General features: G+C 37.9%; 70 protein-coding genes and 2 tRNA genes (1 of these 72 cut by a window edge). 40 read left to right on the plus strand and 32 right to left on the minus strand.

Annotated features, from left to right (window positions below; translation table 11 throughout):
- The 9 genes from H3Z82_RS05890 to tsaB form a co-directional block, all read left to right on the plus strand.
- Window positions 1–17 carry the end of a DUF420 domain-containing protein gene (locus H3Z82_RS05890; protein WP_182203601.1) on the plus strand. The gene continues 529 nt to the left of window position 1, outside the view, so the window shows 17 of its 546 coding nt (coding positions 530–546); the start codon falls outside the window, past its left edge; its stop codon occupies window positions 15–17.
- On the plus strand, window positions 10–240 hold the full coding sequence (locus tag H3Z82_RS05895; RefSeq protein WP_394368096.1) for a hypothetical protein: 231 nt from the start codon (window positions 10–12) through the stop codon (window positions 238–240). Before H3Z82_RS05890 ends, H3Z82_RS05895 begins: the two co-directional genes overlap by 8 nt.
- Before the next feature lie 130 nt (window positions 241–370).
- Window positions 371–1,072 (plus strand): ABC transporter ATP-binding protein, encoded by a 702-nt coding sequence (locus tag H3Z82_RS05900; protein WP_182203603.1) that lies wholly within the window; start codon window positions 371–373, stop codon window positions 1,070–1,072.
- Window positions 1,065–2,309: an ABC transporter permease gene (locus H3Z82_RS05905; protein ID WP_182203605.1), complete on the plus strand. Its 1,245-nt coding sequence runs from the start codon at window positions 1,065–1,067 to the stop codon at window positions 2,307–2,309. The genes H3Z82_RS05900 and H3Z82_RS05905 overlap by 8 nt, the downstream gene beginning before the upstream one ends.
- Window position 2,310: 1 nt before the next feature.
- Window positions 2,311–3,570, plus strand: coding sequence for an ABC transporter permease (locus H3Z82_RS05910; protein WP_182203607.1), 1,260 nt, complete (start codon window positions 2,311–2,313; stop codon window positions 3,568–3,570).
- Between the two features lie 108 nt (window positions 3,571–3,678).
- Window positions 3,679–4,842 carry an efflux RND transporter periplasmic adaptor subunit gene (locus H3Z82_RS05915; protein WP_182203609.1) on the plus strand — a complete coding sequence of 388 codons (1,164 nt, stop codon included), beginning with the start codon at window positions 3,679–3,681 and terminating at the stop codon, window positions 4,840–4,842.
- Window positions 4,843–4,892: 50 nt separating this feature from the next.
- Complete coding sequence (locus H3Z82_RS05920; RefSeq protein ID WP_182203612.1) at window positions 4,893–6,335, plus strand: TolC family protein; 1,443 nt, start codon at window positions 4,893–4,895, stop codon at window positions 6,333–6,335.
- A gap of 49 nt (window positions 6,336–6,384) precedes the next feature.
- Window positions 6,385–7,680: an efflux RND transporter periplasmic adaptor subunit gene (locus tag H3Z82_RS05925; RefSeq protein WP_182203614.1), complete on the plus strand. Its 1,296-nt coding sequence runs from the start codon at window positions 6,385–6,387 to the stop codon at window positions 7,678–7,680.
- Window positions 7,681–7,697: 17 nt separating this feature from the next.
- The gene (gene tsaB / locus H3Z82_RS05930) at window positions 7,698–8,363 is read left to right on the plus strand and encodes a tRNA (adenosine(37)-N6)-threonylcarbamoyltransferase complex dimerization subunit type 1 TsaB (RefSeq protein WP_182203616.1); all 666 of its coding nucleotides are present in this window, start codon (window positions 7,698–7,700) and stop codon (window positions 8,361–8,363) included.
- On the opposite strand, the gene H3Z82_RS05935 is transcribed toward tsaB, so the two are convergent.
- From H3Z82_RS05935 to H3Z82_RS05945, 3 genes are all read right to left on the minus strand, one after another.
- Window positions 8,360–9,181: a mechanosensitive ion channel family protein gene (locus H3Z82_RS05935; protein WP_182203618.1), complete on the minus strand. Its 822-nt coding sequence runs from the start codon at window positions 9,179–9,181 to the stop codon at window positions 8,360–8,362. The genes tsaB and H3Z82_RS05935 overlap by 4 nt on opposite strands.
- 443 nt (window positions 9,182–9,624) lie before the next feature.
- Entirely contained in the window at window positions 9,625–9,825 is a 201-nt protein-coding gene (locus H3Z82_RS05940; RefSeq protein WP_182203620.1) for a dodecin family protein, read from the minus strand.
- Between the two features lie 62 nt (window positions 9,826–9,887).
- Window positions 9,888–10,790, minus strand: a complete 903-nt coding sequence (locus H3Z82_RS05945; protein WP_182203622.1) for a NifU family protein — start codon at window positions 10,788–10,790, stop codon at window positions 9,888–9,890.
- Window positions 10,791–11,159: 369 nt separating this feature from the next.
- Between H3Z82_RS05945 and H3Z82_RS05950 the strand changes: the two genes are divergently transcribed.
- The 4 genes from H3Z82_RS05950 to H3Z82_RS05965 all read left to right on the plus strand — a co-directional run bounded on the left by H3Z82_RS05950 (window position 11,160) and on the right by H3Z82_RS05965 (window position 16,171).
- Window positions 11,160–12,170, plus strand: coding sequence for a PorP/SprF family type IX secretion system membrane protein (locus tag H3Z82_RS05950; RefSeq protein ID WP_182203624.1), 1,011 nt, complete (start codon window positions 11,160–11,162; stop codon window positions 12,168–12,170).
- A gap of 288 nt (window positions 12,171–12,458) precedes the next feature.
- A complete protein-coding gene (locus H3Z82_RS05955; RefSeq protein WP_182203626.1) occupies window positions 12,459–14,618 on the plus strand; it encodes a histidine kinase in 2,160 nt (719 codons plus the stop codon).
- Between the two features lie 146 nt (window positions 14,619–14,764).
- Window positions 14,765–15,499 carry a LytR/AlgR family response regulator transcription factor gene (locus H3Z82_RS05960; RefSeq protein WP_182203629.1) on the plus strand — a complete coding sequence of 245 codons (735 nt, stop codon included), beginning with the start codon at window positions 14,765–14,767 and terminating at the stop codon, window positions 15,497–15,499.
- A 153-nt stretch (window positions 15,500–15,652) separates the two neighbouring features.
- Complete coding sequence (locus H3Z82_RS05965) at window positions 15,653–16,171, plus strand: gamma carbonic anhydrase family protein (RefSeq protein WP_182203631.1); 519 nt, start codon at window positions 15,653–15,655, stop codon at window positions 16,169–16,171.
- A gap of 153 nt (window positions 16,172–16,324) precedes the next feature.
- Here the strand turns inward: H3Z82_RS05965 and murI are convergent, their stop codons facing one another.
- The 8 genes from murI to H3Z82_RS06005 all read right to left on the minus strand — a co-directional run bounded on the left by murI (window position 16,325) and on the right by H3Z82_RS06005 (window position 24,528).
- Window positions 16,325–17,104: a glutamate racemase gene (gene murI, locus H3Z82_RS05970; RefSeq protein ID WP_182203633.1), complete on the minus strand. Its 780-nt coding sequence runs from the start codon at window positions 17,102–17,104 to the stop codon at window positions 16,325–16,327.
- 72 nt (window positions 17,105–17,176) lie between these two features.
- Window positions 17,177–17,686, minus strand: coding sequence for an OmpH family outer membrane protein (locus tag H3Z82_RS05975; RefSeq protein WP_182203635.1), 510 nt, complete (start codon window positions 17,684–17,686; stop codon window positions 17,177–17,179).
- Between the two features lie 45 nt (window positions 17,687–17,731).
- Window positions 17,732–18,724 carry an OmpH family outer membrane protein gene (locus tag H3Z82_RS05980; RefSeq protein WP_182203637.1) on the minus strand — a complete coding sequence of 331 codons (993 nt, stop codon included), beginning with the start codon at window positions 18,722–18,724 and terminating at the stop codon, window positions 17,732–17,734.
- Between the two features lie 171 nt (window positions 18,725–18,895).
- Complete coding sequence (locus H3Z82_RS05985; RefSeq protein WP_235982382.1) at window positions 18,896–21,439, minus strand: BamA/OMP85 family outer membrane protein; 2,544 nt, start codon at window positions 21,437–21,439, stop codon at window positions 18,896–18,898.
- A 10-nt stretch (window positions 21,440–21,449) separates the two neighbouring features.
- On the minus strand, window positions 21,450–22,133 hold the full coding sequence (locus H3Z82_RS05990; protein WP_235982386.1) for an isoprenyl transferase: 684 nt from the start codon (window positions 22,131–22,133) through the stop codon (window positions 21,450–21,452).
- A 57-nt stretch (window positions 22,134–22,190) separates the two neighbouring features.
- The gene (gene porG / locus H3Z82_RS05995) at window positions 22,191–22,886 is read right to left on the minus strand and encodes a type IX secretion system protein PorG (protein ID WP_182203643.1); all 696 of its coding nucleotides are present in this window, start codon (window positions 22,884–22,886) and stop codon (window positions 22,191–22,193) included.
- Between the two features lie 99 nt (window positions 22,887–22,985).
- Window positions 22,986–23,867, minus strand: coding sequence for an NAD kinase (locus tag H3Z82_RS06000; RefSeq protein ID WP_182203645.1), 882 nt, complete (start codon window positions 23,865–23,867; stop codon window positions 22,986–22,988).
- Between the two features lie 4 nt (window positions 23,868–23,871).
- Entirely contained in the window at window positions 23,872–24,528 is a 657-nt protein-coding gene (locus tag H3Z82_RS06005) for a CBS domain-containing protein (protein WP_182203648.1), read from the minus strand.
- An 87-nt stretch (window positions 24,529–24,615) separates the two neighbouring features.
- Here H3Z82_RS06005 and H3Z82_RS06010 point away from each other — a divergent pair, with 87 nt between their 5' ends.
- From H3Z82_RS06010 to clpX, 7 genes are all read left to right on the plus strand, one after another.
- A complete protein-coding gene (locus tag H3Z82_RS06010) occupies window positions 24,616–25,329 on the plus strand; it encodes a pyridoxine 5'-phosphate synthase (RefSeq protein WP_182203650.1) in 714 nt (237 codons plus the stop codon).
- A 123-nt stretch (window positions 25,330–25,452) separates the two neighbouring features.
- On the plus strand, window positions 25,453–26,217 hold the full coding sequence (locus tag H3Z82_RS06015) for an alpha/beta fold hydrolase (RefSeq protein ID WP_182203652.1): 765 nt from the start codon (window positions 25,453–25,455) through the stop codon (window positions 26,215–26,217).
- A 24-nt stretch (window positions 26,218–26,241) separates the two neighbouring features.
- Window positions 26,242–27,345: an energy transducer TonB gene (locus H3Z82_RS06020; protein WP_182203654.1), complete on the plus strand. Its 1,104-nt coding sequence runs from the start codon at window positions 26,242–26,244 to the stop codon at window positions 27,343–27,345.
- A 25-nt stretch (window positions 27,346–27,370) separates the two neighbouring features.
- Window positions 27,371–27,718: a phage holin family protein gene (locus H3Z82_RS06025; RefSeq protein ID WP_182203656.1), complete on the plus strand. Its 348-nt coding sequence runs from the start codon at window positions 27,371–27,373 to the stop codon at window positions 27,716–27,718.
- Between the two features lie 212 nt (window positions 27,719–27,930).
- Window positions 27,931–29,253 carry a trigger factor gene (tig, locus tag H3Z82_RS06030; protein ID WP_182203658.1) on the plus strand — a complete coding sequence of 441 codons (1,323 nt, stop codon included), beginning with the start codon at window positions 27,931–27,933 and terminating at the stop codon, window positions 29,251–29,253.
- A gap of 131 nt (window positions 29,254–29,384) precedes the next feature.
- Window positions 29,385–30,068, plus strand: a complete 684-nt coding sequence (clpP, locus tag H3Z82_RS06035) for an ATP-dependent Clp endopeptidase proteolytic subunit ClpP (protein WP_182203660.1) — start codon at window positions 29,385–29,387, stop codon at window positions 30,066–30,068.
- A gap of 60 nt (window positions 30,069–30,128) precedes the next feature.
- Entirely contained in the window at window positions 30,129–31,361 is a 1,233-nt protein-coding gene (clpX, locus tag H3Z82_RS06040; protein WP_182203662.1) for an ATP-dependent Clp protease ATP-binding subunit ClpX, read from the plus strand.
- Window positions 31,362–31,681: 320 nt separating this feature from the next.
- Here clpX and H3Z82_RS06045 read toward each other — a convergent pair whose 3' ends face one another.
- Entirely contained in the window at window positions 31,682–33,196 is a 1,515-nt protein-coding gene (locus tag H3Z82_RS06045; protein ID WP_182203665.1) for a GH3 auxin-responsive promoter family protein, read from the minus strand.
- 73 nt (window positions 33,197–33,269) lie between these two features.
- Between H3Z82_RS06045 and H3Z82_RS06050 the strand changes: the two genes are divergently transcribed.
- Both H3Z82_RS06050 and H3Z82_RS06055 read left to right on the plus strand, forming a co-directional pair.
- The gene (locus tag H3Z82_RS06050) at window positions 33,270–34,064 is read left to right on the plus strand and encodes a DUF2797 domain-containing protein (protein ID WP_182203667.1); all 795 of its coding nucleotides are present in this window, start codon (window positions 33,270–33,272) and stop codon (window positions 34,062–34,064) included.
- A gap of 210 nt (window positions 34,065–34,274) precedes the next feature.
- A complete protein-coding gene (locus H3Z82_RS06055) occupies window positions 34,275–34,508 on the plus strand; it encodes a DUF2101 family protein (RefSeq protein WP_182203670.1) in 234 nt (77 codons plus the stop codon).
- Window positions 34,509–34,558: 50 nt separating this feature from the next.
- Here the strand turns inward: H3Z82_RS06055 and rpsU are convergent, their stop codons facing one another.
- From rpsU to H3Z82_RS06070, 3 genes are all read right to left on the minus strand, one after another.
- Complete coding sequence (gene rpsU / locus H3Z82_RS06060; RefSeq protein WP_129015972.1) at window positions 34,559–34,753, minus strand: 30S ribosomal protein S21; 195 nt, start codon at window positions 34,751–34,753, stop codon at window positions 34,559–34,561.
- Between the two features lie 33 nt (window positions 34,754–34,786).
- A complete protein-coding gene (locus H3Z82_RS06065) occupies window positions 34,787–35,650 on the minus strand; it encodes a sigma-70 family RNA polymerase sigma factor (protein WP_182203672.1) in 864 nt (287 codons plus the stop codon).
- Between the two features lie 179 nt (window positions 35,651–35,829).
- On the minus strand, window positions 35,830–38,508 hold the full coding sequence (locus H3Z82_RS06070; RefSeq protein WP_182203675.1) for an AsmA-like C-terminal region-containing protein: 2,679 nt from the start codon (window positions 38,506–38,508) through the stop codon (window positions 35,830–35,832).
- 290 nt (window positions 38,509–38,798) lie between these two features.
- Between H3Z82_RS06070 and folK the strand changes: the two genes are divergently transcribed.
- Window positions 38,799–39,950 carry a 2-amino-4-hydroxy-6-hydroxymethyldihydropteridine diphosphokinase gene (gene folK / locus H3Z82_RS06075; RefSeq protein ID WP_182203677.1) on the plus strand — a complete coding sequence of 384 codons (1,152 nt, stop codon included), beginning with the start codon at window positions 38,799–38,801 and terminating at the stop codon, window positions 39,948–39,950.
- Between the two features lie 207 nt (window positions 39,951–40,157).
- Here folK and H3Z82_RS06080 read toward each other — a convergent pair whose 3' ends face one another.
- Window positions 40,158–40,697, minus strand: coding sequence for an RNA methyltransferase (locus H3Z82_RS06080; protein ID WP_182203679.1), 540 nt, complete (start codon window positions 40,695–40,697; stop codon window positions 40,158–40,160).
- Between the two features lie 279 nt (window positions 40,698–40,976).
- On the opposite strand from H3Z82_RS06080, the gene mutS reads away from it, so the two are divergent.
- From mutS to H3Z82_RS06095, 3 genes are all read left to right on the plus strand, one after another.
- Complete coding sequence (gene mutS, locus H3Z82_RS06085; RefSeq protein ID WP_182203681.1) at window positions 40,977–43,589, plus strand: DNA mismatch repair protein MutS; 2,613 nt, start codon at window positions 40,977–40,979, stop codon at window positions 43,587–43,589.
- A gap of 111 nt (window positions 43,590–43,700) precedes the next feature.
- Window positions 43,701–43,773 (plus strand) — tRNA-Gly (locus H3Z82_RS06090).
- Window positions 43,774–43,848: 75 nt separating this feature from the next.
- Window positions 43,849–43,933 (plus strand) — tRNA-Leu (locus H3Z82_RS06095).
- 112 nt (window positions 43,934–44,045) lie between these two features.
- On the opposite strand, the gene H3Z82_RS06100 is transcribed toward H3Z82_RS06095, so the two are convergent.
- Complete coding sequence (locus H3Z82_RS06100; protein WP_182203683.1) at window positions 44,046–44,285, minus strand: hypothetical protein; 240 nt, start codon at window positions 44,283–44,285, stop codon at window positions 44,046–44,048.
- Window positions 44,286–44,386: 101 nt separating this feature from the next.
- A complete protein-coding gene (locus H3Z82_RS06105) occupies window positions 44,387–45,622 on the minus strand; it encodes a 3-deoxy-D-manno-octulosonic acid transferase (RefSeq protein WP_182203686.1) in 1,236 nt (411 codons plus the stop codon).
- 213 nt (window positions 45,623–45,835) lie between these two features.
- Between H3Z82_RS06105 and H3Z82_RS06110 the strand changes: the two genes are divergently transcribed.
- The 4 genes from H3Z82_RS06110 to H3Z82_RS06125 all read left to right on the plus strand — a co-directional run bounded on the left by H3Z82_RS06110 (window position 45,836) and on the right by H3Z82_RS06125 (window position 49,742).
- A complete protein-coding gene (locus tag H3Z82_RS06110) occupies window positions 45,836–46,975 on the plus strand; it encodes a DegT/DnrJ/EryC1/StrS family aminotransferase (RefSeq protein ID WP_182203688.1) in 1,140 nt (379 codons plus the stop codon).
- A complete protein-coding gene (gene galE / locus H3Z82_RS06115) occupies window positions 46,976–47,998 on the plus strand; it encodes a UDP-glucose 4-epimerase GalE (RefSeq protein ID WP_182203690.1) in 1,023 nt (340 codons plus the stop codon). It abuts the gene before it with no gap.
- Between the two features lie 10 nt (window positions 47,999–48,008).
- Window positions 48,009–49,286, plus strand: a complete 1,278-nt coding sequence (locus tag H3Z82_RS06120; protein ID WP_182203693.1) for a metal-dependent hydrolase family protein — start codon at window positions 48,009–48,011, stop codon at window positions 49,284–49,286.
- A gap of 264 nt (window positions 49,287–49,550) precedes the next feature.
- Window positions 49,551–49,742 (plus strand): hypothetical protein, encoded by a 192-nt coding sequence (locus H3Z82_RS06125; protein WP_182203695.1) that lies wholly within the window; start codon window positions 49,551–49,553, stop codon window positions 49,740–49,742.
- Between the two features lie 47 nt (window positions 49,743–49,789).
- On the opposite strand, the gene lspA is transcribed toward H3Z82_RS06125, so the two are convergent.
- The 5 genes from lspA to H3Z82_RS06150 form a co-directional block, all read right to left on the minus strand.
- Window positions 49,790–50,290, minus strand: a complete 501-nt coding sequence (gene lspA / locus H3Z82_RS06130) for a signal peptidase II (protein WP_182203697.1) — start codon at window positions 50,288–50,290, stop codon at window positions 49,790–49,792.
- A gap of 6 nt (window positions 50,291–50,296) precedes the next feature.
- Window positions 50,297–51,187 carry an ACP S-malonyltransferase gene (fabD, locus tag H3Z82_RS06135; RefSeq protein ID WP_182203700.1) on the minus strand — a complete coding sequence of 297 codons (891 nt, stop codon included), beginning with the start codon at window positions 51,185–51,187 and terminating at the stop codon, window positions 50,297–50,299.
- 227 nt (window positions 51,188–51,414) lie between these two features.
- Complete coding sequence (locus H3Z82_RS06140) at window positions 51,415–52,971, minus strand: NAD(P)/FAD-dependent oxidoreductase (protein WP_182203702.1); 1,557 nt, start codon at window positions 52,969–52,971, stop codon at window positions 51,415–51,417.
- Window positions 52,972–53,036: 65 nt separating this feature from the next.
- The gene (locus H3Z82_RS06145; protein WP_182203703.1) at window positions 53,037–54,311 is read right to left on the minus strand and encodes a chloride channel protein; all 1,275 of its coding nucleotides are present in this window, start codon (window positions 54,309–54,311) and stop codon (window positions 53,037–53,039) included.
- A 10-nt stretch (window positions 54,312–54,321) separates the two neighbouring features.
- On the minus strand, window positions 54,322–55,224 hold the full coding sequence (locus H3Z82_RS06150) for a dihydrofolate reductase (protein ID WP_182203704.1): 903 nt from the start codon (window positions 55,222–55,224) through the stop codon (window positions 54,322–54,324).
- A 295-nt stretch (window positions 55,225–55,519) separates the two neighbouring features.
- Between H3Z82_RS06150 and H3Z82_RS06155 the strand changes: the two genes are divergently transcribed.
- Window positions 55,520–55,816 carry an isoamylase early set domain-containing protein gene (locus H3Z82_RS06155; RefSeq protein ID WP_182203705.1) on the plus strand — a complete coding sequence of 99 codons (297 nt, stop codon included), beginning with the start codon at window positions 55,520–55,522 and terminating at the stop codon, window positions 55,814–55,816.
- A 135-nt stretch (window positions 55,817–55,951) separates the two neighbouring features.
- On the opposite strand, the gene H3Z82_RS06160 is transcribed toward H3Z82_RS06155, so the two are convergent.
- The 5 genes from H3Z82_RS06160 to H3Z82_RS06180 form a co-directional block, all read right to left on the minus strand.
- A complete protein-coding gene (locus tag H3Z82_RS06160) occupies window positions 55,952–56,776 on the minus strand; it encodes a thymidylate synthase (RefSeq protein WP_182203706.1) in 825 nt (274 codons plus the stop codon).
- Between the two features lie 430 nt (window positions 56,777–57,206).
- Window positions 57,207–58,913 carry a nucleoside transporter C-terminal domain-containing protein gene (locus H3Z82_RS06165; protein WP_182203707.1) on the minus strand — a complete coding sequence of 569 codons (1,707 nt, stop codon included), beginning with the start codon at window positions 58,911–58,913 and terminating at the stop codon, window positions 57,207–57,209.
- 12 nt (window positions 58,914–58,925) lie between these two features.
- Entirely contained in the window at window positions 58,926–59,534 is a 609-nt protein-coding gene (locus H3Z82_RS06170) for a bifunctional nuclease family protein (protein ID WP_182203709.1), read from the minus strand.
- A 196-nt stretch (window positions 59,535–59,730) separates the two neighbouring features.
- Entirely contained in the window at window positions 59,731–60,693 is a 963-nt protein-coding gene (locus H3Z82_RS06175; protein WP_182203711.1) for an electron transfer flavoprotein subunit alpha/FixB family protein, read from the minus strand.
- Between the two features lie 119 nt (window positions 60,694–60,812).
- Window positions 60,813–61,559, minus strand: coding sequence for an electron transfer flavoprotein subunit beta/FixA family protein (locus H3Z82_RS06180; RefSeq protein WP_182203713.1), 747 nt, complete (start codon window positions 61,557–61,559; stop codon window positions 60,813–60,815).
- A 584-nt stretch (window positions 61,560–62,143) separates the two neighbouring features.
- Here H3Z82_RS06180 and H3Z82_RS06185 point away from each other — a divergent pair.
- From H3Z82_RS06185 to H3Z82_RS06210, 6 genes are all read left to right on the plus strand, one after another.
- On the plus strand, window positions 62,144–63,121 hold the full coding sequence (locus tag H3Z82_RS06185; RefSeq protein ID WP_182203714.1) for a pyruvate dehydrogenase complex E1 component subunit beta: 978 nt from the start codon (window positions 62,144–62,146) through the stop codon (window positions 63,119–63,121).
- 80 nt (window positions 63,122–63,201) lie between these two features.
- Complete coding sequence (locus tag H3Z82_RS06190; RefSeq protein WP_182203715.1) at window positions 63,202–65,700, plus strand: DUF5686 and carboxypeptidase-like regulatory domain-containing protein; 2,499 nt, start codon at window positions 63,202–63,204, stop codon at window positions 65,698–65,700.
- A 419-nt stretch (window positions 65,701–66,119) separates the two neighbouring features.
- Window positions 66,120–66,647, plus strand: a complete 528-nt coding sequence (locus tag H3Z82_RS06195; RefSeq protein WP_182203716.1) for an inorganic diphosphatase — start codon at window positions 66,120–66,122, stop codon at window positions 66,645–66,647.
- Between the two features lie 118 nt (window positions 66,648–66,765).
- A complete protein-coding gene (locus tag H3Z82_RS06200) occupies window positions 66,766–69,150 on the plus strand; it encodes a sodium-translocating pyrophosphatase (RefSeq protein WP_182203717.1) in 2,385 nt (794 codons plus the stop codon).
- 86 nt (window positions 69,151–69,236) lie between these two features.
- The gene (locus H3Z82_RS06205; protein ID WP_182203720.1) at window positions 69,237–70,502 is read left to right on the plus strand and encodes an MgtC/SapB family protein; all 1,266 of its coding nucleotides are present in this window, start codon (window positions 69,237–69,239) and stop codon (window positions 70,500–70,502) included.
- Window position 70,503: 1 nt separating this feature from the next.
- Window positions 70,504–71,541 (plus strand): App1 family protein, encoded by a 1,038-nt coding sequence (locus H3Z82_RS06210; protein ID WP_182203722.1) that lies wholly within the window; start codon window positions 70,504–70,506, stop codon window positions 71,539–71,541.
- Between the two features lie 271 nt (window positions 71,542–71,812).
- Here H3Z82_RS06210 and ppk1 read toward each other — a convergent pair whose 3' ends face one another.
- The 3 genes from ppk1 to H3Z82_RS06225 form a co-directional block, all read right to left on the minus strand.
- Window positions 71,813–73,879: a polyphosphate kinase 1 gene (gene ppk1 / locus H3Z82_RS06215; RefSeq protein WP_182203724.1), complete on the minus strand. Its 2,067-nt coding sequence runs from the start codon at window positions 73,877–73,879 to the stop codon at window positions 71,813–71,815.
- Between the two features lie 208 nt (window positions 73,880–74,087).
- Window positions 74,088–74,702: a deoxynucleoside kinase gene (locus tag H3Z82_RS06220; RefSeq protein WP_182203727.1), complete on the minus strand. Its 615-nt coding sequence runs from the start codon at window positions 74,700–74,702 to the stop codon at window positions 74,088–74,090.
- 3 nt (window positions 74,703–74,705) lie between these two features.
- Window positions 74,706–75,485 carry a hypothetical protein gene (locus H3Z82_RS06225; protein ID WP_182203729.1) on the minus strand — a complete coding sequence of 260 codons (780 nt, stop codon included), beginning with the start codon at window positions 75,483–75,485 and terminating at the stop codon, window positions 74,706–74,708.
- Window positions 75,486–75,707: 222 nt separating this feature from the next.
- Between H3Z82_RS06225 and H3Z82_RS06230 the strand changes: the two genes are divergently transcribed.
- The 3 genes from H3Z82_RS06230 to H3Z82_RS06240 all read left to right on the plus strand — a co-directional run bounded on the left by H3Z82_RS06230 (window position 75,708) and on the right by H3Z82_RS06240 (window position 81,000).
- The gene (locus H3Z82_RS06230; RefSeq protein WP_182203731.1) at window positions 75,708–76,583 is read left to right on the plus strand and encodes a GLPGLI family protein; all 876 of its coding nucleotides are present in this window, start codon (window positions 75,708–75,710) and stop codon (window positions 76,581–76,583) included.
- A 43-nt stretch (window positions 76,584–76,626) separates the two neighbouring features.
- Complete coding sequence (locus H3Z82_RS06235; RefSeq protein WP_182203733.1) at window positions 76,627–79,383, plus strand: TonB-dependent receptor; 2,757 nt, start codon at window positions 76,627–76,629, stop codon at window positions 79,381–79,383.
- A 69-nt stretch (window positions 79,384–79,452) separates the two neighbouring features.
- A complete protein-coding gene (locus tag H3Z82_RS06240; protein ID WP_182203735.1) occupies window positions 79,453–81,000 on the plus strand; it encodes a M20/M25/M40 family metallo-hydrolase in 1,548 nt (515 codons plus the stop codon).
- Window positions 81,001–81,144: 144 nt separating this feature from the next.
- Here the strand turns inward: H3Z82_RS06240 and H3Z82_RS06245 are convergent, their stop codons facing one another.
- Window positions 81,145–82,689 (minus strand): IS1182 family transposase, encoded by a 1,545-nt coding sequence (locus H3Z82_RS06245; RefSeq protein ID WP_182203050.1) that lies wholly within the window; start codon window positions 82,687–82,689, stop codon window positions 81,145–81,147.
- Window positions 82,690–82,768 lie beyond the last annotated feature (79 nt).

The raw sequence follows: 82,768 nt of genomic DNA on the forward strand, positions 1-82,768 counted from the left end.
CACCTTATTATGTCTAAAATGAAAGTTCGCGTCTTCTTTATTCTGTTCTCATTGTTCACTTTTTTTTCCACCAATGCGCAATGCGCTATGTGTCGCGCGGTTTTGGAAAGCGAAGATGGGCAATCTACTGCAAAAGGTGTCAATGATGGGATTGTTTACTTAATGGTCATTCCTTATGTGTTGGTTGCTGGAATGGGATTAGTGATGTACACAAAGTTCTATAGAAAGAAAAAAGTGTAAAACTTGCTTTTTCGTGTAACAATTCTTCTCCTCTTTAGTCTTATTATTACATATTCAGGATAGACTTAACAATTTGTTAATATATTTCGAGTCTTGATTTATGTAACATTGCAGAAGCAACAGGCTTAATATGATACAAATAAAAGATTTACACAAATCCTACCACATGGGTTCAAACTCACTTCATGTGTTAAAAGGAATTAATTTTAACGTCAAAGAAGGTGAACTTGTCTCCATTATGGGCTCTTCAGGTTCTGGTAAATCGACGCTTTTGAATGTTTTAGGGATGTTGGATGAAGCCGATAAAGGTTCATACACGCTTGATAATGTTCCGATTAAAAATCTCAATGAGAAAATTGCTGCAAACTACAGGAATAAATTTTTAGGATTTATTTTCCAATCTTTTAATCTTATCAATTATAAATCGGCTTTAGATAATGTGGCGCTACCCTTATATTATCAAGGTGTCAACCGAAAAGAGCGTGTTGAAAAAGCAATGTATTATCTTGACAAAGTAGGGTTGGCTCCCTGGTCTCATCATTTACCCAATGAGTTATCCGGTGGACAAAAACAGCGTGTGGCTATTGCCAGAGCCTTGGCAAGTGATCCAAAAGTATTGCTCGCTGATGAGCCGACTGGCGCTTTGGACACCAAAACCTCACATGAAGTTATGGATCTTATTCAAGGCATAAATGATGACGGGAAGACAATATTGATTGTCACCCATGAGCTCGATATTGCAAATATGACCAAGCGTATTGTCAATTTAAAAGACGGGGTCATCATTGATGATAATTTCGTAGAACAAGTAAGAGCTTCTCAGTATGTTTAATATTGAACGTTGGCAAGAAATTTTTGAAAGTTTAAATAAAAATAAGCTTCGTACGTTCTTAACTGGTTTATCTGTTGCCTCGGGTATTTTTATTTTGGTTATCCTTTTAGGTTTCAGTTCCGGTATTCAAAATGGCGTTACTTCGCAATTTGAGAGAGATGCCGCCAATAGTATTTCGGTATGGACTGGCGTTACCACCAAAGAATATAAAGGATTAAATCCTGGACGACGTATTCAGCTTAAAAATCAAGACTTCAATGACATTGTGGACAAATACGATGATCAATTAGAATATAAATCGCCCTTCTATACCATTTGGGGCGGATTGGTTAATTATAAAAATGAATCAGGCAATTATAGGATTCAAGGTGTTTTACCAGATAACCAATTCATTGAAAATGCAGATGTCAGCCAAGGTCGATTTTTAAATTACTCCGATGTTGAGGGCGCTAAAAAAGTAGCGGTGATTGGGAATAAGGTAAGTCAAGATTTATTTAAGGGCGAAGATCCAATCAACAAGGACATTTCAATTTATGGTGTTAGTTTTAAAGTCATTGGCGTGTTCTATGATCCGGGTGGAGAACGGGATGAAAGTAAAGTGATGATGCCCATAACTACGGCGCAAAGGGCATTTAATGGAGGAAACAATATCAGGAACATGACCTATACCGTAAAGATGTCTGATAATTTTGACGCAGCTGTAAAGCGATCGGAGGAAGTGTCCATGGGAATAGAACAAGACATTAAACAAACTCATATTATTGCTCCAGATGATATCAGTGCTGTTAGCGTGAACAACACTTTAGAGGAAGCAAGAAAGATATATTCGTTAGTAGATACCATTAAAGCGGTATTTTGGTTTGTAGGTATTGGTACCATCATTGCAGGTGTCGTCGGGGTCGGAAATATCATGCTCATTATTGTGAAGGAACGTACCAAGGAAATTGGTATTCGGAAGGCTTTGGGTGCTGTGCCAATGTCAATTGTAGTCATGATTCTTCAGGAATCCATTTTTGTAACCATGTTCTCAGGACTTTTCGGGCTAATTGCCGGTCTTGGACTTCTTGAACTGGTGGGGCCACTCATAGAAAGCGACTTTATAAAATATCCACAAGTAGATTTCAATACCGCATTGACCACTGTTTTTGTATTGGTGTTTGCGGGTGCTATTGCCGGATTTATACCTGCCTATCACGCCGCTAAAATTAAACCTATTGTAGCACTAAGAGACGAATAATATGTTTAGCAGAGACCGTTGGGACGAAATATTGGAAGCTTTAAATGCAAATAAGTTCAGAACTTTGTTGACTGCATTTGGTGTGTTTTGGGGCATCACAATTTTAGTGCTTTTATTGGCACTGACCAATGGCCTAAAAAACGGGGTGACTTCAGGATTTGGTAATTTTGCTACCAACTCCATGTTCATTTGGACACAGCAAACTTCAAAACCCTACAAAGGGCTACCAAAAGGACGCCGATTCAACTTTAAATTGGATGATGTAGCGAGCTTAAAAAACGATTTTCCACAACTTAAATATGTATCACCTCGTAACCAACTGGGGGGCTACAGTGGTGCAAATAATGTCATTAGAGGGACAAAAACAGGAGCTTTTCAAGTCAATGGTGATTATCCCGAGTTTATCAAGCAGCAGCCTATGGATATTCTCCAAGGTCGTTTTGTGAGTTATTCTGATATAAATGCCAAACGTAAGGTTTGTGTTATTGGAACAGGGGTAGTTAAGGGCATGTACGATAAGGATGAAGAAATTTTAGGAACTTATATAAAGATAAATGGTGTTAACTTTATGGTGATAGGTACCTTTAAAGTGAGCAATAGCCAAGGGGATAAGGAAGAAGATGCCAACACTATCTTTGTGCCTTTTACCACGTTTGGACAAGCCTTCAACTTTGCTGACAATGTGGGATGGTTGGCCGTAACTGCACATGATGAAACCAATATTACAAGCCTAAAGCCTCAAATAATAGAAAGCTTAAAGAACCGACGGAAAGTACATCCTGAAGATGACCGTGCCATTGGCAATTTTGATCTTGCTGAAGCTTTTGGGCGGGTTAATGGTCTATTCTCTATTTTAAGTTTTGTAGGTTATTTTGTGGGGGCTCTTGTCTTGATGTCAGGCATTATTGGAATTAGTAATATCATGCTCATCGTAGTAAAGGAACGAACCAAAGAAATTGGGGTCAGAAGAGCTTTGGGTGCTGCGCCCTGGACCATCAAATCACAAATTCTACAAGAAAGTTTAATCCTGACTATCTTATCAGGAATGGTAGGAATTTCTTTTGCAGCTGCGGTTATTTATGGACTTAATTATGCCTTGGATATGAATGGCCCGGTTGAGAATTTTGCAAATCCGAGCGTGAGTATGTCGGTGGTGTTTATCGCACTTTTTATCTTAGTTGTCTCAGGATTGTTGGCAGGATTGATACCAGCCAATAGTGCAACAAAAATGAAACCAGTAGACGCCTTAAGAATAGAATAAATAGAAGAAAAATCATCAAATGCATCACCTTCTCAAGATTAAAGTATAGGCTCCAAATCTTTTTTGAGGTGCACCATTTGACCTATAAAAAACAGTAAAAACGATCAAATGAAAAGAACAAAAACCGTCATTATTTTAGGACTTATCGTTGCAGTATTTGCAATTGCATTAATTTATTTGTGGAAGAAAAACCAGGAAGATCCTGTTACCTATACCACTGACGTACCTGTGGAACAGACTATAGTTGTAAAAACGGTAGCCACTGGTAATATTGTGCCTAAAGATGAAGTGCTTATTAAATCAAATATTTCGGGGGTTATTGAAGAAGTGTTTATTGAAGCAGGTGAATATGTTAACGCTGGTGATTTGATTGCGCAGATTAGAGTGATTCCAAATGTGTCATCCTTAACAAGTGCTAAAAACAATATCTCTTCAAGTCAAACGGCATTGCAGACAGCAAAAATCAACCTACAGACCCAACAAACTAATTATGACCGTCAAAAAGCATTGTTTGACAAGGGGGTAATTTCGGCAAACGATTTTGAAGGGATCAAAAACACTTATTTACAAACCAAACAAAGTGTTGAACAGGCTGAAATCAACTTGAATTCGGCACGTCAAAATTATGACATAGTCAAGACCGGAACCACGAGTGGATTGGGCAATATTGCACAGACTCAGGTGCGAGCAACGGTTTCTGGGATGGTTCTGGATGTGCCAGTCAAGGAAGGAAACCAAGTTATTGAGGCGAATAATTTCAATGAAGGAACTTCAATTGCATCATTGGCCGACGTCAAAAAAATGATTTTTGAAGGTAAAGTTGACGAAAGTGAAGTTGGAAAAATCAAGGAAGGGCTACCACTTGAAATCACAGTTGGCGCCATTGAAGATAAAAAGTTTGATGCGGTTTTAGATTATATCGCTCCAAAAGGTGTTGTTGAAAATGGTGCGATTCAATTTGAGATTAAAGGTACTTTAAAATCGATTGATTCTACCTTTATCAGAGCTGGCCTAAGTGCTAATGCCTCCATTATCCTGGATAGAGCAGACGCCGTTTTGGCTATTAATGAGGCCTTAGTCCAATTTGATCCGCAAACACAAAAGCCCTTTGTTGAAGTCATGGTGGCCGATCAGAAATTTGAACGCAGAGATCTGGAATTAGGTATTAGTGATGGCATTTTTGTTCAAGTGAAAAGCGGCATTAATAAATCGGTTAAAATAAAAGTATGGAATCAAGTTCAAGGCATTCCTGATTATGCCCAAAAGAAATAATCTCTTTTAGGTGTAACACTTTAAATAATCGATAGACTTATATTTTAATTATGAAAAAATCAATTCTTATAGTTCTTGTCCTCATTGCGGTAAGTTCTCAGGCACAAGTAAAAAAATGGACGCTCAAGGAATGTGTGGCCCACGCTTTGGAAAATAATATCTCGGTAAAGCAAAGTCTTTTGGACTTAGAGCTGACGGATATCGAAAATATGCAAGCTATTGGTAGCTTTCTGCCACAGGTGAGTATGGGGGCAAATGTTTCAGAAAATACAGGTTTAGGTTTTAACCCATTAACCAACCAAGCACAGACCACGACATTCTTATCCGCCTCAGGACGAGTGAACGTTGGCTATACTTTGTTTGACGGACTTAGGAATTTCAAAGAGTTACAGCGCGCTAAAATATCCAAAATGGCCGCCCAGTTTCGATTGGACAAAATGGAGGACGATATCTCGTTGTTTGTTGCCAACAACTATTTACAGGTCATTCTCAATAAGGCCAATTTAAAGGTTTTAACCTCACAAAATACAATTACCAAAGACCAGTTAAAAAGAACACAGGAGTTGGTTGAAGCAGGCGTTTTGCCAGAAGGCGACATTCTTGAGATTAGGGCTAATGATGCTAGCGAAAGACAAGCCATAGTCAATGCCGAAAATGCAGTCCAGGTGTCCTTGATCAGTTTGGCACAACTATTATTAATTAAAGATTATCAAAACTTTGATATTGAAGATGAAGGTTATGATATTGTAGATGAAGGTATCTCAGAGAAAAGCGTTTATGAAGTTGTTGAAAACGCAAAAGAGAATAGAGCGGAAATAAAAATAGCTGAACAAAATGTAGCCTTAGCAGAAAAGGATGTTCAAATTGCAAAGAGCGCATACTATCCTACGTTGTCAGCGTTTTTTGGTTATGATACGAGATACTCAAGCACCTCCTCTTTTATTCAAAGTCCTGATCCAAACAACCCTGTCATTACAAGAGAAATAGGTGTTGTTGAAGGTACGGGACAATCTGTTATTGGAGAATTCCCAAATACAATCACTCAAGAAGTTGGTGCTGATCCATTTTTCGATCAACTATCACAAAATGATGGTATCTCTTATGGGCTTTCTTTAAACATTCCGATTCTTAATGGGTTTTCCGTAAAGAGCAATGTCAAACGAAATCAGATTAATTTAGAACGCAGTAAAAACCAATTGGAGCAAGCCCAATTAGATTTGGAATCAACCGTTTATCAGGCTTATGTTGACGCTAAAGGCGCCTTCAAATCTTATGAAGCAGCACAGTCGGCATTAGAGTCTCAAGAACTGGCTTATAATTACGCTAAAGAGCGTTACGATGTCGGAATTACCAACGCATTTGAGTTTAGTCAGTCGAAAGTTAAATTTGATAATGCTCAAATAGAGCTGAATCGCGCAAAATATGACTATATTTTCAAATTGAAAGTTCTTGAGCTATATTTTGGAATTCCTGCGATGGAATTGAAATTTTAATCATTGATGACCTATTAGTATATAGAGCATTACCAATACAATAACCGTTATGAGCAAAAAAACAACAATAATCGTAATATCCGCAGTGGTACTCCTAATCTTGGTATTGATTGTAGGAAAAAAAGCGGGTTGGTTTGGTAAAACGGGTAACTTTAAAGAGGTTGAAACTCAAGAGGTAGTCCTTATGAATATTGTGGAAAAAGTTTCTGCAACAGGTAAAATACAACCAGAGATTGAAGTGAAAATCTCCAGTGAAGTCTCAGGAGAAATCATTGATCTCCCGTTTAAGGAAGGTCAACAGGTCAAGAAGGGCGACTTGTTGGTAAGGGTGAATCCTGACCTTATTCAATCTGCCGTTAACAGAAGTCAGGCCACCTATCAAAATATAAAAGCAGGATTAGAACAAGCTGAAGCCTCCCTGAGAGAAGCTAAATTAAGCTATGAAAGGAACAAACAGCTTTTTGAAAAAGGGATCATCTCCAAATCCGAATGGGATAAAGCCGTTTCAGCTTATGAGATTGCCCAAGCCAACCGCCAATCAGCCTATTATAATGTTCAGAGTGCCAGCGCTTCTGTAAGTGAGGCTCGGGATAATTTGAACCGAACCACTATATATGCCCCTATGAGCGGTACCATTTCTAAATTGGATGTGGAATTGGGAGAGCGGGTTGTAGGAACACAGCAAATGGCAGGTACTGAAATTTTAAGGGTTGCCAATTTAAACAATATGGAAGTTGAAATTGATGTCAACGAGAATGATATTGTTAAAGTGCAAATAGGCGATTCTACCATTGTTGAGGTCGATGCCTATTTAAGAAAAGAATTCAAAGGCGTTGTAACGGCCATTGCCAATTCAGCAGCTGGAGCACTTACGGCAGATCAAGTAACCAATTTTAAAGTGAAAGTTAGAATACTTGAAGAGTCGTATCAGGATTTAAGTGAAGGAAAAGGTGAGAATTTTTCGCCGTTCCGTCCAGGAATGACCGCAACTGTTGATATTATTACCAAACGACAAAATGATGTGGTTGCTGTGCCAATCAGTGCCATTGTAATTAAAACAGATACGTCTTCTGTTAAAACCCCTTACGACAAGGCGATAGGTGATGGCGAAGTTACGGCACCAAGGATTGGAAGCGAGGAAAAGTTTGAGTGCGTTTTTGTAAAAAATAATGACGAAGCAAAACTAAGAGTTGTAACCACTGGTATCCAAGATGATGCCAATATTGAGATTCTTTCTGGTTTAGATGCTGGCGATGTCATTATTACTGGTCCTTATAATGTTGTCTCCAAGACATTGAAGTCAGGCGATAAAATTGAAGTAAAGGGCGAAGAAAGAAATAAATAGCCTTAAAGAGATTTAGAGTGTCATATATATTAAATATAGAAACTGCTACAACCAATTGCTCTGTCTCTCTTTCTAAAGAAGGTGAGATTATAGCCTTAAAAGAGGATTATAATTCGAAATACTCTCATGCAGAGTCCTTACATCTATTTATAGATTCGGTCTTTAACGAGGCTCAAATAAAACCACAGGATGTTGCTGCTATTGCAGTAAGTAAAGGGCCAGGGTCATATACGGGCTTACGTATTGGCGTGTCAACGGCAAAGGGACTGTGCTTTTCTTTGGATAAACCTCTGATTTCTGTAGACACTTTAGAGGCTTTATCACATCAGGTTCAAATAGCGTCAGAGTTCATTGTGCCCATGCTTGATGCCCGTAGAATGGAAGTTTATGCAGCAGTATATGATGCCACGTACAAACCAATGAGAGCTATACAAGCCCAGGTTTTAAATGAGGATAGTTTTCATGAGTTTTTAGAACAGTCCAAAGTTTATTTTGTAGGAAATGGTGTTGAAAAGACGAAAGACATTATAACCCATCCGAATGCTGTCTTTATAGAAAACAAACTCCCTTCAGCAAATGAGATGGGAAGATTAGCTTTTGATAAATACAAAATAGGCGACATGGAAGATGTCGCCTATTTTGAGCCTTTTTATTTAAAGGATTTTATTGGAACTAAATCTTAAGAATCCTTGATTATATGGACATCGCGCTGTGGGAAAGGGAGCTCAACTCCAGCTGCTTCCAAGCGTATTTTACCCTCTTCAATAAATTTCCAGTGTAACCCCCAAAAATCAGAGTTTTTAGCCCAAAAACGCAAGGACAGATTGACAGAGCTATCGGCCAATTCCGTAACCACCATCATTGGCTGTTTGCCTTCATCCTGTATGACTTCTGGCTGCTCATTGACCAATTCTAAAATCGTGTCTCTGGTCAATTTAATATCACTATCGTAACTGATACCGAACGTAATGGCATCTCTTCTAATGCCTTCCGATGAATAGTTCGTAATATTGTCGTTTGATAATTTTCCATTAGGTAATATCACCAACTGATTTCCAACGGTCAATAGTTTTGTGTTGATTATTGAAATTTCCTTTACCGTACCATCCACTCCTTGTGCACTAATAAAATCACCGATTTTAAATGGTTTTGTAATCAAGATCAATACGCCTCCAGCAAAATTGGCGAGAGAGCCTTGTAGAGCCAATCCTAATGCTAAGCCCGCAGCTGCTATAATTGCGGCAAAAGAGGTTGTTTCAATGCCAATCGTTCCTAATGCAACTACAATTAATACTACTTTTAAAGACCAGTATAAAAGGTTGAGTAAGAACTTTTGAAGGCTAATTTCATAATTGCCTTTTTGCATTCCCTTTTCAACGCCTTTCAAAAGTAGTTTTATGACCCACGACCCAATAATCCATATTAAAATGGCTGCTAGAACTTTTGGTCCAAAGTTAATTATCAACTCATAACCTTTATCAATCCAATGTTGTACTTTCATATGTAATTTTATGCTTTTAATGTTAAGCTACGAAGTTATAAATTATCAAAGTGAAAACACAAAGGAATACGTCTTTTATGAAAACATTAAAGAATTTAGTGTCAGAGATACAGGTGCATAAAACCTATAAAATCGTTATAATTTTTTAGTAGAATAACTGCCATGGATTCCAGTAAGCACACTACAAATTAAATAGAAAATACTAATAGAGGAAGCGTTCAAATAGATATTGTACAAACTTTGGCGGGCAGCAATCATTGTTCGGTTTTCAGGAAATACTCTGAATTTTAATCTAAACCTTTTGATGCCTTGGGGTGTTGTCCATAAAGAAATTTATAGAATGAAGAAATAAGAGTGTTCCAGAGCAACTACACAAATGAGAACACTTGTTGGAACACTCATAGCAAAAAAAATAGCGCTTAAAAAAAGCGCTATTGAAGGATTTAATCAACTTCGAACGTTATTTTCAAGTTGACCCGATATTGCGCCAACTCATTGTTTTTGACGGTTACGCTCTGATCCTTAACATATACGGATTTAATGTTTTTTAGTGTTTTAGAAGCATGGGTTACGCCATTTTTTGTTGCGTCCTCCCAGCTTTTATCTGAGCTTGATAATATTTCAATAACTTTTAATACTGCCATTTTTATGGGTTTTAAATTAATATTCGTTTTATCTTCTTAAAGATAAGAATAATATATTAAAATCAACCATTAATAGCTTCTACTGTCAGATGATTATCTTTGAGCATTTCCTTGAGCATCGTCTCAATACCATTTTTTAAAGTATATGTGGAAGAAGGGCAACCGCTACAGGCACCTTGTAAGATGACGCTCACTCTTTTGGTTGCTGGATCATAAGATTTGAACTCAATATTCCCTCCATCACTGGCAACAGCAGGTTTCACGTATTCATTAAGGATCGTAATTATTTCTTTTGAAATATCATCATATTCTTCAAATTTGGCCTCAGTCTGACTTTCAGTTTTTTTAAGGGCTTTAGGCGCATCTGCCAATATAATTTCTTTGCCACTTTCAATATATTGCTTGATAAACTCTCGCAATTCTGTCGTAATTTCTCCCCAATCCGCCACATCGTGTTTAGTGATAGAAATAAAATTCTCATCAAAATAAACGCGTTTTACAAATGGCAAATGGAATAACTCTGTAGCTAAAGGAGAGTATCTGGCATCTTCAATAGAAACAAATTCATAAGAAGTTGCCACTAATGGTCTATTGACAACAAACTTTAAAGCTGCAGGATTTGGAGTGCTTTCAGCATAAACTGAAACAGGCCCTTTCTTTTTTATAGTCTCTTCGGTTACTACTGCGTTTCCGTTATTGATATACTGTTCAATTTGTTGCGCAACTTCGTCTTGTACATCTTCCCACTCCACAATATCATAGCGTTCTAAAGCAATGAAGTTACCTGAGATATACACTTTTTTTATAAATGGCAGATAAAATAGTTGTTGCGCTAATGGAGAGTTTCCGGCTTCATCAATATTACTGAATTCAAAACTTTCATAATTGGTCAAAAACGTATCAGCCTCAAATTTTACAATTGTAGGATTGCTGGTTTTTTGTATGGAAATAGTTGTCGTTTGCATGGATTCATTTCTTTATGCAAAAATAAGGAATCTAAAGGGTAAACCCAGCTATTTTGAAAATGATATTAATCTTACGTATACAACGAATTAAACGTCTGTTTTTGCTTTAAATGGTTAAAAATTAAGTGATATCATCCTAACTATTCCCCATCAGACGGATTTAGTCTGATGCGGCGTGCATTCCTATTAATTTAGTATAGATGGGAAATCAAGTATAGAAATTTATATATTTGCCCTTACAAAATGCTGCTCAAGTATATCGACATTTTTAGTAGGTGTTACTATCCGCAGTAGCGTAGCGTTTATCGACGAACTTACGATGGTGTCCACAGATTTTAAGTCGATTTTATCTTGAAAAGTATGATAAATATGAAGTTTAAAAAATTTTATTTGCTAATTTTCGCGGTTTTGGTGGCGCAATTTAGTAAAGCACAAGAAGGATTACCGATATATTCAGATTATTTAACCGATAATTATTATTTGATACACCCGTCTATGGCAGGTGTCGCAAATTGTGCCAAGATAAGGTTGACGGCAAGGAAACAATGGTTTGGTCAGGATAATGCTCCAGCACTGCAAACCATGAGTGTGCATAGCCGCATTGGAGAGTCGCCTTCTGCCGTGGGTGCCATTGTTTATAATGATAAAAACGGCTACCACTCTCAAACAGGAGCCTACCTGACCTACGCCCACCACTTGATGTTTTCTCGTAATGAAATTGACTTGAATATGCTTTCCTTCGGGTTGAGTGCCGGTGCCATTCAATATAAATTGGATGAAACGACATTTTTAGATGAAGGTTTTGATCCATTGATCTCGGGTATCGAACAAAGTGCTACCAATTTTAATATTGATTTTGGATTTTCATATCACTTTATCAACTTTTATGCACATGCTACGGTTAAAAACCTATTAAATAACGATGGCGTCAATTCTAATGCCAATGGCATCTTCAAGTATGATAATTTAAGAACTTTATTGTTTAGCGTTGGAAACGTATTTTCCAAATTTGGTAGTGATTGGAGCTATGAGCCTTCTCTGATGTTTTTATATAGAGATGGAACAAAAGAAGCTTCTATTGATGTGAATGCAAAAGTCTACAAAGAAATGGAATTCGGTAAATTATGGGGCGGTATTTCATATAGAAGAAGCTTGGATGGAGCTGAATTTGCGAATGGACCGGGTGTGAGTAGTCAGAAGTTGCAATATTTTACACCTTTTTTGGGTGTAGATTATAAGAACTTTGTCTTTGCCTATACCTACTCTTATCAAGCAAATTCTGTGGTTTTTAATAATGGCGGTTTTCATCAATTGACCCTTGGCTACAATTTTAATTGTCGAAAGAAGAAGTATGATTGTGCATGTCCCGCAATCAACTAAGTCATCATACCTTTAAGGAAATCAGATTATATTATTCAGTTTTAAAATCTTCATTGTAATACTCTCTGTGAAATAGCTGTTTTCGTTTGGTTTTAAGCCTACATTCTTTTTTACTACTTTATAAAGTTTTTATTTAAAAAGCCGAAATGCGCCAAGAGATGCTATTATTTAGTGAAGTGTTCTTTCCACTTAGTTATCTCCTCAATATTGTTTAAACGGTGATAAGAGTTATGCATACGTGTTTTAATTAGTGAGATAAAACAAGTACTTTTAATCCGTTAAAAAGACATGCAAAAGATTCTTAAATATTTCTTGATTATAATTCTGAGTGTTACAACGCAGCACATCCAAGCACAGGAAAACGAAAATAATCAGTATAGATTCACGGTAAGAGGTTCAGTTAGAGAAAGTGATACGTACAAGCCTATTGCAAAAGTCAATATTGAGGTCAATGGTGGCGCCTACACAGTTACGGACAGTGATGGGGAGTTTCGAATCCAAGTTAAAAAAGGTGATGAACTGGTTATCAGGCATAAAGATTTTGAAACCGTTTATTACACCATTACCAGTAATGAGCGGATTGCAGTTAAGGTAAAACCGGCACTGCAGGAATCATTTTCAATCCCACAATTTAAACAAAGCGAACAGAGTTTTAATGCACTTATTGATTCGGCTGTTGCTTATCAAAAGAAAGATGCCGAAAAGAGTATTCAATTCATTACAGAGGCATTGTTGCAGAGTACATCTTCTAAAGAAAATGCAGATGCCTACGAAGTTTTGGCTGACGTTTATGTGCATTGGAAACAGTATGATTTAGCCGTGTCCAATTATCGTATTAGCCTCCAAAATTCTGATGCCAATGAGGTCCATTTAAAATTGGCGGCGGCCTATCGAGACAATAAAAGCTATCAGGAAAGTCTGGCTCAATACCAAGACTTAAACACCAACAGTCTGTCCAATTGGCAGCAAATTACCTTATATGAGGGGCTTGGTGATACTTATGTGGCGATTAAAATATATGATAAGGCCATTGAGAACTATAAAAAGGGACTTGCTGTTGCGCAAAAACATCGCATCAACCCTAAAATCACTGATCTTAATTCTAAAATTGCACAGACCTATAATATTTCAGGTAAAGCAAACCAAGCACAAGGCTATTTTCAAAATGCCCTCAGTTTAGCTTCTAAAGAAAATAAAACACGTTCGGTTAAAGAAAAGGTGACCGTTGCCGATTTTCAAAATACCAATAGATTATACAATGATGAAATTGAATTGCGCAAGGAAGCCTTGAAAGATATTGAAACCATTGAAAAAGAATCTTTGTTGGACAATGAAAGTCCGCTGACCTCACAAAAACAAAATTATAAAATCGGAAGTGCCTATTTTGCTAAAAAAGACTATGATAGTGCCATTCCATATTTGGAAAAAAGTATCAAGGAGGCCAATAAAAAAGAGGATTTAATCGTTGAAAAAGATGCCCGGCGAAAGCTATCGGATGTTTATTATGACGCTGGAGATTATAAGATGGCGCTGGATGCCTATAAAGCCTATACCGAGGTTGTTGATGAACTTTACATCAAAAAAGAACAGGAGCTCTCTCAAGCCGCACGTTTTAATAGAAGTATTACGGAAAAACAAAATCGGATCACCACTTTAGAAAGTGATAAAAAACTATCTGAAAGCCTCTTTCAACTGACAATCGAGCGAAATAAACGACAGGAACTCATAATATATTCACTCGTTGGTGGCGTTTTGCTCCTATTGGTCACTGCATATTTTATGTACAAATACATTAAACAACAACGATTGGCCAATAATCTGCTCGCCTTGAAATCATTAAGAAGTCAGATGAATCCCCATTTTATTTTTAACGCCTTAAATTCCGTCAATAGTTTTATTGCTTCCAATGATGAGCGAACCGCCAATAAATACCTCTCTGATTTTTCACAATTGATGCGTGCCGTTTTGGAGAATAGTGATGAAGATTTTATTCCGCTAGAAAAGGAAATAGAGCTTTTGGAGCTTTATACAAAATTGGAGCATTTTAGGTTTAGTGATAAATTTGATTATTCTATTAGCGTAGATGAATCGATTGCGGTTGACGAATACCAGATTCCACCAATGCTCTTGCAACCTTATGTGGAGAATGCGGTATGGCATGGATTGCGCTACAAGTTGGAGAAAGGACATTTGGATATTAGTATTCGGAAAAAGAGTATTTCTGAAATTTCGATTACCATTGCCGATGATGGGATTGGTAGAGCGCGCTCAAAAACATTAAAAACCGAGAATCAGAAGAAACAAAATTCAAAAGGGATGGGAAACATCAAAAAACGTGTTGCCATTTTAAATGAAATGTATAAAGATAAAATTGATGTTTATGTGGATAACTTCCAAAATGCTGAAGATGTCGGGACCAAAGTGGTGGTGACGCTGAGGAAAGACTAAAAGCTCATAGGTTCAAGCATAAAGGATGAAACCTGAGAATGAATATTGTTAAAGAAACAAATTACTAATATAAAGCTAAAGCAGTGTTGTAAAGAGCCCTAATTCTCACTCCTGACTTCGTGCTACCAACTCCCAACGTTTTACGTATGAAATTAAAATCAATTATTGTAGAAGATGAAAAGACCAGCCGGGAAATTCTAAAGAATTACCTCCAGAAATATTGTCCAAATGTGATTGTTTTAGGTGAAGCAGCCACTGTAGAAGAGGCTTTGGTACTGATTAGAAATCAAGATTTGGACTTGGTGTTCTTAGATGTTGAAATGCCTTATGGCAATGCCTTTGATTTGTTGGACAGGGTAGGTGACGTCAATTTTGAAACTGTGTTTGTAACCGCTTACAACCATTATGCAATAGAGGCCTTAAATGCCCATGCATCATATTATTTGATGAAGCCCATTTCCATTGATGAATTGATAAAAGCAGTAGATTATGTGACCGAAATTAGAACTAAAGAAGCGGCCTTACAAGATGAGGTACTGGTGACAAAAACGAAAAACATTGACGGGAAAATCAGTATTCCAACACAAGAAGGTTTTGAGGTATTGAATACCACGGATATTCTCTATTGTAAAGCCGATGATAATTATACCGAAATTTATTTGATTAGTAATAAGAAAAAACTGGTCAGCAAAACCTTAAAGTATTTTGAAGATGCTTTAAAGGACTCTGGTTTTGCAAGAGTTCATAAATCTTATTTGGTGAATGTAAACGAAATTGTAAAATATATAAAAGGGAAGGGTGGAAGCGTAGAGTTGAGCAACGGTAAACAAATTATGGTGTCTGCTTCCAAAAAATCAAAATTATTGTCTTATTTTAAGTAACAAATTCCTGCGCAGGCACGAATCTCATTTTGGAAGTTCTATTTTATAAATATTTTAAATTTTTTACAGAAAAACACCATCATCAAGCAATAACATTAACCTAAAGGAAATCTCAGTTATATTTCTGAGATTCCTTTTTTCAAAGGAATTCATATGCCAATCATAACATCAGTAAACGGAAAACATCCACAAATAGCAGACGATTGCTATATCGCCGAGAATGCCACAATTGTTGGTGAGGTGACCATCGGGACACAATGCAGTGTCTGGTTTAATGCCGTTATTCGTGGTGATGTCCACTATATTAAAATCGGGAACAAGGTCAATATCCAAGACGGTGCCATCATTCATGCTACCTATCAGAAATCGCCCACCACTATTGGAAACAATGTCTCCATAGGCCATAATGCCATTGTGCACGGCTGCACCATTCATGATAATGTATTGATTGGAATGGGTAGTATTGTTATGGATGACTGTATTGTGGAAAGCAATAGTATTATTGCGGCTGGAGCGGTAGTCACCAAAAATACCCGAGTGGAATCTGGTAGTATTTATGCTGGTGTCCCAGCCAAGAAAGTAAAAGATATTAGCGCTGAGTTGATCTCTGGTGAAATCCATCGGATTGCGGAAAACTATGTTAAATACTCAGGGTGGTTTAAGGAGGCATAAGGAATAGAAAACAGGGAACAGAGAATAAGGAACAAAGAATATAGAACAGAGAATCAAGAATTATGTACGTCCCTGACATAGGTTGACTGACGATTTTTCTTATATAAAATGTTCAGTATAATCAGAAATTCGTAATTAAAATAAGGCCGTATTTTAGAATTTTAGGTTTTGAACCTTATATTTTCCATCTAAAATATCATTTAAAACGTCAATGTTCCCATTGGTGAAAAATTGATTATTACCGCTTGTAGACCCTGTATTTAGAATTTGATGTTGTTCTAATACGGTTTTGGTTTGACGTGCTACGGCTTGCCCTGAATCGATGATTTTTACATGCTTGGGCAATAGGTCTAACAGAATTGGGATGAGATAAGGATAATGCGTACAACCTAAGACCAAATAATCGATATCAGCTTCGAGCATGGGTTTGAGATAGGTTTGCAGTAAGATTCTCATTTCATCGCTATTTGTTTTGCCGTCTTCGATAAGTGTGACAATACCTTCACCAATTTGTTCAATCACTTTAATACCGTGTCTGTACGGATCGGTAGTTTTATGGAATAACTCACTGCTCAGCGTTCCTTTAGTTGCCAAAATACCGATGGCCTTTGTTTGAGTACTTAAGGCAGCAGGTTTGATAGCCGGTTCAATGCCTATAAAGGGAATATCATAGGAAGCTCTTAAAATGGTGATGGCATTGGTGGTTGCTGTATTGCAAGCCACAACAATAAGCTTGCAGTTTTTTTGGATCAATAATTCTGTATTCTTAATACTCAAGCCAATAATTTCCTGTTTCATTTTATTGCCGTAAGGGGCATTGAAACTATCGGCCAAATAAATGGTATGCTCATGAGGCAGCAGGGCCTTTATTTCCTTAAAAATAGAAGTCCCACCAATACCCGAATCAAAGATGCCAATTGGTTGTGTGCTCATGGTACAAAAATAGGAAAGCCACTTATTAAAAGTGGCTTTTCAAAATATTTTTTGTTAAGAACTGAATTAGGTTTAGAATCCTAAATCTTTTTTAACGTCTGCCGTAAGGTCTTTCCCTTCAGCTAAGATTACACCAGAACCAGGTGAAGAATCCAATACATATTGAAAACCTTGCGCTTTTGCAACTTTCTGGATGGATGCTTCAGCTTTATCCGTAATCGGCTTTAACAAGTCAAATTCTTTCTTTTGAAGATCTTGCTGTGCAGTATTCTGGAATTCACGAATGCTCTGTTGCATGCCTTGTACTTCTTGAGAACGTTTGGCATTTTCCTCATCAGTCTTACTTTCAACCTCAGCCTGATATTGCTTCATTTTGTTTTGAAGTTCAGTGGCCATGGCTTGAATTTCGGTCTCATAAGTTTTTTGCAGTTTTTCTAATTCTGCTTGAGCACTTTTCATTGCTGGCATTGATTTAATTAGCTCTTGCGTGTTGATATGAGCAATTTTACTTTGTGCATTAGTGAAGCTGGTTGCTCCAATAAAAAGTAGTCCTGCAAATAAAAGGGTCTTAAAATGTTTCATTTTTAAAATAGTATTACGTGTTATAATTATTAATTGTTTGAATTATTATTTTTCTGGAACGGAATCTTTTGATTTTTTTCGAGCTTCGCGTTCTTCTTTCGCTTTACGGCGTTCTTCTAATATTTTTTGTCTGCGTTCGTCCAGTTCTTTTTGTCTTGCTTCACGATCAGCTGCTTGTTGTTTCCTCTTGTCCTCAGCAACTTCGGCTGCCGTTTTGCGCTTATCTTCAGATTTTACTGAAGTGCTGTCTTGAGGGTTGTTTTGCTGTTCTCTTTCAGCCTTAGCTTTTGCTCGGTCTTCCAATATTTTTTGGCGTCTGGCATCGACATCAGCTTTTATGGAATCTCTTGTGGCTTGCTGTGCTGCTCGTCGAGCTTCGGCAGCTTTTATACGTTCGTTTCTTTTGTCTTCAGCAGCTTGTTCACGAGCATCCAATTCTTTATTGACCACCGGAACCACATCCTCTGCCGCGGCCGCTCTTCGCTCAGATTTTGTTTGTGCTTGCGTTCGTTTTGAAGATCTTGTAATACTTCTCAGTACTATTTCACTCAAATCAAAACGCTCTGCGGAATACAACATTACCACATCAGCTGATTTGTCAAATATAAAATCATATTCCCTGCTGCCTGCAATCTCTTGCACTGCTGCAAAAATTTGATCTTGGATAGGCTGTATCAATTGATTTTTTTGAATCATCAAATCACCATTAGGTCCAAAACGCTTTTGTTGGTAGTCTAAAATCTCCTTTTCTTCAAAGCTGATATCCTCAAAACGTTCTTCGTACAATTCCTTGGTTAAAAGCACACGCTCATTATTAAGCTGTGTTTTTTTTTGTTCCAAGGCTGCCAAACGTTGCTCTACATCAGATTTCCATTGGAGCACTTTTGCATCTAACTGCGCCGTTGCTTCTTGGTACTCAGGAACATTCTGTAAAATATATTCAGTGTCTATATATCCAATTCTCACCCCGCGTTGTGCATTTGAAGTAAAGCTCAGGAGACTTAAAACGGTCACTAAAAAAAGAACTTGGTGTTTCATCTGTTTATATTTTGTCATTTATGGGTCACGCTATAAACTATAAAACGACAGATTAATTAAACGATTCTGTCTGATCAGCGTAATATTTTTCAAATTAACGAAATATATTCTAAAAAATTTTAACACTTCAATTAAATCGTCAAAGTATCCATAGAAAATACCGTGCCAAACTTAAAATTGCTGCCCAATAATAAAGTGGGTCTCCCACCCGTTTTTCTCCAATTGACCTGGTAAAGCATCAAAACCATGACCAAAGTCAATGCCCAATAATCCGAAGGCTGGCATGAAAATTCTTAAACCAACACCCGCTGATCGCTTAAGGTTGAATGGATTATAGTCTTTGAAACTATCATAAGAACTTCCGCCTTCCATAAAGCCTAATGCAAAAATCTTTGCTTGTGCGCCTAAGGTAATTGGATAACGCAGCTCTAACGAGAATTTGTTATAGATCGTTCCACCATCCTGTGAAGACAACGATTGGTTTGGATACCCTCTCATGGCAATAGATTCTCTACCATCTAATGAGTAGTTTCCTAATCCATCGCCTCCAACAAAGAAACGCTCAAAAGGAATCACGCCTCTGTCGTTATTATAGGCTCCGAGAAAACCAAATTCCAATCCAGACTTGATAACTAACTTGTCATAGACTCTGGTATACCAATCGCCTTTAAATTTAATCTTATAGAACTCTAACCATTTGTAACGTTCTTGATCTATTTCGCCCATACGCGCATATTCATCAGGATCAGCTGGGTTTAATCCGGCTCTTTCTTCTTTCAGTGCTGTATAGTCCACATTGTTCAACAGTGAAAACGGAGGAGATACTTTTGCAGTTATCGAAAAACTTGAACCACCTGTTGGGTAAATTGGATCTGTATGGGTGTTGTTTCTGCTTAAGCCAACGGTATAGGCTAAGTTATTGGAGTATCCATTACCAAAGGTAAAGAGCCCTGTATTGTAATTCTGTAAATCGTAATGTTGGAAACTTACCGCTTGCGATAAGGTGAAATAATCATCCGGCTGGGTCAAACGTTTGGCCAGGCCAACAGTAATTCCAGTAATATTAAAGCTTTTGCTTTTGTCAGCATCCCGTGTTCGTGGGTTATATAAAAATTGCATGGTATGTGATAAAGAGGTCGAAAATTGGATAGGACGTTTGCCACCCATCCACGGCTCAGTAAATGAGAAACTGTAAGTTTGGTAAAAACGACTGGCTTGTAATCGTAATGCTAAACTCTGACCATCTCCAGTGGGTACTGGTTTATAGGCTTCACCTTTGAATATGTCTTTTATGGCAAAATTATTGAAAGACAAACCAAGCGTTCCAATAAAGCCACCGCCACCATAACCTCCTTGCAATTCAATTTGACTAGAACCTTTTTCCACTACAGAATATTCCATGTCCAAAGTGCCTTCATTAGGATTGGCATTTTTAAAATTAGGGCTCAACTGCTGAGCATCAAAGAAGCCTAATTGACCAAGCTCTCTTACAGTTCTGACCACCGCACTTTTACTGTAAAGTTGCCCAGGACGTGTTCTTAGTTCTCTATAAATGACCCGGTCATTGGTTTTATCGTTCCCCACCACAGTAACATTGTTGAAATAGGCAGGTTTCCCTTCAGAAATACGAATTTCCATATCAATAACATTACCATCAGCACTGACTTCTACTGGATTAATGGTTGAGAAAAGATAACCGGAATCTTGATAAAGATTGGTGATATCCTGTGCGTCCGGTCTTGAATCGTCGGCAATTCTCTTTTTTAGTTCTACACCATTATAGGTGTCCCCTTGCTCAATGCCCAACATATTACTCAATTGCTGGTCAGTAAATATTGTATTTCCTACAAAGGCAATCTTTCCGAAGGTGTATTTTTCTCCTTCTTCCAAATTGATAGCAATTGACAAGGTGCCGTCTTCATTACTATAAACAGAATCGGAAATCACACGGGCGTCTCTATAGCCGTTTTCTTTATACTTATCAATCACACTGACCAAATCTTCCTTATAATCAGCTTTAACGTATTTTGAACGTTTTAAAAACCGAAGAAAGTTTTTTTGCTTGGTGTTTTTCATGGCTTTTCTAAGCTTTTTATCGCTCAGTTTTTCATTGCCAATAAAATCTATACTTTTAATTTTAACCTTATCGTTCTTGTCGATGTCCACCAACATGTTAACTCGACTTTTCTCTATGGAATCAATCACAGGTGTTGTGATTACTCTTACTTTGGTGTTGTAGAAGCCTTCTTTTCTATACTTGTTGGTCAAGTAATTTTTTGTAGTTGTAATTAGGTTTTCGGTAACTTTTACGCCTTTAGTCAGTTTGTTATCTTTTATAATGGCTTCTTTTTTACCCTTTTTGACACCTCTAATTTCCACATCATTCAGCTCTGGTAAATCTTGTAGACTGATTTCCAAATAGGCCTGATCGCCTTCTGTTTTTGTAAGATAGACATCAATATTGCTAAAAAGATTTGAGCCCCATAGTTTTTTTAGAGCTTCGCTAATGCGTTCACCAGGGATTGCTATAACTTCACCTTTTCTTAAGCCAGAATATGTAACAATCGTGGCCTCACTAAAATTGGTGTCGCCAGTAACGATAATATCTGCTATGGTATATTTTTGTCCTAAATTTTGTGGGCTTTCCTGAGCGGTTAAAGCAAAGGAAGATAAAAGAAAAAAGGCACTGAGAAGGGTGTTAAAAATTGTTTTCAAAAGCGTATTATTAGCTGAGTTGTTCACTTGTTTTTCCAAATCGTCGTTCTCTATTTTGATAGTCTATCAAAGCAGTATATAAATCATGCTTTTTAAAATCGGGCCATAAAATACTGGTGAAATATAATTCAGCATAAGCAATTTGCCATAACAAGAAATTACTAATTCTTTGTTCGCCACTGGTCCTGATGAGCAAGTCTACATCTGGCAAATTTTGCGTGTAAAGATGCTTATTAATAATGGATTCGTCAATAGAATCACTTGAAATTATATTATTTTTAACTTTATCGGATATTTTTTTAACCATATTTATCAGTTCCTCTCTTGAGCCATAACTCAAGGCCAGGGTCAAGATCATTCTGTTGTTGTCCTTGGTTTTTTCAATGACTTCTTCGAGCTCTCCTTTCGCTTTTTTCGGCAAATCGTTTATGCAGCCTATGGCATTGAGTCTGATATCATTATCCTGTAACGTTTTGATTTCTTTTTTCAAGGACTTGACCAGAAGTTTCATTAGTGTTTGCACTTCAATCTTCGGCCGGTTCCAATTTTCAGTAGAAAATGCGTAAAGTGTGAGGTGTTTGATGCCTATTTCTGCACTGGCCTCCACGACTTCTCTCACAGATTTTGTGCCATTTTCATGACCAATAACCCGAAGCAAGCCTTGTTGTTTTGCCCAACGTCCATTACCATCCATGATTATGGCGAGATGGTTAGGAAGTTTGTCGGTATGTATCTGTTTCTTTAAATCCACTTAATAATCAGAATAACAAGGTTTTTGACCAAAGGTATAAGTTAGGGTAATCCCCGAAAATACGTACCAGTCATTACTATTTAAATTACCGAAACTATATGGTGCCCTTGATGGCGCATCAGGTACGCTGCCATCAATTTCATCAGAAAAGGTATATCGGACCCCAATTTCGGCGCCTAATATCAGGCCGTCAAACATTGTGGTTGTTTTAAAACCTATTACCATAGGGATGCCGTAAGCCCAACTTTGTAAATTTTCTGAAGTTGGCACGGTAGATCCTGGGTTGAAAAAGAAGTTTTTATGTCTTGCGGCTGAAATTCCAGTATATAGATATGGTGTCATTTGATGATCAGTGCTGTGAAGGTCAAAATCTAAAAATGTAAATTCCATACCTGCAGAAAACTCTAAAATAGAATTTTTAAAACTCCTGTTTCGAGCAAATCGTCTGGGGTCATTGGATCGGCCATCATGACCTTCCAAATCTGTAAACATAATTGAAGCTCTGTAAGAATGTCTTTTGCTTCTATTCCATTTTAGAAGTAGTCCAGCGGCTGGCTTATTAGGAGCAATATAGGTTGTGGAACCCACATCACCAATAAAATTACTTCCGCCTAAAAACACACCGCCTTCATAAAGTTGCGCGTGTACATTTGGGAGGAAACAGACACTAAAAATTATTAAAATGATATATTTCATAAAATTTTAAAAGTTTGCAAATATAATAAATAAGATTAGCCTATGGCAATATGAGCCAAATTGTATTACAGATAAACAGTATTTAAAAGATTTTATTGTTTAATTGCGCTTATCCTCTCCCCAAAGCAGTTTTTTACGTAAGGTGTCAATAAAGCTCTCACTATGAAGTTCAATCATCTTTATTTTGAAGTCTGCTTTTTTAATTGTTACGATGGTGCTGTTGTGTAAAGTTGCAATTCTGGAGTCTAAAGATATCAGATAAAACTCTTCACGTCCATCAACTTTTAACTGGATTTCTGTGTCGTCAGGAATGATCAATGGTCGCGCACTCAAATTGTGCGGCGCAATAGGAGTGATGACAAAACTCTTTGCCGCAGGCGAAATGACCGGGCCGCCACAGCTCAAAGAGTAGCCTGTAGAGCCAGTTGGACTGGATACAATTAAACCATCAGACCAATAAGAAGTTAAGTATTCTCCATCTAAATGTGTGTGTACCGTAATCATGGAGGTTGTGTTTTTTCTACTTACGGCTATTTCGTTGAGAGCAAAATTAAGTTGAATAAGGTCTTTGTTTTCAGGTTTGGTTTCTATGCACAATAGGCTCCGCTCCGATATTTTATAATCGCCTTCAAAAATGCTGTCCAGAGCGCTTTCAATTTGATTGGTTTGAATGGTAGCCAAAAAGCCTAACCGGCCTGTGTTAATTCCGATAATAGGGATGGATAGGTTACTGACATAGGTAATAGCTCTTAATATAGTGCCGTCACCGCCCATACTAATGAGTAGGTCAAAAGAATTATCAAGGCTTTGAAAGGTCTCAAATGTCTTGTATTGGTTTTTAAGATCGAAATGTTTGTCAATCTGCCGATAAAATTGATTCTCAATAAAAACATCTGCTGCCTTATCCAACAAATAATCAAAAAGTGTTTTTATAGTGGATTCCTTTTTCTTGAAATTCTGACTGTATATGGCAATTTTCATAGGTCTACATATTAAGGTATTTGTTCAGGTAATCTGAACGTTCCTTTAAATTCTCAATATAAGTATCCTCTTCGTGGCCTGAAATGATATTGTAGCTATATCTTCTAAATGTTTGTATCACATCATTAAGTCCGGAGCTGCCGATTTTAAGTGTAATCTGAACCAAATCACCTTCCATTTTAGAAATGAATGCCCCCAAGATTTTTGCATCGTTAGATTCTACAATCTGACTGATCTCGCTAAAAGAATAATCTTGAATGCCTTTTTCAATTATTAGGATGCCGCCATGTTCTGAGAAGAAGGGAGTTTCATTGAAGATACCTATAATGTCATTGAGCTCATAGTAACCTAAATAGTTGTTTTCGGTATCTAACACGGGCATTATATTGCAAGAATTATGGGCAAAGGCCTCCAGGACATCCAACCAAGAAGTTTCTAATCTGACAAAAAAACCTTCCAAGGCGTGAGCGCATTCTTTTATCGATTCTTTGCTATCAAAGCAATGGGCGTCTGTCTCAGAAATACATCCTAAATAGACTTGGTTGTTTTCAATAGGAATATGAGAATAAGTCAGCCCATTAAACATCAATTTGAGGTCGCTTACCTTATCGTTTATGTTTAGTGGCTTAATATCATTGATTATATATTCTCTTAATGGCATGTTCTATATTTTGTTCCTGCAAAATAATTAAAAATAACAACAAAAAGCATGATCTACTTTGTATTTTTGTTCATTAAAACAAAAGCTATGACAAAGTTGAGCGTTAATATCAATAAGATTGCCACCCTTAGAAATTCGAGAGGTGGGGATGTTCCGAATGTGGTACAATTTGCGAAAGATGTTCAAAAGTTTGGTGCCCAAGGCGTCACCATTCATCCAAGGCCTGATGAGAGACATATTCGATATCAAGATGTTTATGATTTGAAACCTGAAGTCTATACCGAGTATAATATTGAAGGCAACCCCATTCGTCAATTTATAGATATGGTTTTGGAAGTAAAGCCTACACAGGTTACCTTAGTGCCAGACGCCGAAGATGCCATAACATCAAATGCGGGATGGGATACCATCAAGCACAAAGATTTTTTAATTGACGTGATTAAGGAATTTAGACAGAACGGGATCCGTACGTCTATTTTTGTAGATCCGGTTTTGAAACAGATTGAAGGCGCAAAAGCAACAGGAACGGATAGAATAGAACTCTATACCGAAGCCTATGCGGTGGCTTATGGCTCAGGGAATAAAATGGGAATCAAACCTTATACAGAATGTGCCGTTTTGGCTAATGCACTAGGCTTGGGTCTTAATGCGGGGCACGACTTGTCTTTAGATAATATCAAATATTTTAAACAGAACATTCCCGATTTATTAGAAGTCTCTATTGGTCATGCTTTAATTTCAGAGAGTTTGTACTTGGGCATTGAAAATGTAATTAATATGTATTTGAGACAGTTAAAGTAGACGATAGGGATGACGTATTTTGAATGAGTCTTTTGAGACTGTCCTCCGTCATCTGTCATTCGTCATAAATCAACAATCATAAAATAACAATCGTTAATCGTTAAATAACAATCGTTAATCATCATGACTCTTCATTCAACTATTTTAGGCGAAGGCCAAACTTTTATTTTTCTCCATGGATTTTTAGGCATGAGTGACAATTGGAAAACACTCGGCACAAAATTCAGTGAAAACGGCTATGAAGTGCATCTGGTTGACCAGCGTAATCACGGACGAAGTTTCCATAGTGATGAATTCAATTATGAAGTGATGGTTGAGGACTTGAAAGACTATTGTGACGAACATCAATTAAATAATATCGTACTTTTAGGCCATTCAATGGGCGGAAAAACGGCCATGTTGTTTGCCGTAGAGTATCCTGAATTGGTTTCTAAATTAATTATCGCGGATATTGCTCCACGCTATTATCCAACTCATCATGATGCGATTTTAAAAGGATTATCGGCTTTAGATTTTGAGACACTGAAGAGCAGAGGCGAGGCGGATAAAGTCTTAAAATCGTATGTTTCTGAACTAGGCACACGTCAATTCTTACTCAAAAATTTGTATTGGATAGAGAAAGGGAAGCTCGGGTTACGAATAAATTTAGAGGTTTTGAAAGAGCAAGTCAATGAGGTTGGAGAGCCCTTGCCTATGCACACCAAGTTTGAGAAAGCGACTTTGTTTTTGCGCGGAGACCGCTCAGAATATATTTCATCACAAGACGAAGCTTTGATTCATTCGCATTTTCCGAAAGCTGCCATTGTCACGATTTCAGATGCAGGACATTGGTTGCATGCTGAAAACCCGACCGACTTTTATGATGCGGTATCAAAGTTTTTAGATTAAATATTTGCATAACACCTGCACCCTATGATAAAACGTTTTATTATTCTCATAGTTTTAACCAGTTTTCAATTTTCTTATGCGCAAGAGGACGGCAGTTTTAAGGAATTTTTTGAAGATGGACAATTTAAAACCGAAGGCCAATACAAAAACAAAAAGAAGGATGGCGTATGGAAATCTTATCATCCTAATGGTCAGCTGTCAAAGGTCTATACATACGTTGACGGTAAACGGAGCAGAGAATATACAGCCTTTTTTAAGGACGGTAAAATGAGTGGCGAAACCAAAAAAATCAACAATGAATACCTCACCAAGGAGTATTATGAGGATGGAACAATATTTTATGAAAGAATCTTACCTGATGGATTCTATAAAGAGTATTTAGAAAATGGTGACTTAAAAATAGAATCTAACTATGTGGATGGTGAGCTTTCGGGGATTTGGAAGCAATATTATAATGCAGGTGAGTTAGAATGGATAGTTCATTATAAAAACGGCTATAGGGAAGGCGATTATCAGAACTTCTACACCAATGGTCAAATAAAATTAGAAGGTAGATTTCGGAAGGATAAAAAAGATGGCGTCGAAAAACGATACTTGAAAAACGGACAACTCGTATGGACTGGCAATTATAAGGCAGATAAACTCCATAAAAAATGGGTGCAATATGATGCAGCCGGAAAGGTTTTGGAAACACTAAAGTTCGACCATGGAAGAGCTTTAACCTCTGGTGCTACTGCGCTATTAACCCCGACAATGGTGCCAGAAGGAGCATTGGAGAAGGTTCCGGTTTATCCAGGGTGCGAAAATAAACTTTCAAATAGAGATTTAAGTAGATGCATGAGCGATAAGCTATCTCAGTTTGTTCGTACTAAATTTAATCCAAATGTAGCGCTTGGATTGGGTTTGAATCAGACCCAGCGTATCCTGGTAAAATTTGAAATTAATAAAAACGGGAAAGCGGTCAATGGAAAAGCGAGAGGTTCACATCCGGTTTTAGAGAGAGAAGCTGTTTGGGTGATTGATCTTTTGCCTAAAATGCAACCAGGAATTCAACGGGGCAAACCTATAGTGGTTCCATATTCTTTCCCTATCGTGTTCAATCCAGGAGAAAAAAAATCCAATAGATAAAAACAGATAACTAAAATCAAATAGCATGAATTTAATAATAAGAGTTTTACTCACAGCCGTTGCCGTGGTGGTTTTGGCAAAAGTTCTTCCGGGCGTGGCGGTAGCAGGATTTACATCAGCAATAATTTTAGCCATTTCACTTGGGTTTCTTAATGCTATTTTAAAACCCATCTTAGTTATTTTAACTTTGCCAATTACCATTCTAACCTTAGGGTTATTTTTGTTGGTTATTAATGCTTGCATTGTCTTATTGGCAGATGAATTTATGGGCGGATTTGAAGTCAACGGATTTTGGACTGCACTCTTATTTAGCGTGCTTTTATCGTTTTTACAATCTGTACTTTATTCACTGTTAGACAAAGACAAAAACTAGTCTAAAAATCAAGTCTTTAAAAACTTTGTTCAGATTTAAATAATTCGTACTTTTGCATCCCGATTTTCTGATAGTCCATCAAGCATTATTCGGTCTGTTTTAAAGCAAAAAGTTAGACCTAAATTGAACAAATTTCTACTTATAAAGTGGAAATTTTGGCAGATTTGAAAATCACTAAAAAATAATATGCCATTGGCTTTATTAATTATACTATGAATATTACAAGAGAAAACATTGACGCATTAAATGCTGTTTTAAAAGTAGATATCGCTAAAGAAGACTATAGTGATAAGGTGGAAAAAATCCTTTCAGATTACCGTAAGTCGGCCAATATTCCTGGATTTAGAAAGGGGCATGTGCCAATGACCATGGTGAAAAAACAATATGGCAAAGCAGTGTTGGTTGATGAGGTCAACAAACTTTTGCAGGATGCGCTTAACAAGTATTTGACTGAAGAGAAATTAGACGTTCTAGGTAATCCGTTGCCAAAGGCCCAAGATGATTTAGATTGGGATGCTGATTCTTTCACATTTGAGTTTGAATTGGGGCTCGCGCCAGAATTTGAAGTAGAGCTAAAGAGCAAAGATCCAATCACTCATTACAGCATTGTTGCTGACGATAAAATGATTGACGACCAAGTAGAGCATATTCGCAAGCAATATGGCAAATTGATATCTCAAGATGCTGTGACCAAAGACTCTGAGATTGTTGGCGTATTTGTAAATGAAGAAAAGGAAATCAACAACAAAGCAACGTTTACCTTAGATAAGGTAAAAAGTAAAACCGCTGAAAAAGCGTTAATTGGTGCTAAGGTTGGTGATGTGGTCACTTTAAAAACTAAAGGTTTGTTCAAAGATGATCACGATTTGATGAGTTTTTTAAAAGTAGCACATGATGATGCCCATGAATTGGATGTTGACGTTACTTTTACCATTGAAGAAATAAACACCAGAGAATTGGCTGACTTGGACCAAGAGCTGTTTGATAAATTATTTGGTCCAGGGGTTGTGTCGTCTGTAACTGAATTGAAAGCTAAGATTAAGGAAGACTCCGAAAAGCAATTCGGACAACAAGGCGATCAGAAATTTATTAATGACGTCACTGAGTATTTAGTAGAGAATACAAAATTTGACCTTCCGGCAGCATTCTTGCAAAAATGGATGCAAACCGCTGGTGAAGATCCGTTAGATGCAGATCAGGCTAAAGAAGAGTATGAAAATTCTGAAAAAAGCATGCGTTACCAATTGATTGAAGGTAAAATAATTGAAAAGCATAACTTGCAAGTTACTTTTGATGATTTGAAGGACTTTGCTAAAGAAATGATCAAGGTGCAAATGGCACAATTTGGTCAGACAGATCCTCAAGATAAAGAGTTAGAGGATATTGCAGCTCGTATCTTGTCCAATAAAGACGAGGTCAAACGTTTGTCTGAGCAATTGATGAGCCAGAAACTTCTTGAACTATACAAAAAAGAAGCTAACCGCGAGGAAAAGGAAATTACTTATGATGATTTTGTAAAAGAGTTTTACAGCTAGTAATTATAATTAAATCGTTATCTTTAGAGCGTAAAACTATCTGGTTTTACGCTTTTTTTTGACACTATAATAGTCATACAATTTTCCTAGTGATGCTGGGATTTTACGAATTTAAGAACTAAATAATATTTATGGATTACGGAAAAGAATTTGAAAAATTCGCAATAAAAGATCAAGGTATTAGCAGTACCTACTATAATCAAATCATGAACAGTATGTATCCTGTTGGTTTGACGCCTAACATTATTGAAGAACGTCAGATGAATGCAGTTGCAATGGACGTGTTTTCGAGATTGATGATGGATCGTATCATTTTTATGGGGACGGCCATTAATGATCAAGTGGCAAATATCATTCAAGCGCAATTGTTGTTTTTGGAAAGTACAGATGCTGCCAAAGACATTCAAATATATATCAACTCTCCTGGTGGAAGTGTTTATGCCGGACTTGGTATCTATGACACCATGCAGCTTATTAAACCAGATGTGGCAACAATATGCACCGGAATGGCAGCGTCAATGGGTGCTGTTTTATTATGTGCTGGTGAAAAGGGTAAACGTAGTGGTTTAACCCATTCTCGTGTCATGATTCACCAACCATTAGGTGGTGCCCAAGGGCAGGCTAGTGATATTGAAATCACCGCCAGAGAAATTGTTACCTTAAAAGAAGAGCTCTATAAAATTATCAGTAAACACACAGGTCAGGACTATGACAAAGTGTACGAGGATAGTGATAGAGATTACTGGATGAAAGCCGAAAAAGCCAAGGAATATGGCATGATTGATGAGGTTTTATCGAGTGCGAAGAAGGAGTAGTTACCGATTCATCAATATCGATTAAAGTATAATTTGAAATTAATGAAGAATTAAAGAGTTATGGCAAAGGAAGATTTGGAATGTTCGTTTTGTGGTAGGAAAAAGCCAGAAACCAATTTATTGATCGCAGGGTTGGATGCACATATATGTGATAAGTGTATTGAGCAAGCCCATGGGATTGTTTTGGAAGAATCAAAACAAAGTAGTAATACGGAATTGTCGTCAGAATTGATGCTTAAAAAACCTAAGCAAATCAAAGAATTTCTTGACGAATACATTATCGGTCAAGAATATTCCAAGAAAGTGATGTCTGTGGCCGTTTATAACCATTACAAACGGTTGTTACAACCGGCAAGTAAAGATGATATTGACATTCAGAAGAGTAATGTCATCATGGTAGGACAAACCGGAACCGGAAAAACCTTAATGGCAAAAACCATTGCAAAAATGCTCAATGTACCATTGGCCATTGTCGATGCAACTGTTTTGACAGAAGCAGGGTACGTTGGTGAAGATGTGGAAGGTATTTTAACACGCTTATTGCAAGTTGCCGATTACAATCTTGAAAAGGCAGAAAAGGGGATTGTGTTTATTGATGAAATCGATAAGATTGCCCGTAAAAGTGACAACCCATCCATTACGAGGGATGTATCTGGAGAAGGCGTGCAGCAAGCTTTACTGAAATTATTGGAAGGTACTACCGTAAACGTTCCGCCGAAAGGAGGGCGTAAGCATCCTGATCAAAAATTCATAGAAGTCAATACAGAACATATTCTATTTATTGCTGGTGGTGCTTTTGACGGCATTGAACGTATGATATCAAAACGCCTCAATATGGCCGCTATAGGTTATAAGGCCGCATCGCAGGATGACATATTGGATACTGACAATTTGTTGCAATATATCATACCAAAGGACTTGAAGGATTTTGGTCTAATTCCGGAAATCATCGGTCGTTTACCGGTTTTAAGCTATATGGATCCATTGGATGCTAAAACTTTGAAGGCCATTTTAACCCAGCCAAAAAATGCCATTATCAAACAGTATGAGAAATTGTTTGAGATGGATGACATTAAGTTCACCATTACGGACGGTGCCTTGGATTATATTGTCACCAAGGCTATTGAATACAAATTGGGGGCAAGAGGACTGAGGTCTCTGTGTGAAGAGATTTTAACGGATGCCATGTTTGAACTGCCAAGCAGTAAAGAGAAAAAACTGCATGTCACTAAAGAATATGCCGAAGAAAAATTGGATAAATCCACTTTAAACCGATTAAAAGCGGTCTCTTAAAAATAATTATATATTAAAAAAACCACTCTTTACAGGGTGGTTTTTTTTTTTTGGATTTAAAATTAATATTGCAGGAACAATGCTTTGAATAGATGATCAATAAAAATCTATTTTTTAATGGTTTTAAAATCCAGCATCCAAACCAATTGTTTTTGAAGGATTAATTGGTTAAACTACATTTTAATGTGTTTTATGGTTTGCTGTACCGTAAATATAGAAGCATAATTGTAAGATAAAAATTACAGGAACGGTTTTTAGACCAACCTTATGTTATTCTCGATATAAAAATTAGAAATGTTATTTTTTGCGTTAAACTACAACTACGCGTTCAACGTGAGTAGGGCATCCATATAATGACGGGTGTTTGAAAGCCTTGGTACTTTATGTTGGCCACCTAATTTATCTTGTTGTTTCAGCCAATCATAGAATAACTGCTGTCTTGCGATGTTTATTTTAGGACTATTGAGTGTAATGTTATTGTATCGCTTTGCTTCATAATCGGAATTCAATGATTTCAGAGTATTGTCTAATAGCTCATTAAAGTAATTGATGTCCTGTGGGGGTGTTTTGAATTCAATGAGCCACTCATGCGCGCCTTTGTCCTTGCCGCTCATAAAAATAGGAGCGGCCGTATAATCAACAATCTGCGATTTCGTTTTCTGACACACTTGCTTTAAGGCATCTTCAGCATTCTCAATAATCAGTTCTTCGCCAAATACGTTGATATGATGTTTTGTCCGTCCGCTTACTTTTATGCGATAGGGCTTCAATGATGTAAACCGGATGGTATCACCAATCATATAGCGCCAAAGTCCGGCATTGGTAGTAATCACCACAGCGTAATTTTTATTGGTCTCAACTTCTGCTAATGGAATGATGCGCTGCTGAGGTGTGCCGTAGGCGTCCATGGGGATGAATTCGTAAAAGATGCCGTAATCCAACATAAGTAGCAGTTCACTTGAACTGTTTTGATCTTGGATAGCGAAAAAGCCTTCCGACGCGTTATAAATTTCGTAATACCGGAAATCCTTTCGTGGTAAAATAGCTTTGTACTGATCTATATAAGGTAGAAAGCTTACTCCACCATGAAAATAAACTTCCAAATTTGGCCAAATTTCAAAGATACTCTCCTTGTTGGTAGTTTCCAGAACATTGTTCAATAGTACCAACATCCAAGAAGGAACTCCCGCGAGGCTGGTCACATTTTCGTTGATGGTTTCATTTACTATGGCTTGCATTTTATGTTCCCAATCGTCCATCAACGATACTTTACTGCTGGGTGTACTACTATATTCGGCCCAAAATGGCATATTATCAATTAAAATTGCAGATAAATCACCAAAGACAGTCCCATTTTCTTTATACAACTCTTTACTGCCACCAAGCCTTAAACTCTTTCCAGTAAATAATTGGGCGTTTTCATTGTTATTGAGGTACATGCACAATAAATCCTTGCTGGCGGCATAATGGCATTCTTCTAAAGATTCCGTACTTACCGGAATAAACTTGCTCTTTGCATTGGTAGTACCACTTGATTTGGCAAACCATTTTATGGGTGACGGCCAGAAAATATTGTTTTCTCCCCTTCGAGCCCTTTCAATATCCGCTTGGTTTTCTTCGTAAGTGGTGATGGGGACCCTTTCCGAGAACGTCTTGTAATTTGTAATGCTCGCAAAATCATAGCGTCTACCAATTTCAGTGTCTTTTGCCGTAAAGAGCAGATCTTGTAGTAGTTCATTCTGTACTTCATTAGGGTACTTTAAGAACAATTCAATTTGATGGAATCGTTTTTTTAAGAACCATGAAGCAATTGAATTAACTAAAGGGATTGGCATATTTATAGTATCTTTAAAGACTAAAAATAACACTTTTTTTAAATTAATTCTTCTAAATAAAAATTTTAAATAAATGACGTACCAAGGGGTTTTGACCAAAATGGAAACTGAGTTTTCCAATCCTATTCAATACTATCTTGTTTTTGAAAATGACTTCATCAATATGAACCAGTTATTGGATAAAGCAATCATGATTCAATTTGTTGGATACCAATGTCTCAACTGTACACTTGATAGACCAATATACCGACAAGGGTTTTGTAAAAGTTGTTTTTTTGATATTCCGCAAGCCGCAGATTGGATTATGAAACCAGAGTTGAGTACGGCACATTTAGATATAGAGGACCGCGATTTGGCTTATGAAAAGCAGGTGCAATTAAAACCTCATATAGTATATTTGGCAAATTCTAGTAATGTCAAGGTAGGTGTGACTAGAAAGTCTCAGGTACCCACACGCTGGATTGATCAAGGTGCACATGAAGCTATTGAAATTGTTGAAGTGCCCAATCGGTACCTTGCGGGAATTACAGAAGTGGCCTTAAAAGATCATGTGGCTGATAAGACAAATTGGCGTACCATGTTAAAGAACGAGATTGTTGATGAGGATCTGGTTGAGTGGCGAGATAGATTAAAACAATATATTCCTACAGAAGCGTTAGCGTATTATATTGCCAATAATAAAGAAACCAATATAGAATTTCCAGTTAGCCAATATCCTGAGAAGCCAAAAAGCCTAAATTTAGATAAAACCCCAAACTATCAAGGTGTTCTAAAAGGGATTAAGGGCCAATACCTCATTTATGAAGATCAAACGGTATTTAATATTCGAAGTAATGAAGGTTACGTTGTAGCGCTCTCCATAGCTTGATGTTAAGTATTAACATTAATTTAGAACTGAAAACTTTTGAAAGGGAGCTGGAATTTGTAAATTAAGGATGTGAAAGTCAATGCATAGGGTTGCATACAGGCTCGGTAGTTTTTTGTATGGTCATTGAGATTTATGGTGTTTATTTTGGTGCCTAAAATCTTGCGATAGTATGTTACGACTTTCTCTATACGAACCTTAAATATAGAAATCATGAAAATTCCGGTAATGTTCTACGTCGTGGTAACCACCTTGTTATTGGTGACCTTAACCATCATGGTAGCTATGGATATGCCTTTTAATTGGGTGTTCTATCTTACGTGTTTGGGGCAGGTACTTGTGGTTGTAATGGTTTATAAAGTGCTACGAGATAATTACGCTACCGATAAAACTTTCGAAGATTTTTACGAAGACCATCCTATCGGAAAACAAAAAATCACGTCATAATCATATAACGTGATTTTTAATGTCATTCTAATTTAATGTCATTTTAAAAACTACATGTTTTCTTGATCTCTTAAATTTTGAATATAAGCTGCCTTTTGCATTTGCCTTCTTTTTCTAACAGATGGTTTGGTGAAATACTGATTTTCTCTCAGAGTTTGCATGACTTTCACATTTCTGTGTTTACGCTTATAACGCTTAATGGCGCGTTCGATGTTTTCACCTTCTTTAATTTCGATTCTTAACATATATAGTTTTTATAGTGTATGGTGTATTTAAGACTATCCTAAATACGTTTTTAATATTTTACTTTTTGACGTGTGCTTTAATCGTTTAATACCTTTTTCACGTATTTGACGGACACGTTCTCTGGTTAAATCAAAAGTCTTGCCAATTTCGTCCAATGTCATCGGCGGCTGATTGCTCAATCCGAAATTCAGTCGGATCACATCACTTTCTCTTTGTGATAACGTGTTGAGCGCTCTGTCAATTTCCAAACTTAACGACTCAGTCATTAAAAGTCGGTCCGGTCTTGGAGAATCATTGGAGGAAACCACATCATATAAACTTGAGGTTTCTCCTTCTCTTAAAGGCGCATCCATTGAGACATGACGTCCAGAAATTTTCATGGACTGCTTCACATCCTTAATGGTCAAATCCAACTCCTTGGCAATTTCTGCAGCACTTGGCGGACGTTCGTGCGCTTGCTCCAAAAACGAATAGGCCTTATTGATCTTATTGATCGAACCAATTTTGTTCAAAGGTAATCTAACTATTCGAGATTGTTCTGCTAAAGCTTGAAGAATTGCTTGTCTAATCCACCAAACAGCATAAGAAATAAATTTAAAACCTCTAGTTTCGTCAAAACGTTTTGCAGCTTTAACCAATCCGGCGTTACCTTCGTTAATCAAATCGGGTAAGGTTAAACCTTGATTTTGATATTGTTTGGCCACAGATACAACAAATCGGAGGTTAGCGGTTGTCAGCTTATCCAAAGCTTCTTGATCTCCCTCTCTAATACGTTGCGCCAATTCCACTTCTTCATCTGCTGTAATCAAGGGCAGTTTACTAATATCCTGAAGATATTTATCAAGGGATTTGGATTCTCTGTTTGTAACCTGCTTTGTAATTTTTAATTGCCTCATGTAGTCTCTTTTGTTTTAATGAACGTTAACCCTACAGTATAACTATTTAAACGACAAAAGCAAACATACTCACAATACTTTAACATAATTGGATAATTTTTTTTAAATTAGAGGCTGTTTTTGCCCAAAATCCAATAAATTCTCCAATTTCTGATATCACAAGCGTGATTCCAATTTCTTTAATTGACCGAGTCTTTTTTCTTGTTTCGGGATTTGAAAAGATCCTTTAGTGTGTTTTTTATGGTCTCCTTATTATTCTCAGCGCTATCTTTTTTTGTAGTTGGGCTAGGTGTACTGATTGGTGGCGTTGAAGATTCAGTAGAATCTATGGCCGTAGTGTTTTCATCGGAGGTCTGATTTGCATTACCTCCTATAACCCCACCTAAAAGATCTTTTATTTTATCCTTACCCTTGCCAATTAATTTTTGCTTTTCAATCTCAACCAGTTGTTTGGTTAAATTGGTCACGCCACTGGTTAAGTCTGTGGACACCTTTGGGTTGGTAAACGACCCAGAAATGTTGGCAGTAACCGGAATGGTAATGTTGTTGACCTCATTGTCGTTTATTTTTCCAATAAGACGATTGATCTCACTTCCTAAGTATTTTGCAGGGACATTAAAAACAGCGTCATAAGCCATTGTTTTGTCAAAGCCATGAGCTCCAGAAACGGTGATGCCAATATCATGATAGGCTAAATCAAAGGGTTTGATGTTTACCTTGCCGTTATCAAATTCCAAATTGACTTTTAAATCATTCATATCCAATTTGCTGAAATCAATAAAACTTAAGGCACCTTCAAGTTTTGATAACAACGGACTTGAATTTTCATTAATATCTGTGGTCAACAGTTCTGAAATGGCGCTTCCTGAAATGGTACTTAAATTTGGAGAAAACTCGTTGTCCAAAGTTCCAGATATTTTAATACTACTGTTTAACTTGCCTTGAAGCACTTTGGCTATTGGTGCTAAATTTTGTAGCAACTCTAAATCATTGAAAGACTTTGAAATGTCAAAACTATTGGCGTCCAAATTTAAATTAAACGATGGTGTGTCTGCTTTGGTACTGACATTTCCCGAGAGTGATAAGATGCCGTCAAAAATAGTTGAACTCAGATTATCAATGGTGGCCTGTTGATCTTTTATGGTTAAAACACCCTTCACGTTCTTTAAGTTGAGGTTGTCATAGATAACGGTGTTGGCATTTGCTGTGACAGTGCATTCTAAAAATTTTGGAATTTTCAAGGCTTCCGTTGTAACAGCTTCTTTTTTAGAAGTCGCAGCAGCGGTGGTTTCAGTTTCCTCACTCATAAAATCGTTCAAGGCCAGCGTATTGGAGTTCAGTTTGAAATTGCCCTTTAAATTGACTTTCTTGCTCAGCATAAACCCGATTAAATTATTGATTGTTCCGGTGGCCGAAAAATCACTTCGTCCCGTTTTTGCATTAAAGCTGTTTAAGCTAACTGTAGACGGATTGAAAGTCATTTCTGCCTTCGAAATATGTAGCGGTTGGTTCATAGCATCTGAAGTAAATACCAAGTCGCTGATTGATGCGTTTCCAGAAGCCTTAATTTTATCATAGGCACTTGTTTCAACAGCATTCATATCAAAAGCAGTATTCAATTTGGCTTTGAGGATTCCGCTAAGTTCGTTTTCAAGTTCAATAGGATAGGCCTTGGTGAGGTTTGCCAAGTTCAAGGTGCCATCCACATCGGCGGTAACCTGCATATTGCCGGTAAGATTTTTAATCAAGGCTGACGATTTGAAGACATCACTATCAATTTTAAAATTTAGGGTATTGATGGCAACATAGGTATCGTCGGCGTTTCCAGAATCATTTTTGATTTCCGTATCAATTATAATATTTTCAACGCGTTTAGGCAAGTCAGGATATTTGAATGACGCATTGTCAGACTTGATGCTGATATCCAAGGTAGGGATGGTGGTTTCTGTAACCTTCCCTTTAATGACGCCATTGATCTTGAAATTTCCAGTCGTTTCAACATTGTCTAAGTTCTTAGAATAAGTTTCAGGAATCACGGCTAAAAAATCCTTAAATGATGAACCCGTATTCGTGAACGAAAGGTCAATGTTCTGGCCGTCTTCTATAAGTTGAACAAATCCGTTAAATTGGATTGGTAATTGATTGATGAGCGCTTTATTTTCTTTAAAGGTATATTTTTGAGCATTCAAATCCATGTCGATAAGGGCATCCAACTTAACGTGGTTATTGTTCAAATAATTGATGCTGTCCATTGTTAAGCTCACCTTTGCTTCAGATTTTGTATCCAATTCAGAGACGTCGCCAGAGAATGTGCCTTTTCCAGTATGATTCAATTGAGTGACATAAAATTGCATGTCGGCTGGTACATCAATATAGGTTAATGCACTATTGTTAATGCTATATTTCTCAATATCAAAAGAAAAATTAGATGAGGTCGTGTCTTGTGGCGTATCACTTTCTTTTACAATATCATAATTTACATTGCCAAAAGCATCTGTTTTAAGGGTCAGGAGGGCTTCGTTGACATTGATGGAATTTACAACAATGGCCTCATCGGCTGATTTGAATAATTCCTTTATTGACATGGTGAAATTTATGTTTTTAGCGGTCACAAAGGTTTCATCCTTAAAAGGTTCAAAATTAGTGATGACCAAATCATTGACCTCGACGTGAGCTTGCGGAAAACTTCTGAACAAACTTAAGTTTACATCGTTAAACTCCACATTGGCATTGAGGTTTTGATTAATCGATTTTTTGACCATATCCTTTATTTGTGATTGGAACACAAAAGGCAAGGCAATCAACAGAATAATGATGACTAATAGGGTAATGCCGGTGATTTTTAGAAATTTCTTCATTAAAAAATTTAGTTTTTACTCTCACAAAATGAAAGACAATAGTTTAGTATGTATATATACGCAAAGTTTACTGCAAAAGTCGAGCAAATGTTAAAGTTTAATAAAACTTTAGCAGTTTTTCAAGGCCGTTTATTTCTTAGGTCACTTATGATGAAAATGTTATTTAAAAATAAGGAAATACCTACAGGTAAAAATACTTAATCATGAATGACATTGTGATGTTTTAAATTATTTTTTTCAACAAAAATAGCACACAAAATGATTTTGTTTTCTTTATTTTGGCATCAATTATGAATCAACCGCATAAAGTTTATATCGCACTTGGCAGCAATAAAGGCGACAGATTAAAACATCTGCAAGATGCTGTTGATCTAATATTTGAACGCATTGGCAAAATTAATATAATCTCAAGAGTTTATAACACGCCCGCGTTGGGCTTTAAGGAAGCAGCTCCTGCTGATTACTTTTACAATGCCTGTGTTTTTGTGGACACCCATTTTTCTGCCGAAGACGTGATGCTTAAGCTTTTAGCCATTGAAACGTTACTTGGGCGGACGCGCCAACTGAGTGGTGTTTATGAGTCCAGAGCAATTGATTTGGACGTCCTGTTTTATGATGACCAAATCATAACATCGGAAATAATTACCACCCCGCATCCTCAAATGCACAAACGCCGATTTGTTTTACAGCCTTTATATGACATTGCTCCAAAATTGATGCATCCTAAAACTGAACTATCAGTTGCTGAGCTATTGGAAGTGTGTGAAGACGATAGTGTTATTGAGCCCATTAATATATGGTTGAAAAACCCGATGAAGCAATACGGCTTTGGAGACTTTAATTATATTGCCATAGAAGGGAATATTGGCGCGGGTAAAACGAGCTTAGCACATGAGATTGCGAATGATTTTAATGGGAAGTTGATATTGGAGCGCTTTGCCGACAATCCGTTTTTACCGAAATTCTATAAAGCGCCACAGCGCTACGCATTTACTTTGGAAATGTCCTTTTTGGCCGATAGGTATCAACAAATCAGCGATGATTTATCGCAATTGGATCTTTTCAAGGATTTTATGGTGAGCGATTATGATATTTATAAATCGCTTATTTTTTCAAAGATTACCTTGCCTGAAGACGAGTTTAGGCTTTACAGAAAGCTATTTTATTTGATGTATAAGGACATTGCCAAACCTGATTTATATGTCTATTTGTATCAAAATACGACACGTTTGCAAGAAAACATCAAAAAGCGTGGTCGCGATTACGAACAAAACATTCAAAACGACTATCTCGAAAAGATCAATACGGGTTACTTGGAGTTTTTGAAAAATCAGACTGAACTCAACGTTAAGATCATTGATATTTCAGATCGAGATTTTGTAGAAAACAGAGCAGATTATTTGTGGATTTTGGATGAAATTTGCAGAAAGGCGGAAGTTTAAAGTGGGAAGCTTGACTTTAGTAAGACCCAAAGTGGCCATTTCAGTTCCTCTTAGAAGTTGATAAACTTATACTTGCCACCTCCGTACCTGTGTTAGAAATGGAATGTAGATAACGCTGATTTTGGAGTTATTCACTGGTTATAAATTTTCTTTTTGGCGTTTGGTGCTTTTTTTTATTGAACTTTATCTTTTGCGCTTCTTCAACCATTATACATTTATAGTCCTCATCTTACTAAACACGTCCCATACCACCAGGCCGCAGCTCACTGAAATATTTAACGAATGTTTAGTTCCAAATTGCGGAATCTCCAAAATCAAATCGCTGGCACTCACCACGCTCTGAGATACGCCTTTTACTTCATTGCCAAATACCAAAGCGTATGTAGTTTGAGGTTGCGGTGTAAAATTATTTAACATGACCGTCTTTTCGGCTTGTTCGATGGAAACAACAACAACACCATCCAATTTGAGTTTCTGGATTAAATCGAGTGTGTTTTCGGCATATTCCCAAGCTACAGTTTCAGTACTTCCCAAGGCTGTTTTATGGATGTCCTTGTGGGGCGGGGTTGCCGTAATCCCGCACAAGTAGATTTTTTCAACCAAAAAAGCATCCGAGGTTCTAAATACTGATCCGATATTATTTAAACTTCTGATATTGTCCAGAACAATGATAATCGGTGATTTTTCTGTCTTTTTAAATTCGTCAACACTCAATCGGTCAAGCTCGCTATTTTTTAGTTTTCTCATTTAAAATACTTTTATCATTTCTCCAATCCCAATAATTATCGGGAGGAAATCTCTCAAATATCACCACAAATATTATATAAATTCAATAAAACCCTCAGTACAACACCGCGAAAACTTGGCGAATCTCTGTGGCATAACTACTCAAGAACTCATGGCTTATTAGCCCGTTTATTAATTGTAAATAACTTCTGCGCCCTCTATTTTCCAAACCCTCAAATAATAAGTATCTTGGCAGTCCTGATATTCAGGTCAAAAATACCACTAAAAAACACAAATCCCTTGGCAAAAAAAGTAAAAAAAGAAACGCCTTTAATGAAACAATACAATGCTATCAAAGCAAAGTATCCTGATGCCTTATTGCTTTTTAGGGTGGGCGATTTTTACGAAACCTTTGGAGAGGATGCGGTAAAAGCCTCCAAAATATTGGATATTATTTTGACCAAACGTGGTGCTGGAAGTACCAGTGAAACGGAGCTGGCTGGGTTTCCACATCATTCCATAAATACCTATTTGCCAAAATTGGTCAAGGCCGGGTGTCGTGTTGCGATATGCGATCAACTGGAAGATCCTAAGCAAACAAAAAAAATTGTCAAGCGTGGAGTAACGGAATTGGTAACTCCGGGCGTGGCCTTGAACGATGATATTTTAAATTCAAAATCCAATAACTTCTTGGCTGCGGTCTGCTTTGGTAAGAACTTAATTGGGGTGTCTTTTCTCGATGTATCCACGGGTGAGTTCCTAATATCGCAAGGGAATGCTGAGTATGTAGATAAATTGCTTCAAAACTTCAACCCGAGTGAAATTTTAGTGTCCAAACCAAAGCGTAATGCATTTAAAGAAGCTTTTGGTCCGGAATATCATACGTTCTATATGGAAGATTGGGTGTTTCAGGATGATTATGCCACGGAAACTTTGCTCAAACATTTTCAAACAAAATCTTTAAAAGGATTTGGGATTGAAGAACTATATGAAGGCATCGTGGCTTCTGGCGCTGTATTACATTATTTGAGTGAAACCCAACATCACAGATTGCAGCACATCACTTCTATTCATCGCATTACTAAGAACGACCATGTTTGGATGGATCGATTTACAATTAGAAACCTAGAGCTTTATCAATCATACAATCAAAACGCAGTAACCTTAATTGATGTAATTGACCGCAGCATTTCACCCATGGGAGGACGTTTATTGAAGCGTTGGCTGGCATTACCGCTCATTGACATGGAAAAAATCAATCAGCGTCATGAAGTGGTTCAGTATCTTTTGGACGATGCTGTGCTTCTGAAAAAAATACAGAATCAAATAAAATCCATCAATGATATTGAACGACTGATTTCAAAAGTGGCAACGGTTAAAATCTCGCCAAGAGAAGTCGTCCAATTGAAAAATGCATTGGAGGCTATTGTGCCAATAAAAGCACTTACGCAGAAAACAGATAATAAAGCCTTGCAGCATATTGGTGATGGTTTGGAACTGTGCGAAGAGCTGCGCCAACGTATCAAAGCGACATTAAATGAAGAGGCTCCGGTAAATATTTTAAAGGGCAATACTATTGCATCAGATTTCTCTCCAGAATTAAAGGAGCTGAGGTCTTTGTCCACTTCTGGCAAAGATTATTTAGATGCCATGTTGCAACGCGAAAGTGAAGTCACCGGGATTACCTCCCTCAAAATAGCGTCCAACAATGTCTATGGGTATTATATAGAAGTGCGCCACAGCCATCGCGATAAAGTGCCTGAGCATTGGATCAGGAAGCAGACCCTGGTGAATGCAGAACGGTATATCACCGAAGAACTAAAGGAATACGAGACAAAAATCCTTGGAGCGGAGGAGCGGATTCTGGCCATTGAGCAGCAATTGTTTTCAGAATTGGTCTTATGGATTGAGCAGTTTATAAAACCTGTTCAGAAAAATTCGGCCTTGATTGCGCAATTAGATTGTTTATGCGGGTTTGCCCAATTGGCTTTTGAAAATAAATACACCCGTCCAGAAATCAACGACTCTTTTGCTTTGGATATCAAAAATGGAAGACACCCCGTGATTGAAAAACAATTGCCACACGGTGAACCTTATATTGTCAACGATGTTTATTTAGACAGAGATAAACAGCAAATCATCATGATTACTGGGCCTAATATGTCTGGTAAATCGGCTATTTTGCGTCAAACAGCGTTAATTGTTTTATTGGCGCAAATGGGAAGTTTTGTACCAGCAGAACATGCCAAGATTGGATTGACCGATAAAATATTTACAAGGGTCGGCGCAAGTGATAATATTTCGATGGGCGAGTCCACTTTTATGGTAGAGATGAATGAAACCGCATCCATTCTAAACAATATCTCTGAACGAAGTCTGGTTTTGTTGGATGAGATCGGTCGTGGTACAAGTACGTATGATGGTATTTCCATTGCCTGGGCCATTAGTGAGTATTTGCACGAACATCCGAGTAGGGCCAAAACTCTATTTGCCACGCATTACCACGAATTGAATGAAATGACCGAAACCTTTGCACGCATCAAAAACTTCAACGTATCTGTTAAAGAATTAAAAAACAATGTGCTTTTCTTGAGAAAGCTGGTGGAAGGTGGCAGTCAACATAGTTTTGGTATCCATGTGGCTAAAATGGCAGGAATGCCGCAGCAAGTCATTCATCGCGCAAATAAGATTCTAAAGCAATTGGAAAAGTCGCACAGTAGTGAAGAGTTGACCGATAAAGTAAGAACCCTTGAAAACGATATGCAATTGAGCTTTTTTAATTTGGATGATCCTTTATTGGAGCAAATTAAGGAGGAGATTGTGACGATAGACATTGATGTTTTGACGCCAGTGGAGGCGCTTATGAAGTTGAATGAAATTAAGCGTATGTTGTTGAAAAAGAAACATGCATAAAAAAAACGTCTTTTTTTGCTCAAAAGGCTTTGCAATTCTAAGAAATGTATTAAATTTGCCCTCGCAATCCGATAGACGTCGGATAAGGTTCTTTAATTTAATTGCAATAACGCGAAAATAGCTCAGTTGGTAGAGCGCCACCTTGCCAAGGTGGAGGTCGCGGGTTCGAATCCCGTTTTTCGCTCAGTACCGAAAAGCAAAAGTATGGATTCCGCTGCTGCGGAACATTGGTTTTAAACAATGAGTACTTTGTGCACCTGCTCAAGTGGTGGAATCGGTAGACACGCCGGACTTAAAATCCTGTGTCCATTATGGACGTGCGGGTTCAAGTCCCGCCTTGAGTACTAAGCCCTGATAATCAAAAGATTGTCAGGGTTTTTTGTTTTCGTGTAGGAATTAAAAAAGACCCACCAAAGTGATGAGTCTTAATGGATCTATCCCAACAATACTGTGTTCTTAGTTATCGTCACCAACAACTTCTTTGGCAGCGCTGTCCACAGCTTTTCCTGCTTCTTTAACTTCCTTGGCAGCATTGTCAATAGCTTTTCCGGCTTTTTCTAAGGCACCTTCGGTTTTGTCAGTTTCCTTTTCTATAATAATCACTGAATCATCTGATTTTTTATCTGTATCTCTACATGATGTCAATGAGAAACCCATGGCAAATACCAAGGCGGAACTTAATAGTAATTTTTTCATCATAAATAGTTTAGTGTTTTTAGCAACTCGAATTTAAGTAACTTATGGCTGATCTCAACAAAATTGGGAGCACTTTTTAGATATTAACCGATGTTGATAGCTTATTTACGGATATAGTTCATTATTTGGACCACGGCACCTTTGTTTTTATTAATAAAGCTACTGTTCAAATTGCCAATTGTCTTTCTTTCTTTAGGATTGTCAAGTAATCGATCAAGTGAATCTTGAAGTTCTTGCTTGTCCGATATAGACTTGACACCGCCATGTGCTATCATTTGAAAGGCTTCGGGGAATTTCTTATAATTTTTTCCTATGATTATTGGCAGGCCAAATACCGCAGGTTCTAATATATTATGAAGCCCGGTATTTCCCATGGCCCCACCTACATAGGCAATGTCGGCATAACTGTAAACCTTGCTTAAAAGACCTATGGTATCGACAATAAATATTTGAAATTCCGAAAGGTCTTTATTATCTTTTTCTGAGAACAGGACGGTTTTTTTATTGAGCTTATTGGTGAGATGAACAATCTGATTACTTTTGATATTATGGGGTGCGATGATAAATTTGACACTATCTGATGTCATTGAATTAATATAGGGTATAAGCAACGCTTCATCTTCAGGCCAAGAGCTTCCTGCTACAATACATAACTTACCATCTACAAAATCTTCTATAAAAGAGAGTTTGTTGTCTTGCAAAAGTTGATCGGAAACACGATCGTAACGAGTATCACCTGCCACGGTGACATTATCAAAATGAGAAGTGTTTAATAGCAACTTAGAGTTTTCATCTTGCACAAAAATATGCTCAAACGTTCTTAATGCATCTTGCATCATACCACCATAAAACTGGAAGTAGGTTTGATCCTTTCGGAAGACGGCAGAAATCAGAATGGCTCTTAAACCGCGCCTCTTTAATTCGTTGAGATAATTTGGCCAAATCTCATATTTCACAAAGATGGTCAGTTCAGGATTGACAAGTTTTATAAAGCGTTTTGCATTGCTTTTTGTATCCATCGGAAGATAAACCACAACATCTGCTATTTCAGTGTTCTTCCTTATTTCATAACCTGAAGGGGAGAAAAATGTCAACACAATTTTGTGCTGGGGATGTTCCGCCCTTAGTTGTTTGAAAATTGGAAGTCCTTGTTCATATTCGCCAAGTGAAGCACAATGGAACCAAAAGGTAAGATGATTATTGGCTATTTGTTCTTCTAAGATTTTGAAAGTTTGTGAACGCCCCTCCACGCCCAATTTGATTTTTTTATTGAAAAGAGCAAGAGTGTTAAGAATAAACCCAGCGGCATAGATTGCTATGTTGTAAAGTTGTTTCAAGAGGAATGATTTGCGCTAAAATACATTTCTTTCTATTAGATTGCTTTAAAAACACTACGGAATTTTGTTCGTGTGAGATGTAAATCCGACCAATTAACGATTCAAAATTGAAATTAAACCTTTAGGAATGATTGGTATAAGCAGCGCAATTTCGTAATTTCGCTATCTAACAAAGCCTTCGAGTTTTAAACTATTCACACTACATATAACGCGATGAAAAAAATACAAATGGTTGATCTTAAAGGTCAATATCTAAAAATTAAAGAGTCTGTTGATGCGTCTATAGCTGAAGTTCTTGACGCCACGGCATATATCAATGGCCCGCAGGTACACGAGTTTCAGAAAAATTTGGAAAACTATCTTGATGTTAAACACGTCATCCCTTGTGCCAATGGAACAGATGCCTTACAGATTGCCATGATGGCATTGGATTTAAAGCCAGGAGATGAAGTAATCACGGCCGACTTTACATTTGCTGCAACTGTTGAGGTTATTGCTTTATTGCAACTGACTCCAGTTTTGGTGGATGTTGACCCAAAGACCTTTAATATTGATATTGACGCAATCAAAAAGGCAATCACACCAAATACAAAAGCTATTATTCCGGTGCATTTATTTGGACAGTGTGCCAATATGGAAGCCATTATGAAAATTGCTGAGGAACATAATCTGTTTGTTATTGAAGATAATGCGCAGGCCATAGGAGCTACATATACCTATAGTGATGGTAAAAAAGCCAAGATTGGTACTATTGGACACGTGGCATCTACCTCGTTTTTTCCTTCTAAAAACTTAGGCTGTTATGGTGATGGTGGTGCTATTTTCACCAACGATGATGATTTGGCACATAAGCTAAGAGGGATTGTGAATCACGGTATGTATGAGCGCTACCATCATGATGTGGTAGGTGTAAATTCACGACTGGATTCGATCCAAGCTGCTGTTTTAAACACAAAATTGGAATATTTGGATACTTATAACGCTGCCCGATTGAAAGCTGCCAATGCTTATGATAAAGCTTTTGAAGGCCATAAGAATATTGTTACACCTTTTAGAGAGGGTTCTGAAGACAACCATGTATTCCATCAATATACCTTAAAAGTTAAAGATACGAATCGGGATGCTTTGGTAAAACACTTAAACGACAACGGCATTCCTTGTGGGGTTTATTATCCAATCCCATTACATCTTCAAAAGGCGTATAAGGATTCAAGATATAAAGAAGAAGATTTTGTCGTCACCAATCAGTTGGTAAAAGAGGTCATTTCATTGCCTATGCATACCGAATTGGAGTCTGATCAAATTGATTTTATCACGTCAACAGTTATTAATTTTGTAAATTCAAATTCATAAATGAAAAAGGTTTTAGTTACAGGGGGTTTAGGTTTTATCGGTTCACATACCGTGGTGGAATTACAACAAAAAGGCTTTGAAGTGGTTATTATTGATGATCTTTCCAATTCTTCAATTGATGTTTTGGCAGGAATTACAGCAATTACCGGGAAAGCCCCAGCGTTCGAAAAGTTAGATTTAAAAGAAAAATCAAAAGTGGAATCCTTCTTTGAGAACCATCAGGATATTGTTGGTGTCATCCATTTTGCGGCCAGTAAAGCCGTAGGGGAGAGCGTTGAGAAACCGTTACTTTATTATGAAAACAACATCAACACCTTGGTGTATGTTCTTAAATCATTATTGCATTTGCCGACACAGAACTTTATTTTTAGTTCGTCATGTACGGTTTATGGGCAAGCGGATGAAATGCCGATTACCGAATCTGCGCCAATAAAAGCAGCAGAGTCACCTTATGGCAATACCAAACAAATTGGTGAAGAAGTTATCAAGGATACCTGCAAGGTCAATAGTACTTTAAATGCCATTGCATTACGCTATTTTAATCCAATCGGTGCTCATAGTAGTACAAAAATTGGCGAATTGCCTATTGGCGTTCCGCAAAACTTGGTGCCTTTTATCACCCAAACTGCCGCAGGTTTACGTAAGGAACTTTCGGTTTTTGGAGATGATTATCCAACACCAGATGGTACATGTATCAGAGATTATATCCATGTCGTTGATCTGGCAAAAGCGCATGTAGTAGCGCTAGAAAGGTTGGTTGGAAAGAATAACACCTCAAATTATGAGATCTTTAATTTGGGAACAGGTAAGGGGAGCTCTGTTTTGGAAGTCATACAGTCTTTTGAAAAGGCCTCAGGTCAGAAACTTAATTACAAGATTGCTCCAAGACGTGAAGGTGATGTCATTCAGGCCTATGCCGATACGACCAAAGCTAATACCGAATTGGGCTGGAAAGCAGAAAGCAATTTAGACGATGCCCTGTTATCTGCTTGGAAATGGGAAAAACATCTCAGAAACATATAAAACCACAACCATGAAAAAAGCACTTCTTTTTTGCAGCCTTTTAGTCAGTACGCTATTTTTTGGCCAAAACACGTATTTGCATTGCGGTAAACTGATTGATACCAAGGATGGCAAAGTTTTAACCAATAAAACGATTGTTGTTTCAGGAAAGAAGATCATAGCAATTGAGGATGGTTTCTCTACACCTACATCGGCTGACGATGTGGTGATTGATTTGAAGTCAAAAACTGTGATGCCCGGACTGATTGATATGCACGTTCATATTGAAGGTGAAAGCAATCCAGCATCCTATTTGCAGAAATACACGCTCAATGAGGCAGATATTGCCTTTAATGCCCAAAAGCTGGCCAATGTGACTTTGATGTCCGGATTTACAACCGTGAGAGACTTGGGTGGCTCAGGGGTTAATGTGGCTTTAAGAAATGCGATCAATGCAGGCAAGGTTGTCGGTCCAAGAGTTTTTACTGCCGAAAAATCCTTGGCGACAACAGGTGGTCATGCGGATCCTACTAACGGTTCCAAAAGAGAATTGATGGGCGATCCGGGCCCAAAGGAAGGAGTGGTCAATAGTGTTGATGATGCGAAAAAAGCAGTACGTCAGCGCTATAAAAATGGTGCCGATTGGATAAAAATTACAGCCACAGGCGGTGTTTTAAGTGTTGCCAAAAGTGGACAGAATCCACAATTTACGGTTGAAGAAATAAAAGCCATCTGTGATGCGGCAAAAGACTACGATATGAATGTCGCAGCCCATGCGCATGGCGATGACGGTATGCAACGTGCTATCCTTGGCGGTGTGAAAACTATTGAACACGGTACGTTTATGAGCGATGAAACCATGGAACTCATGAAAAAACATGATGTGTATTTGGTGCCGACAATTATTGCTGGGAAATCAGTTACTGAAAAGGCCAAGATCCCTAATTATTATCCTGAGGTGATCGTTGGAAAGGCTTTGGATATTGGCCCAAGAATGCAAGCCATGTTTGCAAGAGCCTATAAAAAAGGCGTGGGCATTGGGTTTGGGACCGACGCTGGCGTTTTTGCCCATGGTGAAAATGCTAAAGAATTTGGGTATATGGTAGAAGCAGGAATGCCTCCAATGAAAGCAATCCAAAGTGCCACTGTTACCAATGCCATGTTGTTGAAAATGGAAAATGAAATTGGACAATTAAAAGAAGGTTTTATAGCAGATATTGTTGCCACCAATGATGATCCAACCAAACATATAGATACCATGACCACTATTGTATTTGTGATGAAAGAGGGCCAAATATACAAACAATAGCCGTTTTGGGAATAAACATCTCCTAACAAGGTGCGGATTCAATTGTTGATATGGCAATAATGTTGCCAGATAATTATCAGTGTCGTAATTAACATATTGATAGACATGCTTTTAAAGATGTTTACTTGGATTTTTGGCTACTATTTCGTTTCTTTGTAGTTAATGTTCACTGAATAAATGATGAAATGAGCCTTGAAAATTCTAATCAATTAGAGATTGAAATGGCGAATGGATTTGATCGTTAAAAACAAAAGAAAAGAACAAATGAAACTGTTTAGTATTAAAAGAGAAACAAAAGCTGAAGGACGATTTACACCAAAAATGGGTGCTTTAGTAACACAAGTTACCTATATTAAAAAACAATTTTTAAGTATTCCGTACCGAACACTTCATAAATATAGAGAAACCTATTATGGAGAAGTTAAAGATTGTGAAGATTGTAATTTAGCAAGATAGAAAACCAATATTATTATAAAAAAAGCCTCAGTTTATTGAGGCTTTTTTTATGCGTTTACTTTCTCTTGTTCCTTCTGTTTAAAACTTGCAATAACCAATAAGATCATTCCAAAGCTTACAGACATATCGGCCACGTTAAAGATGCCGGTTCTGAACACGCCTCCTAAATCGATATGAAAAAAATCGGTGACTGATCCGTACATGAATCGATCAAAAACATTGGCAATCCCACCACCTACAATGCAGCAGAATGCAATCAGGCTTAATCTGTCCAAGGTTTTGTTAGTGATGATATAATAGATCACCCCGCCTAATACAATAACGGGCAGAATCAATAATAAAATCCATTTTAAAGTGGGGCTCAAGTCACTGCCCAAGCCTAAAAATGCACCAGAGTTTTCAACCTTGGTCATGATAAAGGTGTCGCCTATAAGTTCAATGATCTCATTGGTTGCAATTTTTGCTCGAACTATAAATTTAGAAATTTGATCGATAGCAATATTGGCAACAATCAATAAGATGATGCTTGCGGTTCTTGATATTTTCATCGATTATTAATTAGGAGTAAAAGTTGCGGCAGCTGTTTGCGCTTCTCTGTTTATTTTTTTGACCAAACCTTGCAATACATTCCCCGGACCTACCTCAGTGAATGAGTTAGCGCCATCTATAATCATTTGCTGCACCGATTGTGTCCAACGTACAGGAGCAGTCAATTGCGAAATCAAGTTAGCTTTAATGTCCTTTTCATTGATTACGGCACTTGCAGTAACGTTTTGATAAATTGGGCAATTTGGTTTGCTGAACGGTGTGTTTTCAATAGCCGCTGCCAATTCTTCTCTGGCTGGCTCCATCAAAGGAGAATGGAATGCGCCTCCAACAGGCAATACCAAAGCACGTCTGGCACCGGCTTCTTTCATAGCTTCACAGGCGCGGTTGATTGCATCTACTTCACCAGAAATAACCAATTGACCAGGACAATTATAATTTGCGGCCACAACAATACCTTCCGTTTTGGCACAAACATCTTCAACTATGGCATCGTCCAAGCCTAAAACTGCAGCCATTGTGCTCGGTGTGATTTCACAAGCTTTTTGCATGGCCAACGCACGCTGTGACACCAATTTTAAGCCGTCTTCAAAAGATAAGGCACCACTGGCAACCAGAGCGGAAAACTCACCTAAACTATGTCCCGCAACCATATCAGGTCTGAATTGAGCACCTAATGTTTTGGCTAAAATTACCGAATGTAAAAAAACAGCTGGTTGCGTCACCTTGGTTTCTTTAAGATCTTCTGCGGAGCCTTCAAACATGATGTCGGTGATATGAAAACCTAAAATTGAATTGGCCTTTTCAAAAAGCTCTTGGGCTTCGGCTGATTTTTCATAAAGGTCCAATCCCATTCCGTTAAATTGAGCACCTTGACCTGGAAATATGTATGCGTTCATTTTTGTCAATTTTTAGTTGTGCAAAAATAGGAATATTTTTTTAGAGGCAGTCATACTTCGTTAGGAGAGAACTCAAAGTTCAAAAGTTTATGTTTTGAGTTTCGAGTTTCAGCTTTGCAAATAGTCCATAATCCCTAACCTCTGAGCCTTTGGACTTTTTCTTTGTGTGTTACCTTGGTGGAACTCTATGGAATAACTATTTTTCGTAAATCGTAAATCCTCAACTCTCAAGTCTGTCCACAAGCAGCCTCCGCACAGCGTTCGCCATCCATTGCCGCAGAAACTATGCCACCTGCATAACCGCCACCTTCACCACAAGGAAAAAGATTTGAAATCTGGGGATGTTCTAAGCGTTCATTTCGTGGAATACTAATTGGAGATGACGTCCGTGATTCTACGCCAATAATGTTGGCTTCTTCGGTATAATACCCTTTCATTTTCTCCCCGAAAACTTTGAAACCATTGCGTAGGCTACCGCCAATAAGTTTTGGCAATAAGGAATGCAGAGGAGCCGATTTCAATCCCGGTTGGTAGGAGCTCGGGTTAAGCTCTGCAGAAAATCTGCCTTCAACAAAGTCTGTGAGACGTTGGGCTGGAGCAGTTTGGCTTCTACCGCCAGCAGTGAATGCTAACTGCTCCAAATCCTTTTGATATTCTAAGGCTTTAAAAACGCCATAATGTTCATATTTATATAAATCCTTATGGGCATTAATTTCAACGACGATACCTGAATTTGCGAATTGATTGTTTCGTTTTGATGGAGACATGCCATTGACCACCACCTCACCATTGGCTGTGGCTGAAGGCACGATAAACCCTCCGGGACACATACAAAATGAATAGACCCCTCTGCCATTAATTTGTTCCACAATACTGTAGGAAGCGGCTGGTAACAAGGCGTCACGATCTCCACTGCAACTGTATTGTATGGAATCAATAATATGTTGAGGGTGTTCAACACGAACCCCCATGGCAAACGACTTGGCTTCGAGGGCGATGTTTTTCTTGTTGAGTAAGTAAAAAATATCCCTTGCCGAATGTCCTGTGGCCAAAATGACCTTATTCACATCCATGGCATCTCCAGTTTGAAGCACAAGCGACTTGATGGTATTATCTTTTATTATAAAGTCAATCACTTTGGTATTAAAGTGAACTTCCCCGCCATGATTTAAAATGGTTTCACGAATATTTTGGACGACTTTAGGGAGTTTGTTGGTGCCGATATGTGCATGGGCATCTACCAAAATCTGATCGGTAGCACCATGGAAAACGAGATTTTCAAATATGCGACGCACATCACCACGTTTTAAGCTTCTGGTGTATAGTTTTCCATCGCTGTAAGTTCCAGCCCCACCTTCACCAAAACAATAATTGGAATCTTCATTTACAAAATGATCCTGATTAATGGCTTTTAAATCGCGGCGTCGGTCTTGCACATTTTTGCCACGTTCCAAAACAATAGGTTTAAACCCCAATTCTATACAACGCAGCGCAGCGTACATTCCCGCAGGTCCAAAACCGATAATGTGAACAGGTTTTGCTTTCGAAACATCGCGATAATCAAAGTGATAATCAGAAGTTTCAGGAACAGGCTCGTTGATATAAACTGCCACCTTATAATTGAAAAAGATCTGTTTCTTACGGGCGTCAATCGACTTACGAAGGACTTTAACCCCCGATATCTCAGTTTCGGAAATACCAAGAAATTCAGCGCTTTTAGCTGTTAACACATTGGATAGCTTTTCGTCTAACAGGCTAACGCGAATCTGGATGTTCTTTATCATGGCGTAAAATTAGTTAAAAAGCGATTAGAATAGAGGCAAAGGGAATTATATTCTTTGAAGCCAATTCATGCGGCAGTTTCTTCCATTTGAGAGGCAATAAACGGAATTCTCGGTGCTAAGAAATAGCCTGTTAAGCTTGCAAACAAAATCGGAATGAAATACGTAAAGCCTGTTAGTGTGGCTAATAGGATCGTAGTACTCATTGGTGTTCTTGTAACACAGGCATTGATGGCCGCCATACAACTTACAATAGTTAGTGATAAACTGATGGAAGGGATAAATTGATGAATAATCAAGCCTAATGTCGCACCGCAAAAGAATAATGGTATGATGAAACCACCGCGCCATCCGGAAGTCACTGTAATGGCAATGGCTATTATTTTGAATATTAGTATAGCGATGAGCATTTTTAATGAAAAATCGCTCAGTAAAAGTGTATTCAGTTCGTAGTGGCTAAAGTATCGCGTTAATGGTAGGTAGTATGCTATAATACCCAACGATACTCCGCCGATGAGTGTCTTGACGTAAATCGGGACCACTAATTTTGAAAACAGTTGTTTAAACGTCTTGGTGCAAAAAATGAAAAACCAACCAAAGCAAGTTGCAACAATCGCAAATAAGACGGCGTATAAGAAATCGAATTTACTCACCATTTCGTAAGATGGTAAATTCCATAGCGCTCCTAAGCTCAACTGCGTAATCAATGCAAATACCAAATAGCTAAAGCAACTGGCCACGAACGCTGGCATGATGGCTTTATAATATTCAACGGCATGTTTATGGTGTAGAATTTCAAGAGCAAATAAACTACCACCTAAAGGCGCTCCAAACATGGCGGTAAAACCAGATGCCATTCCGGCAATGCTCATAGAGCGTAAATCTTCGCCCTTTAACCGGAATAGTTTTCCAAGCCAAGTGCCCGTAGAACCGACCACTTGGACCAAAGGAGCTTCAGGGCCGAGGCTACCACCAGAAGCAATGCAGAGTAAAGATGATAAAATCATGGAAGGATTGTTCTTGGGGTCAAGTTTTCCTTTATTAAATCGGATGTTGTTAACAATCAAATGGATCTCGCCCGGATCTCCAATAAAATGAATAATCAAACCTGCCAACAATCCACAGATGGCCATCGTCGGTATGACGAGCCACCCATCAAAATAAGCTAATTGATGCGTGAAAAACTCAAGAACCAACCAATATATTCCGGCAATGACCCCGCCAAAAAGACCTAAAAACGCCCAAAGAATAAATTTCCGACTGAATAAAAACGGATTGAACCGAATGGGCTGATCTAGAATATTGAGATAAGTGATTAATTTCCTTCTTCTTTTAAGCTTCACTTTTTAAATTTTATCTTCTTTGATACGTGATAAACGAAAATGAATACTCGTGGTTTTCATCTTTTTGGTGAAAGATGTTTTTGGTTTCTAACCAGATAGAAGGGTCTATTTTCGGAAAGAAAGCATCACCATCAAAAGATTCATGAACTCTGGTCAGTTCTATTTTGTCAGCATAAGGCATGGCTTGATGATAGATTTCGCCACCACCGATAATGAAAGGTTGTTGGTCACTTTTGGCAGCATCTAAAGCGTCTTCCATATTATGGACTACAATAACACCCGCAGAAACCGAATAGTTCTTCTGGCGCGTAATAACAATGTGCGTTCTATTGGGAAGTGGCTTGCTGAAACTCTCAAAAGTTTTCCGCCCCATAATAATGCAGTGATTAGAGGTTAAACTTTTAAAACGTTTTAAATCGTCACTCAAATGCCAAATTAAATCGTTGTCTTTACCAATAACATCATTTTCAGCGGCAGCGGCAATGAGGGTGAGGTTTTTACGGACTCTCGTTTTTTTTTCTGATACGACAGGAGCTTTTAAAGGGTGTTTTTTTTCAACCTCTGCCTGAAGTTGAGAAATTCGCTCTTTTTGTTTAGCCACCAACTTACTTAGCTGGGCTTCTTCCCACGATTTACCCATAAATTTATGGGTGATAAATACATTGAAAAGATGGAAAATAAAGAGAAATAACCAAGCTAAAATGGCAAATACGAACCAATCCAATCCCCAGATTTTAGTTTGCTCTCCTATGCCAATCACAGTGTTTAAAAGGATGAGAAAAAGGGCACCTATTAAAAAGATAACAAAGTGGTAGTATAAGCGCTTTTTTTGCTTAATTCTGCGTTGAGAAGTTTCGATGAGCTCTAGTTGCTCTTTGTCTATTTTTTCTACAGGTTTTTTCTTGCCAAACATGTTGTTGAAATTTTATGTAAAGTTAGTTTTTTTTGACGAAATGCTTAATTCAAACCCTTCATCTTTAGAATAAGTCCATAAATAATGTGGATTTAAGTCAAACGTATTGATAATCAGAGCAAAAGAAAATTAAATAAATTGACAATACAATAATAGAACCTGAGTTTTGTTACTAAGTTGAAGTTTTTTAAAACATATTCTTGTCAAATTGATAAAACTTTGGTATTCCGATGGTTAAATGAATCATATTGACGAATTATGTTTATATTTGCCGCAAAATTAATTAATTTGAATTATGGCAATTACAAAACAATACTTAAAAAGTAAACCAATTTGCAAAGTGACTTTTACGGTACCTGCTGAAGACGCTAAAAGAGTAAGTGTTTTAGGAACATTTAATGAATGGGATGAGAAGAAGGCTTTAGAGCTTAAGAAATTAAAGAACGGAACGTTTAAGGGCACTATGAACTTAGAAAAAGACAACTCTTACGAGTTTAGATATCTTATAGATGGTACTTTCACCAACGATGAAGGTGCTGACGACTACAAAGTGAATGAGTTTGGAGGAGAAAATGCAGTTTTGAATCTGTAACAGAAGCTTTGAGCTAAATAAAAAAGGTGTTTTCCAATTGGAAAACACCTTTTTTTATATTAGACCTATCTGAAACTGTATATTTCAGGTGGGGTAGTTCAATAATTATAGGTTTAAACATTTTAGAACAGTTGTTTAAACTGCAACCACGCCTTTGATATGCGGATGCGGATTGTAATCCTCTAAAGTGAAATCTTCAAATTTAAAGTCAAATATGTCTTTAACCTCTGGGTTTAAGACCATCTTTGGAAGTGGTCTAATCTCGCGGGACAATTGTAGTTCCAGTTGCTCTATGTGGTTATTGTAAATATGGGCATCTCCAAAGGTATGGATAAATTCACCTACCTCATACCCACATACTTGTGCCATCATCATCGTGAAAAGCGCATAGGAACCAATATTAAAAGGGACCCCTAAAAAGATATCTGCGCTGCGCTGATAAAGTTGACATGACAGTTTACCGTCAGCCACATAAAATTGAAAAAAAGCATGACAAGGAGGGAGTGCCGCTTTTCCGTTGGCCACATTTTCTGAAAATGATTTTGAGGTATCCGGCAATACTGAAGGGTTCCATGCAGAAACCAACATGCGGCGGCTATTTGGATTGTTTTTAAGGGTGTCCACGATGTCCTTGATCTGATCAATCTCATCATCGTTCCAATTGCGCCATTGGTGTCCGTAAACTGGACCTAAATCGCCATCTTCATCCGCCCATTCGTTCCAAATTCTAACACCATTATTATTGAGGTAATTGATATTGGTATCGCCTTTTAAGAACCAGAGTAGTTCATAAATAATGGATTTTAAATGTAATTTTTTAGTGGTCACCATCGGAAAACCTTCGCTTAGGTCAAAACGCATCTGATATCCAAATACACTTTTGGTTCCGGTCCCTGTTCGGTCTCCTTTTTGAGTGCCGTTCTCTAATACATGCTTTACGAGGTCGTGATATTGTTTCATGTTTACTTCCCACGAAAATGGGAATTTCATTAAATTAAACGTTCATCTTACTTAAAAGCCAAAATTAAAGAAAGTTAAGAACTTCTCGAAGTGATATGTGTGTTAAAGTTTAAGGTACACGGGTTTGATGGAATGGTTTTCCTCATGCGATTAGTATTGTTCTAATTCATTCACTGGAATGGTTTAAAGAGTTATAAAAAATAATGGGATGTTCCGATTTATAATGAATTTATATAGGTCCAATCCAACTTCCTAAATAACTAATGAGCTATATATCGAATTATTAAACCATTATTTTAAAAAAAACCATTACGTTAACAATGAAGTTTTCAAAACAAACACATTAGTATTATTGTATGATATAAAATTTGAAAATGTATTAATGGAATGAGCTTATAACATTTGAGATTTCTGCTTTCGCAGGAATTAGTTAACCAATTATCATTCCTGCAATAGTAGCTGACAATAGTGATGCTATGGTTCCGCCGATAAGCGCTTTCATTCCAAACTCAGACAAGGTTTTGCGTTGTCCTGGAGCCAAAGAGCCAATCCCGCCAATTTGGATCCCTATGGATGCAAAGTTTGCAAAGCCACATAACATATAAGTGGCCATTATAATTGATTTTTCAAACTTCAGGTGGGTTGCGCTGGCTACGTTTTTAAGCTCTGCCAATTGGATGTATCCAACAAATTCGCTCGCCACCAACTTGATGCCCAGTAATTGCCCCATAAGTGCCATGTCTTCTTTGGCCACACCAATAAGCCACATTAAGGGGGAGAATATATAACCTAGAATAAATTCCAAAGAGAGTGCCACATAAGGGGTATTGTTGGCTATTAATGTGTTTAAACCCGTTAAATTTCCAAGTTTCCCAAAGCCATAGTTAATCATCGCTATAAAGGCAATAAAAACCAAAAGCATGGCACCCACATTGGCGGCTAATTTCAAGCCTTCAGTAGTCCCGTTGGCAATGGCATCCAATATATTGGAGCCAATATTTTCCTGTGAAACCGCAATGTCTGTATTTATTGGTTTTTGTTGTGGATATAACATTTTAGAAATCACAATAGCACCAGGAGCGGCCATAACAGAAGCCGTCAATAAATGTTTGGCATAGAAAAGTTTAAGTGCTTCATCTTCGCCACCCAAAAATCCAATATAAGCTGCCAAAACACCACCAGCAACCGTGGCCATCCCTCCAATCATGACCAGAAGAATTTCAGATTTGGTCATCTTTTCAAGATAAGCTTTTATCATTAATGGCGCTTCCGTTTGTCCTAAAAAAATATTTCCGGCAACACTTAAGCTTTCAGCACCAGAAATTTTTAAGAGCTTGGTCAATATCCAAGCCATACCTGCTACTACTTTTTGAATGATACCTAAATAAAACAACACAGAGGTTAACGCTGAAAAGAAGATGATAGTTGGCAATACCTGAAACAAAAAGATGAAACCGAAGCTGCTAATATCCATCATTCCTCCAAGTAAAAATTCACTTCCTGCTTGCGTAAACTCTAACACCTTGACAAACATTTTTCCAACAATTTCAAATCCGTTCTGTATGAATGGAACCTTCAAAACCCCAATAGCCAATAGTAATTGTGCTGCCAATCCGAAACCAATTGTTTTCCAATTAATTGCTTTTCTGTTTTGACTCAAAATAAAGGAGAGCAATAGCAAAACAAACATCCCTAACGCCCCTCGGAGTAGACTGGACATGGTAAAACCCTGGCTTGGTATAATGCTGCTTATTGCGGCGTCTGTGGCCATTATAACGTCCTTAGGTGTAGAGAATATGTAATTGATATTTTCTTTATGAAGGATTAAAGTTGAATCCGATAAGGTTTTTATTTTAAATCGCTTTATATCTTCAGATGGATTGTCGTAGTATAGAATCAGCAATTTGTTTTGGGTAATATAATTGCCAATAGAGGCGCTACTATCCTTTGCTTTTAAATAGAAGTTAAATTCGCCATCAACCAGGTTTAAAACATCAGTTTCCGGATCAATATTGTAGAGGTTGACACCTTGATCATCCTGGACAGCCTCAAACTGCCATTTCTTTTCTATGCTTTGTGCTAATGTTGTTGTTACTCCAAAAAAAATAGCTGTTAAAGCTAAAAAGAAATGTTTCATCAGGTAAGTCGTTTAGCGTTTGGAGATTTCATCTCTTAGTTTTGCAGCCAGCTCATAATCTTCGCTTAAAACTGCTTGCTCCAATAAGGAATGAAGTTCGGCAAGCGTTTTATTTTTATAATCATCTTGAATGGTAGATTCAATTTCTTCGGCAACCAGATCATCAAGTAAAATGCTGTCTTGTTGCTCTTCGTCTTTTTGAGGGCTGACCTTCAGATAGATGCCTGCTTTGTCTAAAATATTCTTGTAAGTAAATATAGGTGCCTGAAAACGTAATGCTAAGGCAATTGCGTCACTGGTCCGTGCATCGATGATTTCCTCAATTTTATCGCGTTCGCAAATTAAACTCGAATAAAACACACCATCAACCAATTTATGGATGATGACCTGTTTGACAACAATATCAAATCGATCGGCAAAATTTTTAAAAAGATCGTGGGTCAATGGGCGCGGTGGACGGATTTCCTTTTCGAGAGCAATAGCAATAGATTGAGCCTCAAAAGCACCAATGACAATTGGGAGTTTACGATCGCCATCTACTTCATTTAAAATTAGGGCATACGCACCATTCTGCGTTTGGCTATAGGATATTCCTTTTATGTTTAATCGGACTAAACTCATATAAAATAAAAAACAAATAACTGCTTAAATTAGGACTTTACCAACTGTGATCACGATAATTTTTTGGGAAGACCCCAAAGAAAAAAGATTGTGAAAATTTTTGCCACAAATACATGAATCCTATTTCGGATTTTAGTCATGTATTTATGGCAACTAATTTTTGTACCAGTCGCATTGCTGCTACAAGTTAAGAAATTTAACTGTTTTGCGCCTTAAATTCCTTTATTTTTTCCGTGAGTTTCGGAACAACTTCAAAAGCATCTCCAACAACACCGTAGTCTGCGGCTTTGAAAAATGGAGCTTCTGGGTCTGTATTGATCACTACTTTTACTTTAGAGGCATTGATACCTGCTAAGTGTTGTATAGCTCCCGAGATGCCAATGGCAATATATAAATTTGCCGCTACTGGTTTTCCTGTTTGACCCACGTGCTCACCATGAGGTCTCCAACCTAAGTCAGAAACTGGTTTTGAACAGGCTGTGGCTGCACCCAGAACTTCAGCCAAATCTTCAATCATTCCCCAATTTTCAGGACCTTTCAATCCGCGCCCGCCAGAGACAACAATTTCAGCGTCTGCAATAGTTACGGTATTGGTGGCCTTGTCCACGGATTCTACCTGAACACCGCTTTCTGGAATGGATGGCGAAAATTCTTCGGAAGCTGCACTGGCAGAATTTTCTTTTAGGCCAAAGGCATTTTTAGAAACACCTACAATTTTTACATCCGTCTCAATTGTTGAAAAAACAAATGCTTTATTAGTAAAAGCAGTACGCTTTACGGTAAATGGCGAAGCGCTTGTTGGCGCTTCCACCACATTAGAGGCATAGCCGGCGTCTAAACCAACTGCCAATAACGGCGCAAGATATTTGCTGTCTGCACTTGAACTGACCACAACCACTTTTGTCTCTTCTTTTTCTGCCGCTTGTTGGATAACGTCGGCATAGACCTTAGCATTAAAAGTGTCTAATTTTGAATCGTTTACTTTTAATACTTTGTCCACTCCGTAGGTGCCCAATTCTGAAACCTCATCGGCATTAATGGTGATTGCAGTTACTGTCGTCCCCATTTGGTCCGCAACAGCTTTTGCGTAAGATGCCACTTCAAAAGCAACTTTCTTGAATTTTCCTTCTTCTGATTCTGTATATACTAAAACTGACATAATCTTTTATTTTTTCCTCACCCCGAGCCCTCTCCAAAGGAAAGGCACGTTAGGGCTTTGTTAATATTATTTATTCTTACCTCAACAGTTCCCCTCTTTTGGAGGGGTTAGGGGATGATTTATATCACCTTCGCCTCATTGTGAAGCAAGTTCACCAACTCATCCAAATTATCTGGAGACACCATTTTTACGCTGCCTTTTGGCTCAGGTTTTTCAAACTTGACCGTTGTTGTTTCTTTAGTCGCTTCAACTGGCTCAACAACATTTAAGGGCTTTTTACGAGCTTGCATAATACCCCTCATGTTCGGAATACGGAGATCACTCTCTTCTACCAAACCTTTCTGCCCACCGATAACCAAAGGTAACGATGTAGAAACCGATTCTTTTCCGCCATCAATTTCTCTTGTAGCTTTGGCGTTTGTACCTTCAACCTCAAGACTGATGCAGTTGGTCACAAAATTAGCACCAATAAGCTCTGCTAACATACCTGGAACCATACCACCATTATAATCAATAGATTCACGGCCAGCAATCACTAAATCATAACCACCTTCTTTAACTACATTAGCCAATTGTTTGGCCACTGCAAAACCATCTGTAGCGGGGGTGTTCACACGGATGGCAGTGTCAGCACCAATGGCCAAGGCTTTGCGTAAAGTGGGTTCTGTTTCTGGTCCGCCAACGTTAACAACGTCAACACTAGCACCTTGTTTTTCTTTAAACCACATGGCGCGGGTTAGGCCAAATTCATCGTTAGGATTGATGACAAATTGAACGCCATTAGTATCAAGTTTGCTGTCTCCATCTGTGAAATTAATCTTCGAAGTCGTATCAGGTACGTGACTGATACATACAAGTATTTTCATGTTTTATAATTTTATATATTAGTAGTTTTCTGTTAAAATTGCCACTGAAAACTCTCACCTATTTGAATTGGAGACGAAGTTAATTATTTTAGATGACATACTTACTATGCGTGCATAATAAATTTTATCGAAAATATGATTTTTGCTCATTTTGTTCTTCAAAAGATGAAAATTGAGCGTAATTCTGCTGATTATTCAAGGTTCAACCATCGAGAAGTTAAGTATTCAAAAATAAATTCAGTATGTGATCTGTGTTATGGAGACTTCTTAACTATCCTATATTTCAATAAAAAACAATGTTCTTACTGTAATCTAGCGCTGTTGACGATTTAAATCAACGGCGGCTTGTTATTTCACTGCTGGCATACAACTAAAACGAAAATCTTTACTAGCGTCAATTGATTGATATCCATAATTATATGAAACTTTAAAGGGTTCAGGTTTATTCGCTTAAAAATGTTGTTATTTTATTCTCAATAATTGTTACTTTTGCTACTTGATTTATAACATTAACTAAAAAAGTTCTTCCCATTGGGGCGAATGGGCAAATTGCCTGCACGAGCCAAGGTGAAGCGAAGATGTGAATGAAGACAATTCAATTTAGAGAAGCAATCTGTGAGGCCATGAGCGAAGAAATGCGCCGTGACGAGACCGTTTATTTAATGGGTGAGGAAGTTGCAGAATATAATGGTGCTTATAAAGCATCAAAAGGAATGTTGGACGAGTTTGGAGACAAACGTGTGATTGATACGCCAATTGCAGAACTTGGTTTTGCGGGAATTGCTATCGGATCTACCATGACAGGCTGTCGCCCTATTGTAGAGTATATGACCTTTAACTTCTGTTTGGTTGGGATTGATCAAATTATTAATAACGCTGCCAAGATCAGGCAAATGTCAGGTGGGCAGTTTCCTTGCCCTATCGTGTTTAGAGGGCCAACCGCTTCTGCAGGTCAGTTAGGGGCAACGCATTCTCAGGCTTTTGAAAACTGGTTTGCCAATACCCCAGGACTAAAAGTAGTGGTGCCATCAACACCTTATGACGCCAAAGGGCTTTTAAAATCGGCTATTCGTGATGATGATCCCGTTATTTTCATGGAAAGTGAGCAAATGTACGGAGATAAAGGTGAAGTGCCAGAAGGAGAATATACCATTCCGTTGGGTGTGGCTGAAGTGAAGCGTGAAGGTACCGATGTAACTATCGTATCTTTTGGAAAAATTATTAAGGAAGCTTTTAAAGCTGCAGAAGCATTGGAAAAGGACGGAATTTCGTGTGAAATCATCGATTTGAGAACCGTACGTCCTTTAGACAAACAAACCATCTTAACCTCGGTAAAGAAAACGAACAGATTAGTTGTTTTAGAGGAAGCATGGCCTTTTGGAAACATCGCAACAGAAATAACTTATATTGTTCAATCAGAAGCTTTTGACTATTTGGATGCTCCGGTTGTAAAAATCAATACTGCTGATACCCCAGCGCCATATTCACCAAATCTATTTAAAGAGTGGTTGCCAAATAGCGACGAGGTAGTTAAAGCGGTTAAAAAAGTCATGTATAAATAAAACCATTTCCGATACGATAGTTATCGGAAGTGCGTTATCATAACTTCATTGGCACTAGTGTTGATGAAGTTTTTTGTCTTATGAACCTAAATCTAAGCGTCCTACTTTTTTTCTTCGGAATGTGTTTTGCATTTGCTCAAACCAAGGTCAGTGGTTATGTGTTTGATGAAAACAACGTTTCTGTAGCCTATGCCAATGTCCTTTTCAAGGGCTCGACAGAGGGCACAATTACTAATGAGGATGGTCGTTTCTACTTGGAATCTACCAACACCTATGACACCCTTATTATTTCCTTTATCGGCTATGAAACTTTGGAGATTTCACTGGCCAAAAAAGTCAACTACGATCTGAAATTTATCTTAAAGGAAGATTCTGGTCAATTGGACGAGGTTTATATTGTCACAGGAAAACAATCCAAAAAGGAAAGTGAAAACCCCGCCATTGCCATCTTAAAAAAAATCTGGGAACGTAAACGCCAAAATGGATTACGGCAATTTAAGCAGTATGAGTATGATAAATACGAAAAAGTAGAATTTGACATAAATACCATTGACAGTGCTTTAATTAAAAGCAAGTTGTTTAGAGGGATGGAGTTTGTTTTTGATCAAGTTGATACCAGTAAGGTGACCGGAAAGACCTATCTGCCCATCTTTATCAATGAAGCACGAAGCAAGGTGTTTGGTGATAATTTGAAAAACAAAGAAAAAGAAGATCTAAAAGGGAATAAAAATTCAGGGTTTAGCAATAATCAAATCATTATCGATTTTGTGGACGATCTTTATTCTGATTTTGATATTTATGAGAACTACCTTAAGTTTTTTGATAAGAGCTTCGTGAGCCCCTTGTCAAAAACTGGCATCAACACCTACAATTATGTGCTGTCTGACAGCACATTTATTGATAACAAATGGTGTTATAATATTGTTTATTATCCACGGCGTAAAAACGAATTGACATTTAAAGGTGATTTTTGGGTCAATGACACCACCTTTGCCATCAAGGAAATTAATTTACAGGCTTCAAAAAGCGCTAATATCAACTGGGTTAAGGAAATTTATATTGAACAGGATTTTGAAGTTGTCAATGATTCTGTTTTCTTGATTAAACGCGACTATTTTATGTCAGATTTCGCCTTTAATAAAAAGGAGAAATCGCGAGGTATCTATGGGAAGCGGACTACACTATATGACAATTATAAGTTTGACATCCCCAAGGAGGATAAGTTTTATAGTAAAGAGGTGTACAACTATAATCAGGATGTTTATAATAGAGATGATGCATTCTGGGACAAAAACCGGATGGAATCTTTAAGTCAGGATGAAAAGGGGGTTTATAAAATGTTGGACACCCTTAAAACGGTAAAAAAGTTTAAGCGTTTATATAATTTAGGAAGTATTCTGGCCTCGGGCTATGTTGAGTTTACAGATATCAATTTTGATTACGGCCCTATTTTTTCCACCTTTGGTTTCAATGAAGTTGAGGGGGTGCGTGTGAGAACGGGTGGTAGAACTTATTTTGGCCCTAATGACCTGTGGCGTTTGGAAGGTTTTTTAGCTTACGGATTTAAGGATGATAAATTTAAATATGGTATATCAGGAAAATGGCTAATTGATAAAAGAAACCGTTTTATTATCTCGGCTGGTCATCGGCGCGATGTTGAACAAATAGGGGTTAACCTAACCGCATCTACAGATGTTCTCGGTAGAAGCTTGGCATCATCTTCACTCTTTGGGACAAGTACCAACGATAAATTAACCAGTGTTAATTTTACCACCGTGGCCATGGAGCTCGAGCCAGTTAGAAACTTGGTCTTTAGACTAAGTGGGACCTATAAAACATTGGAATCAGCTTCAGATACCTTTAGTTTGGATTATTATACAGATTCTTCGCAAACAACTACGGAGTCTGAGATTGTACAATATGAAAACGCCTTTTCTGTATCTTATTTCCCGGGTCGAAAAATGACCGGGTTTGGGGTAGAACGGCGGATTTCCAACGATGGTTTTCCAAGTCTGTTCGCACAGGTCACTCGTGGCGATAGATCCATCCTTAACAGCGATTTTGATTATACAAAAGTTCAGTTTTCTTATATTCAACCTTGGCATATTGGGGCTTATGGCAGATTGACAAGTACCATTGAAGCAGGTAAAACTTTCGGTGAAGTGCCTTTAGGCCTTTTGGATGTCGTTCCTGGTAACCAATCTTACTTCTCTATTTACAATACCTTCTCGCAATTGGATTATTATGAATTTGTAACCGATACCTACACATCCTTGCATTTGGAACACAATTTTAACGGTCGCTTTTTCTCAAGGATTCCTTTCTTAAGGAAACTAAATCTCCGTGAAATTATTGGCATTAGAGGCGTCTGGGGAGAGGTGTCACAAGCTAACATAGACTTGAACGCTTCAGGATTAAACTATCTCGCGCCTACTGATAAAATTTATTATGAATATAGTGTCGGGGTGGGCAATATCTTTAAAGTTTTCCGGATTGATTTTAACTTTAGGGGCAACTATCTTGACAATCCTGAGGCTCGTGATTTTGGAGTAACGGGTAGTTTTGGGTTTAATTTTTGAGAACACGTCGAGAACAGTAATCAGAACTCAACAATTGTTTATGGTCCTCTCTACACCACTCTGTAATCATTAGTTTTTAAAGATTTTAAAGCTTCATCCATTGATTTTTTTTTTGGATTTTTAAGTCTTTTCATCATTCTATTCCCAACAGAAGGTTTTAATACCCCGAGACAGGTCTCTATCAGAAAAATAATTATTCGAAAACATGTTCTGATTGCAAATCCAAAATAACAATTTCCATTATCCTCATAAATCAATAAAATTTTGCTTGGTTTTCTGCATAATATCGTTCAAAAATGAAAATTAGCCACATATTCAATTGCGCATAACAAACACTTCCGTATCTTTGCACGCCGAAAAAATCGAAGGACAATTAACATAAGCCGCTAACAAAAAGGCTATTAAAATAAATAAACACCATGAGTGCCAAAGGAAAAAAGACATTTGATGTATTGATTGAAATACCAAAAGGGAGCCGTAATAAATTTGAATATGACTTCGCATTAAAGAAAATTCGCTTTGATCGGTTGTTGTTTTCTTCAATGATGTATCCTGCCGACTATGGTTTCATCCCAGAAACTTTGGCTTTGGATGGCGATCCGTTGGACGTTTTGGTCTTGGGTACTGAACCAACCTTTCCAATGTGCGTTATGGAAGTAAAACCTATTGGTGTTTTCCACATGGCCGACGAAATGGGAAAAGATGAAAAAATCATCTGTGTGCCAGTTTCTGATCCTATTTGGAATACACTTAACGATTTGTCCGATGTCAATCAGCATCAAATAAAGGAAATAGAGCATTTCTTTCAAGTGTACAAGGATTTAGAAAAGAAAAAAGTTGATGTTGGAGGATGGGGTACTGCAGAAGTGGCCTATGATATTGTCAATAAATGTGTTGACCGCTACGAAACGAGTGAGCACAAAACCAATGGAAACTTCACCATTTAATACATTTTACAACCTATAAAAACCAAGAACCTCTTATAAAGTATAAGGGGTTTTTTATTTCTCTTTGATTTTATTACTTTAGCAACCGTTTAAAAACCAATCAATATAATATTATAATATGGAATCACTGATGATTTATATGCCAATTGCGATGGCAGCCCTAGGGTTAATTTACATGCTTATTAAGCAGTCATGGGTCTTGAAACAGAATGCAGGAGACGGGAGAATGAAAGAAATTTCAGACTATATCTATGAAGGCTCGCTCGCATTCTTAAATGCAGAATATCGTTTATTATCTATTTTTGTTGTCGTGGTGAGTATTTTGCTCGCCATTGTTTCTTTTGTGGTACCAACAACCCATTGGCTAATTGTCATTGCTTTTATTTTTGGGGCTGTGTTTTCAGCATTTGCTGGAAATATTGGGATGAAAATTGCTACTAAAACTAACGTGAGAACAACTCAAGCCGCTAAAACAAGTTTGCCAAATGCCCTAAAGGTATCTTTTGGTGGTGGTACGGTCATGGGATTAGGCGTGGCTGGCTTAGCCGTTTTAGGTTTGACAGCATTTTTTATCTTCTTCTTTTGGTTCTTTATGGACAGCAGTTGGACCAACACGATGGATATGACCATTGTTTTGGAAACATTGGCTGGATTCTCACTTGGCGCTGAATGTATCGCATTATTTGCGCGTGTTGGTGGTGGAATATATACCAAGGCTGCCGACGTAGGTGCCGATTTGGTTGGTAAAGTTGAAGCTGGTATCCCAGAGGATGATCCGCGTAACCCAGCAACTATTGCGGACAACGTGGGCGATAACGTGGGTGACGTTGCAGGAATGGGGGCCGATTTATTTGGATCATATGTGGCCACGGTTTTGGCCGCTATGGTTTTAGGTAACTATGTTATTAAAGATATGGGCGGTGTCATTACAGATGCGTTTGGCGGTATTGGTCCTATCTTATTGCCGATGGCCATTGCGGGCGTCGGAATTATCATCTCGGTTATTGGAACCATGTTGGTGAAAATTAAAAGTAATGATGCCAAAGAACCTCAAGTGATGGGGGCACTAAACCTCGGTAACTGGGTTGCTATTGCGTTAGTTGCGCTTTCCTGCTATGGCTTGGTGATTTGGATGTTGCCAGATACTATGAAAATGGATTTCTTTGGTGAAGGCCTTCAAGATATCTCGTCAATGCGAGTCTTCTATGCTACTTTGGTTGGATTGTTTGTAGGCGCCATGATTTCGTCAATTACTGAATTTTATACAGGATTGGGTAAAAAGCCAATTCTAAAAATCGTACAACAATCAAGTACTGGTGCAGGAACCAATATTATTGCAGGTTTGGCCACAGGAATGATTTCTACATTCCCATCTATTTTGTTGTTTGCCGGTGCGATATGGGCCTCATATGCCTTTGCAGGATTCTACGGAGTGGCTCTCGCGGCTTCGGCCATGATGGCAACTACAGGGATGCAATTGGCAATTGATGCTTTTGGACCTATTGCCGATAATGCCGGTGGTATTGCTGAAATGAGTGAACAAGAGCCTATTGTAAGAGAACGTACAGATATTTTGGATGCGGTTGGAAATACGACGGCAGCAACAGGAAAAGGATTTGCTATTGCTTCAGCAGCATTGACCTCTTTGGCGTTATTTGCAGCGTATGTTACCTTTACTGGGATTGATGGTATTAATATATTTAAAGCCCCTGTCTTAGCAATGTTATTTGTTGGTGGTATGGTGCCCGTAGTATTTTCTGCTCTAGCCATGAACGCTGTTGGTAAAGCGGCTATGCAGATGGTTGAAGAGGTGCGCCGTCAGTTTAGAGAAATTCCTGGAATCATGGAAGGGACTGCAAAACCGCAATACGATAAATGTGTGGCTATCTCAACTGATGCATCTCTAAGAGAAATGATGCTTCCAGGATTATTGACTATTGGGTTCCCATTACTTATTGCTTTTGTACCGATGATTTTCGGAATGAACAACTTAGCAATTGCTGAAATGTTGGGTGGATATATGGCTGGTGTTACCGTAAGTGGTGTGCTTTGGGCTGTTTTCCAAAATAATGCTGGTGGCGCTTGGGACAATGCCAAAAAATCTTTTGAAGCTGGTGTATTAATCAACGGAGAAATGACGTACAAAGGTTCGGAGGCGCATATGGCAGCCGTTACCGGAGATACCGTCGGTGATCCATTTAAAGACACCTCTGGGCCATCCATGAACATCTTGATTAAGTTGACGTGTTTGATCGGTTTGGTCATTGCGCCAATCCTGGGCGGACATACGATTGAAACAACGGGCATAACTGCAAATAATATTGAAGTGACTGAAAACGTTTCTAATACTATGGAAGTGGAAATTTCCACAGATGGAGAGCAGGCTCAAGCTGTTGTTATGAGAACCTTTACAGAAAACGGCGAGCTCAAAGAAGATAGAACGGTTTTGGAAGGAACTCCAAAGGAAGTGAAAACAGCCATTGAAAATTTGAAAGTAAAATAGGACAATTAATATTTCTGTAATAAATTTCTTAAGAAAGGCTATATCTCCATGATGTAGCTTTTTCTTTTTTTATTAACTTAGTCCTTATGAATTATGAGGATCTCACCACATTAGGAATCGCATTTGGACTTGGCCTTCTGGTCGGGATGCAGCGTGAGAAACACAATAAAGATCAAATTGCTGGAGTCAGAACCTTTACGCTTATCTCTGTTTTGGGTGTGGTGGCTGGTTTTTTGACACGGTTATATGAAAATCCCTATGTGTTACCACTTACTGGATTGGCAATGGCTGCAATGCTCATCACAGCCAACATCATGAAACTTAAAAAACAGGACAATCCAACCTTGGGTCAGACCACTGAAATGGCAGCTCTATTGATGTTTGCCATTGGTGCCTACTTGGTGGTAGGAGATCGGGTGGTAGGTGTGATCATGGGTGCTGCCATTGCTATTTTGCTCTATGTCAAAGACCATCTCCATAGGTTTATAGGCGACTTGGAAGATAATGATGTCTCAGCCATTATGATATTAGCGGGCATCAGTTTAATTATTCTGCCAATCTTACCCGATGAAACCTTTGGGCCATTGAACGTTTTGAATCTTCGAAATATTTGGCTCATGGTAACGCTAATCGTCGGAATTAGCGTTATTGGGTATTTCATTTATAAATTTATTGGCAAGAAATATGGAATTTTATCCAACGGAATTTTGGGTGGAATTATCAGCAGCACAGCAACAACCGTCAGCTACGCCAGATTTACCAAAAACGGTAAAAACATTCACAAGGCTTCAGCATTTGTTATTTTTGCGGCGGCAACTGTATCTTTGGTCCGGGTAATGATTGAAATAGGCGCTGTTATCCCAGCGCAACTTTCTAAAGTAGTATTACCGATTGTAGCTTTATTTATATTGATGATCGGTTTATCCGTGGTCCTCTTTTACCTTATAAATAAAGAAAGTACCTCTGATGATATGCCTAAACCTAAAAACCCTGCGCAACTTACCAGTGCCTTAATGTTTGGAGCCATTTATGCCTTCATTCTTTTGGCAGTCGCATTTACAGAACAGGAATTAGGTAACAGTGGCTTGTACGTAGCTGCGTTTATAGGTGGCTTGGCAAATAAGGATGCCATTACCCTTTCGCTCTCCCAAAGTATTGGAAACGGACTGGAAACCAACTTTGGATGGCGCTTAATTGTGGTGGCTTGCTTATCTAATTTTTTGTTCAAGATTGTACTTTGTGCTATTTTAGGAACAAAGGTATTGACCAAATGGATGGCACTTTTTTTTGGAGCGGCTATTGGTGGCGGTTTATTAATATTATGGCTTTGGCCTGAAACTTGGCATGTTTAATATGGGATTATTCAAAAAAGACCCTTTGCAGGTCATTGTATTTCAAAGTTATGGCACTTCATCACACTTGTATGTAAGAGGACGGGCTCTTGAGGACGAATCTATTGATTTGGAAGGTAAGCATCCCATTAAGTTGTTGATCAATGCCTATAAACGCTTCGAATCTGATGAGATAAGACACGCCAGGTTGCTTTTGAAATTACCTGACGGACGGATTTTTGAAACAGTGACCGATGATGAAGGCTATTTTCTTTTGGATGAAAAGGTTGACGGGTTAGACCTTTTGGCCAATGAAGAAGGCTGGGTGTCATTTGAAGTGGCATACAAGGATTTTACATCCAAGCGTATCATTCAGTTGGAAAATCGATTTCCTGGAGAAATGTTGATTCCTGGTTTGAGCCAGGGACAGGACTCCAAAGACGTTTCATTTGGAGTGGCGAGTGATATTGATGATACCATTTTACACACAGGATTGGTGTCGACATTGAAGTGGCGGGTCATTTACAATACGTTTTTGAAACGCGCCTCAAAACGCTCTCCGTTGGAAGGGGCTGCGGAATTTTATCATCTTTTGCATCGAGGCAAAACTGGCGATGAGGCAAATCCCATCTTTTATGTCAGCCATAGTCCGTGGAATATGTATCGCTACTTGGAATTTTTCTTAAAGAAGAACAATTTCCCAAAAGGTCCAATTCTCCTACGTGATTTCGGAAACTTTCTCAATCGGAAGAAAAACAAAGAAAAGCCTCGGAAGCAGCAGGAAATATTGAACATCTTAAAAACGTATCCGGAACTAAAACTCATTTTAATTGGCGATAGTGGAGAACACGATGCTGACATCTATTTGGAAATAGCAGAGCTTCATCCAGACCGGATTTTAGCCATTTATCTAAGAAGCGTAAAACACAAAAAGAAAATGCTACGGGTAAAGAGCTTATACCAAAATTATAAAACTACGCCCGTACTTTTAGTGGATAGTAGCAAGCAAGCTATGGAACATGCACGGGAGAATGGATTTATTAGTGAAACCTTATTTTGACAAGTACCAAGTGCGCCGACAAAATAGTTGGTTGAACTAATCCCGCTTTTTAGCGGGATTTTGATATTAGGAAACACCTAAAAGACTTCCATTGATCTGCCGAAAGAGGAAAACCTGTCAGGTCTGAATGAATTTCATTGCCATTCACACGAGCGGGTCGGAAGGGCGACGAGGTTCTTGATTACATTAGACAGCAGTCGGAACTCTGCTGAAAGTTGTCTAATGAGATCAGTGAGTATCATAAAAAAATCAGAGTCATCTGCGTTCCAATCTACGATTTCATATTCTTGAAATAATCATAAATAGCATATTGCGACCGTACCTCTGGTTTCTTGCCCACCTTGGCGTATTCATTTTTTTGATCGGCATCAATAATTCGAGCCTTCACATTATCCGCCATTTCAATATCAATCACATCTCTAATAATTTTAAAGTTATCAGGATCTAAAACAGGTGTGACCACTTCAATACGATGGGTTAGATTACGTGTCATCCAATCGGCCGATCCGATATACATTTTTTCGTCACCGCCATTTCCAAAAATATAGATACGACCGTGCTCTAAAAACCGATCTAAGATACTGGTAACTTTTATGTTTTTACTTTGACCTTTAATGCCAGGAACCAGGCGGCACATGCCCCTAACCAATAATTTAATTTTAACACCTTTATTACTGGCTTCATAAAGTAATTTAATCATTTTTTTATCCTCAAGACTGTTCATCTTCAAGATCATATAGGCTTCTTTTCCTGCTTGTGCCAAATGAATTTCTCTTTCTACTAAACTCACAAATTTATTGCGCATGGTAAATGGAGAAATCAATAGTTTTTTTGCTTTTGGTACGATAAATATGCCTTCCAGGACCAGAAACAATTTATTGAGATCATCAGTAATCTTTTTATTGTTGGTCATCAATCCAAAATCAGTATAAAGGGTCGCTGTGTTTTCATTAAAATTACCAGTCCCAATATAGCAGTACGGCTTAATTACTTCGTCAACTTGACGTTCAATATATATGATTTTGGAATGCACCTTAATTCCAGGGTAACTATAGATGACTTGCGCTCCATTCTTTCTAAAAATATCGCCCCATTTCAAATTGTTCTGCTCGTCAAAGCGGGCCTTGACCTCAATAAAAACTATGACTTTCTTTCCATTTTTGGCAGCTCTGGCAATGGCATCATTTAATCGCGATTCTTCCGCAACCCGATAAAGTGTCATTTTTATAGTGGTTACTTCTGGGTCATCGGCAGCGTCTTCCAAGAGTTTGATAACGGGTTCGAAAGATTGATACGGGTAATGCATCAATTGATCTTTGGTGTCAATAGCTTCAAACATGGAATTGAATTTTGAAGTCACCGGGTGATCAAGTGGCGGTAACTCTTCAAAATAAAGGTCCTTATTTGTTGGATTGGGGAAACTAAAAAAATCTTTAAAATTATGATAGCTACCTCCTAAAACAATATCAACATTAGTGATGTCCAAGGCCTTTTTTAAAATATTTTGAAGACTTGCTGGCATACGGCCATCAATCAGGACCCGTGTGGCTTGACCTGTTTCGCGCATGGGTAAGGATGCTTTGATTTTCTCCATGAGGTTCCCAGAAAACTCATCTTCAATATAAAGTTCAGCATCACGAGAAATTTTTATCGCATAATAGGATAAATCGAGTTCTGGTTGTGTTCTGTAGAGATTATATTTTATGATATCATCTATAAATGTGATGTAATAATCGCCGTTTTCCGAAGAAGATGTCTTGTCTTCTGAAGGATTGGGAAAGACGAAAAAACGAGGCTCATCCTTGGGTATTTTAACTACCTGAAACTTATCTTCAGAGAGGGATGCGGTAATATAAGAGCTTTCATTCTCAACAAAAACAGAATCATTGGTGGAAAAGACCGAGCTTCCAAAATCAATTTTAGATTTCAACGTGGATTCAAAATACTCTTCAGCAACTATTTTTTGTGCTTCTGAAAAGTCCTTGTATTTTATTAAGTGTATACCTTCCTTCTTTAAATCTGGAATAATTTCGTTTTGAAAAATATTTCCAAACTCTTTTTGAAGCAAATCGACCTGAACCTTGATTTCGGCCAATACACGATTGGGTTTACTGACCAATTTTTTACGCAGCGCTTTGTCCAAATCCTTAACCTGTCTGATGTCTGACACCCGGACCCTAAAAAACTCATCTAAATTTGATGAAAATATCGCCATAAACTTAATACGTTCATAGAGGGGATTTCTTTTGTCTGCAACCTCCTGCAAAACACGATGATTAAAGCGTAACCAAGAAAGGTCACGATGGTAGTATTTGGAATTATATAATGGTAAGGCCATAAAAAATCAGCAATAGTCTATCTTTTTTTCTAAAGGTCCAATTACTTTATTTCCAAATGGATGCTAATGCCCCGAGATTTGCCTCGATTGGAAACATAATGTTCTATTCATACCCCGTGGGCTAGCCGCGAAGGTTCTTTATTGATACCTTTAAGCGTGGAAAATTACACTTTTAATCCCGAAAAATTGTTAGAAAAATGATAAGGTCTTAAAATAACCCATGAATTTCTGCATCAATCCTAGTGATAATGCTTCCTAAATCTTCAGGATTTGAAACAAAATCTAAATGATCAACGTCAATAATAAGGAGTTTTCCTTTGTTATAACCATGGATCCAAGCCTCATAACGCTCGTTTAATCGGCTTAAATAATCGATGCTGATGGTGTTTTCATACTCTCTTCCACGGCTGTGGATTTGCTTGACCAAATTAGGAATGGAGCTGCGTAGATAGATTAAGAGGTCTGGACCTTGAACAAAAGATTCCATCAATTCAAAAAGGGCGCGATAATTCTCGAAATCCCTGTTGGTCATTAGCCCCATCGCATGAAGATTGGGTGCGAAAATATGGGAATCTTCATAAATCGTACGGTCCTGAATGATGTCCTTTCCACTTTCGCGGATCTGTAAAACCTGACGAAAGCGACTGTTCAAGAAATAAACCTGTAGATTAAAACTCCAACGTTCCATCTGATTGTAAAAATCATCCAAATACGGATTGTCGACAACATCCTCCAATTGGGGTTCCCATCTGTAATGTTTGGCTAATAATTTTGTGAGCGTGGTTTTCCCAGCACCAATATTTCCGGCGATTGCGACATGCATATTTTATATGAATTTTAGTTGGAACTGATGAAGCGTTTCATCGCTGTAAATATACAAGCTTTCATTGGTTACTAAAAACTGTTTTATTAACAATTCAGGGAGGTGAATGGGGATGAGCTGGGACGTCTTTTTAGATAAAAAATATAATTTCTGATCTTTTAGAATAATTAAATTGCCATTGTCTTCGTCGATCTGAATGAAACCATCATTTTTTATTTTAGCAATCGTACTTCCAAAATAATTATAGATGTACAAAAACTTTTCAGTCAGCAGCCAACTATAGTTGTAATTACTGGTAAGGTCCAAAACTTCTGATTCTACGGGCATGGTGGTGGCCCTTGTTTTGTTGGTTTTATAATCAAAAAGCTCTAAGTGTTGCGTGTCCTGATTGAAAATCCAAATGGTATTATCTGATCCTGTAGAAATATGGGTAATGTTTTTATAGGGTTGGATGGCACTGAAATTGACTCTATAGATATCAGAAAGTCGATTATCCAATATTAAAACGGTATTGAATTTCTTATAAAATAAATTGATTTTTAAAGGATTGAAGGCATTTGCTGAGGTGATTGCTCCCAATTGCACATTGCTGTAACTGTAGTTCTGGTTATCTTCTTTTTTGTAAAACGTAGTGCCAACGGTATAGAAAAGCGCACCGAAATTATCAATATGTGTAATTTGATCTGCTTTTATGGGAAATGTGCCTACGACTTCAGTAGTGATTCTTTCTTGAGAAAAGAGAGCTATTGAAAATAAGAACGAAATGTAGAGTAGGCTTTTCATTATGGATGGAAATTTACAAAAATCAAACCACAAATTAGCAAATTAACTGTTGTCAAGATCTCTAAAGTACCAAAGCATTAGAATTTACGGACGGCAATATGATTCGTCAAAATGTTTTTTTAAGAAAGTTTTAACGATTATTAATTTAACCTTTTGAGGTTTATAGAGTCAAACTGTAATGATGTTTGTTTTTAAACACATCACCTTAACAAAATTTATCACATGAAATCACTCTCAATTAAAATTATCGGAGGTTTTATCTTTTTATTTTCTGGTGCCTTAATGTCACAAGATTTTCAGGGTAAAGCTTACTATCAATCCAAAACAACAATGGATATGAGCAATTTTGGTAATAACCAAATGAGCGAACAGCAGAAAAAAATGATAGCCGAACGGATGAAAAGTATGCTGGAAAAAACTTTCATTCTCAGCTTTAACAGAACGGAATCCATTTATAAAGAAGAAGAAAAACTGGCTGCTCCCGGTGCAGGTGGTGGAAGATGGGGCGGAATGATGGGCAGTTTTGCTGCAGGAGCACAATATAAAAACGTTAAAGACCAACAATTGATTCAAGATCAGGAGTTTTTTGGAAAACAGTTTTTGATCAAGGACTCCATTCCGCAGCTGGAATGGAAAATGGAAAGCGAATCAAAACAAATTGGGCAATACTTGTGTTTTAAGGCCACTGCTGTTAAAAAAGTTGACGAGATGGACTTTACCAATATGCGACGACGTAATAGAGGAAACCAACAAAATGAGAGTGAAAAATCAAACGATACTACAAAATCTACCAATCTTATGGATGAAATTGAAGTGCCAAAGGAAATTCTTGTTACTGCTTGGTACACACCACAGATACCCGTTAATCAGGGGCCTGGCGAATATTGGGGGCTTCCGGGTTTGATTTTAGAAGTCAATTCAGGCCGTACCACTATTCTGTGTTCAAAAATTGAGATCAACCCCTCCGATAAGACAGAGATTAAAGCACCATCAAAAGGTAAGGTAGTTACCAAAACGGAATACGATGACATCGTCAAGGAGAAAATGGAAGAAATGCAAGAAATGTACGGTGGCAGAGGTCGTGGCTCCCGTCGTTAAAATACAATTACCTAACCTAAACTAATCCATCAAATACATTACAATGAAAAAGTTCATCACGCTTTTGCTACTTTTAGTAGTAGGACATTCCTTTGCTCAAATCAAAGTAGAGGGCGTCGTTAGAGATAGTATCGGCAATCTGCTGGAACTCGCCAACGTTATCGCCATCAATCAAGAAACCAAGGCTTTAGAGTCTTACGGAATTACTAATGATCAGGGTCGATATCAGTTGGCACTAACAAAAAACACAACCTATCTGGTTCAGGTAAGCTATATTGGCATGAAAACCGTGGATGAGGTTATGGCTGTAAAAGAATCGGATCTTGCTAAAGATTTTACCATGCAGGAAGACAATACTTTGGACGAGATTCAACTTACCTATGAAATGCCCATAACTATAAAAGGTGACACCTTGACTTATAATGCCGATTCTTTTAATAAAGGTACAGAGAGAAAGCTTGAAGATGTCCTTAAAAATTTACCAGGCGTTGAAATTAATGTCGATGGACAAATTGAAGTCGAAGGTAAAGTTGTCAATAAACTAATGGTCAATGGTAAAGATTTCTTTGATGGCGATTCAAAATTGGCCACTAAAAACATTCCGTCAAATGCTGTAGATAAAATTCAGGTATTGCGTAATTATTCCGAGGTTGGTCAATTAAGTGGTGTGCAAAATAATCAAGACAATGTTGCAATTAACATTAAACTGAAAGAAGGAAAGGAAAACTTTTGGTTTGGTGATGTAACTGCAGGAGGTGGTGTTGCACCATCACCAAATGATGAGTTGTATTTGGTGCAGCCCAAGCTGTTTTATTACAGTCCTAAATACAGTATTAACATTATTGGCGATATCAATAATATAGGCGAAGTTGCACTTACAGGACGTGATATTAGAAATTTTGGAGGTGGTTTTAGAAGGCCGAGTAGTAGTAGTGGAACCAGTATTAATCTTGGCGATAATAGTTTAGGTGGGTTGACCAATCTTGGCAATGCGCAAGCTATAGAATCGAAATTAGGGGCGCTTAACTTCAGCTATGCACCCAACAAAGCTTTAGATATTAGTGGATTTGTTATTTATAATAGCAATCGATTAAAAACGCGTCAAGAAAGTTTTGTACGCTATACGGATTCAGACTTAGGAATTCCAGATGAAGAAAAAGTAGAGACTGGTCGTGAAGCTACAAATCAAGGATTGGCTAAATTGAGCGCACGTTATAAGCCTAACGTCAATAATCAGTTGGATTATGATATACTTGGTCGCATTTCGAATGACTCTGAAGTCAATAATGTGTTTTCATCCGTCGTTGGAAATACCGATCAACTTGATGAGGCCAAGCCGTTTAGTATCAACCAAAATGTGAATTACTATTACACATTAAATGAAACGAATATTTTTGCTTTTGAAGCGCAACATTTACTTAAGGATGAAGACCCGTTTTACAATGCACGCTTAGTTAATGATCCCACCAACAATGATGATCTGCCTAATGAACGAGATGCATTTGATAACACTGCAGAGAGCCTAGGGTTTAATAGAGATCAATTTGGATATAATCTGAATCAAGAAAGACGCGTTAAATCCAACCAGCTCGACGCCAAGCTCGATTATTATAATATTTTGAACGCTACCAGTAATATCAATTTTACATTAGGAGCCATTTTGAGCAATCAACAATTCAATTCCAATATTTTTCAGTTTTTGGATGATGGATCTTACTTTGATCCTACGGCGAATTTAACCGATGTTGAAGGAAATCTGCTCCGCAATGAAAATGATACGGAATACAATTTTAGTGATATCTATTTGGGGGTGCACTACAGGTTGAAATCTGGTAAATTTACATTTACACCTGGGTTTTCGCTTCATGCCTATGGCAATAAAAACACGCAATTTGGTAAAACCTACGAGGATAATTTCTTCAGGGTTTTGCCTGATTTTGAAACCTTAATTCAATTTAAAAGGAGTGAGAGCTTAACGTTTCGATATAGTATGCAAAACTCATTTACTGATGTGACACGTTTAGCTCAAGGCTTGGTTTTAAACAATTATAATAGTATTCAGTACGGTGAACCGGAATTACAGAATGCTCTATCGCACAATTTGAGTTTGCGTTACTTTAGTTTCAACTTGTTTAATTACACCAATATTTTTGCAATGCTTAACTACAACAAAAATATTGACCAAATCAGATCACTCACGAATTTTGATAATGTGATAAGGACGAGCTCCTATTTTAACTCAAACTTTGCAGACGAAAGTGTCTCGGCATCTGGTCGTATACAACGTACTTATGGTAAATTGAGAGCAAGTATGGGTGTGAATTATAATTACAGCAAAAGCAATCAATTTATACAAAACCGAAGGTCTATAAATGAAAGTTTTTCGCAAAGCTACTCGCCAGAATTAAGAACCAACTTTAAGAAAGCTCCAAATGTAACATTGAGGTATCAGTACAGAATATCCAACAATAACCAAGGTTCCAATAAGACTAAGTTTATAACCAATGCACCATCCATTGAGTTTGATGCATATATATGGAATGCCCTAACCGCAAGAACCAATTACTCCTACACCAAGCAGAGCAGTGATGTGGGGCCGTCAGATTCTTATCAAACATGGAACGCAAGTTTGGCCTATAGAAAAAATAGGGATGCTAAGTGGGAATATGAACTAAAAGCGTCTAACCTATTGAATATAGATTCCAATATCAATAACGGTTCCAATAATATTTCAGTCTACAGTTCAGAGACCTTTGTGCTGCCCCGATTTGTAACTTTTAGAGTGATTTACTCACTTTAATCTTTTTAAAATCATAAATAATATTTGTATTTTCATAAACTTAAATTTCCAATATAAAACAAATTAAATATGAAGAAAATTTTATTCGGTGCGTTTGTAATGTGCTCAATGTTAGTTGTTACTGCACAAGAGAAAGATGCAGTTATTGAAAACATGATTAAGGAGGCCAATGAGAACTCTCAGCTCGAGGCCTTGGGGCATCATATCATGGATGTGATTGGACCACGATTGGTGGGTACACCACAAATGAAAGAAGCTCATGATTGGGCGGTAGCCACTTATGAAAAATGGGGGATTCCTGCAGAAAACCAGCAGTACGGCGAATGGAAAGCCTGGGAGCGTGGCATTACCCATATTGATATGGTGTCACCACGAGTTCAATCTTTGTCTGGTACGCAATTGGCTTGGAGCCCAAGTACGGGACCAAAAGGAGTGACCGCCGAATTGGTGATACTGCCAACGGTGAAAGATTCGTTGGAATTTAAAAATTGGCTTAAAAACGTCAAAGGAAAATTAGTTATGGTTTCTGAATACCAAATTACGGGACGACCAGACTATAATTGGGAAGAATTTGCTACGCCAGAATCTTTTGAAAAAATGAAAAAGGAGCGTGATTCTTTAACTAGAGAGTTTTACTCCAATATAAGACGCACGGGATATACCACTCGTAACATTCATGAAGCTTTGGAGAGTGCTGGAGCCGTGGGTATTGTCTCATCTTATTGGTCGAAAGGTTTTGGGGCCAATAAAATATTTGCTTCCAGAACTAAAAGAATCCCAACAGTGGATATCCAATTGGAAGACTATGGCATGTTGTACCGTTTGGTGGAATATGGAAATAAGCCAAAAATCAAAATTGTTGCCGAATCTAAAGATTTAGGCGTCGCTCCAACCTTTAATACGATCGCCCAAATAAAAGGTAGTGAAAAACCAGACGAGTATGTTGTTCTTTCAGCACATTTTGACTCTTGGGATGGTGGTACAGGAGCCACTGACAACGGTACCGGAACCTTGGTAATGATGGAAGCGATGCGTTTGTTGAAAAAGTTTTATCCTAATCCTAAGCGTACTATTTTGGTAGGCCACTGGGGTAGCGAGGAGCAAGGATTGAATGGGTCGCGTGCTTTTGTTGAAGACCATCCAGAAATGATGGATAAGATCCAAGCTGTATTCAATCAAGATAACGGGACAGGTCGTGTAGTTAATTTATCAGGCGCAGGATATTTACATGCTTATGATTATTTGACGCGTTGGTTACGTGCCGTGCCTAAAGATATTACCAAGCATATTGAAACTAACTTCCCTGGCTCACCAAGTGGCGGTGGTTCTGATAACGCCTCTTTCGTGGCGGCTGGAGCTCCATCATTTAATTTGAGCTCATTGAATTGGTCCTACTGGAATTATACTTGGCATACTAACTTGGACACTTATGATAAAATTGTTTTTGACGATGTAAGAAACAACGCTATCTTGACCGCGATTTTAGCGTATATGGCAAGTGAAGACGATACAAAAGTATCAAGCGAAAAAATTATACTGCCAGTAAGCGAACGCACCGGTAAACAAATGGAATGGCCAACTCAGCGTTCTCCAGAACGTAGAGGTGGGTTGGATTAATTTAGGCCTATATATAAAAAACAAAAGAGGTCGTCTAAAAACTATTTAGGCGACCTTTTATTTTTTTGGTTCTTTTGGTTTCATTATGGATTTGCTCGGATAATTGGGCAATTAGTTCTGGGTTAAAATTGGGCAAAGCGATTCTTACATCGCTAAACTCACTTTTTTAAGGTTATGCGCCATGGCAATGAGGCCTATTTCTGTTTCTACCTTATCAAGGCCCCTTAACATGAACCTTCTGAAGTTCATATTGTGTTTTATGTTACCAAATACTGCCTCCACATCCCAACATCTTTGTTTTCTGTGGGCAATACCTTGTGGACTCAATAATTTTTGTTTCGCTCTTGCCTTAAGCCTGACCAGCTTGTGGTTCCTCTCTACAATACGATTGCTTTTTGATTTATGGCACAGGCTTCTAAGCTGGCAGCCTATACAGTTTTTAGCCTGATATCTGTCTATTTTCTGTTCATATCCGGTAGCTGTTTTTCTCACATAGCTCCCTATATTATCCATCGGCTGCCCCATAGGGCAATAATAGGTATCTGCTTCATCGTTATAGAACAGCTTATCTGCTGCAAAAGGATTTTTGTTCTTGCCACGTTTTTCATCCAACTGTTCCTTGTGGAAGTAATTGTATTTTACAAAAGCCTCAATATCATTGTCTTCGAGGTAGGTGTAGTTTTCATCACTGCCATAGCCTGCATCGGCCGTCAGTCTTTCGGGCGGTTTTCCATAACCTTTTATAAAATCTTCGGTATGCTCGATAAGTGTGGCAGTGTCTGCCGTGGTCTGTGCAAGGGTGTAGTTTGCTATGAACTGGTTGTTGGTGGCTGCCTGTAGATTATAACCTGGTTTGAGCTGGCCATTTAGCATGTGGTCTTCTTTCATCCTCATAAAGGTGGTGTCGGGATCCGTCTTGCTCATGGAGTTGCGCCCGCCTATCTGCGCTTCGTAGCTATTGTATTTGGCAATATTCTTTGGCCAGTTCTTCTTGGCATAATTGAGCTTTTGTTTTACTTTCTTATCAACATCCTTTCCCTGGAGAGCCCGGTTGATCTTATCGATCGTTTGGGATACTTCATTGGGATCTATGGCTTTAAAATTATCAGGCTGGTTGGGCTTTTGTTCTTCCTCTGCATATACGGTCTCTACATAGCGCCATAAATCCTTGAGCTGTTTTTCAATGCGCGTGCGCGAGGTCTTGATGCTCTTTCCCCAAACAAAAGTATAGCGATTGGCATTGGCCTCGATCTTGGTGCCATCAACAAAGATGTCCTTTAAGCTCAGGTAGCCCTGTTCTGCCAGCAGAATGACAACTTGGTTAAAGATCTTTTTGAACTTTCCCTTGAGTTTTCCCGATCGAAAATTACTGATGGTATTATGGTCAGGCTGGATACAGCCGCCGAGCCACATAAAATGGACGTTCTCACCCAAGGCCTGTTCGATCTTACGGGATGAATATAAGTTGCGAAGATAAGCATAGACCAAAATTTTGAGCAGATCCCTGGGATGATAGCTCGAGGTGCCACCGCCTTTATAGGTCCTTTCTATGGAACTGATATCTATTTGATCAAGAATGCTGTTGACGATACGCACGGGATGATGCTCTGGAACAAAATCATTATAACTGGGTGGGAGAAGACTCAATTGTGACTGGCTATTGGTCTTCCATATAACGTTGCTTTTCATAACATTAAGATACGAAAATCAAAGCTTTTTTCTAAATCTAAAGCATAAAAAAAGAGACTGCCTTTTTAGACAGCCTCTT

The sequence above is a fragment of the Gelidibacter maritimus genome (genome assembly GCF_014062315.1).
Lineage (GTDB): Bacteria > Bacteroidota > Bacteroidia > Flavobacteriales > Flavobacteriaceae > Gelidibacter > Gelidibacter maritimus.

Coding starts and splice junctions, on each gene's coding strand:
- H3Z82_RS06165 (WP_182203707.1), bottom strand. CDS start 58,913: ATGAAACATTTCTTTTTAGCTTTAACAGCTATTTTTTTTGGAGTAACA.
- rpsU (WP_129015972.1), bottom strand. CDS start 34,753: ATGTTAAGAATCGAAATTAAAGAAGGTGAAAACATCGAACGCGCCATT.
- H3Z82_RS06055 (WP_182203670.1), top strand. CDS start 34,275: ATGAAAATTCCGGTAATGTTCTACGTCGTGGTAACCACCTTGTTATTG.
- clpP (WP_182203660.1), top strand. CDS start 29,385: ATGGATTACGGAAAAGAATTTGAAAAATTCGCAATAAAAGATCAAGGT.
- H3Z82_RS06010 (WP_182203650.1), top strand. CDS start 24,616: ATGACAAAGTTGAGCGTTAATATCAATAAGATTGCCACCCTTAGAAAT.
- H3Z82_RS06220 (WP_182203727.1), bottom strand. CDS start 74,702: ATGCATGTCGCAATCGCCGGAAATATTGGTGCTGGGAAAACCACGCTC.
- H3Z82_RS06170 (WP_182203709.1), bottom strand. CDS start 59,534: ATGAGTTTAGTCCGATTAAACATAAAAGGAATATCCTATAGCCAAACG.
- H3Z82_RS05965 (WP_182203631.1), top strand. CDS start 15,653: ATGCCAATCATAACATCAGTAAACGGAAAACATCCACAAATAGCAGAC.
- H3Z82_RS06020 (WP_182203654.1), top strand. CDS start 26,242: ATGATAAAACGTTTTATTATTCTCATAGTTTTAACCAGTTTTCAATTT.
- H3Z82_RS06195 (WP_182203716.1), top strand. CDS start 66,120: ATGAGTGCCAAAGGAAAAAAGACATTTGATGTATTGATTGAAATACCA.
- H3Z82_RS06205 (WP_182203720.1), top strand. CDS start 69,237: ATGAATTATGAGGATCTCACCACATTAGGAATCGCATTTGGACTTGGC.
- H3Z82_RS06045 (WP_182203665.1), bottom strand. CDS start 33,196: ATGCCAATCCCTTTAGTTAATTCAATTGCTTCATGGTTCTTAAAAAAA.
- galE (WP_182203690.1), top strand. CDS start 46,976: ATGAAAAAGGTTTTAGTTACAGGGGGTTTAGGTTTTATCGGTTCACAT.
- H3Z82_RS06050 (WP_182203667.1), top strand. CDS start 33,270: ATGACGTACCAAGGGGTTTTGACCAAAATGGAAACTGAGTTTTCCAAT.
- H3Z82_RS05990 (WP_235982386.1), bottom strand. CDS start 22,133: ATGGATGGTAATGGACGTTGGGCAAAACAACAAGGCTTGCTTCGGGTT.
- H3Z82_RS06150 (WP_182203704.1), bottom strand. CDS start 55,224: ATGTTTGGCAAGAAAAAACCTGTAGAAAAAATAGACAAAGAGCAACTA.
- H3Z82_RS05935 (WP_182203618.1), bottom strand. CDS start 9,181: ATGAAAGTACAACATTGGATTGATAAAGGTTATGAGTTGATAATTAAC.
- clpX (WP_182203662.1), top strand. CDS start 30,129: ATGGCAAAGGAAGATTTGGAATGTTCGTTTTGTGGTAGGAAAAAGCCA.
- H3Z82_RS06015 (WP_182203652.1), top strand. CDS start 25,453: ATGACTCTTCATTCAACTATTTTAGGCGAAGGCCAAACTTTTATTTTT.
- H3Z82_RS06155 (WP_182203705.1), top strand. CDS start 55,520: ATGGCAATTACAAAACAATACTTAAAAAGTAAACCAATTTGCAAAGTG.
- H3Z82_RS05950 (WP_182203624.1), top strand. CDS start 11,160: ATGAAGTTTAAAAAATTTTATTTGCTAATTTTCGCGGTTTTGGTGGCG.
- H3Z82_RS06070 (WP_182203675.1), bottom strand. CDS start 38,508: ATGAAGAAATTTCTAAAAATCACCGGCATTACCCTATTAGTCATCATT.
- H3Z82_RS06140 (WP_182203702.1), bottom strand. CDS start 52,971: ATGATAAAGAACATCCAGATTCGCGTTAGCCTGTTAGACGAAAAGCTA.
- H3Z82_RS05895 (WP_394368096.1), top strand. CDS start 10: ATGTCTAAAATGAAAGTTCGCGTCTTCTTTATTCTGTTCTCATTGTTC.
- H3Z82_RS06190 (WP_182203715.1), top strand. CDS start 63,202: ATGAACCTAAATCTAAGCGTCCTACTTTTTTTCTTCGGAATGTGTTTT.
- H3Z82_RS05945 (WP_182203622.1), bottom strand. CDS start 10,790: ATGCAAACGACAACTATTTCCATACAAAAAACCAGCAATCCTACAATT.
- H3Z82_RS05905 (WP_182203605.1), top strand. CDS start 1,065: ATGTTTAATATTGAACGTTGGCAAGAAATTTTTGAAAGTTTAAATAAA.
- lspA (WP_182203697.1), bottom strand. CDS start 50,290: ATGAAAATATCAAGAACCGCAAGCATCATCTTATTGATTGTTGCCAAT.
- H3Z82_RS06100 (WP_182203683.1), bottom strand. CDS start 44,285: ATGAAAAAATTACTATTAAGTTCCGCCTTGGTATTTGCCATGGGTTTC.
- H3Z82_RS06240 (WP_182203735.1), top strand. CDS start 79,453: ATGAAGAAAATTTTATTCGGTGCGTTTGTAATGTGCTCAATGTTAGTT.
- fabD (WP_182203700.1), bottom strand. CDS start 51,187: ATGAACGCATACATATTTCCAGGTCAAGGTGCTCAATTTAACGGAATG.
- H3Z82_RS06110 (WP_182203688.1), top strand. CDS start 45,836: ATGAAAAAAATACAAATGGTTGATCTTAAAGGTCAATATCTAAAAATT.
- tig (WP_182203658.1), top strand. CDS start 27,931: ATGAATATTACAAGAGAAAACATTGACGCATTAAATGCTGTTTTAAAA.
- H3Z82_RS05975 (WP_182203635.1), bottom strand. CDS start 17,686: ATGAAACATTTTAAGACCCTTTTATTTGCAGGACTACTTTTTATTGGA.
- H3Z82_RS06080 (WP_182203679.1), bottom strand. CDS start 40,697: ATGAGAAAACTAAAAAATAGCGAGCTTGACCGATTGAGTGTTGACGAA.
- H3Z82_RS06065 (WP_182203672.1), bottom strand. CDS start 35,650: ATGAGGCAATTAAAAATTACAAAGCAGGTTACAAACAGAGAATCCAAA.
- H3Z82_RS06180 (WP_182203713.1), bottom strand. CDS start 61,559: ATGAAAATACTTGTATGTATCAGTCACGTACCTGATACGACTTCGAAG.
- H3Z82_RS05960 (WP_182203629.1), top strand. CDS start 14,765: ATGAAATTAAAATCAATTATTGTAGAAGATGAAAAGACCAGCCGGGAA.
- H3Z82_RS06200 (WP_182203717.1), top strand. CDS start 66,766: ATGGAATCACTGATGATTTATATGCCAATTGCGATGGCAGCCCTAGGG.
- H3Z82_RS06210 (WP_182203722.1), top strand. CDS start 70,504: ATGGGATTATTCAAAAAAGACCCTTTGCAGGTCATTGTATTTCAAAGT.
- H3Z82_RS05915 (WP_182203609.1), top strand. CDS start 3,679: ATGAAAAGAACAAAAACCGTCATTATTTTAGGACTTATCGTTGCAGTA.
- H3Z82_RS06235 (WP_182203733.1), top strand. CDS start 76,627: ATGAAAAAGTTCATCACGCTTTTGCTACTTTTAGTAGTAGGACATTCC.
- H3Z82_RS05920 (WP_182203612.1), top strand. CDS start 4,893: ATGAAAAAATCAATTCTTATAGTTCTTGTCCTCATTGCGGTAAGTTCT.
- H3Z82_RS06175 (WP_182203711.1), bottom strand. CDS start 60,693: ATGTCAGTTTTAGTATATACAGAATCAGAAGAAGGAAAATTCAAGAAA.
- H3Z82_RS06160 (WP_182203706.1), bottom strand. CDS start 56,776: ATGAAACAATATCACGACCTCGTAAAGCATGTATTAGAGAACGGCACT.
- ppk1 (WP_182203724.1), bottom strand. CDS start 73,879: ATGGCCTTACCATTATATAATTCCAAATACTACCATCGTGACCTTTCT.
- H3Z82_RS06230 (WP_182203731.1), top strand. CDS start 75,708: ATGAAATCACTCTCAATTAAAATTATCGGAGGTTTTATCTTTTTATTT.
- H3Z82_RS06025 (WP_182203656.1), top strand. CDS start 27,371: ATGAATTTAATAATAAGAGTTTTACTCACAGCCGTTGCCGTGGTGGTT.
- H3Z82_RS06000 (WP_182203645.1), bottom strand. CDS start 23,867: ATGAAAATTGCCATATACAGTCAGAATTTCAAGAAAAAGGAATCCACT.
- H3Z82_RS06120 (WP_182203693.1), top strand. CDS start 48,009: ATGAAAAAAGCACTTCTTTTTTGCAGCCTTTTAGTCAGTACGCTATTT.
- H3Z82_RS05955 (WP_182203626.1), top strand. CDS start 12,459: ATGCAAAAGATTCTTAAATATTTCTTGATTATAATTCTGAGTGTTACA.
- H3Z82_RS05900 (WP_182203603.1), top strand. CDS start 371: ATGATACAAATAAAAGATTTACACAAATCCTACCACATGGGTTCAAAC.
- H3Z82_RS06245 (WP_182203050.1), bottom strand. CDS start 82,689: ATGAAAAGCAACGTTATATGGAAGACCAATAGCCAGTCACAATTGAGT.
- H3Z82_RS05910 (WP_182203607.1), top strand. CDS start 2,311: ATGTTTAGCAGAGACCGTTGGGACGAAATATTGGAAGCTTTAAATGCA.
- H3Z82_RS05940 (WP_182203620.1), bottom strand. CDS start 9,825: ATGGCAGTATTAAAAGTTATTGAAATATTATCAAGCTCAGATAAAAGC.
- H3Z82_RS06185 (WP_182203714.1), top strand. CDS start 62,144: ATGAAGACAATTCAATTTAGAGAAGCAATCTGTGAGGCCATGAGCGAA.
- folK (WP_182203677.1), top strand. CDS start 38,799: ATGAATCAACCGCATAAAGTTTATATCGCACTTGGCAGCAATAAAGGC.
- porG (WP_182203643.1), bottom strand. CDS start 22,886: ATGAAATATATCATTTTAATAATTTTTAGTGTCTGTTTCCTCCCAAAT.
- H3Z82_RS06005 (WP_182203648.1), bottom strand. CDS start 24,528: ATGCCATTAAGAGAATATATAATCAATGATATTAAGCCACTAAACATA.
- H3Z82_RS06125 (WP_182203695.1), top strand. CDS start 49,551: ATGAAACTGTTTAGTATTAAAAGAGAAACAAAAGCTGAAGGACGATTT.
- H3Z82_RS06225 (WP_182203729.1), bottom strand. CDS start 75,485: ATGAAAAGCCTACTCTACATTTCGTTCTTATTTTCAATAGCTCTCTTT.
- H3Z82_RS05980 (WP_182203637.1), bottom strand. CDS start 18,724: ATGAAACACCAAGTTCTTTTTTTAGTGACCGTTTTAAGTCTCCTGAGC.
- H3Z82_RS05925 (WP_182203614.1), top strand. CDS start 6,385: ATGAGCAAAAAAACAACAATAATCGTAATATCCGCAGTGGTACTCCTA.
- murI (WP_182203633.1), bottom strand. CDS start 17,104: ATGAGCACACAACCAATTGGCATCTTTGATTCGGGTATTGGTGGGACT.